The organism is Ilumatobacter sp., from assembly GCF_039969435.1.
Taxonomy (GTDB): Bacteria; Actinomycetota; Acidimicrobiia; order Acidimicrobiales; family Ilumatobacteraceae; genus Ilumatobacter_A.
Window position 1 is genome coordinate 1 of sequence record NZ_JBDVNU010000022.1, and the last position, 84,716, is coordinate 84,716.

At 63.7% G+C, this 84,716-nt stretch carries 78 protein-coding genes and 2 pseudogenes; 43 read left to right on the forward strand and 37 right to left on the reverse strand.

All coding sequences use genetic code 11. The features are described 5' to 3' along the window. Positions 1-412: 412 nt before the first annotated feature. The 3 genes from ABJK40_RS12585 to ABJK40_RS12595 are packed head-to-tail and all read left to right on the forward strand — an operon-like array spanning position 413 to position 2,428. A complete protein-coding gene (locus ABJK40_RS12585) occupies positions 413-1,012 on the forward strand; it encodes a hypothetical protein (protein ID WP_348479463.1) in 600 nt (199 codons plus the stop codon). 23 nt (positions 1,013-1,035) lie between these two features. Beyond that, positions 1,036-1,938 carry a GIY-YIG nuclease family protein gene (locus tag ABJK40_RS12590; protein WP_348479464.1) on the forward strand — a complete coding sequence of 301 codons (903 nt, stop codon included), beginning with the start codon at positions 1,036-1,038 and terminating at the stop codon, positions 1,936-1,938. Between the two features lie 13 nt (positions 1,939-1,951). Continuing rightward, complete coding sequence (locus tag ABJK40_RS12595; protein ID WP_348479465.1) at positions 1,952-2,428, forward strand: hypothetical protein; 477 nt, start codon at positions 1,952-1,954, stop codon at positions 2,426-2,428. A 401-nt stretch (positions 2,429-2,829) separates the two neighbouring features. Here ABJK40_RS12595 and ABJK40_RS12600 read toward each other — a convergent pair whose 3' ends face one another. Beyond that, a complete protein-coding gene (locus ABJK40_RS12600) occupies positions 2,830-2,988 on the reverse strand; it encodes a helix-turn-helix domain-containing protein (RefSeq protein WP_348510289.1) in 159 nt (52 codons plus the stop codon). 352 nt (positions 2,989-3,340) lie between these two features. Between ABJK40_RS12600 and ABJK40_RS12605 the strand changes: the two genes are divergently transcribed. From ABJK40_RS12605 to ABJK40_RS12680, 16 genes are all read left to right on the forward strand, one after another. Then, entirely contained in the window at positions 3,341-3,739 is a 399-nt protein-coding gene (locus ABJK40_RS12605) for a hypothetical protein (protein ID WP_348479467.1), read from the forward strand. Positions 3,740-4,657: 918 nt separating this feature from the next. Continuing rightward, complete coding sequence (locus ABJK40_RS12610; protein ID WP_348479468.1) at positions 4,658-5,158, forward strand: prepilin peptidase; 501 nt, start codon at positions 4,658-4,660, stop codon at positions 5,156-5,158. A 245-nt stretch (positions 5,159-5,403) separates the two neighbouring features. Continuing rightward, entirely contained in the window at positions 5,404-5,982 is a 579-nt protein-coding gene (locus ABJK40_RS12615; protein ID WP_348510290.1) for a hypothetical protein, read from the forward strand. A gap of 137 nt (positions 5,983-6,119) precedes the next feature. Next, a complete protein-coding gene (locus ABJK40_RS12620; RefSeq protein WP_348479470.1) occupies positions 6,120-6,998 on the forward strand; it encodes a hypothetical protein in 879 nt (292 codons plus the stop codon). Between the two features lie 87 nt (positions 6,999-7,085). After that, complete coding sequence (locus ABJK40_RS12625) at positions 7,086-7,655, forward strand: hypothetical protein (protein WP_348479471.1); 570 nt, start codon at positions 7,086-7,088, stop codon at positions 7,653-7,655. A gap of 242 nt (positions 7,656-7,897) precedes the next feature. Then, complete coding sequence (locus ABJK40_RS12630; protein ID WP_348479472.1) at positions 7,898-8,422, forward strand: hypothetical protein; 525 nt, start codon at positions 7,898-7,900, stop codon at positions 8,420-8,422. Next, entirely contained in the window at positions 8,419-9,762 is a 1,344-nt protein-coding gene (locus ABJK40_RS12635) for an ATPase, T2SS/T4P/T4SS family (protein WP_348479473.1), read from the forward strand. Before ABJK40_RS12630 ends, ABJK40_RS12635 begins: the two co-directional genes overlap by 4 nt. Further along, on the forward strand, positions 9,762-10,613 hold the full coding sequence (locus ABJK40_RS12640; protein WP_348479474.1) for a hypothetical protein: 852 nt from the start codon (positions 9,762-9,764) through the stop codon (positions 10,611-10,613). Before ABJK40_RS12635 ends, ABJK40_RS12640 begins: the two co-directional genes overlap by 1 nt. A 161-nt stretch (positions 10,614-10,774) precedes the next feature. Then, positions 10,775-11,512 (forward strand): type II secretion system F family protein, encoded by a 738-nt coding sequence (locus tag ABJK40_RS12645; protein WP_348510291.1) that lies wholly within the window; start codon positions 10,775-10,777, stop codon positions 11,510-11,512. Positions 11,513-11,541: 29 nt separating this feature from the next. After that, complete coding sequence (locus ABJK40_RS12650; RefSeq protein ID WP_348479476.1) at positions 11,542-11,796, forward strand: hypothetical protein; 255 nt, start codon at positions 11,542-11,544, stop codon at positions 11,794-11,796. A 127-nt stretch (positions 11,797-11,923) separates the two neighbouring features. Further along, positions 11,924-12,232, forward strand: a complete 309-nt coding sequence (locus tag ABJK40_RS12655; protein ID WP_348510292.1) for a hypothetical protein — start codon at positions 11,924-11,926, stop codon at positions 12,230-12,232. A gap of 20 nt (positions 12,233-12,252) precedes the next feature. Further along, complete coding sequence (locus ABJK40_RS12660; RefSeq protein ID WP_348479478.1) at positions 12,253-12,666, forward strand: hypothetical protein; 414 nt, start codon at positions 12,253-12,255, stop codon at positions 12,664-12,666. Continuing rightward, a complete protein-coding gene (locus tag ABJK40_RS12665) occupies positions 12,663-13,061 on the forward strand; it encodes a pilus assembly protein TadG-related protein (protein WP_348479479.1) in 399 nt (132 codons plus the stop codon). Before ABJK40_RS12660 ends, ABJK40_RS12665 begins: the two co-directional genes overlap by 4 nt. Continuing rightward, on the forward strand, positions 13,058-16,321 hold the full coding sequence (locus tag ABJK40_RS12670) for a hypothetical protein (protein WP_348479480.1): 3,264 nt from the start codon (positions 13,058-13,060) through the stop codon (positions 16,319-16,321). The genes ABJK40_RS12665 and ABJK40_RS12670 overlap by 4 nt, the downstream gene beginning before the upstream one ends. A gap of 197 nt (positions 16,322-16,518) precedes the next feature. Next, positions 16,519-17,784 carry an ISL3 family transposase gene (locus ABJK40_RS12675; protein WP_348479481.1) on the forward strand — a complete coding sequence of 422 codons (1,266 nt, stop codon included), beginning with the start codon at positions 16,519-16,521 and terminating at the stop codon, positions 17,782-17,784. Positions 17,785-17,989: 205 nt separating this feature from the next. Continuing rightward, positions 17,990-18,172: a hypothetical protein gene (locus ABJK40_RS12680; protein ID WP_348479482.1), complete on the forward strand. Its 183-nt coding sequence runs from the start codon at positions 17,990-17,992 to the stop codon at positions 18,170-18,172. Positions 18,173-18,427: 255 nt separating this feature from the next. Here the strand turns inward: ABJK40_RS12680 and ABJK40_RS12685 are convergent, their stop codons facing one another. The 7 genes and pseudogenes from ABJK40_RS12685 to ABJK40_RS12715 all read right to left on the reverse strand — a co-directional run. Then, complete coding sequence (locus tag ABJK40_RS12685) at positions 18,428-19,330, reverse strand: alpha/beta hydrolase (RefSeq protein ID WP_348479483.1); 903 nt, start codon at positions 19,328-19,330, stop codon at positions 18,428-18,430. A gap of 8 nt (positions 19,331-19,338) precedes the next feature. Beyond that, positions 19,339-20,136: an enoyl-CoA hydratase-related protein gene (locus tag ABJK40_RS12690; protein ID WP_348479484.1), complete on the reverse strand. Its 798-nt coding sequence runs from the start codon at positions 20,134-20,136 to the stop codon at positions 19,339-19,341. Between the two features lie 34 nt (positions 20,137-20,170). Then, on the reverse strand, positions 20,171-21,049 hold the full coding sequence (locus tag ABJK40_RS12695; protein WP_348479485.1) for an SDR family NAD(P)-dependent oxidoreductase: 879 nt from the start codon (positions 21,047-21,049) through the stop codon (positions 20,171-20,173). A gap of 99 nt (positions 21,050-21,148) precedes the next feature. Then, entirely contained in the window at positions 21,149-22,786 is a 1,638-nt protein-coding gene (locus ABJK40_RS12700) for an NAD(P)/FAD-dependent oxidoreductase (protein ID WP_348479486.1), read from the reverse strand. Next, on the reverse strand, positions 22,783-23,805 hold the full coding sequence (locus ABJK40_RS12705) for a TIGR03617 family F420-dependent LLM class oxidoreductase (RefSeq protein WP_348479487.1): 1,023 nt from the start codon (positions 23,803-23,805) through the stop codon (positions 22,783-22,785). The genes ABJK40_RS12700 and ABJK40_RS12705 overlap by 4 nt, the downstream gene beginning before the upstream one ends. Next, a complete protein-coding gene (locus ABJK40_RS12710; protein ID WP_348479488.1) occupies positions 23,802-25,349 on the reverse strand; it encodes an AMP-binding protein in 1,548 nt (515 codons plus the stop codon). The genes ABJK40_RS12705 and ABJK40_RS12710 overlap by 4 nt, the downstream gene beginning before the upstream one ends. A 108-nt stretch (positions 25,350-25,457) precedes the next feature. Next, a pseudogene (locus tag ABJK40_RS12715) lies at positions 25,458-26,195 on the reverse strand (enoyl-CoA hydratase/isomerase family protein); the annotation flags it as partial. 304 nt (positions 26,196-26,499) lie between these two features. Here ABJK40_RS12715 and ABJK40_RS12720 point away from each other — a divergent pair. The 5 genes from ABJK40_RS12720 (at position 26,500) to ABJK40_RS12740 (ending at position 32,137) form a co-directional block, all read left to right on the forward strand. Further along, positions 26,500-27,147, forward strand: a complete 648-nt coding sequence (locus ABJK40_RS12720) for a PaaI family thioesterase (RefSeq protein WP_348479489.1) — start codon at positions 26,500-26,502, stop codon at positions 27,145-27,147. A 65-nt stretch (positions 27,148-27,212) separates the two neighbouring features. Then, on the forward strand, positions 27,213-28,505 hold the full coding sequence (locus ABJK40_RS12725) for an acyl-CoA dehydrogenase family protein (protein WP_348479490.1): 1,293 nt from the start codon (positions 27,213-27,215) through the stop codon (positions 28,503-28,505). Continuing rightward, positions 28,498-29,949, forward strand: coding sequence for an NAD(P)/FAD-dependent oxidoreductase (locus ABJK40_RS12730; RefSeq protein ID WP_348479491.1), 1,452 nt, complete (start codon positions 28,498-28,500; stop codon positions 29,947-29,949). Before ABJK40_RS12725 ends, ABJK40_RS12730 begins: the two co-directional genes overlap by 8 nt. Before the next feature lie 144 nt (positions 29,950-30,093). Next, on the forward strand, positions 30,094-30,891 hold the full coding sequence (locus ABJK40_RS12735) for an enoyl-CoA hydratase-related protein (RefSeq protein ID WP_348479492.1): 798 nt from the start codon (positions 30,094-30,096) through the stop codon (positions 30,889-30,891). A gap of 115 nt (positions 30,892-31,006) precedes the next feature. Next, a complete protein-coding gene (locus ABJK40_RS12740; protein WP_348479493.1) occupies positions 31,007-32,137 on the forward strand; it encodes an amidohydrolase family protein in 1,131 nt (376 codons plus the stop codon). Between the two features lie 12 nt (positions 32,138-32,149). Here the strand turns inward: ABJK40_RS12740 and ABJK40_RS12745 are convergent, their stop codons facing one another. After that, entirely contained in the window at positions 32,150-32,575 is a 426-nt protein-coding gene (locus tag ABJK40_RS12745) for a hypothetical protein (protein WP_348479543.1), read from the reverse strand. Between ABJK40_RS12745 and ABJK40_RS12750 the strand changes: the two genes are divergently transcribed. From ABJK40_RS12750 to ABJK40_RS12760, 3 genes are read left to right on the forward strand one after another with little or no spacing between them, the layout of a single operon-like run. Then, entirely contained in the window at positions 32,516-34,120 is a 1,605-nt protein-coding gene (locus tag ABJK40_RS12750) for an NAD(P)/FAD-dependent oxidoreductase (RefSeq protein ID WP_348510301.1), read from the forward strand. The two genes, ABJK40_RS12745 and ABJK40_RS12750, sit on opposite strands and share 60 nt — an antisense overlap. Before the next feature lie 4 nt (positions 34,121-34,124). Beyond that, complete coding sequence (locus tag ABJK40_RS12755; RefSeq protein ID WP_348479494.1) at positions 34,125-35,246, forward strand: aromatic ring-hydroxylating dioxygenase subunit alpha; 1,122 nt, start codon at positions 34,125-34,127, stop codon at positions 35,244-35,246. Between the two features lie 39 nt (positions 35,247-35,285). Next, positions 35,286-37,016: an amidohydrolase family protein gene (locus tag ABJK40_RS12760; RefSeq protein WP_348479495.1), complete on the forward strand. Its 1,731-nt coding sequence runs from the start codon at positions 35,286-35,288 to the stop codon at positions 37,014-37,016. A 96-nt stretch (positions 37,017-37,112) separates the two neighbouring features. Here the strand turns inward: ABJK40_RS12760 and ABJK40_RS12765 are convergent, their stop codons facing one another. The 15 genes from ABJK40_RS12765 to ABJK40_RS12835 form a co-directional block, all read right to left on the reverse strand. Next, the gene (locus ABJK40_RS12765; protein WP_348479496.1) at positions 37,113-37,955 is read right to left on the reverse strand and encodes a class III extradiol ring-cleavage dioxygenase; all 843 of its coding nucleotides are present in this window, start codon (positions 37,953-37,955) and stop codon (positions 37,113-37,115) included. Between the two features lie 47 nt (positions 37,956-38,002). Continuing rightward, entirely contained in the window at positions 38,003-38,914 is a 912-nt protein-coding gene (locus tag ABJK40_RS12770) for an LLM class flavin-dependent oxidoreductase (protein ID WP_348510293.1), read from the reverse strand. A 20-nt stretch (positions 38,915-38,934) separates the two neighbouring features. Continuing rightward, positions 38,935-40,014 (reverse strand): CaiB/BaiF CoA-transferase family protein, encoded by a 1,080-nt coding sequence (locus tag ABJK40_RS12775; protein ID WP_348479499.1) that lies wholly within the window; start codon positions 40,012-40,014, stop codon positions 38,935-38,937. 94 nt (positions 40,015-40,108) lie between these two features. Then, positions 40,109-41,371: an acyl-CoA dehydrogenase family protein gene (locus tag ABJK40_RS12780; protein WP_348479501.1), complete on the reverse strand. Its 1,263-nt coding sequence runs from the start codon at positions 41,369-41,371 to the stop codon at positions 40,109-40,111. 37 nt (positions 41,372-41,408) lie between these two features. Continuing rightward, the gene (locus ABJK40_RS12785) at positions 41,409-42,389 is read right to left on the reverse strand and encodes a nitronate monooxygenase (protein ID WP_348479502.1); all 981 of its coding nucleotides are present in this window, start codon (positions 42,387-42,389) and stop codon (positions 41,409-41,411) included. 16 nt (positions 42,390-42,405) lie between these two features. Next, the gene (locus ABJK40_RS12790; protein WP_348479503.1) at positions 42,406-42,651 is read right to left on the reverse strand and encodes an OB-fold domain-containing protein; all 246 of its coding nucleotides are present in this window, start codon (positions 42,649-42,651) and stop codon (positions 42,406-42,408) included. 164 nt (positions 42,652-42,815) lie between these two features. Continuing rightward, positions 42,816-44,009: a transporter gene (locus ABJK40_RS12795; RefSeq protein ID WP_348510294.1), complete on the reverse strand. Its 1,194-nt coding sequence runs from the start codon at positions 44,007-44,009 to the stop codon at positions 42,816-42,818. Then, entirely contained in the window at positions 44,009-45,616 is a 1,608-nt protein-coding gene (locus ABJK40_RS12800; protein ID WP_348479505.1) for an AMP-binding protein, read from the reverse strand. The genes ABJK40_RS12795 and ABJK40_RS12800 overlap by 1 nt, the downstream gene beginning before the upstream one ends. Before the next feature lie 5 nt (positions 45,617-45,621). Next, entirely contained in the window at positions 45,622-46,179 is a 558-nt protein-coding gene (locus ABJK40_RS12805; RefSeq protein ID WP_348479506.1) for a carboxymuconolactone decarboxylase family protein, read from the reverse strand. Positions 46,180-46,253: 74 nt separating this feature from the next. Further along, complete coding sequence (locus ABJK40_RS12810) at positions 46,254-47,357, reverse strand: medium chain dehydrogenase/reductase family protein (protein ID WP_348479507.1); 1,104 nt, start codon at positions 47,355-47,357, stop codon at positions 46,254-46,256. Beyond that, the gene (locus ABJK40_RS12815; protein ID WP_348479542.1) at positions 47,354-48,859 is read right to left on the reverse strand and encodes an acetyl-CoA acetyltransferase; all 1,506 of its coding nucleotides are present in this window, start codon (positions 48,857-48,859) and stop codon (positions 47,354-47,356) included. Before ABJK40_RS12815 ends, ABJK40_RS12810 begins: the two co-directional genes overlap by 4 nt. After that, positions 48,853-49,701, reverse strand: a complete 849-nt coding sequence (locus ABJK40_RS12820; RefSeq protein ID WP_348479508.1) for a MaoC/PaaZ C-terminal domain-containing protein — start codon at positions 49,699-49,701, stop codon at positions 48,853-48,855. Before ABJK40_RS12820 ends, ABJK40_RS12815 begins: the two co-directional genes overlap by 7 nt. A gap of 57 nt (positions 49,702-49,758) precedes the next feature. Continuing rightward, the gene (locus tag ABJK40_RS12825) at positions 49,759-50,916 is read right to left on the reverse strand and encodes a thiolase family protein (RefSeq protein ID WP_348479509.1); all 1,158 of its coding nucleotides are present in this window, start codon (positions 50,914-50,916) and stop codon (positions 49,759-49,761) included. Then, entirely contained in the window at positions 50,916-51,185 is a 270-nt protein-coding gene (locus ABJK40_RS12830; RefSeq protein ID WP_348510295.1) for an OB-fold domain-containing protein, read from the reverse strand. Before ABJK40_RS12830 ends, ABJK40_RS12825 begins: the two co-directional genes overlap by 1 nt. Before the next feature lie 153 nt (positions 51,186-51,338). After that, positions 51,339-52,292, reverse strand: coding sequence for an SDR family oxidoreductase (locus ABJK40_RS12835; RefSeq protein ID WP_348479511.1), 954 nt, complete (start codon positions 52,290-52,292; stop codon positions 51,339-51,341). An 85-nt stretch (positions 52,293-52,377) separates the two neighbouring features. Here ABJK40_RS12835 and ABJK40_RS12840 point away from each other — a divergent pair, with 85 nt between their 5' ends. Beyond that, complete coding sequence (locus ABJK40_RS12840) at positions 52,378-53,040, forward strand: TetR/AcrR family transcriptional regulator (protein WP_348510296.1); 663 nt, start codon at positions 52,378-52,380, stop codon at positions 53,038-53,040. 20 nt (positions 53,041-53,060) lie between these two features. Here ABJK40_RS12840 and ABJK40_RS12845 read toward each other — a convergent pair whose 3' ends face one another. Next, complete coding sequence (locus ABJK40_RS12845) at positions 53,061-54,299, reverse strand: cytochrome P450 (protein ID WP_348479513.1); 1,239 nt, start codon at positions 54,297-54,299, stop codon at positions 53,061-53,063. Positions 54,300-54,405: 106 nt separating this feature from the next. On the opposite strand from ABJK40_RS12845, the gene ABJK40_RS12850 reads away from it, so the two are divergent. Together ABJK40_RS12850 and ABJK40_RS12855 are read left to right on the forward strand one after the other, a co-directional pair. Beyond that, on the forward strand, positions 54,406-54,834 hold the full coding sequence (locus tag ABJK40_RS12850) for a PaaI family thioesterase (protein WP_348479514.1): 429 nt from the start codon (positions 54,406-54,408) through the stop codon (positions 54,832-54,834). Positions 54,835-54,859: 25 nt separating this feature from the next. Next, a complete protein-coding gene (locus ABJK40_RS12855) occupies positions 54,860-55,963 on the forward strand; it encodes a nitronate monooxygenase family protein (protein ID WP_348479515.1) in 1,104 nt (367 codons plus the stop codon). Between the two features lie 332 nt (positions 55,964-56,295). On the opposite strand, the pseudogene ABJK40_RS12860 reads toward ABJK40_RS12855, so the two are convergent. The 6 genes and pseudogenes from ABJK40_RS12860 to ABJK40_RS12885 all read right to left on the reverse strand — a co-directional run. Further along, positions 56,296-56,588, reverse strand: a pseudogene (locus tag ABJK40_RS12860) (xanthine dehydrogenase family protein molybdopterin-binding subunit); the annotation flags it as partial. Continuing rightward, positions 56,587-58,143, reverse strand: a complete 1,557-nt coding sequence (locus ABJK40_RS12865; protein WP_348479516.1) for an MDR family MFS transporter — start codon at positions 58,141-58,143, stop codon at positions 56,587-56,589. The pseudogene ABJK40_RS12860 and the gene ABJK40_RS12865, both read right to left, overlap by 2 nt. Then, positions 58,140-59,351, reverse strand: coding sequence for a cytochrome P450 (locus ABJK40_RS12870; RefSeq protein ID WP_348510297.1), 1,212 nt, complete (start codon positions 59,349-59,351; stop codon positions 58,140-58,142). Before ABJK40_RS12870 ends, ABJK40_RS12865 begins: the two co-directional genes overlap by 4 nt. Before the next feature lie 52 nt (positions 59,352-59,403). Continuing rightward, positions 59,404-59,994 carry a TetR/AcrR family transcriptional regulator gene (locus tag ABJK40_RS12875; protein ID WP_348479518.1) on the reverse strand — a complete coding sequence of 197 codons (591 nt, stop codon included), beginning with the start codon at positions 59,992-59,994 and terminating at the stop codon, positions 59,404-59,406. Between the two features lie 33 nt (positions 59,995-60,027). Beyond that, the gene (locus ABJK40_RS12880) at positions 60,028-60,741 is read right to left on the reverse strand and encodes a hypothetical protein (protein ID WP_348479519.1); all 714 of its coding nucleotides are present in this window, start codon (positions 60,739-60,741) and stop codon (positions 60,028-60,030) included. Positions 60,742-60,746: 5 nt separating this feature from the next. Beyond that, positions 60,747-62,363, reverse strand: coding sequence for a DHA2 family efflux MFS transporter permease subunit (locus tag ABJK40_RS12885; RefSeq protein ID WP_348479521.1), 1,617 nt, complete (start codon positions 62,361-62,363; stop codon positions 60,747-60,749). A 34-nt stretch (positions 62,364-62,397) separates the two neighbouring features. On the opposite strand from ABJK40_RS12885, the gene ABJK40_RS12890 reads away from it, so the two are divergent. Both ABJK40_RS12890 and ABJK40_RS12895 read left to right on the forward strand, forming a co-directional pair. Further along, the gene (locus tag ABJK40_RS12890) at positions 62,398-62,973 is read left to right on the forward strand and encodes a universal stress protein (protein WP_348479522.1); all 576 of its coding nucleotides are present in this window, start codon (positions 62,398-62,400) and stop codon (positions 62,971-62,973) included. A 197-nt stretch (positions 62,974-63,170) separates the two neighbouring features. Beyond that, positions 63,171-63,320 carry a hypothetical protein gene (locus tag ABJK40_RS12895; RefSeq protein ID WP_348479523.1) on the forward strand — a complete coding sequence of 50 codons (150 nt, stop codon included), beginning with the start codon at positions 63,171-63,173 and terminating at the stop codon, positions 63,318-63,320. A 384-nt stretch (positions 63,321-63,704) separates the two neighbouring features. Here the strand turns inward: ABJK40_RS12895 and ABJK40_RS12900 are convergent, their stop codons facing one another. Genes ABJK40_RS12900 through ABJK40_RS12910 form a run of 3 tightly spaced genes read right to left on the reverse strand, consistent with a single transcriptional unit; the run spans position 63,705 to position 65,291 of the window. Further along, the gene (locus ABJK40_RS12900; RefSeq protein ID WP_348479524.1) at positions 63,705-63,944 is read right to left on the reverse strand and encodes a hypothetical protein; all 240 of its coding nucleotides are present in this window, start codon (positions 63,942-63,944) and stop codon (positions 63,705-63,707) included. Positions 63,945-63,958: 14 nt separating this feature from the next. Then, positions 63,959-64,255, reverse strand: coding sequence for a hypothetical protein (locus ABJK40_RS12905; RefSeq protein ID WP_348479525.1), 297 nt, complete (start codon positions 64,253-64,255; stop codon positions 63,959-63,961). 1 nt (position 64,256) lies between these two features. After that, entirely contained in the window at positions 64,257-65,291 is a 1,035-nt protein-coding gene (locus ABJK40_RS12910; RefSeq protein ID WP_348510298.1) for a M23 family metallopeptidase, read from the reverse strand. Between the two features lie 310 nt (positions 65,292-65,601). Here ABJK40_RS12910 and ABJK40_RS12915 point away from each other — a divergent pair, with 310 nt between their 5' ends. The 8 genes from ABJK40_RS12915 to ABJK40_RS12950 all read left to right on the forward strand — a co-directional run bounded on the left by ABJK40_RS12915 (position 65,602) and on the right by ABJK40_RS12950 (position 77,268). Next, positions 65,602-65,880: a hypothetical protein gene (locus tag ABJK40_RS12915; protein ID WP_348479528.1), complete on the forward strand. Its 279-nt coding sequence runs from the start codon at positions 65,602-65,604 to the stop codon at positions 65,878-65,880. Positions 65,881-65,886: 6 nt separating this feature from the next. After that, on the forward strand, positions 65,887-66,612 hold the full coding sequence (locus tag ABJK40_RS12920) for a hypothetical protein (protein WP_348479529.1): 726 nt from the start codon (positions 65,887-65,889) through the stop codon (positions 66,610-66,612). Further along, entirely contained in the window at positions 66,612-67,949 is a 1,338-nt protein-coding gene (locus tag ABJK40_RS12925) for a hypothetical protein (RefSeq protein ID WP_348479530.1), read from the forward strand. Before ABJK40_RS12920 ends, ABJK40_RS12925 begins: the two co-directional genes overlap by 1 nt. Continuing rightward, a complete protein-coding gene (locus tag ABJK40_RS12930; RefSeq protein WP_348479531.1) occupies positions 67,949-69,457 on the forward strand; it encodes an SCO6880 family protein in 1,509 nt (502 codons plus the stop codon). The genes ABJK40_RS12925 and ABJK40_RS12930 overlap by 1 nt, the downstream gene beginning before the upstream one ends. Positions 69,458-69,639: 182 nt before the next feature. Continuing rightward, the gene (locus ABJK40_RS12935) at positions 69,640-70,866 is read left to right on the forward strand and encodes a hypothetical protein (protein WP_348479532.1); all 1,227 of its coding nucleotides are present in this window, start codon (positions 69,640-69,642) and stop codon (positions 70,864-70,866) included. Then, the gene (locus tag ABJK40_RS12940; protein ID WP_348479533.1) at positions 70,863-71,963 is read left to right on the forward strand and encodes a toprim domain-containing protein; all 1,101 of its coding nucleotides are present in this window, start codon (positions 70,863-70,865) and stop codon (positions 71,961-71,963) included. The genes ABJK40_RS12935 and ABJK40_RS12940 overlap by 4 nt, the downstream gene beginning before the upstream one ends. Positions 71,964-72,172: 209 nt before the next feature. Then, positions 72,173-72,448, forward strand: a complete 276-nt coding sequence (locus ABJK40_RS12945; protein WP_348479534.1) for a hypothetical protein — start codon at positions 72,173-72,175, stop codon at positions 72,446-72,448. Between the two features lie 89 nt (positions 72,449-72,537). Then, entirely contained in the window at positions 72,538-77,268 is a 4,731-nt protein-coding gene (locus tag ABJK40_RS12950) for a DEAD/DEAH box helicase family protein (protein WP_348479535.1), read from the forward strand. Between the two features lie 33 nt (positions 77,269-77,301). Here the strand turns inward: ABJK40_RS12950 and ABJK40_RS12955 are convergent, their stop codons facing one another. From ABJK40_RS12955 to ABJK40_RS12965, 3 genes are all read right to left on the reverse strand, one after another. Further along, positions 77,302-77,835, reverse strand: coding sequence for a hypothetical protein (locus tag ABJK40_RS12955; RefSeq protein ID WP_348510299.1), 534 nt, complete (start codon positions 77,833-77,835; stop codon positions 77,302-77,304). 217 nt (positions 77,836-78,052) lie between these two features. Next, positions 78,053-79,348 (reverse strand): hypothetical protein, encoded by a 1,296-nt coding sequence (locus tag ABJK40_RS12960; protein ID WP_348510300.1) that lies wholly within the window; start codon positions 79,346-79,348, stop codon positions 78,053-78,055. A 2-nt stretch (positions 79,349-79,350) separates the two neighbouring features. Then, positions 79,351-80,103 (reverse strand): hypothetical protein, encoded by a 753-nt coding sequence (locus ABJK40_RS12965; RefSeq protein ID WP_348479538.1) that lies wholly within the window; start codon positions 80,101-80,103, stop codon positions 79,351-79,353. A gap of 269 nt (positions 80,104-80,372) precedes the next feature. On the opposite strand from ABJK40_RS12965, the gene ABJK40_RS12970 reads away from it, so the two are divergent. From ABJK40_RS12970 to ABJK40_RS12980, 3 genes are read left to right on the forward strand one after another with little or no spacing between them, the layout of a single operon-like run. Then, complete coding sequence (locus ABJK40_RS12970) at positions 80,373-82,394, forward strand: type IV secretory system conjugative DNA transfer family protein (RefSeq protein ID WP_348479539.1); 2,022 nt, start codon at positions 80,373-80,375, stop codon at positions 82,392-82,394. Continuing rightward, entirely contained in the window at positions 82,391-84,148 is a 1,758-nt protein-coding gene (locus ABJK40_RS12975) for an ArdC family protein (RefSeq protein ID WP_348479540.1), read from the forward strand. The genes ABJK40_RS12970 and ABJK40_RS12975 overlap by 4 nt, the downstream gene beginning before the upstream one ends. Then, positions 84,145-84,453 carry a hypothetical protein gene (locus ABJK40_RS12980; RefSeq protein ID WP_348479541.1) on the forward strand — a complete coding sequence of 103 codons (309 nt, stop codon included), beginning with the start codon at positions 84,145-84,147 and terminating at the stop codon, positions 84,451-84,453. Before ABJK40_RS12975 ends, ABJK40_RS12980 begins: the two co-directional genes overlap by 4 nt. Positions 84,454-84,716: the final 263 nt, after the last annotated feature.

The window sequence follows — 84,716 nt, forward strand, 5'->3', positions numbered from 1 at the left end:
CAACACCGACCGCCTCCACAGCCACTGCGGCGATGTCCCGCCCGACGAGTTCGAAGCAGCGTTCTACGCTGCACAACAGACCGCCCCGACCGGGGTTGGAAACCAATAGAACGAGCCTCCATCAAACCCAGGGCGATTCACTCGAGGGTCTGGTCATGCGTGAGCGCCGCCCCGGCAAAAAGATCGCCAACTGGCTGGCATCCAGACACGAAGCGCGGGCATTGTCCTGACGTACAACCCAGACACGCCCTCCTGGACGGACGCCGAATACGCCGCCGACGTGCAGACCACGTCTACTGGTCACATCGTGCCGGGCCGCTGGAGTACAGGAACCCGCTCATCAGGAATTCGAAACGGTGATCGGGCCTATCTCTTGCGTCAGGTCCGTGATCGCGGGCTCATCGCATCCGGCATGTTCACCTCGGCGATCTACCCTGCAGAGCACTGGGCTGATTCGTCCAGAGAAGCCCGATATGCCGACGTGGAGTGGGACTGCCTGCTCGATCCAGCCGACCGCCTCCCCGTTGAACAACTCATCACCGTCGCGCCGGGAGTGCCTTGGAATCGACTCCAGGGATCGGGCGTCTCGGTTCCCACAGGTGACCTCACTGCGCTCGAGGAGCGGTGGAGTGGGCACGTCGGACACCTTCCGTATGTCTCGCCCGAGGAGGGCAGCGGCGAACTGTTCAGTGAGGGTCGCCGAACTCGGGTCGTCGTCAACCGCTACGAGCGCGATCGCAACGCTCGTGCCGCTTGCCTCGACCACTATGGCTTCCGCTGCCAGGCATGCGACCTGGACTTCTCGGAGATGTACGGCGAGATCGGGGAGGGCTTCATCCACGTTCATCACGTGAACGACATCGCACTTGCCGAAACCGAGTACATGGTCGACCCGATCGCCGACCTCCGACCCGTCTGCCCGAACTGTCATGCGATGCTTCACAAGGCCAGCCCAGCCATGACAGTCCAACAGTTGAAGAAGCACTTGGCCAAGGAGGCTCGTCGTGTGTAGACAACCCGAAGCGACGTCCGCACATGAGTGACCGTCTCGGCGTTTCCATCACGCTCTTCCTCGCCGACGGAACTCCGGATGGGCTACGAATCGTCGAAAAGACCGGATGGTCCGGAATCGGAATGGTGTTCGCGAGGTCTGACCTCGCCGAGGTGAAGACCCGCCCCGAACTCCGCTCCACGGGTGTCTACGTGCTGCTCGGGGACACTGAGGACAGCGGTTTCTCGAAGCGCATCTACATCGGCGAAGGCGACGAGGTTCTGGCGCGGCTCGTCGCCCATCAAGGCAGCGGCAGCAAGGACTTCTGGACGACCACGATCGTGTTCACGTCGAAGGACGCCAACCTGAACAAGGCCCACGCTCGCTACCTCGAGTCGAGGCTCGTCAGCCTGGCGACCGACGCCAAGCGCTCCGAAGTCGCCAACGCGACCATGCCGCAGAGCCCTCCCCTGTCTGAACGGGACCGGGCGGAAGCGGAAGGGTTCCTGCGCGAGATGTTAGTGATCTTCCCTGTTCTCGGCCTCGACGCGTTTGAGCGGGCCGATGAAGTCGTATCCGCTCGTCCTGACGCCAATTTGCGCTACACGTTCTCCGAGCGTGGAGCCGCAGGGGAGGGGGCCGACCGCCCAGACGGTTTCGCTGTTTTCGCCGGTTCCGTCGCCGCAGCAGACGAAACACCATCTTGCCCTCCGTTCCTTCGGCGACTCCGCCAAACGTTGCGGCAAGAAGGCGTGTTCGCATCGCTGAACGGACAGGTCGTTCTCCAACAGGACTATGTGTTCGCATCGCCATCGACCGCTGGGGGAGTGTTGAGTGGAAGCTCGGTCAACGGCCGGACCACGTGGGTCCGACCAGACGGTGTCTCCTTGAAGCAGCATCAGCAGCGCATGGCTCAGGACGAGCCGGTCAACGAACTTGATGAATGACGATCTCAAATGCGTGTCGGTCGGCGATCTTCTGGCCAGGTACTCGACGATCCTCGATGAACTCGAGCGACGCAACGTCATTCGCGCGAGGAACGCGCCTGCTGGCGACCACGCAGAAAGGCTGTGCGCCCGCGCGCTCGGCGGTTCTCTGCTGGCCAACTCGCAGAAGTCGGCTGATGTCGTGTTTGACGATGGCACCACGGTGCAGGTCAAGTGCCGAGTCGTCTCCGACCCGATTCGGACGGGGGAGCGGCAGATGTCGGTCTTCCGCTCGTGGAACTTCGAACTTGCGGCGTTCGTCCTGCTCGACAGATCGAGCTACCGCGTGCGTCACGGGGTGCTTCTGCCAGCACACATCGTCGAATCGAGTGCTCGCAGCGTTGGCCACGTCAACGGTCACCGCTTCATCCTCAACGGGCCGATGCTGAATCACCCGGACGCTCAAGACATCACCGAAGCACTCCGCTCAGCGGCCGACGCTCACGCCTGAGCACTTCAACGGTGTTCGGCGCCATGCGAGCTCGGTCGCCGGATCTGGGCGATTTCTACCAGTGGGGGACTGGTATTTCTACCAATCCCCCTAGGTGGAGCTGGGGGGAATGGAATCCTCGTCGACAGCGGATTACATAGTGCCTGGTAGGAGGCGCTTTACTACCCGTCGCGGATTCGTGGGGGAGTTACCGGGGGAGTAACGGAGCTAGCGGCGAAAGTAGCGCACGCTGATGGCGTCACCACCACAGGGGAGGAGCCGCTCAGGTCTCGCGGCGGTGGGACTCCTGGGTTCCGGCGGCCCATTGGTAGCACCTCGAGTTCACTCGCCATCAAACGCGAGACACGGCAGCGACTGGTGGATGGTCGCCCCGACCTTTCCGCGCAGCCCCTCTATCTACCTCAGTCGTCGATGCGTTCGGTGACGAAGGCCTCGAGTTGAGCGATCGAGAACCGGACGCTACGGCCGATGCGGATCGGGACGAGCTCGTCGCGCCAGACGAGTTGGTAGACCGACGTGCGACTGATCGCCAGGATCTCTGCGGCGCCTTCGATGTTCACGAGAAGAGGCTGGCCAGGCTGCCCGGCGGTGGCCGCGGATGCGCCGTCGGGCAAGTTGACGTGGTTTGTCGAGCGACTCACGACTGCACCTCCGCCATGTACGCAAAGGCGGCCCGGAGGACTTCGATTCGTCCATCATGACGGTGAGCGGGAATCGCACCTTCTCGGATGAGCCGAAAGGTCGACTCCTTCGTGATGTCGAGTAGAGCCGCTGTCTGAGCGACGGTGAGCGTGCGAGAGCGGCGCCCACGGCGAGATGGGGATCGGAGAGCGGCGAGTTTTGACGTCTTCGGTTGCATGGTTGCCTCCTGGCGGACTGATTGGCTAGTGATCCCAACAGGCCCCGTCGGAGGTGGACCGTTACAAAGAAGTTGCCAAGGCGATCCGGCTCTTCCCCTCTGACGAGCGGCGGACTACGGTCGAGGACGAGATGAATTCAGTGAGTGGGGCTGATCCCGAGGCCCTTGCGACCACGATCAATTTCGTGCGGGCGCGAGACCAGATCGAGGCGCTTGAGCTTCCGCCGACAGTGAAGGCTCGCGCCCTGTGGGTGTACATCGGGCTTTCGGAGATGGCCGAGCCCGACGGGTCAGTTGGCCCGCTTGCTACGGACTTCATCCCGCGCCTCGAATTGAATCGGGCGTCGTGGACGACCTACCGCGATGTCTTGACCAATGCAGGGCTCATCACGAGTGAACGCGACGGACGGACTCGACCGGTTCACATTGTGCTCCCGGTGAAAGTGGGTTGATCTGTCGGCGCTGGGCGCTCGCACTCGAAGAAATTCTGTAACGATTGGGTCACTTCGGGGCCTGTTGGGGTTGTGTTCGAGCATTCAGGATCGCGATGGGGAGTGGTCCCCCTTGCACGAGGTGTTAATCAGTTATACGTTTTCGCTATGTCGACTCTCGGTAGTCGCAGGCGCTCGTTGGGTGCGCCGGACCTCGGGTCCGAGCGTGTGGGTGCCGTACGGCCCGATCCAAGGTCACACCACTGTCGAGTCGTCGGACGGTACGCCGATCCGGCCGTCGCCTTCCGTGTAGACCGAATTCGGAACGTGCGATCTGCGTTGTCGATCCACTCGCGTGCGTTCGGGATGCCAGCTCGTCGGTCTGCTGGATCGCTCGTCTTTGCCGACCACCTCCTCGTCGACGAAGGCGCAGCGATGACGCTGTCATGCGTTCCGAGTAGGTTCGCCCGCAATCTGGCATTGGTCGGGTGCGGCGTACTCCTTGGAGTGCCGGGACTGATGGCAGTTGAGATGAGTCGTGCCGCAGTCGGCCCCGCACGAGTGGCGGTTGCTGCGGGCATTGCGTTGGCGAGCCTGCTCGGACTGGTGGAGTGTCTTCGGTGTGTTCTGCTCGGCTTCCGGTGGAAGTGCCAATCCGAGCCGACGTTCGAGATCGCCAACCTGTGTGCGTGGCCGTCGGGACGCGGGAGCGGGCGGCAACTGCTGATTGATGTGTGCGATGCGGCTGACAGTGCTTCGGTCGAGTTGGTTCTGCGGGTCCGGCCAGACAACGACTGCGCGATCGAGCTGTACCGCCGGAGCGGCTTCGTGCCGACATGCCAGGCTGATGCGCAAAGCCTCGAACGAATGGTCCGGGTTCCACACCCAGGTGTGGCCTGTGTCGCGAGTCCATACCGGCCCGAAGTTCCGTTCGGAGTCGTGTGCGTCGTCCTCATCGCCGTGGTCGCCTGGTCTTTCGGGTCGACGAACTCCGATCTGCTTGCCCACCTCTGTCTCGTCGCTGGTCTCGGCGCGCTCGCTCGTGCATCACTCGTCGACATCCGGGAGCTGCGCCTCCCGAACTTCTGGACAGCGTTCGCACTCATCAGCGGAGTTGCCGGGAGCGTCGTGGGCTCGTCGGGGCCGAGCGCTCTCCTCGGCATCATCGTGTCCGCCGTTCCGTTCCTTCTCCTCCACCTCCTCGATCCCAGCGCATTGGGGTTCGGTGATGTGAAGTTCGCTGCAGCGGCCGGAGCCGTCATTGCCATCGTCTGGTGGCCGGCTGCGTCTGTGATCGCCGTCGTCGCCTTGGCCTCGGCGTTGGTCGTGCGCCTCGTCCGGCCGAGTGGTCCGAGAGCGTTCGGCCCGAACCTGATGGCTGGAACGCTCTTTGCGTCCCTCGTCGCCACGTCCCTCGTCAGCAAAGGAATTGTCACGTGAGAACCTCCGCCCACCTGCTTTGCGTCTCGCTCCTCGCCGTCCTTGCTGCGTGCAGTAGCAGCGATGCCGCCACACCGGAGGAGACAGCTCCACCGCCGAGTCGGGCGTCCACGACGGTTGATTCGGACCCTGCCGAAACGTCAACGCCACCAGCACCGACCGAACCGCCGACGACGACCGAGACGAGTGAGCAATCCGCGACGATCGAGACTCCTGCTCCGACCGATGTCGAGACGTCCACGACCGTGGCGAACGGAGGCGGCTTCTTGCCGGAGGAACTCGGCCCACGGGTCGACTCCGTGCCGGGCGTCAACTCTGCTGGCGAGATCACGCAGTTGCTGGACGGCGTGTGGATCTTCGTGGCGACCGAGCCGGACCCAGCCGACGCCAACGTCGTCCCCCCGCTGCCGGAGGACGCCGAGATCCTCGCCGCCTACGCCGAAGCCCAAGGCGCGTACCACGAGCAGGCCTCCCAATCCCCGCTCGACCCGCAGCCTGGCGAAGCGATGCAGGCCAGCTTTGCGGACGCTGGACAACGGTTGGCGGACAACGTGCTCATTCCTGAGCGCGAGGCCGGCCGGCACCTTGACCTCAGCGACGGGATCGTCTTGCGTCCGGTCGTGGTCGCTGATCCCCGCTCGGAAACGGAGGCATTCATCTTCGACTGCCAACTCGACGGGACCGTCTTCGTCAACGAGGACGGCTCGCTGCCGGAGGGCACGACGCGAGGCGTTCGTGAGTTCCCGCAGATCGCTTCGGTCATCCTGCAAGACGGGGAGTGGATCGTTGATCGACTGACTCGAGATGAGCGAGCGTGCGTGTAGCAACTGCCTCTCTCGTCGCATGTGTCGCCCTCGCGGTGAGCTCGACGGTCGCGTTCGCCGGCCCCGATGACGGCGGAGGCGGTCCGCCTCTCATTCCGGGTTCGCGTCAGGTTCACATTCGGAACTCATCAGGAGGGATGGGCGTATTCACGTCGATTCCGAGTGGTTCGGCGTTCCGATCGCACGGAGGTGGCGCAGCGGCGGAGTGTGAGGGCGTCGCCGAGGGTGATGATCCCGAGACGATCGACGTGGTCGAGGATCAGCGGCCGATTCGGTCGACCAGGTGGATCTTCATCGAGGGCATCGTGGTTGAGGTTCCGCTTCCAATCGACTTCGATGCGTACGAGCCAGAGGGGCCGTCGTTGGCCGAGATCACGCGCACGTTCTCGGTGTACTGCGCGGACACGTTCTACAGCGCGAACTTCAAGGGCTTCATCGAGGTCGCCGCAACTGACCCGATGCTCGATCCGCGGACGCAGTTGGCGAGCTTGTACAACGGCCTGCAGCTCGAGGAGTTGGCGGTCTACGAGAACAAGGTGGTCGGCGAGTGGGGTGGTCTCGTGGTGCGGTCGCCGGCGTGGTTGGCGATCAACGGGTCGGCGTGGAGGACGCAGCGTTCGAACCCGGAGTACTACCGAGGTTGGACGTTGTACCTGATCACGGTGCCGACGGCGTTGGACTTCGAGGTCGTGTTCGTGCCTGACCCCGATCGTCCATCGACACCGTTCTCCGGCGTGATCCCATGCGTCGCCGGTGAGGACGACTTCCCGAGAGTGGAGAACTCCGAGTTCCCGTCTCGGCCGAACGCTCTGGCGGACTTCGCCGAGCCGGGCAGCAATCAGGATTGCGAGTGGACGCCGCCGGGACCTGGCGAGGTGACAATCACTGCGCGTCAGACGTTCGCCGTGTCGTTCTGGGCGTCGGGCGCGGTGGAGCCGCAGCCGGTCTACGTGTGGGAATCGCCGCCGGTGTCGTTCCGGGTCGGCGAGTTGGTGGCGGTGAATGTCAATGACTGACCAGGAGAGGGTGCGATGACCGACACGCTGTTACCACCGAAGCAGAGGTTGACGCCGAAGCCGTCGTCGCCTCGGCCGAAGGTCCGAATGTCGTGGCTGCTCGTCGCGACCGGGCTGTTCCTGTTCGTGATCCTGCTCGTGTTGTGGGCGGTGTCGAACGCGTCCGAGCGGACCGAGGTGCTCGTCGTGATCGAGCCGGTTGCCGCTGGTGACTTGATTCCGAACTCTGCGATCGGGACGACTGCGATCTCGACGGAGGAGGGTTTCGGTCGGATCTACGTCGCCTCTCAGCGTGACGTGCTGGTCGATGCGGTGGCGCTGACCGATCTGGTGCCGGGCGATCTGCTGGGTCCGTCATCGGTGACTGGTGAACCGGAAACGCTGTTGGGTGAGCAGTTGGTCGGTGTGGTGTTGCGGTCGGGCAGGTATCCGACCGAGATGCAGCGGGACGATGTCGGCGTCGCGGTGTCGACGCTCGACCGCGAATCGGCGGAGCCAGCATCGGTGCCGGTTCGGATCGTGTCGGTGTCGATCTCCGAAACGCTCGAAGCGTCGGTGACCATGGCCGTAGCGATCGAGGACGCCCCACTGGTCGGTACGTGGGCTGGGCAGGACGAGATGGTGCTGGTCATCACACCGTTCGGAGCCGAGCAATGACCGTCATCGCGGTGACCTCATGGCGGGGCGTCGGAACGTCCACGACGGGATTGCTCCTGGCTGCGGCCGTTGCTGCGTCGGGGAGCGAGGCGTGGTTCGTCGAGGCTGACTCTGCCGGGGGAGTGCTAGCGAGTCGCGCCGAGGGGCTGGATACGTCGGGCGGGTTGGAGAGGGTTGCATTCGCCGGGTCGGAAGAGCCGGCGCATCGTTCGCTGGCCGGATGTGCTCGTCGGCTCGGGCAGGTGAACGTTGTGACTGGTTCGTGGGATCCGTTCCAGGCGTGGTCGACGATCGCGTCACCGCGTCGACCGTGGGTCGCTGCGCTCGGGCGGCTGGACGGCACGGTCGTGGTCGATGTTGGTTCGATGCGGGGTGGCAACGTGCCGGCCTGGCGCATACTCGACGTCGCCGACGTCGTGGTGGTGGTGGCGACACCCGAGCCGGCCTCGTTGACCTCGACTGTCTCGTGGATCGACTCGAAGGGACAGACGTCGCCGGGACTCGCTGGACTGTCGACACACCCGCGTCTGGTCGTCGTCGACGCTCCGCTGACGACGGGGGAGCGGTTCGGACCTGACGTAGCGGGTGAACTCGGTGATCGTCTCGTTGGCTGGTGGCCGTGGGAGCCGAAGGTGATCGATCACATCCATCGCGGCGGGGGCCTCGACCATCGTTCGATCCGTCGCTTCGCACTCCCACGTGCCGCGCACGCAACGCTTGAGTCGCTGCTCGGCCAGACCCGAGTGCAAGAGGCGGTGTCGGTATGAGCGCCGTGACCGACGCAATGCTCGAGACACTGGCCCAGGAGGTCCGTCGCGACCACGGGCACCGTCTGCCGATGAAGGGGCGTGACGAGACGGCCGAGGAAACCCAGTTGCGTGAGGAACGCACGCGGCTCGTATTGGAGCGCGACGTGCTTGCCGAGGTCGCAGAGGCTCGCCGCGATGGCCGGCTCGAACCGTTGTCGGAGGCTGACGAGACGGAGGTGATCGATCGGATCATCGCTGGCCTGTTCACGATCCCGAAGCTCATGGGTGCGCTGCGGAATCCGAACGTGACCGACATTTTGGTGTTCGGCTCGGCACCGGTCCGGGTCGAGTCGCTCGACGGCACGATCGTGGAGTCAGCTCCGATGGTGTCTCGCGACCGTGATCTGGAGCGGATCATCTACGACATCTCGGTCCAGCACGGCCGGCCGTTCAACATCGAGAATCACGAGGTCGATTTCGAACTCGAACCTGGCGTCCGATTCCATGCAGGAGGCTTCGATCCGGTGCAGCGCCCGTACATCGCGATCCGGCGCGCAGCGATTTTCGGCGCTTCGTTCGATGCGCTGTACGACCGCGGTGCAGCCGATGTGGGGATCATCGAGTTCCTCCGTGCCGGTGTGCGCGCTGGGTTGGGGATCCTGTTCGTCGGGCCGATGGGGTCGGGGAAAACGACGTGGCTGCGGGCGACGGCGTGGGAGATCGACCCGACCGAAGTAATCACGACGATCGAGTCGGACTTCGAGCTGAACATCTTGCAGATGGGCAAACACCCCTACGTCATCGCCTACCAGGAACGGCTCCCGACGACGATCGACTCGAAGGGCTACACGCCGGCCGAAGCAATGCGCCCGGCAATGCGAACCCGTGCGCATTGGATCATCGTCGGAGAGGTCCGTGGCGGCGAGGGAGCGCCCCTTGTCCGGGCAATGCAGACGGGTCAAGGCGCGATGGGAACCGTGCATGGCGGCGACTCCGAGGATGCGCTCGACAACCTGGTCAACCTGATCGCTTCAGATTCGGGCCAGCACGCCCGCGACGTGAAGACACAGGTATACCGAGCAGTGGACATCGTCGTGTCGCTCGACGGCTCGAACTCCGAGGGCCGCTACGTGTCCGAGATCGTCGCGCCGTCCGTGGAGAACGCCGGCGAGCGCTACGTGCTTCACCGGATCTTCGGTGAGGTCGACGGAGCGCCGGATGCTCGTGCTCGGGCGCTCAACGAACCTCAGGTATCCATGATGCGCAAGCTGGTGCGCCGGTCGCCCGGATTCTCGAATCAGTGGTGGACGTTGCCCGAAGACACCTACAAGCCGCTCGACTTCAGCGGAGGACACTGATGTCCGCGCTGCCCATCGCCCTTGTCGCCGGGCTCCTGGCAGCGCTCGCCGTGGGAGCGGTGTATTTCGCGTTCAACCCGCCTACGCCGTCGTCCGGTCCAAAGCGTTCGATGTCGGCGAACAGTCAGCGCGATCTGCTCGCCGCCGTCGTGGTTGGTGGTGTAGTGCTGTTCCTGACGCGTTGGCCGACCGCAGCGGTCGCTGTGACTGCGTTCGTTGTGTCGTGGCGATGGTTGTTCGCGACGTCGGAAACAAAGGTGGAACGGGCGAAGGTCGAAGCGATCGCACAGTGGCTCGAGGACCTCCGTGACGTGGTTCGCCGTTCGAGCGTGGCGATCGAGAAGGCAGTCGAACTCGTCGCCGAAGACTTCACCGGCGTCCTTGCCGAGCCGATGAACCGATTCGCTCTGCGGCGCCGGCAAGGGGTCCGTCTTCCCGAGGCGCTCGCGGGGCTCGCCGAAGACATTGCCCATCCGACCGCCGATGCTGCTGTCGCTGCGATTGTTCTCGTCGTTGGCGGAGCAGCGGGTGGCGGGCGGATCTACGACACGCTCGATGAACTCTCTGCTGCTGCGCGTGACGAGATGCGTGCTCGCGACGAGATCGACCGAACCCGTCGCATCTTCCAACGCGCAATGCGCCGGCTCGTCAGCCTCACGATCCTGTTCGTTGGTGGCCTCGCCATCTTCGCGTCAGACCTGTTGTCGCCCTATCGGACGGTGCCGGGTCAGATCTGGCTGCTGATCCCGTGCGGTATGTGGGCGACGTGCCTCGTCTGGTTGCGCCGGCTCACCCGCTACGACCTCGGCGCCCGCTACCGGCTCCGCCTCCCCGAGGACGTGACGTCATGAGCATGTGGAACACCGCTGTCCTCTCGGGCATCGTCGCGCTGCTCGGCGTGTACTCGATGATCCGAGCGTTTCGTCGTCCGAGACTCACGCTGCGTGCGGTGCGAGCGCGTGTAGAACGGCCTCACGGCGAGAGAACATCGCGACGGGTGAACAGCAGAACGATGTCGTCGAGGATCGGGGACGCGCTGGCGTCGGGTCCGCTGGGTCGCGTCGTGGACGAAAGGCTGGGCAAGTCCCTTCGCCTCGCGGGGCTCACCGTGCCTCAAGTGCTCGGCCAAGTCGTGGCTGCCGTGTTCGTTTCGACGCTGACGATGGCGATGCTCGTCTCGTTCCTCGTCACCACCGGGTCAGTGTCGCCATCGCCGTTGCTCGGTCTGCTTTGCGTTGGGGTCGTGGCGCTGTTTGGTTGGCGTGTCGTCGCCGACGCACGGGCCAGGGCGATTCGTCGGCAGCGGGCGTTGCGGCGGGTGGTAAACGATTTCGTCCAACTGCTCGCGATCGCGTTGACGACGAATCGTTCGGTCGAGGACTCGATCTCGTTCGCCGCCGACGCCGGGGACGGCGACGGTTTCGACCTGCTCCGTCAGACGATCTCGACAGCACAGCCGATGGGCATCAGCGTGTGGGACGCCCTCACTGCAATGGCCGAAACCTACGACCTACCCGAACTCCGAGGGCTCACGACGTCACTGCAACGCCAGGCCGGGGTCGGTGTCTCGGTCGCAGCGACCATCCGGTCCGAGGCGAAGTCGATGCGCGACAAGCAACTCTCCGACCTCAAGGACCGCGCCGACAAGGCCAACTCGAACCTCTCACTTCCGACGATGGGGATGGTCTTCGGAATGGTCATGTTCCTCGCCTACCCGATCATGCGCCAGATCTCTGACGCCTTCGCCTGAACACCCACACCAACAAGGAGAACACCGCAATGCCCACCAACACCACCCGTCACGCATCGACTGCCATTGCGGTCTGGCTGACCCTCGCCTATCAGCACGGCCGAGAACGAGCCGGCCACGTCTGGGCTCGCCTCAGCGACGAGTCCGGAGTCGAAGACGCTCCATCGAAGCTGATCTACCTCGCCGTCGCGGTCGCCGTGGCGATCGCTGCGGGCATCTTCATCATCGGCGTCTTCAATGATGCCCAGTCGGGCGTGCCCGACCCGGTCGCACCCTCCCCGTGAGCGGTGCCAGATGACGCCGGCGACCATGAATCGAAACGGTCAATCGGGTCGACCGGTTCCGTCGCGTCTCCGGGGAGATCGGGGAGCGATCGACGGCGGGTTCGAGATCATGTTCGGTTCGGTCGCGATGATCTGCTTCGTTCTGATCATCGTCGAGTCGGTCAGTTTCTGGCATGCGCGCAACGTGTTCGACGAAGCAGCAGCAGAGGGCGTCCGCGTCGCCGCAGCGTTCGACGGCACCTGTACGGCAGGCACCTCCACGGCCCAGTCCCTTCTTGATCGACGAGCTGGAGGATGGTCGTCGGGTGTGCAGGTGTTGTGCTCGGAGACGAACGGGATCGTGACGGTCACCATCACCGGGACAACCCCCGGCGTGCTGTTCGACAGCGCCGGGTTCCGAGCATCCGTCACCGAGTCAGCACCGAGGGAGCAATGAGACGCCCGGCGAGCAGAACCGTGCCTCGAGATGCTGGCTTCGTCAACGCCGTCGAGGTCGTCTATCTCGGCATTGCCGCGCTCGTCGCGATCACCTTCCTCGGGTTCATCGGCAGACTCTCGGCAGCCGGCGTACAGGTCACCAACGCATCACAAGATGCAGCACGCGCCGCCGCCATCGCACGTGACCCAAACGAGGCCCGCACCGCTGCCGACGCCGCAGTGCAACGATCCGGACTGCCCGGCCGCTGCCTCGGCGATCCATCGGCCTCGATGAGTTGGAACCCGTCCGACCTCGGCACGTGGCAAGGCGGAACAGTCACCGTCACCGTTTCGTGCAACGTCTCCAACCAGGCACTCACCGGTGTCTGGACCCCCGGCGAACGCACCGTCACGGTCAGCGACACCCAAGTCGTCGAGAGGTTCCGCAGATGAGTTGTCGCCGCATCCGGAACGATCAGGGTTCGGCGTCCGTCGGACTCGTGCTGCTCGTGGTGATCGTCATTGCAGGGGCTGGACTGATCTTCGACGGCGCCCGCTACCTCTCGGCCGAACGACATGCCTCGAACACCGCCGAGGGCGCTGCACGCGCCGCCGTTGCCACCGGATCACCCAGCGACGGCCTGCAAGCCGCGGACGCACGCCAAGCCGCAGTTGATCACGCCACCGCCCTCGGCGTGCCGGCCAGCGACGTCAGCGTGTCGTTCCCGACACGGGACACCGTTGTCGTCGCAATCACCGAACGGCGATCGACCACGTTCGCGAAGTTCGCCGGCGCATCACAGATCGTCGCCACGGCGCAGGGCCGCGCCCGACTGGAGTACTCATGAACCACCCCCGACAACTCGCTGTGCGCGTCGGTGCGTCGCTCACCTTGCTCGTCTTGATCATCGTGCCGCCCGTGTTGGTCGTTCGTCTGATCGGCCGGCCATGGCCCGAATGGGCGGTATTGCGCAGCGAGGTCAACAGCGGTCGACTGACCAACGACACCACGATGCGGATCGCTGCTGCCATGTTCGTGGTGATCTGGATCTGGGCGATGATCCAAGTCGCCTCCGAAGTCTTCGCCATCATCCGAGCACGCTCTGCGCCGATCGACCGACCCAAACGTGCGCCGCTATCGATGCCGACGGGTGGAAACGGAATCCTGCACAGGCTGGTTCGTATCGCGCTTCTCGGCTCGGTCACGACCGCTGCAACGGTGTCGAGCTGGTCGAGTGCTGGCACTGCCGCTGCGCCGCCATCGGCGCACCTCGTAAACCCACTCGATCCAACCGCGACAGCACCGGCCGACCCGACCGAGAGCGCCCCGACCGAGCCCACCACGACGACAGTCCTCACGACCGGGCGCGAGACTCCTCTCTCGCTTGCGGTCGATCTCGGCGACGAAACACTTCGCGATGACATCATCGCGATGAACCGGTCGAGCGAGTGGTCAGGTGGGGTCTTTCCGGCCGGAACCCTGGTCACGGTCCCCGTCGTTGCCGGGGCTGCAGCCACGGCCTCGTCCACCGCGCCTGGTCTTGTCACCGAATACGAGGTGCAGGCCAACGACGGGATGTGGGATGTCGCCGAAGCCATCCTTGGCGACGGTTCACTTCACCACGAACTTCGCGAACAACTCATCGGCCAAGAGGTCGCACCCGGCGTCATCTTCGACAACGACACCTGGGTCATCCATCCCGGTTGGGTGTTCACCGCACCAAGCGTCCAGCCGAGCAACGCTGCCCAGATCAGTACGTACACGGTCGTCGAAGGTGACACGCTCGCGGGTATCGCCGAGCGCCATCTCGGCCACCCGGACCGGTGGACCGAACTGTGGGAACTGAACGCCAACCAACCGATGAACGACGGCCAGACTTTCACCGACCCCAACCTCATCATGCCCGGCTGGAACCTCACCCTTGAAGCCGTCGAGGCGCAGGTTAATGATGAGCCGACCATCGTAGAGCAGCCGGTACCGACCTTGCCCGCGCCGATCCCAGACGACGCGGAACTCGACGAACCGTCGTTGCCGACCAATGTCGAGATCGTCCCCGAACTCGCATTGCCAGCGCCCTCAACCGTCCCGCCTCGGGCAACGGCGCCCGTGCCTTCGTCGGCACCCGCTGAGGTGGTGCCTGTGCCGGGCAGCAGCGCGCCCGCCGCCGACGAGGATTCGAGTAACGAGTTCGAGTCCGTCTTCGCCGACGAGCAGCGATCGGTCTGGCCGACACTCGCTGCCGGACTGCTCCTCCTCACCGGCCTCGCCGAGACCGCCCGCCGACTGCGCCGCCGACGCATGGCAAACGTGCCGGTCGGTGAACGACCCGTCGAACCGCCGTCCGTCGCAGCAGGCACGGAACTCGCCATCACCCAGCGAGAAGACGCCGACCGTCTCTCCACGCTGCGGACTCTGCTCCGACAATTCACGCCATACGCACGCGAGTACGCCGAACCGCCACCGGTTCGGGCTGTTCAACTCGGCACCGACCGCCTCGAACTCCTCTTCACCCAACCCGCCCCGTCACCGCCGAGCGGATGGTCGAGTGTCGACGGCGGCCGGTCGTGGACGCATCGGTTCGAAGGCGACGCCACGGATACATCGCGCCAACTCCTCACGCCGGCACTCGTGACCATCGGTACTCGCAACGACAGCGACGGCCACGAAGTGCTGCTCGACCTCGAAACAGCGGCGCGTGTAGCGATCGTCGGTGACCGAGAAGCGGCGCTCGGACTGGCCCGATCGATGGTGCTCGAACTTGCCACCCGACCACTCGGTGTCCCCATCGATGTCTGCCTCGTCGGGCTACACGTTGACTCCACTGACCTGTGCGACCGGGTCTGGACGAACACGACCGTTGAACGCTCGATCTCTGCCGCTCGCCAGATGCTCGCACTCCACGGAACTGGCGACGCCGACACGATCACTGCCGCACGCGCTCGACTCGACGAAGACGACGGCGACCACGACCCCCAGATCTTCATCATCGATTGCGCAGCACTCAGCACCACCGAGCAGACGTTGCTCGAAGAACTCATGAAACTCTGCCAACCATCGTCCGGAAACGCTGTGGTGCTGATCGGAGAACACGGCGACGCCATCGAGCGGATCACGGTCGAAGGAGAGACTGGATGCTGGGAACAGGTCGAACTTCGAGTCCCCAACGTCACCCTCGAAGCTGCTGCCCAAGCGGCGGTAATGCTCGACTCGGCCGCCCACGGACCCACCGAACCACTACCTCGAACGCAGACGACCGACGCGAGTCCGACCGGTCATCCTTCAAACTCCGGGTTGGAGTCGCCCACTCATGTCGATGCCACCGCCGCGATTCCCGGACCGGAACTCGAGCAAGAGGAACCAATCGACGACGAGCAATACGAACCGCCGCCGTACGAGGTACTCATCAAGGTCATGGGCACCGTCGAGGTCGACGGTGGCGATCGCAAGTTCAGCTCCCAAGAAGTCGAGATGCTCGCGCTGTTCACTTGCCTACGGCACCGGTCGATGCTCACCAAAGACCTAGTCCAAACGAACGTCGGCGAAGAGATCAGCGACCGCACCGCCGGCAACCGAGTCTCCGGACTCCGACGCACGCTCGGCGCCGGACCCGATGGCTTGGACCTGCTCTCGAAGGCCCAGGCCGGCCGCTACTCCAACGGCGCCATGCAACTCAGCCATCTCGTACTCACCGACTACGACCTCCTCCGCCACCGCTACGACGCATCACTCGACATGACCTCATTCGATGCGATCAACGTCCTCCGAGACGGTCTGCCACTCCTTCGTGGCCCGCTGTTCCGGGTTCGATCCGGGTACCGATGGGTCAGCCCGGAAGGGATCACCAGCCAGTTGCAGAGTGGCGTGATCGACTACGCCGCACGACTGATGGAACTCGCCATGGAAGTGGACGACATCGCTCTCGTCCTCAAAGCCACGAGCATCGCCGGCTGCGTGCTCGACGACCCGATGGTCGAACTCCCGATCCGCAACGTCGAGAAGCACTACGCCGACGCCACCGGTAGCCCCGAACTCGCCCAATCCGTCCTCGCTGCCAAGCACCGGTTCATGGAATACGTCAACACCGAAGACGCACTGGCGGAGGGATAGCCAACGCACATTTGCCGGACGCCGCCGGATCGTCGGTTGGACCGAGACGACTGGAGCATTATCGGCGCTTCGGATCTGGGCGTGAGTTCGGTCTGATCGGGTAGGTGATCCCGGGCGCGACACAGGGGCTCTGCGAGTCTGACGGTGTCTAACGTCGTCGAACCCGGGAGCCCCTGTTGGAGACCAATCCTACGCGCATGTGCGAAGCCCTTGTCGGGTTGCCCGACGTCAACGTCGACGGCGTGGGTGACTGGCCGAGATGGCTGCGAATCGCGATCACCACGCGCGCTCAACGACCGTCGTGTCCGACGTGTGCGGGCGCGGTGTGGCGTCACGACGACCTCGACGTCGAGCTGGTCGATCTGCCGTGCTTCGAACGGCGAACCCGCCTGGTCTGGTCGAAGTCGAGGTGGCGATGCCCGAACCCGAACTGCGAAGTCGTCACGTTCGTCGAGTCCGACCATCGCATCGCTGCCGACCGTGCTGGGATGACGGATCGTGCGGGTCGGTGGGCGACGTTCCAGGTCGGCCATCACGGCCGAGCAGTATCGGAGGTCGCGGCCGATCTCGGCTGCGACTGGCACACGGTGATGGACGCCGTGAACCACCACGGCCGACCGTTGATCGACGACCCGAACCGCATCGGCAAGACCGTCGCGGTCGGGCTCGACGAGGTGCTGTTCTGTCGCGAAGGCAAGTTCAAACACCGGCTGTGGTCGACCCAAGTCGTCGATGTCGCACGCGGCCAACTCCTCGACGTCGTGCCTGGTCGTGACGCTGCGAGCTGTTGTCGATGGTTCGCTGATCAGCCCGTCGAGTGGTCAGCGCGGATCGTGTGGGCGACGTTGGACCTGTCGGGTTCGTATCGGTCGGTGTTCGACACGATGCTCCCGCACGCCGTCCAGATCGCGGACCCGTTCCATGTCGTGAAGCTCGCCAACTTCGTGCTCGACGAAGTCCGCCGACGCGTGCAGAACGAGACGTGTGGCCATCGCGGTCGCAAGACCGATCCGCTCTACCGGTCTCGCAAGTTGATGACCATCGCGCACGAGCGTCTCGATGACGAGTCGAACCTGAAACTGGTCGGGCTACTCGAGGCCGGCGACCCGAAAGGCGAGGTCCGCAACGCATGGCACGCCAAGGAAGTCGTCAGATCCCTATACGCGATCGACGATGCCGAGGTGGCTGTCGAGTTCGTCGCCCAGCTCGGCATCGATCTCCAAGACCAGTCCTGCCCACCAGAGATCCGCCGCCTCGGACGAACCATCACCACGTGGCGCCACCAGATCGCCGCGTGGCACCAAGCGAGATTCACGAACGGGCCCACCGAGGCCGTCAATAACTTGATCAAGAGGGTGAAGCGTGTCGCGTTCGGGATCACGAACTGGACCAACTACCGCACCCGATCACTGCTCTACGCCGGCAAACCCGACTGGTCGCTCCTCGACCTCAACTCACGCTGAAATCCGAAGCACCGCATTATCGAGCTTGACGTTCGCGTAACGCCGGATCCCGGACGGGTCTTCAGCCGTCGCTGCGCCGCGAATATCGAGCGCTGCAGTTGGGCGTGGTGCAGCGCGGTTCGGGCCCGACGGACGGTGAATATGCGCTGGCGATATCGAGTGGATCAGCGACGACGGCGCGGCGAGACTCCCTCACGTGCTTGTGATGATCGATCTCGACAACACGCTGGCGGAGCGGGAGACAGCCTTACGTCGATGGGCTCAGGAGTTCTCCCACCAACGCGAGCTGCCCTCGGGCGCCGCCAACTGGATCGCAACGATCGACGAGGACGGGTACGCCGACCGCCGAGCCGTGTTCGAGGCAATCAGATCGGGACACGAACTGTAGACTCGATCGACCAACTCCTCGTCGCGTACCCATCGCGAATCGTCGAACTCACGACGCTTTGCGAGGGTGCACGTTCCTGCCTCACCGCCCTTCGCAACGACGGTCACCTCCTCGTCATCGTGGCAAACGGATCAAGCCAGCAGCAGCATGCGAAGACCGACGCACTCGAGTCGTTCCATTGTCCTCACGTCACCCGGCCCCGACGAGGTCATGGTCGCCTCGCCTCTGTGAGCGATCAGGCTGGGGGATCGATGGTCAAAGACCTGTATTCGAGCGTTTCGAGGCGTGAGCTGCATTGAGGAAGCCGGCGACTGCGTTGGTGAACGCGTCGTTGTCGTCGCCGGCAACCATGTGGCCAGCACCGCGAATGTCGACGTATGCGGCGTTGGGGAGACGGGCACGGAACTCTTCGGCGACCTCTTCGGAGACCAGGTCTGACTGCTGGCCGCGCACGAGCAGGATCGGGCCCTCGACCGCGTCAGCCCCTTCGTACATTTCAAGTGCCATGCGGTCCATGCGGTCTTGAAACCCCGTTGGTGACGCGCTGTTCTGTTCCTGTCGCCACGTGACGAACTTGGGATCCCAACGCCAGGCCCAGCGGCCGTTGTCGCTCTGTCGGAGCACGCGCTCAAGTCCGGCTGACGAGCGTGGCTTGTCGCGGTGAGGGTTGTAGCCGGCTATTGCGGTAGCTGCTTCGTCGAGATCAGCAAATCCGTCGGGATGGGCCGACATGAACTTCATGATGCGCGCAACGCCGTCGAGATTCATGCGCGGTGTGACGTCGACGAGTACCACGCTTGCAAAGAGCTGGTGGTGAGCGAACCGTTGTGCGAGGAGCGAACTCATGCCGCCCATGGAGGCGCCGACGACGGCTGGGGGTTCGGGCATGGTGGCCACGATTTCGACGATGTCACGACCGAAGTCCTGCATGTCGTATCGGCCGGTTGGCGACCAATCGCTGTCGCCATGCCCGCGTGAGTCGACGGCTGTGACGCGGAACCCCTTGGCTGCGAGCACTTCACCAGTGTTCTTCCAGGCGTGACGGCTCTGCCCGCCGCCGTGTAGCAACAACACGTCGGGGCCGTCGTCGGGTCCCCAGCGGTCGGCGACGAGAGACAGGTCGTCGTGTGAACGGAATTGAATGGGTGTTGTGTGCATCGGGTCTCTCAGGTGGAGGTTTTGAAGTTGGCACGGTCGGGGAGTGGGAGCACCCACGAGGCGGGTCGTCGTTCAAGGAATGCCGTCATTCCCTCCCTGGCCTCGCTGGTTTCGAAGAGTTGAGCGGACAGTTGTGATGTCCACGCGAAGGCGTCGGCGGTCGACATCGTCGGCACATCGTTCAATACCTGCTTGGCCGTCGCCAACGCGTCCGGACTGGCGGCGAGCAGGTCGGCAATGATCGCGTCGATCCCGGCGTCGAGTTGATCGCGCGGGACTGCGGCATTGACAAGCCCAATCCGGGCGGCCTCGGTGCCATCAAAGCGATTGCCACGCAGGAACGTGGACCGGGCGTCGGCGGTGCGGAGCTTGGGGAGACAGACGACGGAGATCATGGCTGGCGCCACGCCGATACGGACTTCGGTGAAGCCGAATTTGACGTCGTCGATTGTGACCGAGATGTCCATCGCAGCGGCGAGGCCCATTCCTCCTGCGACGCAATGGCCGGCGATCCGGCCCACATATGGCTTGGGGGAGTTGGCGAATCGTCCGAAGAGTTGCATCGGGTCGATGAGAGCCCCAGGAACGTCTGTGCTACTTGATCGCTCGGACAGGTTGGCTCCAGCGCAGAACGCTCGCCCTTCGTTGGTGAGGATGATGACGCGGACGTCGTCGTCGGCTTCAGCGGCGTCGAAAGCCGCCACCATCTCCGCGACGAGTTGGCGGCCGAGGGCGTTGCGGTGCTCGTCGTCGCACAGCGTGACGGTGCAGACCCCTCCGCGGGTTTCACTTCGCACGACCGACATCAGGCCGCTCCCGGCGGTGCTTGGAGTGTCGGTCTCACTGGGGACCGCCGAGTGGCGAGGGTTGACGATCTTCGACGATGTCGTTCATCCGGGTTCGCACACGCTCATGCGTGGACTCGGGGTGGGTGAGGATGTAGAAACGCTCGTCGATGATGGCATCGAAGACATCGTTCGCGACGGCGTCGGGCGTGATCATCCCGTTGAACGATGAACTCGCGTCACGGCGGGCTTGCTTGTCAACCCGGCTCATCATCCCCTCGAGGCTCGCCGATACTTGATCGTCGGCTGTGGCGGTCAGGTCGGGCGGACGGTTGCGCTGTGACTCGAAGATGTTGGTCGACACCAACCCGGGACACAGTACGGACACTCCGATGTCGTGCCCGGCGATCGCCAGGTCGCGTGCGAGGGTCTCACTCATCGTCACCACGCTGTGCTTGGAGACGTTGTACGCGGCCAGGTTCGGTATCGAGATGAGACCTGCCATCGAAGCCGTGTTCACGACGTGCGCCGGTAGACCCTGCTCGATCATCAGTGGCACGAATACCCGGATCCCGTGAATCACACCCCACAGGTTGACTCCGAGCACCCATTCCCAGTCGGCGGTCGAGTGGGTCCAGATCGGACCGCCGATTCCCACGCCGGCGTTGTTGTGCAGAATGTGTACAGCCCCAAACTTGGCGATGGTCAGATCGGCGAGTGCCTGGACTGAGTCGCCGTCGGATACATCGCAGCGAACGCCGAGTACTGCATGGCCGGCTCGGCCGAAGTCGTCAACGGTTTGGTCGAGGGCGCCCTGTTCGATGTCGGCAATCACCACGTTGGCACCAGCCGCGGCGAAGCGAGCCGCGACAGCGCGTCCGATTCCGCTTGCGCCGCCAGTCACCACGGCGACCTTGCCTGCGACATTCTTCATGTTGAGCCTCTCGTGGTTGATCGGGTCCTCGTTGCTGTGGATCTCACCGACGCCTTGCCGCCTCATAACCCGCCGGACGAAAATCGCAGCGTCATCGCGTCATCCTGCTTCGGTGGAACGGGTGGGTCCCTTGGCGAGTTCGAATCCGCTGTAGCCGTTTGCGGCACTGGTTCGGCACTGGTCGGCGTAGAGCGGAATCCCGCCGGGATAGTTGAGAAGCTCACGTTTCTTGCCAGGAATGTTGGCGCCCATGTACCAGGAGTCGGCTTTGGTGAACAGACTCATCTCACTGATCATCGCGACCTGCTCACTCCATGCCTGTTCGGCCTCCTGGGTGGCCTCGATGCGGGTGACGCCGCGGTCGCGGAGATGGGTGAGTAAGTCGATGACCCAACCGCCCTGGACCTCGGCGCATGTCGGTCCGTTGCAGAAGCCTGACGGGCTTTGTGGGCCGTACAGGTAGATGAGGTTCGGGAAACCGACGCTCGCGAGTCCGAGGTGGGTGTGGACGCCATCGGCCCACGAGGCTTTCAATCGGCGTCCGTTGGTCCCTTCGAAGTCGATGCTGGTGAGACCGCCCGTCACCGCGTCGAATCCGGTCGCGAGAACGATGAGATCGAACTCGTGCTCGGTGGCAGCGGTCCGTACACCGGCGGCCGTGATCCGTTTGATCGGGTTCGCCTGTAGATCAACCAGTGTGACATTGGCCTGGTTGAACAGGTCGTAGTAGGTCTGCTCGAGCGATGGCCGTTTCACGCCGAACGGGTGGGGCGGTTCCGTGGGGGCGAGAATTTCGGCGACCGCGGGATCGTTCACCCGTTCGTGGACTTTGCCGCGCCAGAAGTCGTAGGCGGTTCGATTGGCTGCCTCGTCGATCATGACGTCGCCATAGTTCCCGGCCCAGAACGTGAAGCCCCCGGCTTGCCACATCCGTTCGAAGCCGGCGCGCCGTTCGTCGTCATCGACGTCGAATGCGCCGTGGTCGCTTCGGATGATGTCGAATCCGGCGAACGTTTCGGTTCGTGTCTGGAAGATGGCGGGATAGCCGGCCTTGGCATGGTCTTGCTCGTCGCGGGTGAGGGCGCGCTGTTGCATGGCGAGCGCCATGATCGGGGTCCGCTGGAACACGGTCACGCTCGCGGCGACCTTCGCGGCTTCCTGGGTGACCTGCACACCGCTGGCTCCGGTGCCGATGATGCCGACGCGAAGGCCGGTCATGTCGATGCCTTCTTGTGGCCAGCGGGCGGTGTGCGTCGAGATGCCGCTGAAGTCGTCGAGCCCATCGAAGTCGGGGAGATGAGGTTTCGATGCGAAGCCGGTGCAGACCACCATGAACCGGCATCGCACTGCGTCGCCTTTGTCCGTGGCAACGTGCCACGTTGCGCCGTCCTCGTTCCAGGTCGCTCCTGTGACTCGGGTATCGAACTTGATGTCGCGGCTCAAGTCCCACTTGTCGTCGAGATAGGCGAAGTAGCTGCGAAGCGCTTTCCAGTCAGGAAACCGTTCGTCCCAGTACCAGTCGCGCCACAGCTCCTCGTCTGAGAACTCGTACACCGGGACGTGTGAGTCGACTCGCGCTCCCGGGTAACAGTTCCAATGCCAGATGCCGCCGAGCCCCGAACCGGCTTCGAGCAGCACAACGGAGAACCCCAATGCGCGGAGCTTGTGTAGCTGAAAGACACCGGCGAAACCGGCGCCCACGATGACGATGTCGAAGTCGAGTTGATCCTCGTTCATGGATGCGTGACCCCACGGGCGACCTCGGCCCACTTCGCCATCGATGCAGGATTGCTCGACCAATCGAGGCCGCCGAAGTAGTTGACAACTCGAGTTGCCAGTCCGTCGTAGCGGCTGAGGATCTTGTCAGCGAGTTCGTCGAATGCGCCTGTCACGATGAAGTTGGACAGCAGGTCGTCGGAGACCTCGACGGACATGCCGGCCATATCTCGGGCCTTTTGTCGCTCGCGAATACGGTCTGTTGTTCCCTCGAATCCAAGTTGCTCGAAGATGAACGCGTAGTTCGGTGTGGACCCGTAGAAAGCGACCTGCATGCGAGCGAATTCACGCCACTTCGCTTCGTCGCCGTCAGTGGGCACGATGAAGGTGGGCACGATGACTTCCAGCGTCGCGGCATCTCGTCCAGCCACTGCGGCGCCAGCCGCGAGATTGGGCAACACCGTCTCTGTGATGTACGTCGGGTGGTTCAGCGGATGGACGTGCACACCGTCGGCTACTTCACCCGCCATCCGCAGCATCCACGGGTTGACCGCCGCGACGTCGATCGGCGGATCTGCGGCTTCGATCCTGCCCGGGGACCACTGGTCGGGCAGGAGGTCGAGATGAAAGAATTCGCCGTCGACGGCGAGTTGCTCATCGCCGCGAAACGCCCGGAAGATGGCTTGCATGGCCTGCACATACTCTTTCAGTCGCGGGCCGGGATGATCGAATTCGGAGCCGTAGCGGCGAGTGATGTGGGCCTTCACCTGGGTGCCGAGCCCGAGACGAAAGCGTCCGGCGGTTGCCTCAGCAAGCTCCCACGCGATCTCAGCGGTGACCATCGGGCTGCGCGGGAACGCCACGGCGACCCCGGTCAGGATGTCGATCTCCGCTGCGAGTGCCGCCGCTCCACATCCCATGTATGCGGTACGCGCCCCTTCGGTGACCACGATTCCGGAGTAGCCGGTACGGGCTGCGTCGTCGGCGAACGAGGCCATTGAGCGAAGCGGTAGGCCGCCGGTCATCACGTCGAACTTCATGAGATGTCTCGTTTCTTCGAATCCCAGTGCGGTGCGCGCAACTTGTGCTTGTAGAGCTTGCCGGTCGGGAGGCGGGGGAGTTCGTCGTGGAACTCGAACCCCCTTGGGCACTTGAAGTGGGCGATGTGCTCACGAAGGAAGGCGCGTAGTTCGCGCTCCAAGGCGTCGTCGCCGCGCACCCCTTCTGCGGGCTGTACGGCGGCGTGCACCGCTTCGCCCATCTCGTCGTCGGGGATGCCGAACACGGCGATGTCTGCGACTTTGGGGTGCAGCACCAGACAGTCCTCGATCTCTTGCGGATAGATGTTGACGCCCCCAGAAATGATCATGAACGCCTTGCGGTCGGTTAAGAACAACCATCCGTCGTCGTCGACGTAACCAACGTCGCCGAGCGTTGTCCAACCTCGGCCTCGCGGGTCTTTGGCGCTTTCGGTCTTGTCGGGAGCGTTGTGGTACTCGTAGGCCGGACCATCTCCGAAGTAGACCGTGCCCGCCTCGTTCGCGGCAAGCTCTTCCCCGTCGTCGTCCAGGATGTGGATCGAACCAATCAAGGCTCGGCCGACGGTGCCCGGTCGCGAAAGCCACTCGTCGGGCTTGACGAGACAGAAGCCGTTCAGTTCGGTGCCGGCGTAGTACTCCCAGAGCACCGGACCCCACCAGTCCATCATCTGCTGCTTGACCTCGACGGCGCATGGTGCGGCGGCATGGACTGCCATACTCATCGACGACAAGTCGTACGCGCTTCGCTCCTCGGCGTTGAGCTTGAGCATGCGCACGAACATCGTAGGAACCCACTGCGATGTGGTCACCTGGTGGAGTTCGATGAGGCGGAGTGCCTCGGTCGGATCGAATTTCTCCATGGCGACGACTGTGCCGCCCAACGACTGCACACCCAAACTGAACCCGATCGGGGCCGAATGGTAGAGCGGCGCAGGTGAGAGGTAAACGGTGTCGCTGTTCATACCGAAGATTCCACCGACCAGATTCCCGGTCGACACTCCCTCCTCGATGGTGGCTTCTCGGAGTGCTCGCTTGATTCCCTTCGGGCGCCCGGTGGTTCCCGACGAGTACAGCATGGTCTCGCCCAAGGGTTGCTCTGCGAGTGGTGTGATCGGCATCGCTTCGATCGCTGGAACGTACTCAACGAACCGCGGGTCGTGGTCGCCAATCAGTAGGGCCAGTTCGACACCAGGTGCAGCGCCGAGCGCATCGGCGGCGACGTCAGCTTTCGCTGTGGTCGTGACGAGCGATCGTGTTCCGGAGTCGGTGAGGATGTACGCAACTTCTTCGGCGGAGAGGTAGCTGTTGATGGTCGTGACATACAGTCCGGACCTCAACGCCGCCCACATCACTTCGAAGAACCGTGGCTGGTTTTCGCTGAAGATCGCAACGTGATCACCTCGGGTGAGTCCAGCGTCGGCCCACACTCGAGCGAGCTGGTTGGATCGTTCGTCGAGCTGGCGATAGGTGACGATCTCGCCTGATTGGCCCATGATGACCGCTGGGTGGTCAGGCCTCGTCGTTGCATGTACGCCTGGATACATCTGTGCTCCCCTCGCTGTGGATACTCATTCTGGCACGTGCGACAGATCTTGTCAGGTGCGTCGTGTATGTCTCGTGTCTGTTCAATCCGAACACCGACGTGGGGCCTCTCATCGGGCCAGGAACTTCGGTGGGCGCCGGGCCGCGTACGCGACAATGCCTTCGCGAGCATCGCTCGTGGCAAGGAGACGGACCTGCTCGGCAAGTTCGTGCTCGACAGCGCGTCCGAGCAAATCGGCTCGACCGCGATTCAACGTTGACTTGATTGCCTGGAGAGCCAGCGGCGCGCCAGATGCGATCTCGCTGGCGAACTCGATCGACCGCGTCCGAACCGCATCTGCAGCAACACATTCGTCGGCGAGCCCGATCTCGACGGCTTCGTCACCGTTGATGCGAGCGCCCGTATAGAGCAGCCGTCGGGCGTGGGGTGTTCCGACGAGTTCGGGCAACGTGATCGACAACGCAAACCCAGGGTGGAAGCCGAGTCGGCTGAAGTTGGCCGACCATCTGGCTGTCGGGCACGTGACCCGGAAGTCTGCCGTCAATGCCAGACCAAGCCCTCCACCGATCGCCGAGCCGTGGACAGCCGCGACCACCGGCGTGGTGATCGCGAACAGACGAAGCGCCGTTTCATACAGCGAGCCAGCGTCGACGATGCCATGGGTATCTGCATCGATTGCGCTGCTGGACGACCCCGAAAACGACTCGGCATCGGGAGCCTGGCCAGCGAAGTCGCCGCCCGCACAAAACGACGTCCCCGCGGCGGCAAGCACGAGGGCTCGGCAGTCGGGGTCAGCGTCGAGCTGTTCGAATGCGATCGCCAGGTCGCTCACGAGTGCGCTGTCGAGAAAGTTGTGGGGCGGTCACCGGATCTCGACGACGGTGACGAATCCAACCTGTTCAAATTCAAGTTCGGTCATCGGCCTCTCGTTCTCGACGGTGTTGCAGTGATCCTGAAAGCTAGTGCGGTGCCAGCCTGATACAAAAGTCGGAGCTTGTCGTATTCAAGGCAACGCCGCCCTTGATTGGATCCGGGTAGTTCCAGGTGGTCAGAACGCATCGACGGCGCGTCCCGAACCGGGACGTACACGGAGACGTCTCCGCAGCGGCCGTTTGAAACCGTGGTGAGATCGCGTGCTAGCACTTCTCGCCATGACTGACGCGACGAAGTCCGAGATCCCAGCGGCGGCAACCGAGAGCCGGATCGCGTGCGCGACCGCACTTCGCGAACTCGGCCACTCAATCGTCGGGCATGCGGCCGACGATCGGCTACTCGATCGCATCACAGCATTTGTCTCTGAGGCCACCGCCGAACTGGACTCGGCGCCGTGCCGATCGAGACCAGTCAGTGACATGAAGCGCCGACTCTTCGACGACGTTCCGGCCGACGGGGCAACGATGGAACACTATCCGGACTGCATTGTGTCTGGTTTGGCGAACCCGATGGGTATCGCCATCACGTGTCACCGCGAGGGCGATGACGCCGTTGCGACCGTGTCGTTCGGTGCTGCCTTCGAAGGGGCACCTGGCCGGGCCCACGGCGGCATCGTCGCTGCTGTCTTCGACGACGTCATGGGTTTCGTATTGTCGATGGTCCGAACCCCGGCCTTCACCGGTCGCCTCGCGGTGTCCTATTTGGCCCCGACGCCCCTTGGCACTGAGTTGGAGTTCCGCGCCCGGCTCCGCGACCGCGACGGTCGAAAGCTGTGGATCGATGGGGAGGCAACATGTGACGGGCAACGGTTCGCCGAGAGCGAAGGTTTGTTCATCTCGGTTCCTCTCGACCGTTTGTCCACCTGACGAAGTTGGTCGTCGACAGCGACTCGGATTGCCCTCACTGAGAGACATCTGACATGATATGTCGCATGAACAATGATCTGCGAGTGGATTCGTCCTCCGACGCCGGGGCCGATGTGGCCGCCGCTGCACGCGCTTGGTTCGAGGCGAACTGGGACCCGAATCTCGAACTCGGGGCTTGGTGGTCACTGTTGGCTGAATCGGGCTGGGGATTTCCGACCTGGCCAGAAGACCGCTACGGGCGTGAAGTCAGCGCGCACGACGCACCACTCGTGAATCTGGCGCGTCGCGAGGTCGGGGCATTGGGACCGCCCGCCGGGATTGCTGCGAACCTCGCTGGGCCGACAATCTTGTCGCACGGTACCGCGGAGCAGAAAGATCGTTTCCTTCCAGGCATCGTCCGCGGCGAGATCTGGTGCCAGCTGTTCAGCGAACCGGGTTCGGGTTCGGACCTGGCGTCACTGCAGGCCAAGGCGGTGCGCGACGGCGATCAGTGGGTCATCAACGGTCAGAAAGTCTGGACTTCGGGAGCGCACATCGCGAAGTACGGCATCCTCGTCGCTCGCACGAATCCAGACCTGCCGAAACATCAAGGCCTCACGTACATGGTCATCGAAATGGATCAGCCCGGCATCGAGATTCGTCCGATTCGGGAGATGACCGGTCGCTCGATCTTCAACGAGGTGTTCCTCACCGATGCGATCGTTCCGGTCGAGAACACCCTTGACGCTGTCGGGTCTGGCTGGGCGGTGGCACTCACGACCCTCGCAAACGAGCGAACGATGCTCAGCGCGGGGTCGTTCGGCAGTTCCGGCGGCGGCATGTCGATCACCAAGTTCGATCTCACTGCGCGAGCGGGCGACCTCGTGCGCGAGGTCAAGCCAAGTGACGGAGCGTCATCGGGCGGTGTTGGTGCACTGTTGCTGAGTCTCATCAGACAATACGGGCGTGCCGATGACCCCATCTTCCGGCAGGAATGGGCGACCATTCACTCACTGCTCGAAATCGCACGGTTTACCGATCTTCGCGTCAAGGGAGCAATCGAGCGGGGTGGCCGTCCTGGACCCGAGGTCTCTGTTGGCAAGCTTGCCGCAAGTCATCTCCTGAGGACGCTGCGCGAGACGATGTTCCGAGTGTGCGGCGCAGACACAACGCTGTGGGGCGACGACGCTCCGTTGGGTGGTCGCATGCACGACATTGGGTTCTCGTCATACCTCATTTCGATCGGCGGCGGAACCGACCAGATTCAACGGAACATCATCGGCGAACGAGTCCTCGGGCTCCCCCGCGAACCCAGCGTCGACAAGGGTGTTGCGTTCAGCTCGCTACTCGTCGGTACACAACTCGGTTCTGATGGCTGACCGGCCCGTACGCGCTGCTGTGATCGGGGCCGGCGTCGCCGGAATCCTCGCCGTGATCGAGTTACGCAAGGCAGGCATCTCGAACGTCGTGTGCTACGAGAAGGGCGACCGAATCGGCGGAACGTGGCGCGACAACTCATATCCGGGCATTGCATGCGATGTGCCGTCGCACGTGTACTCGTACTCCTTCGCCCCAAATCCGGAGTTCAGCCGGATGTTCTCACCTGGGCAAGAGATTCAGGAATATCTCGAGCGGGTCACCGACGACTACGGCGTGAGGCCTCATCTGCGTTTGGGGGACGAAGTCAAAAGGGCAACGTTCGCCAATGGGGTGTGGTCATTGGAAACAGCTGCCGGTGACGTCGACGACTACGAGATCGTGATTGCGGCCACCGGAGTCTTGCATCACCCGAAGCAACCGGCCTTCGACGGCCTTGATGACTTCAGAGGCGATGTCTTCCACAGTGCACGCTGGAACCACGATGTCGAACTCGAGGGACGGCGTGTCGGGGTCATCGGTACGGGCTCGACCGCGATCCAGATCACCGGCGCGCTCGTCGATCGAGTCTCTCATTACGAACTCTTTCAGCGCACCCCGCAGTGGGTGATGCCGATGGACAACCGACCGTTCTCAGACGACCAGAAGGCAACGTTCCGCGACCGGCCTGAACAGTTGGAGGAACTTCGAGATTTTCTTGAAACGACGTTCGCCGAGAACTTCGCTGACGCCGTCGTCGATGCCGAGTCCGAACAGCTCGCCCAGATCGAAGAGACGTGTCGGGCTCACCTGTACGGCCAGGTCCTTGACCCAGCACTTCGGGCGCAACTCGAACCCGATTACCGCGCAGCGTGTAAACGGCTGGTCGTGTCTGGGGACTTCTATCAAGCGATCCAGCAGCCCAACGCAGAATTGGTGACGTCGTCGATCGAGCACATCGAACCCGGTGGAATCCGGACCGATGACGGTCGCCTGCACGAACTCGATGTGATCGTCCTCGCAACCGGATTCGAAGTCGATCGATTCATGCGTCCGATGGAGATTTTCGGCCTTGGCGGGCGATCACTCGCCGACGTATGGGCTGACGGACCAGTGGCCTATTTGTCTGTGTCGATGCCCGAGTTCCCGAACTTGTTCATGCTCAACGGGCCAAACGGTCCAGTGGGCAACTTCTCACTCATCCAGGTGGCCGAGATCCAGATGGCGTACATCATGAAGCTGGTCTCACGGTTGCAGTCCGGAGCGTCGCAAGAAATCCACGCAACCGAACGGGCGATGCGCGAACACGAGGAGCTCCGGATCGAGGCTGCGAAGTCAACTGTCTGGGTGACTGGCTGCAACAGTTGGTATCTCGACGATCGAGGAATTCCAGCGGCCTGGCCATGGAAGTTCTCGCGGTTCCGTGAAGTGATGGCCGAACCGGATCTGGCGGCCTATCAATCGTGAACCGCTCGGGGCCGGACGCGGCGGATTGGCCGCGTGGGAAACGATCAGCACGACGTTCTGTGTCTCATCTCGGTGGGATGCTCCCAAGGAGGAGAAACGACTATGACGAACCCGACGAAATCTGCGGACCCAACTGAGCCAGCGTTGCTGGTCGACATCGACGATGGCATTGCCACGCTGACGTTGAATCGGCCGAGCAAGCTGAATTCGTTGAATCCGGAACTTGTGTGCCGGCTCGCCGATGCCTGGGACCAACTCGCGGCCGACCCGACGATCCGAGTTGCGATCGTCACGGGCGCCGGCGAACGAGCTTTCTGCACAGGTGCCGACCTGGGGCAGCTCATCCCGCTGTTCACCGGCGCCCGATCGCCCGAGGACGAATGGGACGAACGCCTTCACGGCGACCTCAGATTGCTGGACAAGGCGCTCTTGCGACGCACGGATTTCTCGGTGCCGGTGATCGCCGCCGTTCGCGGGTTTGCGCTCGCTGGAGGCACCGAGTTGGTGCTCGGAACTGATTTGCGCATAGCGGCCGATGACAGCGAGTTCGGCCTCACCGAGGTCTCTCGCGGGATCATTCCAGCCGGCGGCGGGCTGGCCAAGCTCGCGCGTCAGGTGCCGTGGGCCAAGGCCGCCGAAATCGTGCTGGTCGGCGACAGGATCAGTGCCCAATCGGCTGCCGAGATGGGTCTGGTCAACCGGCTCGTTCCATCCAACCAGGTGATGCACGAGGCACAGAAGCTCGCGCGGCGAATGGCTGAGAACGGGCCGCTCGCAATGCGCAAGGCAAAGGAAGTCATGATCACCTCCAACGGCCTTCCGTTCGATGACGCCTACAAAGTCGAATCGAGAGCGGCCGGTGTGGTGATGGCGTCCGCCGACGCGATCGAGGGTCCGCGCGCATTCATCGAAAAGCGACCCCCGAACTTCAGTGGCCGTTGAAAGAGCGCCGACTTGTGTGGCGTTGTTCCCAAGGTCGGCATAAAACACAACCTGCGTCTTGTCTCATCGACGGCAAACCATCTAAGGTCAGCGAGATCCACACGAAGGGACCCTCATGTCTTTCAATTTTCCGGTGATCAGCGCCGACTCGCACATCACCGAGCCGCCCGACTGCTACATCGCCAACATCGACCCGGCGTATCGAGATCAGGCGCCGAACCTGATCAACGATCCAGTTCGCGGCGATGTGTACGTGGTGCCGGGTATGAAGTCGACTGTCCCGATGGGTCTCGTAGCGGCTGCGGGAAAGCCAGCCGAAGAACTCGTCCAGGAGGGGGTCAAGTTCGACGAACTCCATCAGTCGGGCTACGACGCGACCAAACGGCTCGCCGACCAGGACCGCGATGGGGTTGCGGCCGAGGTGATCTATCCGACGGTTGGCATGGTGTTGTGTGGGCACCCGGACGTGGACTACAAGCGGGCGTGCTTCAACGCGTACAACAAGTGGATCACCGAGTATTGCTCGGAGTCGCCTGATCGGTTGCTCGGTTGTGGCCAGACGGCGCTGCGATCGGTCGAGGAGGGTATTGCCGACATCGAAGCGATCAAGGCGGCGGGGCTGCGCGGTGTGATGATGCCGGGGAACCCGGGCACCGAGGAGGACTACGACGATCCGATCTGGGATCCGTTCTGGGAGGCAGCAGTGGCACTGGGTCTGCCGCTCAGTTTTCACATCCTGACTGCCAAGGGCGGCGGTTGGCGCGGCCCTCGTCTCAACAGCTTCATGTCGATCATCCGGAGTATTCAGGACATCATGGGCACGCTGGTGTTCGGCGGGGTCTTCGACCGTCATCCGAACTTGAAGGTGGTGTGTGTCGAGGCCGATGCCGGCTGGGTGCCCCATTACATGTATCGGATGGATCATGCGTACAACCGTCACCGCAACTGGCTGCAACCAGGCGTGTCACTGAGCCGGCTGCCGTCTGAGTATTTTGCGGAGCACATCTACGTCACGTTCCAAGACGACTGGACGGCGTTCTCTCAGGCCGACCAGATGAACTGGCGACGCCTGATGTGGGCGAACGACTTCCCCCACTCGGACTCGACATGGCCGTGGTCGCAAGAAATGCTCGACGAGCAGACCAAGAAGCTGACCGCCGAACAAACCGAAGCAATTCTGTGCGGCAATGTCGCTGCCCTCTATGGCATCGACCTCAGCGCCCTGCTGTCGTCCAGCGTCGCTTGATCGATTCGATCATCATGGCAACGACCGCACCACGTCCTGACCTCGGCGGCCGACATGTCTGAAACCGGTATCGCAGCCTCGCTCGCCGAGGCTGACCTCAGGGTGCTGGTCATGTGTCTCTTTCACATGACCGGCGACCGAAAGTGGCTCGAGCCGCCGTATCGGCCCATGCGCGATGTTCGTCTGATCGCGGACCCCGACGCGGGCTTCGACGAGGCGGTGTCTGCCGAGATTCGTCAGGCTGCCGAGGACTGGTTGAGCCTCGAACGACGCACGCCGGCAGTCGATGACCCGGGCGCTGACGGATTCGGCGAATTGATCTCCATCTTCCTCGGCGAGCAGGTACCCGCCGAATACATCGCCCTCATTCGCCAGGACATGGGGTTCGAACCCAACGACGTCGACTGGCCCGACGGTGACGCGTCGGAGAATCAGCACGACGTGATCATCGTCGGCGCCGGAGTGTCGGGAGTGTGCCTCGCCGCGAAGCTTCGTCGACTTGGGATCGGGTACCGCGTGTTCGAAAAGAACGCCGAGGTCGGCGGTACCTGGTTCGAGAATCGGTATCCCGGCTGTGGTGTCGACACACCGAATCACTTCTACTCGTACTCGTTCGCCCCGAACTCGGAGTGGAAACACTTCTTTTCACCGCGAGATGAGCTGCAAACGTACGTCGAGGATTGTGCGACGGCGTTCGGGATTCGGGATCGCATCGAGTTCGACACAGCGGTCACGTCCGCATCGTGGGACCCAGACTCGAGCCGATGGAATGTCACCGTTCGTGGACCCGACGGAATCGAACGGGTTGAAACGGCGGCCGTTTTCGTGTCGGCGTCAGGTCACTTCAACCAACCAACCGTTGCCGAGTTCCCTGGCCAGAGTGAGTTCGCAGGCGAGATCTTCCACACCGCTCGATGGCCAGATAACGCGAACCTCGCCGGCAAACGAGTCGGCATCATCGGTACCGGCGCGTCCTCGATGCAAGTCGTGCCCACCATCGCCAGCGAGGTCGACTCGCTCACGATCTTTCAACGGACGCCCCAATGGGCCCGCCCGATACCGGAGTACAACCTCCCGGTTGTCACCGAGTCGCAATGGCTGTTCGACAACGTGCCGTACTACGACCGCTGGTATCGGTTCGCCCAGTTCTGGCGATACGGCGACGGCCTCTTGCGGTTCTTGAAGAAGGATCCGAGCTGGGAGCATCCTGATCGATCACTGAACCGGATCAACGAACGCCACCGTGTGGAGATGGCCGACTACATCGCCGAAAAGCTCAGCGACCGCCCCGACCTGATCGACAAATGCACCCCGACGTACCCGCCGTTCGGCAAGCGGATCCTGATCGACAACGGTTGGTTCGACACGCTGTGCGAACCGCACGTCGAACTGGTCACCGATGGCATCGATCACTTCACGCCAACTGGTTGTGTCACTGCCGACGGGGTTGCACACGAACTCGACGTGATGATCATGGCCACCGGCTTCACGGTGACGAATCTGGCCGCACGGCTCAACGTCACAGGGCGCAACGGGCGCCGACTGGCCGATGACTGGGCCCACGAAAACCCGACCGCACACCTGGGCATCACCGTGCCGGAGTTTCCGAACTTCTTCGTCATGTACGGCCCCAACACCAACATGGGTCATGGCGGGAGCGGCATCTGGTTGGCCGAAACACAAACGCACTACATCACCAAATGCATCGTCAACATGGCAGACGAGGGCGTTGAAACTGTCGAAGTGCGACCTGAAGTACGCCGCGCCTACACAGAACGAATCGACGAGATGCACGAGCAACTGATCTGGACCCACGAGGGCACGCGCACCTACTACCGCAACCAGTTCGGCAAAGTCCGCTCGCCGATGCCATTCCGTCTCGTCGACTACTGGCTGATGACCCGTGAGCCCGACTTCGACGACTTCATCGTCACCGCAATCGAGTCCAAGGCTGCAGCCGAACCCGACGTCGTAGCAAGCTGAACCGATGCGCCCCGAACGACAACGCGAACTTCTCGCACGGGTCAACGCCCACCGCCGTGCCGGCAGGGCGACTGACGAGGCCGAGGCGACAATGGCGCTGCCAACAGCGACCTATACCGACCCGGACCGGCTTGCTGTGGAACGCCGACTACTCAGCAGCGCACCGACCGTTGTCGGTCTGTCCGGGCTGTTGCCGACCAATCGGTCGTACGCGACAGTGGACGTCGGCGGCTCCTCTGTGATTGTCACGCGCAACAGCGACGGGCACGTCTCGGCAATGTTCAATGTCTGTCGCCACCGAGGTTCGGAGATCACCTCTGGTTGCGGCGAAGCTGCTCGTCTGGCCTGCCCGTATCACGGCTGGACATATCACCTCGACGGAACGTTGGCGGCTCGGCGCCGCGACGAATACTTCGACGGAGCACCGAGCGAGTCGTTGACCTCACTCCCCGTCTTCGAGCAACACGGGATCATCTGGGTCGCTGGAGATCCCGATGTCGAGATCCCACCGGATCCGCTGCAAGGTGCCGAGGCAGAACTCGCCCCATTCGACCTTGCCGGGTATCGACTGTTCGATTCGACCACGTTCACTCGACCGATCAATTGGAAACTCGCCGTCGACACCTTCTGTGAGGCCTACCACCTGTCGACGCTGCACAGAAACACCTTGGCGCCGATGATTCACGACGACTTCTCGGTGTTCGACGCGACCGGGCTACACGGGCGGATGATCTCGACACGCAAGTCGATCGATCAACTCGACCCGGCCGATGGCACCGCCGATGAGTTGCTGCCACACGCGACGATCCTCTGGTTCCTCGTGCCGAACACCGTGCTGATCCATCAGCAGGACCACGTGCAGCTCTACCAGAGTCGGCCAGGGGCCACCGCCGACGAGGCCCACCTCAGCGTGTCGCTCTATACCCCGCCGAAGTCGGAACGAACCGAGAGGTACTGGGCTAAGAATTTCGAGCTACTCGTCAGCGTCACCGACACCGAAGACTTCGCGACAGCGGCAGGTATCCAGCGCGGCTACCACACGAGAGCCCAAGATCACGTCGTGTTCGGACGCAACGAGCCGGCGCTACAACACTTTCACCGATCGCTCAACTCTCTTCTCGAGTAGCGCGGCGCCGGACAAATCTCGAACACGAAGGGGACTCAAATGACAGGACCACAGCCGGATCTCGTGATCCGAGGAGGCATCGTCGTCGACGGCAACGGCGGCCCCGAACGCGAGGCCGACGTGGCGATCGTCGGCGACACGATTGTCACTGTCGGACACGTCGAGCAGACCGGTCGGCGAGAAATCGATGCCGACGGTTCCCTGGTCACGCCGGGTTGGGTCGACGTTCACACCCACTACGACGGTCAAGCCACATGGGACCAACAACTCGCACCATCATCGGTCCACGGCGTCACCACGGTCGTGATGGGCAACTGTGGCGTTGGTTTCGCTCCCGTGCACAATCGAGATCATCAACGGCTCATCGAGTTGATGGAAGGTGTCGAAGACATCCCCGGCGCAGCGTTGCACGAAGGTCTCGCTTGGAACTGGTCCACGTTCGGGGAATACCTCGACGCTGTCGATTCGATTCCCCACGACATCGACGTTGCGGCGCAGGTGCCCCACGGAGCGCTGCGGCTCTTCGTGATGGGCGCCCGCGGAGCCGACGGCGACAAGGCGACACCGCAAGAAATCGAGGAGATGGCCGAACTCGCCAAAGAGGCCATCGAAGCAGGTGCGCTCGGCTTCACGACGTCGCGCACGTTGAACCATCGCACGAGCCGTGGCGATCCGACCCCAACGCTGAAAGCGGCGCGAGAGGAACTGGTGGGGATCGCGCGCGGTGTTGGCCGGGCCGGTACCGGAGTGCTCCAACTCGTCTCCGACTTCATCGACGTCAGCGACGAGTTCGGCAATCTCCGCGCGATGGTCGAGGCGTCGAGTCGTCCGGCTTCGTTCACCTTGGTCCAATCGCCGCGTGACCCCGATGGCTATCGCGGCATGTTGAATCTGCTCGATGAAGCACATGCCGATGGTCTCGAAATCCGGGGCCAGGTCGCCACACGCGGCATCGGCTTGCTGCTCGGGCTACAGGGAACACTCAACCCGTTCATGGCCAACCCGGTCTACATGGAAGTCGCCGACCTCGACGTGGCTGCTCGAGTCGCTGTCATGGGTGATCCAGCGTTCAAGGAGCGCTTGCTTGCCGCCGACGAAGGCCAACGCGACAAGTCGAAAGTCGGAGGTGGGATCGTTCGGATCTTCGAGAACATGTTCGTGCTCGGTGACCCGCCCGACTACGAACCCGACCCGAGCACCAACGTTGCCGCACAGGCCGGTCGGGCCGGCCGTGAACCACTGGAGTACGTGTACGACCTGCTCCTGCGTGATGTCGGTCGACTCTTTCTGTACATTCCTGCGCTCAACTACGTCGACGGTCGCCTCGACGCGGTGCGCGAGATGCTGCTGCACCCTCGAACAGTTCCGGGACTGAGTGATGGTGGAGCACACGTCGGCACGATCAGCGACGGCTCGTTTCCCACGACACTGCTCACCCACTGGTGCCGCGACCGCGACGGCGAACAACTGACGGTGCCATTCGTCGTGCAAGCGCAGTGCCGCGACACTGCGTGGGCGCTCGGCTTGCGCGATCGAGGCGTCCTGGCACCTGGCTACAAAGCCGACGTCAACGTGATCGATTTCGAACGACTGTCGATCGCCAGCCCGGAAATGCACTTCGATCTCCCTGCGGGAGGCCGGCGACTTCTTCAACGCGCAGACGGCTATCTGCACACCATCGTGTCCGGCGTCCCGATTTACGAATCGGGCCAATCGACTGGCGAGTTCCCCGGTCGATTGGTGCGAGGCGCACGGTCGATTCCGAGTTGATCTGAGCTGATCGCCATCGCAGGCCGTGTCATGTCCCACGGGGTCCGCTGGGTTCCATCTTGCCGGGAACTCTTCAGCGAGTCGCTGAGGCCACCGTCAGGCTTCGATGTTCACCGAAGCGCGCTCACCGAACGCGTAGGCCGAGACGTGGGCACCCATGACTTCGTCGGTGAAGACTCGGCGTCCGGCGTCGTTGCCTGCTGCGCCAGCGACGACCATCAGCGGCAGCAGGTGTTCTTCTCGAGGGTGCGAAGCTCGAGCTGCGGGTGCATCAGCCCACTGCGTGAGCGATTGGTGGCGCTGAGCTGGGTCGGCTGTGCAGGCTCGGGTGAGCCATTCGTCGAAGACCACGGAGTCTCGTCTGGATTGCTCGGTCCCGAAACGGCCCATGTTGTGATAGCTCATCCCGGTGCCGATGATGAGAACTCCCTCGTCGCGCAGGGGTGCGAGAGTTCGGCCCAACCTGAGGTGGAACTCCGGGTCGAGATCTGACTGGAGCGACATTTGCACGACCGGGATGTCGGCGTGTGGGTACATCAACAGGAACGGGACGAACACGCCGTGATCGAATCCTCGTTGCGGGTCGAAGCGGTGTGCTATCGCCGAGTCGTCGAGTAGATCGGCTACCCGCTCTGCGACTTCAGGCGAGCCCGGAGCCGGGTAGGTGAGCTCGTAGGTGTGGGGCGGGAACCCGCCGTAGTCGAACAGCATCGGTGGGGCCGGCGACGACATGATCTCGACGGTGTCGCCCTCGTGGTGCCCAGAGATCACCAGTATCGCCTCGGGGCGAGTGCCAACGACGTCGTCGAACGATCGCAGAAACTCCGCCATCTTGTCCCACGTGTCGGCGGGTCCCATGGTCCAGTCCATGAAGAAGCACGGCCCACCGCCGTGGGGTATGAACACTGCGGGCAGGCGGTCACCAGCAGAAGAGCTCATTCGTCCACCTTACGAGTCCAGGGATCACCAGCGGAGGCGTTCCAACGTTACCGACACGTATTCAGCAGAGAGCGAACCTCGGCAGCGCCGTCGACGGATGCCGCGTCGGGCCCGACCGTGAGCAGGTTGAATGATCGACAGCCTGCATCGACGTATGGCCAGAGGAACTCGGCGACGTCGGCGGGTGATCCTGACGGGCTGTACGGCTCGAACTTCTCGAACGGGACCCGATACAGCTTTTCCATGGACCGGGCGAGTCGATCACGGGCGACGTCGGGCTCACCGAACGCGCACCAGACCTGCATCGCGTGCTTCCAGGAAACGTCGCCGCGACCGGATTCAGCGGCGATTTCGGCTGTTTCGTCGACGACCCGGGCGAAGCGGCTCGGTGAGGTCCAGATCCCGATCCATCCATCACCGAGAACCCCGGCGCGGCGGACCGCTGCGGCGGAGCGCCCGCCGACGATCAGCGGGATCGCCGGCTGAATTGCTGGCAGGATCTGGGCGTCGGTCACGTTGATGTGCGTGCCGTGGAACGTGACTTTCTCGCCGGTGGACAACTCCCGGACCACGCGCATGCACTCGTCGAGACGCGCGCCTCGCGTGACAGGATCGATCTCGCAGATCTCGATCTCGTGCCGATCCTCTCCGCCGACGCCCACCCCGACCGTCAGGCGTCCGGGCGCCAACTCCGAGATGGTTGCCAACTGCCGTGCTGTCGGCACGGGGTGACGGAGCGCGAGGAGATAGATACCGATCTCGACCGACAACCTGGGCTCGGCGGCGAGCACCATTGCCGCAGATGTCAGCCCATCCATTCCGAAGCCAACATGGAAACTGACGTGATCGCCGACCATCACGTGATCGAGCTTGGCGTCGGCACGCGCCCGCAACGCGGCCGTCCAGGCCCCGAACGGGTCGTTCGCGGGCAGCGTCGGCAAGCTAGTACCGACCTTCACGGAGGCCACCGTCTCGGCACTCATGGCCGACCGGCCCCGCCGATGATCCCGGCTTGTTGGAGTTCGGCGATCTCGCCGTCGTCATAGCCGGACGAGCGCATGATCTCATCGGTATGGGTACCTGACGCAGTCGGTGCGCCGGGGATGCTTGTCGGTGTCGCGCTGAAGCGCGGTGCAGGCGCTGGCTGGACAACACCATCAACATCAACGAACGTGCCACGGGCCTGATTGTGGGGATGGTGAGGGGCTTCGGCCAAGCTCAGCACCGGCGCGAAACAGACATCGGTACCTTCCATCAGCGCCGTCCACTCATCACGTGTCTTGGTCATGAACACGAGGCTGACACGTTCGCGATACTCCGGCCACCGCGTCCGATCATCGCGATCCGGGAAGTCTGAAGGGTCCAGTTCAAGCGTGGTGATCAGTTCGTCGTAGAACCGTCGTTCGATCGAACCGATCGATACCCAACCACCGTCAGCGGTCTGATACGTCCCATAGAAGAACGCTCCACCGTCGATGATGTTGCTGCCACGCTCGTCATTGATCAGGCCCGAGCCGTGCATGCCGTAGATCGCACTCATCAGCGAAGCCGATCCGTCGGTCATCGCTGCGTCGATGACCTGACCCCGTCCAGTCGTTCGAGCAGACAGCATCGCCGCGAGCACACCGATTGCCAAGTAGGCGCCGCCACCGCCGAAGTCTCCGACGAGGTTGAGCGGAACTGTTGGTGCACCTCCGGGAGGGCCGATTGCATGGAGGGCGCCGCTGAGTGCGATGTAGTTGATGTCGTGTCCTGCTGCGTGAGCGAGCGGACCGTCCTGGCCCCAGCCGGTCATCCGGCCGAATACCAGCCGCTCGTTTCTCGCGAGGCACTCCTCGGGCCCGACACCGAGCCGTTCCGCGACACCCGGACGAAGGCCCTCGATGAGCGCGTCAGCGCCCTCGACGAGACGCAACAAAACGCCTGCGCCGCGGGGATCCTTCAGGTTGATCCGGATCGTGCGCCGGCTGCGCAGCAGCACGCTGTATTGACGAGGGACCGCTATCCCGAGATCATGGCCAGTGCTGGTCCGGTCGACGCGAATAACGTCGGCGCCCATGTCGGCCAGCAACAGCCGGCGAACGGGGCCGGACCGATACCGCCCAGTTCAATGATCGTGCAACCTTCCAACGGCCCCATGACGATTGCTCCGCTCAGCCGTTCTTCGGTAGTTCACTGAACGGCGTGTTGCGATCTGGGCCCGGTTCTTTGGGCAGGCCGAGGCCGCGTTCGCCAATGATGTTGCGCTGTACTTGGTCGCTACCGCCGTAGATGGCCGGGGCAGGTGAGAACACGGCGAGCTCCTGAATCGCTCCACCGGTGGGGCTGTCTGGGCCGGTCAACATGGCACCCGCGCCCAGAATCCGGCAACCGACCTCGCGAGCGAGGCGCGTGATGTCGCTGTTGCGCAGCTTCATCAGGTTGCCCTCACTTCCGGTTGCGGCGCTGCCGGACTTCATTCGGCTGACATGCCACCCCGTGATCTGCAACAACGTGTGCAGGCGGATCAGATCTTGGCGAATCGTCGGGTCATCGATGCTGCCGGTGTCGCGAGCGAACTGGATCAGCTGCTTCACTTGGCCTGGGCCCACCATGCCGCCGCCGAGCGCCGGGGTCTGGCCGCCGAATGATCCGGCCGGCCGCTTCAGGTGCCCTGCAATCGTGCCGGCCAGCGCTGCACTCGGCGCGGCGACGTTCTCGCCACCGATGCTGTTGCGTTCGAACATCAACGTGGTGTTGGCAACGCGCCAACCGTCGCCCACGTCGCCAATGACATGATCATGGGGGACTCGGGCCTCGTCGATGAATACCTCATTGAACAGAGCGCGCCCGGTCATCTCGCGCAAGGGCCGCACTTCGACGCCGTCCTGTCTCATCGGGAACGCGAAGTAGGTGATGCCGCGATGTTTAGGGGCATCAGGGTCGGTGCGGGCAATGAGGATGCCATAGTCGGCCCACTGGCCCATCGACGTCCACACCTTCTGCCCGGAGATGATCCACTCGTCTCCGTCACGCTCGGCGCGTGTTTGCAGTCCGGCGAGATCGGAGCCGGCACCGGGCTCGGAGAAGAGTTGGCACCAGCCGTGTTGACCGTTGAGAATTTGCGGCACGTACTGCCCGATCAGTTCCGGCGAACCGTGAGCGAGCAACGTTGGGGCAGCCAGCATCATGCCGATTCCAGCTGGGGGTCCGAGTGCGCCTCTGGCGACCATTGCTTGGGCGAGATCACTGGCGCGTGCACGTGACCACCCGCGCCCGTGGGGCGGTGGCAAGGTCGGTTGGGCGAGCGCTGCGCTGGCGAGGAGTGCCCACCATTCGCCGACCTGGATATCCGGATTCCAGTTCTCGTCGAGCCAGATTTCGACGTTGAACTCTGAGGCGGTCGTCGTGACGGTGAGTGCTGCTGTGTCGGTCATGAGATCCTCCGAATGCTTGTTTCGAGATGGTGTGTTGTCAGCTTCGTGCCGTCGTGAGGGCACCCAGGCGTGCGAGTTCGCGTTCGGCGTCTTCGATGAACTGACGCACGACATCACTGGCGGGAATGATCTCGTCGATTCCGCCGAGCCCTTGACCGGCGGCGAAGCACTCCTTGTCCTGATCGATTCCTGCGCTGTCAGGTCGCGCTCCGAGATGCATGGCGCCGTCACTGATCGATCGCGCGATCTGCCGAGGGAAGGGGAGCAGTTCGTCCGGGTGATCTTCATAGTGCTGGGTGTATTCGTTGCGGACCGCTCGCAATGTTTTACCCGTATAGGCCCGTGTGATGACGGTGTCGTCGTCGCGCCCATCGACCAGCGCGTCTCGGTAGCCACTGACGACGTGGGCTTCCGGGGTAGCGATGAACCGAGTTCCGATCCACACGCCGTCGGCGCCGAGTGCGAGCGCTGCTGCAAGACCGCGCCCATCGAAGATGCCGCCCGCTGCGACGACCGGCACGCGATCACCGACGGCATCAACGATCTGCGGCACCAGCGGCATCGTGGCGACTGTGCCCGTGTGGCCTCCGGCCTCGGTGCCTTGGGCGATGACGATGTCGCATCCGGCCTCGACGGCAGCGACGGCGTGGCGAACCTTGCCGCACATGTTCGCAACGAGTACGCCGTGGCGATGACATTGATCGAGAACCTCGCGCGGAACACCGAGGCCAGCAACGAACAGCGACGCGCCGCCCGCGATGATCGCGTCGACCTGCGCTTCCATCTGGTCCGGCAGAGCGGTCAGCAGATCAACCCCGAATGGGTTGATTGTGCGCGCCTTGACCTCGGCGATCTCGGCGATCATCCGGTCGAGGCTCATTGGAGCCGCCCCCATTGTCCCGAACCCTCCGGCTTCGCTGACGGCGACGACCAGATCGGCATAGGAAACACCGCCCATTCCGGCGAGCATCACGGGATGATTGCACTGGAGTATCTCGGTGAGTCGAGTTGTGATCATGCTGTGGGTCCAGTCTTCAGGTCGCGGTTGTGGTGACGGTGTCGGCCCAGACGAGGACGAAGTCGTGGCCGTGCGGAACGACCCTGACTGTGACGTGCTGACCGGTGTTGATCTCGTCGGGTGCCGTCGAGGTGGCAGCGAGGACACGTGGGCCTTCCGCGAGTTCGATGAGCAGCGTGGCGTAGGGCGTTTGTTCCTGCCAGCCAGGGTCGAGACTGCGGTGGCTCACTGCTTTGGACAGCACCGTTCCATTGCCGGACACCGGTTGGAAGGTGACATCGTCGGAGAAACAGCTTGCGCAGAACTTTCGTGGTGGGTGACGCCACACACTGCAGGTTGCGCATTGCTGGACACACAACACCTCGGCGGCGATGCACGCGTGATGCCAGTCGAGAATGATCCACTCGGGCTTCGGAAGATAGGTTCTCATCGGTCGCTCGCAAGGATTGCGACGCTGCCGTCACCCAGGTCGCCATACCCAGTCACGAGCGCCAGTTCTGCGCCGTCGACCTGTGCATCTGAGGTGCCGCGAATTTGGCGGGTTGCTTCGACGACATGGTTGAGGCCCCAACAGTGGCCTTGGGAGAGCAGACCGCCGTGGGTGTTCATCGGGAACTTGCCGCCCAGCTCGATGTTGCCGTTCGCCACGAACTCCGCGGCACCGCCAGGCTCGGCGTAGCCGAGCGCCTCAAGTTGCAATAGCACGACATAGGTGAAGCAGTCGTAGATCTCGAGCACGTCGATGTCTCGTGGCTGCACGCCTGCGCGTTCGAAGGCGCGTGGAGCGGCGCGATGAATGCCGAGTTCGAGCAGATTTGGGCGGTTGGCGATTTCATCGGCGGGCTCGGGGTGACCTTCGGCGCCCGCGAGATAGACGACAGCGGGGTGCGGGAGATCTCGTGCACGCTCCAGGCTCGTGACGACCACGGCGGTTGCGCAATCGGTCTCGACACAGCAGTCGAACTTACGAAGCGGCTCGGCGATGTACGGCGAGGCGTTGTAGTCCTCACGCGTCAGCGGCTTGCCTCGCATCAGTGCCTTCGAGTTGAGTTGGGCATGTTTGCGGCATGCCATCGCGACCGCTGCGGCGGCATCTTCGGACACGTTGTACTTCTCGACGTAATGCCTCAAATACAAGCTGTAGTGCTGCGCGGCCGACATCAGTCCATACGGTGCGTAATGGTTCCGGACCGTTTCGCCCATCGGGCCGAGATTCATGGTGCGTTTGGTAGGGCGAGCGTCGGGCTTTGGGCTCAGCGCCGAGTACCCGTTCCATCCCATGCACACGAGCACGTTGTCAGCAAGACCACACGCGATTGCCATCGACGCTGTCTGCAACGATGCCGTTGGCGACGCACCGCCCATCAGCACCGACACGTGGTACGCAACGTCGGGCACCCCAAGGTGCGCGGCGATCTCCTCGGTGCTCATGTACCCCGGTGGTGGAATGATGCCGTTGATGTCAGCGGGCGTCAGACCAGCGTCGGTAATGGCCTCCATCGCAGCGTCGAGAATGAGATCGCAGACGTGGCGGTCGCTGCCTCGGACATAGTCCGTTTCACCGATCCCCACGATGGCGGTCGTCCCCCAGATGCCGTCGCTCATTTCACGGCCACCCATCAACTGGCTCCTATCGCATCTTCGCGCAGCCGCTTGTAGTCGACTTTCCCATTGGCGGCTCGGCCGATCGTGTCGACTTCAACGATGTGTCGCGGCGCCTTGTAAGCGGCAAGGCGTTCACGTACGTGCCCGATCAGCTCCTGCGGGTCGGGAGTGGAACCATCTTTCGGTTGCACGACACCGACGACCATCTCGCCGAAACGGTCGTGCGGAACGCCCACAACCACGGCATCAGCCACATCAGGGTGAGTCTTCAGCGCCTCTTCGACTTCTTCGGGGAAGATCTTCTCGCCACCACTATTGATGCACACCGAGCCGCGTCCGAGCACGCTCACCGTGCCGTCGGCGTCGATGGTCGCATAGTCGCCAGGACATGAATAGCGTTTGCCGTCGACGATCAGAAAGGTGCGGGCCGTCTTGTCGGGGTCCTTGTAGTAGCCGATTGGTTGGCGGCCACCCACGGCGAGCCGACCGACCGACTCGGACCCCGGTGGGATGCGATCTCCGAGGTCATCGACGACGATCGTGTTCGCTCCGGCCTGGAATCGTGCTGTTTTTGCAGCAGCGCCACCACCGGAGACCGACTGGCCCATTCCGAGCGCTTCGGAGGACGAGAATGCGTCGGCCAGCAGCATGTTGGGCTGATGGAGGAGCATGCCCTGTTTGGTCTCTTCGCTCCACATCACGCCCGACGACGTAAACACCGCGACCGATTCAAGTGTCCATCGTGCCGGTTCGCTGTCAAGGTTGGCGAGGATCGGTTTGGCGAACGCATCGCCGACGATCGCGATCGCGTTGACCTTCTCGCGGTCGATCGTGTCGAGCAGTTCAGCTGCGTCGAAATGGCGCGACTCAAGACAGACAATGCAGCCACCCGATGTCAACGTACCGAATGACGTCAGCGCCCCGGTGCCGTGCATCAAGGGGCACGCCGGCAGACCGATTGGGCCGGGTTCGACGAAGATGCCGTCGAGGAACTCGGCGTCGTACTCTTCGGGCACGGTCAGGCCGAGGCCTGCGCTCAACACGATGACGAGGTCGTCTTGGCGCCACATCACACCTTTGGGCATCCCGGTGGTGCCGCCGGTGTACAACATGTACAGATCGTCACCGCTGCGTTCGACACGGCCGATCACGGGTTCCCCCGCTGTGAGGACGGCAACTTCGTAGGGGACTGCCCAATCGGGACACGGGCCGGATCCGTCGTCGACCCAGATCCAGGTCCGGATACGTGGAACGCGATCGCGGATTGCCTCGATGGTGTCCACGAACGTGCCGTGGAAGACGACGGCGACCGCGTCGGCGTTGTCCCACAGGCAGACGAGTTCGTCCGCTTCGTACCGGTAGTTGGTGTTGACCGGGACGAGCGACGCCTTGAAGCATGCAAAGAAGGTCTCGAGGAACTCCGGGCAGTTGTACATGTACTGGGCGACTTTGTCCTGGTGTTCGGCCCCGCTGTTGAGGAGCGACGTGGCGAGCCCCTCGGCGCGCCGGTTCGCGTCGGACCAGGTCACAGTGCGGTCGCCCTGCTTGGCGAATGCCGCATTAGGGATTTGGGTTGCTGCGGCTTCCCAGATCTCGGTGAGTGTCCAACCCTGTTCGGCCATGATGCTCAGCCTCTCGATTCAGCAGGTGGTGGTTCTCCGGCCGGCGGCCACGGGTCGACGCCGTCTTCGAGTGGCACGTCGAGCGACTTGAGGAGCGCCGAGAACAGGCGCCAGTTTCCAATCGCCGCGACCATCTCCACGAGAATTGCGTCGTCGTCGAACGCTGCGCGACACGCGGTCCAGGTCTCATCAGTGATCGTCCCGAATTCGAGTGTGTCGTCGGTCGCCGCGAGGACCGCTCGTTCGGTGTCTCCGAAGTGATCGTCGCTTCGCCAGTCCCGAACCGCGAGGAGGTCTCGCTCTGGGATGTCGAGCATGCGGGCAACGCGCCAGTGCTGTGTCCATTCATAAACAGCGTCGGTTGCCCATCCGATGCGCATGATGATCAGCTCGCGGAGACGGGCGTCAAGTTGTCCTTTCCACAGGAGTTCTTGCAGCATGGTGTTGAGACCCGAGGCCACACCAGGTTGGTGAAGTGCAATTCGGAAGACCGACAGCTCGGCCATGTTTTCTGGGATGCCGTTCTCCGCGGCGCGTTTCTTCGCTTCGGCGATGTCGAGCATCGGTATCCGCGATCCTGCAACCATGTTGAGTAACTCCTCTTGTCGGTGTTGTTGTCTTTGTCGATACGCGTTGTTCAGCCCTGCGGTGAGAACACTCCATGCAGCGGCGGGATGGCGTCTTGGTCGACGCCAGAGAGGACGTCGAGCAGCGCGGGAAGGTCGTCAAAGCCAGCGACTTGACGCGTCAACTCGGCGAATGGCCAGCGCTCGGCAACGAGCAGATCGATCGCGGCTTGGTAGGCGTGAAAGTCGACACCGAGCGATCCCTTGATCGTCAGTTCCTTGTACACGACGTGGTCGGGGTCGAACCCGGGCGTTCCTCCTCCGCCCCGGGTCCCGGCGACGACGACCGTCCCGCCAGGGCGAGCGAGCGAAACAGCTTGCGCAAACGCTGCTGGCGCTTTTGCGGTGACGTCCACGACGACGTCGGCGAGGCCGCCAGTAGCGCGCTTCAACGCAACGGCTGGGTCGTCGACCGCGACGTCGATCGTCAGGTCGACACCGAAGCGCTTGGCCATTTCCAGCCGATCAGCGTCGCGCGGCCCGAGGCCTGTCATCGCGACGAACTCGGCTCCTGCTTCTTTGGCTGCGACCGCTGCGCACAGTCCGCGAATGCCGGGACCGAGTATTGCCACGACGTCACCGGACTTGGTGTTGGGAATTGTTGCTGCCCATCGAATGCCGGCTCCGAGCGGATTAAACACGGTTGCCAACACCGGATCGAGTTGGTCGGGGATTGGTAGCAACATCGAGTCCGCGGGCAGATGAAGGTGGGTTGCGTAGCCGCCCCAGAGGCTGGGTTCGATCGCAGCGTCGACGAAGCCGAACATTGTCGCGAGGCCGTTGCGGATGCAACGCCGGTAGTTGCCGGACGCGCATTGTTCACACTGTCGGCAGGAGCGGAACACTTCGACTGCGACCCGGTCTCCGGCTTCGACGCCCCACTGGGCGGCAGCGTCGGGGCCAATCTCGTCGATGACTCCGATGATCTCGTGTCCGGGGATGAATGAGAACGGTGCCGAGATGTGTCCGCTGTACTGTTCGTGATCGGTGCCGCAGAGTCCGCAGGCTTCGATGCGCAGGCGAGCCGTGTCGTTAGTGATGTCGGGCACGTCGAAGGATCGGCGTTCGAGAGTGTTTGGTCCGGTGAGGACGAGCGCTTCGGCCGAAATGGTCATTTCAGTTCGAACTCCGTTTCGAATCGTGCGTGATCGTCGGCGGGTTTCAGATCAATGGTCTGTCCGACGAACATCCCGCCCGACATTGCCCGGGCGACTGCCCGGTCGTCGCTGCGTGCAACGACGCGTCGCCCGTCCGCTGTCCGGGCGAACACGGGCACAGACGTTGGCCCTTCTTCTCGGTCGTGCATCACGGTGTACGCGTCGATCGTTGCGGTTCCGGTGGCGTCGCTCGCGTCGACGACGTCGAGCGCGGTGGCGTCGATCGCAGCTTGCTGTTCGGTCATGTCGGAATCGACCCAGCGGTTTGGTGGGGGAGTGCCAGACCAGATCCCGAGGGAGTGTTTGGTGATGTACCAACCGAGACCGGAGATCATGCCAATCGCGTCGGGTTCGGCCCTGCAGCGGCGTGCCATTTCGACGATCGAATGGCTGACGTAGTTGTTGCCAGGCCCGCCGTGATACGGCAGCCCGCCAGTGACGGTGAAACCGCGCTCGTCAAACGGGTCGAGTTCGAACGCGTCGATCGCGGCTTCGACCGCAGCGGGAAAGCATGAGTAGAAATCAAACCAACGGACGTCGTCGATGCCGATTCCGGACGCTTCGAGCACCGCGGTGCCAGCTGCGCGGATGCCTGCGGAGCTCGCGAGGTCCGGTCGCTGCACAGGGAAGTACACGTCGTTACATGTCGCGGTCGCCCAACTGAAGACCCAACGGTCACGCGGGATGCCCAGTTCTTCAGCAACCTCGGCTGCCATGAGCACGAACGCTGCTGCCATGTCGACGGTCAAGATGCTGTTCAGCAGCTTCGTATAGGGCTCGTTGATGAGTCGATTTTCGGGCGTGACGTCGGAGAGTTCGCTCGGCGTGCGCTCAGCGGGAAACCACGCCTGGTCGGGGTGGCGCGCCGCCTCGGCGGTGAACGGCGCCATCAAACGACCGAGCCAGACGCGATGTTCGTCGAGGGTGTGCCCGGCGCGGGCCGCCATTGCTGACTCGAAGAGGGGATACACCTGATGGGGGAAGTGCAGTCCAGCGGCGTTCTCGGCCGGGCTGAGCCCCGGCCGATCGTCACCCAATGCCGTGTCGACCCCGTCGATGGGATCGGCCGGCGGAAGATCGCCCGTGCGGCGGGTCCGGCGCGCTGATTGGCCGGCCTCGGCTCCGACGATCAACGCCACGTCGCAAGTCCTGGCCATGATCTCTGCGCCGAGTTGGCCAACCAGGTATTGCGGCGTGTTCCCGCCGACTGGACAGCTGATCCGGCGGCCCGGTCTGAGTCCGACAGCTTCAGCAATCCGGTGCGCAGGATTGTCGCGGCGCATCAACAAAGTTCCCGGACTAGCAACGGTGTCGATGCGGTCAGCAACCGGAGCGACCGCATCAGCGAACGCGAGCCGCACCGCTTCAGCGGCGAGGTCGATCGGGTCGACAATCGCGTCGGAGCGGTTGGTGAGTTCACCAACCGCGACGAGCACCGGAGTTCGGGGGTTGATCATGATCGCTTCGTGGCGCGCCCGTTCGAGACAACGACGTTGTCGCGTTGGGTTCGGGCTTCGACGATTGCGTGATCGCCTTCGTCCCAGATCTTGGTGAGGATCGTGTCGCTTGGCCACACCTGATCGGCGAACCGACCTTCGATCGATTCGAAGCTGTCGACGTCGCCGCCGCACCAGGCGCCCAGCACGCTGTGACCAATGGTGCCGAAGGTGCACAGGCCATGGTTGAAGGTTCCTGGGAATCCCGCTTTGGTGGCGAACTCAGGGTCGATGTGCATTGGGTTCATATCGCCAGAAAGGCGATAGATCGCGGCCTGCTCTGGTCGAGTCTCACGTTCGACGACGATGTCTGGATCGCGTTCGGGGGCGGCGTTTGTGGCCGAGGAACCGCTCGGGCCGCGCTCGCCACCCCAGCCGCCGCCGCCCAGGACGAAAAGGCTCGCCCCAACGGTGAAGAGCGGGCCGTCGGCGTCGGAGCCTCGGCCCTCGAACTCGATCACGGCGGCCTTGCCCTTGTCCCACACTGCCACGATCTCGCCGTCGACGGTGATGTCCGCGTTGGGCGGTAAAGGCCGGTGGGTCACGACTGATTGTTCGCCGTGCAGCAACGCGGCGAGGTTGATGTCGATGCGTTGCATCGCGTGCCCCATCGCCCGGAGCCCGGGAATAACGGCGAATGTCGGGACGACCTTCGGCCCTCGCCCCTCATAGACGAAATCGAGATCCTCAGGCGGCCGGCAGCCGATGCCGAGCGCGTAGAGCATCGTGTCGCGTTCGGTCCACGAATGGGCGATTGGTTCGACTGAGAGGCCGACGAGGTCGCCGTTGATCGGCAGTTTGGTCATCGAGTCACATCCTTGAGGTGTAGTGGTTGGTCATTTTCTTGCCGCGCTGGTTGCGGCTTACGTTCTTTGCAATACGTGGACAACGCACACCGAGCCAGCGCCGGCCATGTGGCACAGACCAGTGCTCGCGTCCTCGACCTGACGTACACCCGCTTCGTGGCGTAGTTGCAGCGTGGTCTCATGTATCTGGGCGAGGCCGGTTGGACCGCCGGGGTGGCCGCGAGCGGTAAGGCCACCATCGGTCGAGAACGGAATCCGCCCGCCGAGCGAGGTTGCTCCTTCGGCCACGAGGCGGTCCCCGTCGCCATCACCACAGATGCCCAACAGTTCGTAATAGACCAGTTCTTCGACGGGAAACGCGTCATGGATCTGCACAAGGTCGAGGTCGTCAGGACCGAGGCCCGCCTGTTCGTACGCATCGGCGGCCGTGTCGCGAGTCATCTGCGCAGGCCCAATCACCGCACCGAGAAAGACGTGTCCCTCGGTGTAGGTCTCCGAGCGTTGTTGTGACGCCGTCACGCGGATCATTGGTCGGCCGTTGCACACCCGTTCTGCAACCTCCTTGGAGGCGACGATCGCTGCGGCTGCGCCTCCACCTGACGCACACGCCATCATCGACGTGTGCGGGTACGAGATCATCGTCGACGCGAGCACCTCGTCGATGGTGACGTCATGGTCGGCGCGCCGTTGGGCATACGGATTCTCCCGCGCATGGTTCCAGTTCTTCGCTGCGATCGCGGCAAACGTTTCAGCAGTCGTACCGACCTCATGCATGCGGCGAGTGGCCCACATCGCAAAGAAGGCCGCCGGCAACATGACGTCTTCGGCCCCGACCCGCTTGCCACGGCTCCGCCCAATCCCGCCCAATTTGTTCATGTCGTCGAAGCCGAGCGCCATGGCCACCTCGACCCGACCGCCACCGACTGCGTGGACCGCCTCGCCGAATGCACACGAACCCGTGGCTGACGCGTTCTCGACGTGGGTGACCGGGATGCCGGTCAGCCCGAACTCTTTTGCAATGTGCACCCCAGCTCCCATGCCGCCGCCGAGATGGCCGTTGAAGAGCGCTCCGACCTCAGGAAACTCGATGCCGGCGTCGTCGAGCGCGTTCACTCCGGCGACGTCGGCCATGAGCGCTGCTGCGACCCCGTTGTTGTTGAACGCGTGCATGCCGACGCCGATCACATAGACGTCACGAGCAAGTTTTGACGGCATCAGCGCACCGCCTCGAACCGAAAGGTGACGAGTTCGTTGCCATCATCGTCTTGACCCACCGGGAATGTTGTCAGACCCATTGCGGTCCCAATCTGCCAGTCGTCGGTCGTACCCAACAACGGTGTCTGAACGCGGACCCCTTCTGGCAGATCGATCTGCCCGACGCCGTACCCGCCCGTGTCGCCGAATGAAATGTTCCCCATTCTCGGAACGTGCAGGAACGTCCAAGCAAAGAGCACGCCTTGCGCACTCAACACGACATCGTGCACGGCAGTGCGGGTGACGGGGCATCTCAGGCGCCGAGGCCAAAAATACAATTCTGATTCGGGGGCGTAGGACCCCAAGAGATGCGGTCGTGTCTCGTCGCCTTCAGGCAGACGAAACAATCGGGGATCGGTCGGAACCATTGTCGACGTCATCGCTCAGCCCTTGCTCCGGCGCCCGAAGTGCGCCATCGTGTCGCCAACCGAGGTGACCATCGATGCGGCCCGCGATTCGTCCGCGAGCAGCGCCGGGGCACGTTCTGCCAACTCGGCCACCGAAAATCTTCCGTCGGCTGCAAGTATCTGATCGTCGTCGAGGCTCCAGCCCGCGTAGAGGCCGACTTCGTTGCCACCGACGTGGAACACACCTCCCGTGAACGGGCAATCCGTCGTGGCCAGGTAGGCGACCAGCGGAGAAACGTTGCCGGGGTCGAACAGATCGAAGGAACCATCGGCGGGTGCTGCGACTGCGTCGCCGACGCCTGGGGTCTGCAATGTCAAGCGTGTACGGGCAAGCGGTGCGATGCAGTTCGCACGCACGCCATACCGTTTCAACTCCAACGCCTGGACCAACGTCATGGCGGCGATTCCGGCTTTCGCCGCGCTGTAGTTCGTTTGCCCGGCGTTACCGAGCATCGCACCCGAGGCTGTGTTGATCACGCTTGCACTGACGTCCTCACCGGACTTCGACCGTTCGCGCCAATGAGCAGCAGCCCACCTCGTCGGAGCGACATGACCCTTCAGGTGCACATCGATCACGGCATCCCACTCAGCCTCTTCGAGATTGACGAGCGAGCGATCGCGCAAGATGCCAGCGTTGTTCACGAGGACGTCGAGCCGGCCGTACGCGTCGATCGCGTCCTGCACCATCTGCTTGGCACCGTCCCAACTTGTCACCGAGTCGGTATTCGCTATGGCCTCACCGCCCGCTGATCTGATCTCGTCGACAACCTGTTGAGCTGGCCCGGCGTCTGAACCGGACCCGTCGATCGCCCCGCCAAGATCGTTGACGACAACACGCGCACCCTCAGCAGCGAGGAGCAGCGAGTGTTCGCGCCCGAGACCCCGCCCTGCTCCGGTGATCACACAAACTCGTCCGTCGAGTGAACTCATTGACCGTTTCTCCTTGCGTCGCTTTTGCCTGAACCGCTCACCGTGTTCTGCACAATGAGACACCGAGCGCATTATGTCACATGTCATGAGCGGCGGTGGCATCGGAACGTTCGTCTGCCATACTTGTGGCGTGACGAATACATCGCTGCGGTGGGGCGACCAAGCACCGAACGACGTGGACGGCGCCCGCGACCGCCTGTTGGACGCCGCTGAGTCATGCTTCGGGCGTTTCGGGATCGCGAAGACGACGGTCGAAGACGTCGCGAAGCAGGCGAACGTCTCTCGAGCGACCGTATACCGGTACTTCGCCGGCCGAGATGCCGTCGTCTCCGGCGTGATTCTACGCGAGACCGAGCGGTATCTCGAGCGCGTCCGGCCACGCGTCGAGTCCCAGCCTGACCTCGGCAGCGCGATTCTCGAGTTCGTCGAGGTGACCCTGCGAGCCGCGGTTCGCGACGAGACGATCGGCCTGCTGTTCACCAGCGACGACGGACTCAACAGCGTGGGCATCATCTCAGGAACCTCGGTTGCACTGTTCGAACTCATCACTGAGTTTCTTCGTCCGATACTCGCGAGCCGATCTGACGAGCACCACCCCGGTCTCCCGGTCGAAGACGCATCAGAGTGGATTCTGCGTACGATCTTGAGCCTGCTCACGGTCAAGGGACCGAAGCGACGGAGCGGCGACGGGCTCGATACCTATCTGCGCCGATTCCTGCTGCCCGCAATCCTGCGCCCGACCTCCTGACCGGGTAAGGCCCGCGACGGTTACCAGCGAACCGGCACGGTACGCGGGCCACGCACTTGTCCGCCGGTCCAGGTGACGAGATCGGGGTCGACCAGTTCATACACTGGGATCCTCTTCAGCCATTCTTCGATCGCAACTTTGAGTTCCATGCGGGCCAGGTTCGACCCGAGGCAGCGGTGAATGCCCGAACCGAAGGCAAAGTGACGATTGTGTTCGCGGTCGATGACGAAGTCGTCGGGGTTGTCGAAGTGTGCTGGGTCGCGATTGCCGGCCGGGAAAGCCATGATCACTTTGTCGCCGGCTTTCATCGGACACCCGGCGACCTCGATGTCGGCAACGACTTCGCGTCCCATGTTGACCGGGCTGTACATCCTGAGCATCTCTTCGACAGCGGTGTCGATGAGACTTGGATCAGCGCGGAGACGGGCCTGGTCGTGCGGATTTGTGGCGAGGTGCCAGAGCGAGGAGCCAATTCCGCTCCACGTGGTGTCGATTCCTGCAATCAACAGCAAGAAGCAGGTCCCGAGGAGGTGTCGTTCGTCGAGTGGCTCGCCGTCGTGATCGGTCTCGATGAGCATGGTGATGAGATCGTTAGGTCGCTCGCCGGCAGGAATCTGGCGTCGTTCCTTAACGCGTTCGCCAAAGTATCCGAGCACTTCGATGATTGCGTCGAGGCTGTTCTGAAGATCCTGGAACCCCTCCTGAAGGATGCGAACCGCCCAGTCGGTGAACATCGACTCATCTGAGCCTGGGACGCCGAGCATGTGGGCAATAACGCGGACTGGGATGTGTTGCGCGTAGTCCTTCGCTGCGTCAGCGTGGCCTCGATCGGCGATCTGGTCGAGTAGTTCGTTGGCGAACCCCCGCGTGATCGGTGTCATCTCCTCGATCCGACCTGGTGAGAATGCGGGCAAGAGGAGTCGGCGCGCCCATGTGTGGACGGGCGGATCAGACGTGATGGGAGGCGCCTGCAGGAGCGGCCGATCACCTCGTTCTGGCAGATCGATGACCCCGACACGACGCGAGGAGAAGTGCTCGGTGTCGTGCGCGACAGCGGCGATGTCGTCGTAGCCGATCGGCATCCACGAGCGGCCGCGTCGCTCGCTGAACGCGACTGGACATTCGCCACGCAATTCATTCCACACAGAGAACGGATCGTCGATGTAGCGCTGATCGAGGATGTCGAGGTCCCGCGCCCAATCCTTGGTAGCGGCCACCACGGCGTCCGCGGCGGTCGACAAGTTGATCTGATCGGTCATGGGCCCTCCAGGGCAATCGAGTTCGGTGTTCTACTACGTCGATGATACACAAGACTAGTAGTGTGTTATTCATCAAGTCCACTCAAGTCGGCCACGGAGGTTGTCCATGGAATTCGAGTTCAACGAGCGCACAGCTGAAGCGATGCTCGGCGCAGCAACGGCGGCAGGAGGCATCTCGGCGTATCTCGACTTCCGACACACCGGCTTGACAGCGGGCCGTCTCGTCGCCGAAATGGACGCACGCGATGACCTGCTCACACCATTCGGGAATCTGCACGGCGGCTGCCTCTCGGCATTCGTCGATCATTGCCTCGGCGTTGTCTTTTATCCGGTCATCCCTCACAAGGCGTGGGTCGCCACCACCGAGTTCAAACTCAACCTGCTACGACCCGTCTCGTCGGGCGTCTGCGTCGCCGTCGCTGACATCGTGTCACTGTCCAAGCGCAGCGGCGTCGCCCGGATCGACATCACCAATGATGGGCAGATCGTCTGCGCTGCTCAAGGCACCGTCACCATCGTCGCTCCGAAAGGCTGACCCCACGTACACCCCGATTACAGCAATGTTGGGATGCGAGTTTCCCGTCCTCGCGTTCAGCCACTGCCGCGACGTCGCCGCGGCAGTGTCCAAGGCCGGCGGATTCGGCGTGCTCGGCGCCGTCGCTCACACCCCGGAGCAACTCGAGATCGACCTTGCTTGGATCGATGCCGAGGTGGGTGGCAGGCCGTACGGCGTCGACCTCCTTCTCCCACAGAAGTACGTCGGTGCCGATCAGGGCGGTTTGGATCGCGACGGCCTTCGTCAACTGCTTCCTCCGGAACATCGAGACTTCGTCGATGACATCTTGGCCCGGTATGGCGTGCCGGCGCTCCCTGATGATGAACAGCCGAAGGGTATGAACCTCAGCGTGTCACCGGACGGGTACGAGCCGTTGCTCGACGTTGCGTTCGCCCACCCGGTCGGACTCATCGCTTCGGCGCTCGGCCCGCCCCCTGCTGACGTGGTCGAGCGCGCCGGCTCGATCGGAGTGAAGGTGGCAGCGCTCGCCGGGACGACCGCGCACGCCGTCAAACATGCCGAAGCCGGCGCAGACATCATCATCGCGCAGGGCTCCGAAGCCGGTGGCCACACCGGCGAGGTGGGCACGATGGTCCTGGTCCCCGAGGTAGTTGACGCCGTGGCGCCGATCCCGGTGCTCGCCGCCGGCGGCATCGCTCACGGGCGACACATGGCCGCGGCAATGGCGCTCGGAGCCGCGGGCGTATGGACAGGTTCGGTCTGGCTCACCACCGCCGAAGCCGAGACCGAACCCACAGTCAAGGAGAAGTTCCTCGCTGCATCGTCGAGCGACACCATCCGATCTCGATCGATCACCGGCAAGCCCGCCCGCATGCTCCGCACGCCGTGGACCGACGAATGGGAAAGGCCCGATGGGCCGGGCACGCTGCCGATGCCGCTCCAACCGCTGTTGGTCGGACCCGCGTTGCAGCGCATCAACCGCTCGGCAAGTACGGCCGGGTCCGGTGCCGAACAACTCGCGACCTATTTCGTGGGCCAGGTTGTCGGATCGATCGACACGGTTCGGCCGGCAGATCGCGTCGTGCTCGAAATGGTCGAAGGATTCATCGACTCGATCACGGCGCTCTCAAGTCATCTCGACGTGTGAGTTGTGATGAGCAGGATCGGCCGTATGCGAGTGCAGCAGACCCGGTCGTCGGTGTGCTCGGTATTCGGTTCGGGACCGAGGTCCGAAATCGAGGTGTCCGATCACCATCTCACAGCACTGACGCGCTGGGGGCACTGCATATGTCGTTAGGTCTATGGTGTGTCCTTGTTCTTGTCAATGTCGGGTTCAGCGTTTGACCGCGGATCGCGACCTTGGCGGTCTTTCGGTGCTGCAAGTATGAGTATCAATACTCATTCGGAGGCAGGACGTATTCATCGCTGAGCGAAGTTGTCGAGGTTGGTGACGAAGGTTCCGTCTCCGATTTTCGTGGGTTACGACGTCAAACTCTTTGCGTGTATTGCTCGCCATACGCGTTCGGGTGTGAGTGGGATTTCGATGTGGGTGATGCCGAGGTGGGCGAGGGCGTCGATGACGGCGTTTGTACGGCGGGGGTTGAGCCGATTGAGCCGGATTCACCGATGCCTTTGGCGCCGAGTTCGTTGAGCGGTGATGGGGTCTCCATTGCGATCGTTTCCATGGCTGGGAGTTCGCATGCGGAGATGAAGCTGTAGTCGGCGAGGTTGGCGGTGATCGGGTTGCCGTCGGGGTCGTAGGTGAACTCTTCAGAGTGTGGGCGCAGTTGCCGGCTGGGCGTCCGTGGTTGTTCGGAGCGCGACTTCGCGCATGAACACGGCCGCGATGAACGCGGCGATCATGACGAATGTGGCGTAGAAGAACGTGGTGGTGATTGAGTCGGACAGCGCTGTGGTGACCGCGGTCTTGAGTGGTTCGCCGAGCTGTGAGATGGCGGTGGGGCTTTGGGCGAGGTCGGCTGTTTCGATCCCGGGGGGCACGTCGATGCCGGTCAGGTTGGTGTCGAGGTTGTTGTCGAGTTGGCGGTTGAGCACGGTGCCGAATATTGCGAGGCCGAAGGTGCCGCCGATGGTGCGGAAGAAGTTGACCGACGCGGTCCCGGCGCCGAGGTCTCTGAACTCGACGGTGTTTTGAACGGCCAGGGTGAGCACAGGGAGTGCGATGCCGATGCCGGCGCCGAGCGTGATCATCCACAGCGACGACAGTGCTCGGCCGGTGTCTGGGCCCATGGTGGACAACAGGTAGAGGCCGAGCGCGGCGAGGGGTGTGCCGATCATCGGGTAGATCCGGTAGTGGCCGGTGCGGGTGGTGAGCCGGCCGGTGATCAGCGAGGCGAACATCATCGACACCATCAACGGAAGCAGCAGGAGACCGGCGTTGGCTGCTGCCTTGCCTTGCACGCCTTGGAAGAAAAGCGGCAGGTAAACAATCGCTCCGTACATCGCCGCGCCCGCGAGCAGCGACACGATGCTGGCTGCGGTGTAGCCAGTGCGCGAGAACATCCGCAATGGGAGAACCGGTTCGTCTGCTCGCCGTTCTTGGCGAATGAACGCGGCGAGTGCAACAACAGCGAGCAGATACAGCCCGATGGTTTGGGGTGCGTCCCATCCGAATTGTTCGGCAGCCCAGACGGTGGCGAGCAGCGAGCTGACGATGGCGGTGACGAGGAGTGCGGAGCCGGCAAGATCGAGGCGGTGCTCAGCCCTTTTGGGTTGGAGTTTGAGGACGATGCCGGTGACGACGAACGCGGCGGCGCCGATCGGGAGGTTGACGTAGAACACCCAGCGCCATGAGAACTCGTCGGTGAGGAATCCACCGACGAGTGGTCCCAGCACGCTGGCGAGCGCGAAGGTACCGCTGAGGTAGCCGGTGTAGCGGCCTCGCTCTCGGGGCGGCACGATGTCGCCGACGATCGTGAACGTGAGCGCGAACAAACCGCCGCCGCCGATTCCCTGGATGGTGCGGAACGCGATGAGTTGTTCGAGGTTCTGGGCGGCGCCGCACATCGCGGACGCGACGAGGAAGATGATGATCGCGGTTTGGTACACCTTCTTGCGGCCGTAGAGATCGGAGATCTTCCCGAACAGCGGCATGCTCGTCGCTGATGCGACGAGGTAGGCGGTGAACAACCACGAGAGGTGATCGATCCCGCCGAACTCACCGACGATGGTCGGCAGTGCCGTCGACACGATCGTGCTGTCGAGTGCGGCGAGCATCAGTCCGGTCATCAGCCCGATGATGATGATGGTTCGTTGCCGGTGCGTGAGGTCGGTCGACGGCGCGGCGTCGGCGTGTTGTGTGGTCATGACACGGTGACGTCGAGTGTTTCGAGACCCCGCAGTGTCAGGCTTGGCCGCCACGGGGCGTCGGTGTCGCCATCGATGTTGGGGAAGCGTCGTAAGAGTTCGTTGAACACGATTTCTCCTTCGAGTCGGGCGAGTGGGGCGCCGAGGCAGAAGTGGATGCCGGCGGCGAAGCTGAGGTGTTGGATGCCGGTTCGGGTGATGTCGAATCGGTCGGGGTTGTCGTATCGGTCGGGGTCGCGGTTCGCGGCGCCGAGCATCGTGAGTACGACGTCGCCTTCGGCAATGTCGCATCCGTCGATGTCGGCGGGCTCGAGGGCGATGCGTGCGTCGAGTTGCACCGAACTCTCGTAGCGCAGCATTTCTTCGACGGCGCTGTGGGCGAGGTCGGGTCGCCAACGCAACAGGTCGAGTTGGTCGCGGTTGCGGAGCAGGGTGACGAGGCCGTTGCCGATCAGGTTTGTCGTGGTTTCGAAACCGGCCGCGAATATCAAGATGATTGTCGCGATCAGTTCGTCATCGTTGAGTCGGTCGCCTTCCTCTTGTACTTCGAGCAGTGCGCTGATGAGATCGTCGCTCGGGTGCTGGCGTCGTTGCGCGATCAGTCCGGTGAAGTAGTCGGTCATTTCCTGGCTTGCAGCACGCGCCTTGTCCGCTGTGGCGGCGTCGACCATCGGTTCGAGTGCGGCGGCCGCGTCGCGGACGAGATACCGGAACTGTTCCCGGTCCGATTCCGGGACACCGAGGAGTTCGCCAATCACCTGCACCGGCAGCGGAAAGGCGAGCACGTCCATCACATCGCCGCCGCCGCTCTCGGCGAGATGGTCGAGGTGCTGGTTCACCATGTCGGTGATTGCGGGGCGGAGTTGCTCGACGCGGCGCGGTGTGAACTCGCGCGACACGAGCCCGCGGAGCCGGGTGTGGTCTGGTGGGTTCTTTCGCAACATCGAGTCGTTGGACAGCAACGGCACCTGACGGTCAGGGTCGTCTGCTTCGGCTGGGTTCCCGAAGATGCGACTGGTGCCGTCGCCTTTGCCGAACCGGTTGTCGCGCAGCACCGTGCCGCAGTCCTGGTATCGCGTGACGACCCACATCGGCAGCATCTCGCTCCGATGAATCGGTGACGCCTCACGAATCCGCTGATACGACGGATACGGATTCGCCCGAGTGTCGAGGTCGCTGAACAACGCCAGCAACTCAGCATCAGCCACGGCCGTGCCTTCAGTTAGATCGGTCATTGGTCATCTCCGCTGTGGTCGTTGGTCATCGTGAGCCGAGTCCGTTCATGACGAGCCCGACGACATCGGCGGCCACGGCGTCGACATCGAACGCTGGGACGTGGCTGTCGCCAGCCACGACGTGATGTAGACCAGTCAGGGTGACAGCGCCATAGATCACCGCCGTCGCGTTCTCGATCGACACCTCTGCCAAGGAACCATCGACAGCACCCTCGACGAGCAGCTTCGCGACCGGTCGGTGGAAGGCCTGCTGCACAGCGTCGGCAATATGGGGCAGATGATCGATACGACCAAGTTCGGCAAGCAACATCTGACACGTCGATGGATCGTCCGCCATCGCTGCCAGCTGCGCTCGAATCACTGCCTCCAACCGGACCGCGGCGGTAGCGGGCCCCTCGATGGCTGTTGCGACCACGACTGAGGTGCGATCGAGCCAGTCCTGGAGCAAGAACGCCAAGATCTCCTGCTTGCCGGCGAAGTTGTAGTAGAGCGTCGACGACGGCACCCCGGTTGCCTCGCTCAGCGCCTCAATCGTCGCCGCGTCATACCCGCGCTCAGCGAAGACCGCTGCGCCGAGGCGCAACTTGGCTGCGAGATCAGTCGAAATGGAACGCATCAATATCTCCTTTGGCTGGTGTAAATGTTGGTGTCAGATCGGTGCATGGTCGGCCTCCTCGTCGTGTGGCGCATTCATCTCTGCGAGGCGAGCAATGTCGACGGTGATGAACAGTGCGGTCGACTCGACGAACACACCATCAGGTCCGGTGCCAGAGGCTGCGAGGTGCAAACGACGGCCGTCGCGCTCGACGAGCCAGGCGCGAAACTCGAGTGGCACACCTAGCGGGCACGGTTCCCGATACCGCAGCGTCAGCTCACCGGTGAACGCCATCGTCCCCAAGATTGGAAGCAGACCGCCGATCGTTTCATCCACGCATGCCGCCACCACGCCGCCATGACCGCGGCCCGGTGCGCCCTCCCAACCCGGCGCCAATGTGACCGTGCCAACGGACTCGTCGTTCTCGCGCCGGATCCGCAGTCCGATGCTCAACGGATTAGCGGAGCCCGAGACAGGTGAGTCGTGGAAGAGATCGACGAAGGCGCCGTCTTCGACAATGTCGCTCATCGTCCCCGACTTCAGCGCAGCAGCAAATCGCGGGTTCGCCGTCATCTCCTCCAACCGGCTCCGAGGAGGGGCCGTTTCGACCTCAACTGCCAACGCCTCGACCTCGGCGGCGATCCGATGCAGCACCGAGACGTCCGCACGGCGCGACACCAAGCCGTGTGCGAGCTTGCTCATCGCCATTGCCGCATCACTGCGCGCTGGCAGATCGGAGTGGTCGTCAACCGCGCTCGGGTCGGTCACTCCAGTCACGACTGGAACCCGTCGTGGTCGGTCGACGCAACGCGTTGAACGCCGGAGAGTCCCGTGTAAACAGCAGCCGCTAAGGCGAGGCCAGCGCCGAGCCACAACGCTGGTCGCATCCCGTCGAGCCACGCTTGGCGCGCAGCATCGAGCAGGCCGGCACCATCAGGGCCGAGCTGAGCTGCTGTTTGCAGCGCCCCACCAATTCCTTCCTCGACCCGTTCCGCGAGTTCTGGGGGCAAGGAGTCCGTTGCGGCGCTCACGTTCGACCGGTACTGGGCGTTGAGCACCGACGCGATCAACGCAATGCCGACAGCGCCACCGATCTCGCGGACCGTGTCGTTGAGCGCTGAGGCCACACCTTGTTTGTCGGCGGGCAATGACGACGTGATCGCCTCGGTTGCCGGGCTCATCGAGAGACCCAACCCGCTACCGAGTAGCAAGATGCCCGGCAACACTGACCAATAGCCCCGATTGAGATCCGCGAACACTGCGAGCGTTCCGGTTCCGGCAGCCAAGAGAATCATGCCGAACGTCGATACTTGTCGGTACCCGAAGCGAGCCGCCAACGCTGGCGCTACTGCAGACAGCGGCATCATCACCGCCGCCATCGGCAACAACCCTGACGCAGCGCGTAGGGCGGTGTAACCGAACACGGCCTGCAGCAACTGGACCAGGATCAGAAAGATCGCGAAGATCACCGCGAACGCAACAAACAGGTTCACCGACCCGGTAGCGAGACCGCGATGACGAAAGAGCCGAACGTCGAGCAGCGGATGATCACGCCGCATCTCCACGATCACGAACAGCACCACCCCAACAACTGCGACCGTCATTCCCAACGCCGCCGCCGGGTGCGACCATCCGCGCTCGGGTCCCTCCTGCACGCCGAGCACCAGACCTCCAACCGCAGCTGCCGACAGCACCGACCCCAACACGTCAAAACGTGCCTCTGAATGTTCCCGAGACTGCGGGACCGCGGCCCACGTCAGTGCAAATGATCCCAATGCCAACGCCGCGGGAAACGCGAACACCCACGGCCACGTCGCGTTGTCAATGATCGCCGCAGACACGAACAACCCAATGATCCCACCCGCACCAGCGACGCCAGCCCAGATGCCCACCGCCTTACCGCGCTCCTCTGGAGGAAACGTCGTCGTGATCACCGACAGCGTGACGGGCATGATCATCGCCGCAGCGACACCCGCAGCGACACGCAAACCAATGAGAACCTCAGGCGATGACGCAAAGGCTGACGCGATGCTCGCCGACGCGAACCCGATCAGGCCAAGCATCAGAATCAGCTTGCGACCCCATCGATCACCAATCGCACCGATCGGCATCAACAACGCGGCCAGGGCCAACGTGTAGCCGTTGATCACCCACAACAACTGACTCTGCGACGCATCAAGATCGACAGCCAACGCCTGCTGCGCCACGTTCAACCCCGACACCGACGAGATCACCGCCATCAACGCGACACACATCGCAATCAGAATCAACCGACGCTCCCACAACGTCGCGACCAACTCCGGCGCGTCCTCGCCTGAACCGCCGAGACCCTGAGCGACCGCCGAATCCGTCGTCACAGCGACCAACCCGAAATAGCAGAACGAACCCACGACGCAAGTGGCGTCAGACCCCCACGGTCCATCGTTGGATACTGATACTGTAATTGCATTCCAATCAGGTTATCCAAGTCGGTCGAACAGCGGACAGCGGAACCCGGAACTACAACAGGAGCACGGCATGTCAGACACAACACCCCACAACGACGTCCATCAGGCCTTCCAGACAATTGTCGTGGGTGTCGATCTCTCACCGGAGTCGTTGTGCGCCCTCGACCTCGCCGCCACGATCGCACAACCCCAAGGCGCAGCCCTCCGCATCGTCCACGTCCACCACCGCCCCGCAACGCTCGCCTTCAGTCCGGCTGCCAGCCTCGAATTCGCTCGGGCCGAAGACGAGACCGACGCAGCGATCCGCGAAACCGTGACGCAACACCTCACTGGCTTCGACGGGCAATGGACAATCACCTCCCGCAACGGCCACATCAGCCAAGAAATTCGCCACGAAGCTGACGACGTCGACGCAAACCTCATCGTCATCGGCCACCAAAGCCACAGCACCATCCGCGACGCACTCCTTGGCTCCGTCGCAGCAAGCATCGTCCACCACAGCCGCCGATCAGTCCTCGTCGCAGTACCCCCAAAGCGAGAGTCCGATCACTGAACGGAACGCAGCGACACTGGGCTCCCCTCCTCCGGGCGATGAGCGGTCGCGATCGGCGTTCCGGTCGTTGTTCTGACTCGGATTCTCGCTCCCCAGTACGGGGCGTCGCCAATATGTCAACTGGCGGCCCAGCCAGGCCCTAAACTGGGCTGCCGATGCCGTCGATACCTGCTCGTCTGCCTGTCTGTACGGTCGTCGTGACCGTCGACTCCACAGCAGAGGTCCTCGATGATCTCGGCGCGCACGCCCGAGCCGCTTTGGAGCGGTTCGACGACGACGAGGGCTTCATCAGCGGCGCACTCCATGTCATCAACGACGGAACGAGGCTGGTCCAGTATCTCCAGTAGACGTCGGAGACGGCATACGTTCAATGCCGAGACGACCCGAAATGGGATCACCTGACGTCGACTAGAACGTTCGCTGATCACGTCGCGGCTGGACGAGCCCGCATCGACGCTCGCACCGACGCTGTGGTCGCATCTTCGAATTGAGATCGGAACTCGCTCAGCGGACCTGACGGAACGTGCTCAGTGGTAGCGCTCTTGGACCAGCGCGAACCGTCGCACACTGGCCGCCGGAGCGCCCATATCGCGCCGGCAAACTCCTGCCCCGCATAGCGCAGGCACGTATGCGGGTGCCTACCCGCTCGAGATCGCGCGACCTTGGGTCAATCCGCGATCCTCCAGATCGGGAAGGTGCTGCTCGTCGACGTCAGCGGTCGCCGATGGGGTTCAAGGCGCGCCGCGGTGGTCGGCTCGGTGGTGGTAAGCGGCGGCGTCGAGGAGGCTCGCTACGGCACGTTCGAGCCGGTCGAGCGAGGCTGGCGAGCCTCCGCTCAGGACGAACCGGCCGCCACAGAGCTTGCACTTCCATCCGATCGGTTCATCGAGCGTCTCGTACACCGCCGGGTCGAGCCCATCTTTGAAGCGGGCCATGATCTCGCAAGTTGTGGAATTGTCGATTTCAGTCATTCGAGCTGGTCCCTTCAGAAGAGGGTGCCCTGGTCGCCGTCCGGCGGACCGGTGCGGACGGGACGAGGGAGTTTGAAGTTGAGGGCGAGTTCGTCGATGGCGTTGGCGAGGTGTTCGGGGCCGGAGTGCCAGGCGTCGGGGTTGAGGTAGTCCGCGAGCCAGCGGTCGACGGGTGGCTGGCTGCAGCGGCTGGCTCGGGCGAGGGTGGTGTGCGCGGCGGCGATGTCGATCGGGTCGTGACCGGCGTCGGGATCTCGAACGGCCTGATGGATGAGCGCCACGGCAGCTCGGATCTCGGGTGTGGTGGGCATGTCAGGTTTGGAAGCTGCAGCCGCTTGTGGGGAGGTCGGCGGCGAGCGGGATCGCCGTTCCGTGGTAGAGGGCGTCGAGGAGGGGTTGGGGGCAGTGGCGGATGCCGTTGATGCGGAGTTCGAGGTGGAGATGGGCGCTGCCTGAGCGGCCGCTGTTTCCTGAGTCAGCGATGTGCTGGCCGGGTGCGACTGCGTCGCCTTCGGCGACGTGGCTTGTGCTGTTGTGGCAATAGGTGTGGCGGAGGCCGTCTGGGTGCTGGATGGTGATTCCGACGCCGCACGAGGTGCAAGCCGCTGGAGGGTTGTTGCCGCCGCAGCCGGCTGCCCACCAGTTGCCGGTCCAGGTGCCGACGTTGGCGACGGTGCCGCCGGTGATTGCGTAGATGGGTGTGCCGGCGGGAATCATGAAGTCCCAGGCGGGGTAGTCGTGGTGCGGGTCGTCGAGGGTGTTCTCGCCGATGACTTCTCGCGGAGCGGGCAGTGCCCAGTCGCCGGTGACGGCGGTCGGCCCGCACGTGATTGCGTTCTCGCCGCCGGCTTCGGCCTTCTCGTTGTAGGTGTCGAGCCAGCGGGTTTGGTACTCGCGGACGGTGAGGGTGTTGCCGGCTGAGGGTGCGGGGATTCGGTCCATCCAAGAGGGATCGTCGAGGGCGGCGGGGTAGTACCAGACGATGGGGACGGCTTCGACGGAGTTGTCGTTGTCGGCGAGGATTGCAGAGACGTTGACGCCAGCAACTTGGTCTTGGATGAAGTCGGGTGCCGAGGCAGCGGTGGGGTAGAGGTCGGTCGAGACGTCGGCTTCGCCAGCCCAATAGCGCCAGGTGGTGTCGATGTATTGGTAGGCGCCGGAGGCGCTGGATCCGCCGGATTCGATCTGGTAGTTGCCGCCTGACTCGAGGGTGCGGATGGTGTCGAGGATGGTTCCGAGTTGTCCGCAGGCGTAGACGCCGGTCGAGTCGCCGCCGTTGGCGAAGACGAGCGGGATCGACAGGACGAAGCCGATGGTTCCGAAGATGAGCGCGGCGAGTGCTTTCACGTGTGCAACAGGCCCACGACGACCTCGATCGTTACAGGAAAAAGGTTTGTTGTAACGATTGGCGGGTTGTGGGGCCTGTTGGGGGTTGAAGCGATGCCGCATCGGGTGGCGTCGCCGGAGTCCGTGGAGGATCCCCATGCACAACGTCCGCCGTTCCCAGCTGGCCGCTGACACAGCAATCGGCATCCCGGCTGAGCTGATCGTCGACCGAACGCGCCGCCGCGACCGTGGTGTCCGGATCCTTCGTCGGCTGACGCTCGCGACTGTTCCGCTGGTCACCGCAGGATTGTTCGTCGGTACGCCTGGCCCCGTGTTGGCATCGCCGCTGGATGACGTGTCACCGACGTCGGAGGGTCTACCCGGGGCGGAGTTGTTCCAGAACATTTTAGGGTGGGCTTTCTGGGTCGCGCTGGGCGTGTGCGGCCTCGTGATCCTGTATGGGGCGGCGACGTGGCGGGGGATGAACGGCAACTCGGGTCGAGGGGTCGAGGGCAAGATGTATGTCGCTGCAGGGGCGATCGGTGCCATGGTCATCGGCCTGGCACCGACGATCGTGTCCGTGCTGTTCGATGCCGGCCAGGCCGGGTGAACGGAGATGTCTCGTCCCAAGCTCGCTGCGGCTGCGCTCGTCGGCCTCTTGGTCGTGGTGTGGGCTGTCCAATCATTCGTGCTCGGTGAGGGTTCGTCCGATCGGCCCGTCGCCGACGCACCTCCTTCGGCAGTCATCGTCGAGACCTTGCCGGGTGAAGGCGAGCCCGTCCCGGCCGAGCCGGTCGTTGCGGCGGGGGAGTTGTCGGGAATCCCGGTTGGCTACCCACGGACTGATCAGGGTGCCACGACCGCTGCGGTCAACTGGGTGGCGTCGTTTCCTCGGTTGATGCGGATGGGTCCGCTGCGGCTGTCGAACACGCTCGGCGAACTGATGACCGAATCCGCGGGCCCGGCGGGTGTTGCCGAGGCGGTCGCTGACTACTGGGTGTTGTTCGACGAACTCGGGCCCAAGTTCCGAGAGCGGGTGTGGATCGAATCGCCACTGCAGACCATCGCGACCTCGACATCGGAGTTGGTGGCCGAGGTGCGGGTGTGGTCTGTGGTGACGACCGGCGATCCGGAGTCGGGTCCGATCGAGTCGATCTGGCGGACGCATCTGATCACGTTGATGTGGGAGCGCGACGACTGGCGTGTCGACAACATCACCGTCGTCGAGGGTCCAACGCCCGTGCCGGCCGAGGCGTTGCTGCCGTCGCCGCCGAGCGACTTCGAGGACGTCGATTCGTGGACGCCGGCTGTGTTTGCTGACACGACCCGAGGGGAGGGCTGATGGGCATCTTCGGATCGTTGGTCGGGTGGATCGCCACGCCGTTCACCGCTGCGGCGGGTTGGGCGTGGGACACCGTGGTCGGTGGCATCACCGACTGGATCATGAAAGGTGTCCTGTCGCTGTTGATGGCGATGTGGAACTTCATGGACACTGCCTCGTCGCCGAGGCTGAAGTCCGACTGGTTCTACTGGGCCGAGTCATCACCATTCCGGATCGCGCTCGGCATCGGTATCGCCATGTCAGGCCTGCTCGTGCTGCTCGCCATCACACGCGCTGTCGCTGCCGGGTCGCCCGGTGCCGTGTTGAAGTCGGTGGGGCACGACCTGCCGCTGGCCGCGCTGTCGATGTTCATGCTGGTCACGATCACCGCTGCAGCAGTCGATGTTGCCGACGCGTTGTCGGACTACATCTGGCAGCAGACCCGTGACGACGCCGAGGACGCTCTGGCGGCGCTTGGTGACGTGATGATCGCAGCGTCGGGCAACTGGTTCTTCGTCGGCCCGTTGATCGGCGTCGTGATGATCATCGCAATGTTGTTCATGTGGGTCGTGCTGTTCGTACGGGAATCGCTGATCTACCTCGTGGTGATCTACGCGGTGGCGTTCGGCTTGCCGTCGATGATCTTCCCACCGCTGCGCGACACATCGAAGAAGGTCCTCGAACTGCTCGTCGCGCTCGTGATCGCCAAGCCGGTGATGATCTTGGCGATCTCGGTCGGCGTGTCCGCGCTCGGCGGCATCGGCGCGACCGGTGAGCCGGGCGAAGGCGTCGGTGACAACGCGGCAGCGGAGTTGGGGACGTTGATCGTCGGGGTCGTGACGTTCGGAATGGCGGCATTCATGCCGTTCTTGTTGTTCAAGCTGATGCCCGTCGTCGCTGCCGCTGTCGTGGCGCAGGGCGTCGCGTCGGGTCCGATGCGTGCCGGTCAGCAGGGCATGCAAATGCAGTACTACGGATCGAGCACGATGCGTCGCCTCGGTGGTTCCAACGGCGGCTCAGCAAGCAAGTCAGGAGCCGGTGCGGCTGGATCGTCGGGCGGTGCCGGGCCGGGTGGCCCCTCGGGTGCGGCTGGTGGTGCTGGCCCGGCGGGTGGCTCCGGTGTCGGTGCTGGCCTCGCCGGCGGTGGTGGCGGTGCGGCAGTCGGCTCGTCTGGGGGAGCGGTGTCGACCGCTGCTGCGGCTCCCGCTGCTGGCCCGCTGGCGCCGGTCGTGGTCGCAGCGGCGGCTGCCAAGGCGGGGGCGGACGCTGTGAAGTCGACCGCCAAGCAATCGGCCGGATCGCTTTCGACCGAACCTCGAGGCTCGACACCGAGCCTCGACCTGAAGGGAGGCCAGTGATGGCAACGAATGAAGAGTCCGTGCGCGGTTACCGGTTCGGCGAACGCCGTCGGTCGGGAATGTTTGGAACGATCCCTCCATCGCTCGCTGGGGTGGGGGCAGTGGCCCTCGGAGCGGCATGGTGTGCCATTGCCGGCTACGTGCCGATGCCGATTGCAGGGGCCGTGATGTTGGTGTGTGGGTGGTTGTGGTTCGGCAAGCTCCACGACCGACCGGCGCACGAGATCCTGCCGGCGCTGGCGACGTGGTGGTGGCGTCGACTGCGGTCTCGCAACCGTTGGTACCGACCAGTGGCACTCATCGTCGATGGCGAGCAGCCGACGGCGCTCCCACCGGTGCTGTCGGGGATCGATCTGTTCGAGTTCGACGTCGACTGGCTGTCGCCCGGAGAGAACGTCCCGATCGGTGTAGTTCGCGATCGTCAGGCAGGCTCGCTCACCGCAGTGCTCAAGGTGTGCGGTGACGGGCAGTTCGCTCTGGTCGACTCCGCAACGCAGAGCATGCGGATCGACGAATGGGGATCGGCGATCGGCGGTTTCGCACGTGAGAACTCGCCGGTTGCTCGGGTGACGTTCCACGACTGGACCTCGCCGGTGCCGATCCGTGACACGGTCGCCCAACTCGAATCACGGTGGTCCGACGAAGCCGAACACCCCGCACGTGAGGGCTACCTGCAGTTGCTGCGGGACACGTCGGCAACCGTCGTCGACCACGAAGTGCTCGTCGAGGTGACCGTCGAGCTCTCCCGACTCTCCAAGCCCAAAGGTGAATCCGTACTCGCTGCCGGACTACGAACCGTGGCCGAGCAAAGCCGGCTGTTCGCTCACCGGTTGAACGGGGCCGGGCTTCGCGTCGAATCGGTGCTGTCCGGCTCGGACCTCGTCACGGCAATGCGGGTCCGTTCCGACCCCTCGGTGGTCGAGCAGTTGGCGACCTTGAAGCGGTCGCTCGCTGCCGCTACCGGAGTATCGGCTCCGACGTTCGGGCCGATGCACGTCGACGACCAACTCGGCCACGTCGCCGTCGATGGAGCGGTGCACCGGTCGTGGTGGTTCGCATCATGGCCACGGCGTGAAGTTCCAGGCTCGTGGCTGGATTCGCTGATGTTCGAGTCGGGCTGCACGCGGTCGTTGACGACGGTATTCGAACCCGTGCCGCCGTCGAAGTCCGATTCCGACGTCGACCGGGAGCGCACCCAACGCGAGGCGAACATGGAGACCCGTCGCCGCAAGGGGTTCATTGTTCGCCGTGCCGATCACAAGGCCATCGGCGAGGTCGAGTCACGCGAGAATGAACTGTCCGCTGGGTTCGTCGAGGTTCGGTACACAGGCCTGCTCACCCTCACAGCCACCACGGTTGACCAGCTCGAAACCCAGGGTGCCGATCTCGAGCAGGCGGCAGCGAACGTCGGTGTCGAGTTACAACCGTTGTGGGGCCGTCAGGGTGACGGCTGGGTGTCGTCGCTCCCGCTCGGCCGGAACCTCGCCCGCCGGTTCGGAGAACACTGATGCGCTCGCCGACCGACTGGTTGCGTCGACCCACCGAGACCCATCCCGACATGGGAGAGCCAACGCCTGCAATCCGAGGTGCTGACCCGATTTCCGGTTCCGGCAAAGGACTACGGCTTCCTCGTCATCGAGGGACGACGGCACACGCTGCATCGATCTACCCGTTTCACGGTGGGCGGGCGTTGCAGGACACGGCGTCGCCCTATGTCGGGGTGAACGTGACCGACGGGAACAGCGCATGGTCCTACGACCCGTTCGAACTGTACGGGCGCGACCTCGGCGGCGGCGTCGTGCTGACGAACTCGAACATGCTCGTCCTCGGCGAACCCGGCAACGGCAAGTCATCGGCAGTCAAGACGATGCTGTACCGCCAAGCAGCGTTCTACGGGTACCGCAGGTTCTTGTCGATCTCCGATCCGAAAGGCGAGTACGGACCGCTCGCAGCGGCGCTCAACATGCCCGTCGTCAAGCTCTTTCCCGGCGGAGCAGACCGGCTCAACCCACTCGACCCGGGACCCGGCGACCAGTTGCGTTCGCTGATGAACCGCCAGATCCTCGTGACCGGGCTGCTCTCGACCGTGATGAAACGGGATCTCGACCCGATCGAGGAAGCAATTCTCACCACGGCGATCGAGGTCCTCGACGACACCCATGCCTCATCGCTGATGCCCGCCACATTGGTCGACCTCGCCAACCTGCTCGGCGAACTGCCCGCACGAGTCCGCCACATGGATGAGTTGAAGTTGCTCGACGACAACGACATCGCTCACGCCGTCACCGCGATCCGCCTCGCCCTGTCAAAGCTTCTGCAGAAGTCGTTGCGCGGCATGTTCGACGGCCAATCAACGGTGTCGATCGACCAGATGTCGGGCCAAGGCGTCGTCGTCGACCTCTCCGCAGTGTTCTCGAACCTCGACGCCCTCCCACTCGTGCAGATGGCGACCGCCGCATCGCTCGCCGGGCAGATGGCCGCACTCAAAGACCAGGGTCGGCGCGGCATCCTCGTCGACGACGAGGTCTGGGCGACGATGGCATCAGAACGCGCAGCCAAGACCCTGCAAGAACGGCTGAAGCTCTGCCGGCTCTGGGGATTCTGGAACATCCTCATCACCCACCGCCTCTCCGACCTCCAGGCACAAGCCGACACCGGCACTTCAGCATCAAAGGTCGCCGAAGGACTCCTCGCAGACGTGCAGACCCGCGTCGTGTTTCGCCAGGCCACCGACCAACTCGCCCGGACCGGTGAGTTGTTGCGCATGAACCAGCGCCTCGTCGACCTTCTCCCACGTCTGACCCGTGGCCGCGCTGTGTGGAACGTCGCCGGCCGCGCCGCTGTTGTTCAGCATGTCATCGCATCCCACGGAGCGGAGCGTGAGATCTGCAATACCGATTCGGCCATGGTGGCATGACCGGTGGCTCGACCTTCCGAATCGACCGGGACGAGTTGCTCGGGCGCGTCGAGTTGACCGAAGTTCTCGATGCGCTGTCGGCGGGCGGATTCGAGCGGCATGGACGAAGGGCATGGCGATGCATCGACCCGGCACACCCGGACGAGAACCCGTCGGTCAAGGTGTCGGTCGACCGGACCGGAACACAGCGTTGGCGATGCTGGTCGGGCGGGCACGGCGGCACCGCGATCGACGCAGTGATGGTTGCCAAGTCGATGCCGGTCGGCGACGCGATCCGCTGGCTCAACGACCACCACGCACACCTCGACACCATCACCCGCCAACCCGCACCGCCGTCCAAGCCGATTGGTCGGCCCGACCCTGAAGTTGCAAGCTATGTCCACAGAGCCCACCGACTCCTGTGGACAACGGCCGGAGAACCGGTCCGTGACTGGCTTCATCAGCGCGGCGTGGCCGACGACGTCCTCAAGGCGAACGTCGTCGGAGCGGACCCCGGTCGCCGCTACTTGCCACGACCAAAGGGTTTCCCCGGCGGCTCGCCAGCAGCGGTCTACCCGGCACTCGACACGAACGGCGATCCGGTCTACTTCCAAGCACGATTCCTGGACCCACCAGACGGACGACCCAAGTACGACAATCCCGCCCGCCGATGGGCAGCCAACCCGCGCGTGGCCTGGGTGACCGCGCCCGACGGCGCGACCGAACGGCGTCCGCTCGTGGTCACCGAGGGAATCGCCGACGGACTCATCGCCGCACAAACAGGCTTCGCAGCGATCGGCGTGCTCGGCTCTCAGTACCCCGACGCCCGAGTCGCCGATGCCATCGCCGAGCACGCTCACGACCGGTCCATCGTCATCTGTTTCGATGCCGACAACGCCGGCCGGCGGGGTGCAGAACGCCTCGCCGAGATCCTCAACGAACGCGGAGTCGCGAACCCCACCGTCATCGAACCACCACCGGAGCAGGACCTGACCGACTGGGCACGACACGACCCCAACTGGGCCGACGCCATCGACCCCCCGATCATCCCGCACCTGGCCACCGCCCATATTCAACCCGTCGGCGACCTCGGCGTCGGTCTACCCCTTCCAGGATGACTCGAACTCGCGTACGATGGCAGAGACTTCCGAAGACACCCATGAACAGATGTCGTTGTTCGGCTCGATCGATGACATCGACGAAACGCAAGGAGTCGAGAATGTTGGAACTCTCACGACGCCATCTCAGGACAGCGATCTGGATGGCACTGGAAACGGACGAACCGATCCGGCACCGCTGGCTGCAGGAACACCCACACTCGGCCTCGATGATGAACCAACTGGTGACCGACGCGACCGACCTCTGGATCGCAGCCGACCAGCAACGCCAAGACGATTCGACGGCACCCTCGATCTGGACCGCGATCGAACCCGACGAAATCGAAGCAACGGTGATCTCGACCCTGCTCGAAACACCGGACCTCTGGCCCGATCTCGAAACACAATTTCCACGGACCGCGACGACGGAGCAGGCGAGCAGCGGGGTCGAGTCGCCGATCCCGGCTTCCGGCCCGACCCGGCGGGGCTGGCACCAACCGGTCTGACCCAACGCGTCGAACGCAACGTCGCCGTCGTCGAACTCCTCGACCAACTCCGGTCGAGCGGACGCGACATCACCCACGCTGATCGGCAGGTGCTGTCGGGCTGGACCGGATGGGGCGCCGCACCCCGACTGTTCGAACCGGGTGATGAAACGCTCGCCTCGGCACGCAAGCAGCTCGACGAGAAGTTCGACGACCGGGCGTGGGCGGCCGCGGCGCATTCGACGCTCAATGCTCACTTCACCGACCCGAACATCACGGCGGCGATGTGGGATCTCGTCACCGCCACCGGCTTCGAGTCCGGTCGCGTGCTCGAGCCCGGCTGCGGTTCGGGGAACTTCATCGGCACCGCACCCCAAGCGGTGAGAGAAGGTTCGGAGTTCGTCGGGATCGAACTCGAACCGATCACAGCGGCCGTCGCTCAGGCGCTGTACCCGATGGCCGACATCCGGCCCGTCGGCTTCGAGACCGTGCGTGACATCGACGGGTCCTACGACCTGGCGATCGGCAACGTCCCGTTCGGCAAGTACAGCGTCTTCGATCCGCTCCACAATCCGGACCGACTGTCGATCCACAACCACTTCCTCGCCAAGAGTCTCGCCCTCACCAAACCCGGTGGCATCGTCGCCGCAATTACTTCGCGTTACACACTGGATTCCCGCAACCCGGCACCGCGACGATTGCTTCAGTCTCACGGAGACCTGATTGCAGCCATCCGTCTCCCGAGCGGCGCGCACCAACGACTTGCCGGCACCGCAGCGGTCACCGACATCCTTGTCTTCCGGCGGCGAGGCCCGGAGGAGACACCGGCCGCTTTCGACTGGGAAACGACTGACGCCGTTCATGTGGTCGACGGTGAGGTCCGTACGAACTCGATCTTCACTTCGCACGGTCGAGGTGTCGTGATCGGCGCGTTCCGATCGGGACGGGGCATGTACGGCAACAATGAACTTCTCGTTGATCAACCCGACGGCGGCTGGCAACCAGCGCTGCAATCAGCCGTAGAGCAACTCGCTCACACAGTCGACGGTACGTTCGACCCGACGCCGCCTCGCCCGCAGCCTCCACCACCACCTGACATTGCAGGGCACACCCTCGTCGCAGGCGAACTGTTCATCGGTGACTCGGGCCGAGTCATGGAGTACCGGCCTTCCGGCCCGACCGCCGTGCCCAGCAAGAACCGCTCGCTTCTTCGCCGGCTCCGCAGCCTCGTCGAACTTCGCGACACAGCCCGCTCCGTGATGGATCTCCAATCGCACGGCACCAGTCCGGGCGCGGTGCTGGCCTGGGAGGACGCCCGAGCCGGCCTCAACGATCGCTACGACAACTACGTCCGGATCTGGGGACCGATCAACGCGTTCACGCTCACCTCGTCGGGTCGCAGGTCGATGTCGAGCCCGCAACGCTTCCGCAAAGACCCCGGATGGGGCCTCGTCTCGGCTCTCGAAGTCTTCGACGACACCTCCCAGACCGCTACCAAGGCTGCAATCTTCGAACAGTGGCTGATCACGCCACAGCGCACACATGCCGGCGCCGAAACATTGCCCGAAGCCCTCGCCACATCGCTCGCAACGCATCGAAGCGTCGACATCGACTTCATTGCCGGGCTCCTCGCCAGCGACGCCGATCACGTGCTCGCCGAGCTACGTCAAGCGGGCCTGATCCACCTGTCTCCACCGAATCCCGAGGACGACGGCGACGTGTGGGTCGACGCACAGAGCTACCTCTCCGGCAACGTTCGAACGAAGCTTCGCACCGCTGCGTCCGCAGCAGAAACCGACGACCGGTATCAGATCAACGTCGAAGCGTTGAAGGAAGTCGTGCCGGAGTGGATCCCTGCAGAGGCGATCAGCGCCCGGCTCGGTGCGGTGTGGATCGACGAAGACACCGTCCGGCAGTTCCTGGTCGACACACTCGCCGCACCCGACTACGTCAAGGTCGAACACGCCGCCCTCGTGGGGGAGTGGTCCGTGTCCGCCGCATGGTCGGCCCGCTCCGCAGTCGCTGCATCCACCGAGTGGGGAACCAGCGAAGCCGACGCCTATCGGCTCGTCGAGGACGCCCTCAATCTTCGCGCCACGGTCCTCTACCGAGAGGACTCAGCCGGCAAACGAGTCAAAGCCATCCAGGAGACGATGGCCGCCAACGACAAGAGGACCGAGATCGAGGACCGCTTCGCCGACTGGGTCTGGGAAGGCCCCGAACGCGCCGCCCGACTCGAAGCCGTCTTCAACGAACGCTTCAACTCCACCGTCCTGCCGACATGGGACGGCGCTCACCTCGGCGAACTCGTCGGCCTCTCCGCCACCTTCCAACCCCACAAGCATCAGACCGACGCCGTCTGGCGAATCATGGGCACCGACTCATCCACACTGCTCCCACACCGGGTCGGGGCCGGCAAGACCGCCGCCATGGTCATCGCCGGCCGTCAACTGAAGCGAACCGGACAGATCACCAAACCGCTGTACGTCGTGCCGAACCACATGCTCGACCAGTTCTCACGAGAGTTCTCACAGCTCTACCCGACCGCACGAGTCCTCGTCGCCGGCAAGGACGACCTTGCGCGAGACGCCCGCCGCACGTTTGTCGCTCGGTGCGCGACCGGCGATTGGGACGGCGTCGTCATGACCCAATCGACGTTCTCGAGAATCGAGACATCGATCGAGACGCAGACCGACTTCATCCGCGACCAACTCACGATCTTCGACGAGGCCGCCCACCGAGCATCCGAGGGTGACAACCGGGCCGCAGCGAAAGCGATCGAGAAGGCCAAGGCCCGTCTGAACTCATCGCTTGCCACCTTGTTGAACACCGAGACCGACGTCCAGTCAGTGACGTTCGAGCAACTCGGCGTCGACTACGTGTTCGCCGACGAGGCCCACGCCTACAAAGGGTTGCCGTTCTTCACGAAGCTGCCGATCGGCACGTCATCGTCGAAACGGGCGACGGACATGTGCATGAAGCTCGACTGGCTCCGCTCCCAGTACGGGCCCAAGGTCGCCACGTTCGCCACTGGGACACCGATCGCGAACTCGCTCGCCGAGATGTGGGTCATGAAGCGATTCCTCGCCCCCGACACCCTCGACGAGATGGAGATGATGTCGTTCGACTCCTGGGCCGGCACGTTCGCCCGCTCCGTCACCAACATGGAACTCGCACCCGAGGGCGGACGCTTCCGACTCAACACGCGCATCGCCAGCTTCGACAACGTCCCGGAACTCCTCACCATCTTCCGGTCCTTCGCCGACTTCCTCCCCGAGAACGCACTCGACTCACTCAACGTCCCCGACCTCGTCGACGGACAAGCCGAAACCGTGCTCGTTCCCGCCACCGATCAACTCCGCAACCTGATCGCCGAACTCGGCGAACGCGCCGACGACATCCGAGGCCGCGGCGTCGACCCGACCGTGGACAACATGCTCAAGGTCTGCAACGACGGACGACTCGCCTCGCTCGACCTCCGCCTCATCGACCGAACCCAACCCGTCGACACCGGCAAAGTCGACCACGTCGCCCAACGAGTCACCGACCTCTGGCAGCAATACCAGAACACCGAGTACCTCGACACCACCGGCGCACCGTCGACCCAGCCGGGAGCACTGCAGGCCGTGTTCTGCGACAAGGGCACGCCCGGCTCAGCACGCAGCTTCACGGTCTACGACGAACTCAAACGACAACTCGTGCAGCAAGGCATGGACCCGGAGCGGATCGCGTTCATCCATGACGCCAACAGCGACACCGCCAAGGCCCGACTGTTCACCGCCTGCCGAGACGGCGACATCGATGTGATCGTCGGCTCCACCGACAAGATGGGCGTCGGCACCAACATCCAGAACCGCCTCGTCGCCCTCCACCACATCGACGCCCCATGGCGCCCCGCCGACATCGAACAACGAGAAGGCCGAGCGCTCCGCCAAGGCAACCAGAACCCCGAAGTCCACATCATCCGCTACGTAACGGAAGCGTCATTCGACCCGTACATGTGGCAGACGCTGGAACGCAAAGCCCGCTTCATCGGCCAAGTCACCCGCACCGGCGAGATCGACCCCACCATGCGCTCGGTCGACGACCTTGACACCGACGTCGTGCTCTCCTACGCCGAACTCAAAGCGATCGCTACCGGCAACCCCCTCGTGCAACGACACGCCGAAATCGCGTCCGAACACGCCCGCCTCACCCGTCTCGCCGTCAACCACGCCAAGACACAGCGAGAACTCCCGCGCCGGATCGCCAGCCTCCGACGCCAACACACCGAAGCGACCGACCGCATCGAAAGACTCACCGAGATCGACAGCCGACGGCAGATCACCCGAGGCAATGACTTCGCGTACACCGACGCCGACGGCACAGTCGTCAGCGAACGCGCAGACGGCGGGAGACGCCTCCGTGAGCGCCTCGTCGCACTGCGCGGCACGCACGACTGGGCACCCGTCGGGACGCTCGGCGGAATGCAACTCACCGGCAGGCAACGGCCCTCGCACCTGATCCCTGGGTTCGAGGTAGCGATCGACGACACCGGCTTCTCGCCGACCGGATGGAACACCGCAGCGCTCTGGGACGCCGCACCCCACACCCTCATGACCACCCTCGAACGACGCATCGAGAAGATCCCCGAAGAGATCGACATCTCGAAACAACGACAAGCGACCTGCGAGGAACAGATCAGCCGAGCATCAGAACTCGTCGGCCACGTCTTCGCTCACACCGAGCAAGTCGACACACTCACCGCCGAACTCGAGGCGCTCTCGACCGAACTCGCTGGCCTTAACGCTCCGCCTGAACCGCCGCCTCCAATACCCAAGCCGCCGTCGATCGACCTGTAACTGGGTCTGGGCGGGCGCTTCGATGAGGTCGAGTCAGAGTCCTCGTTGACGACGCAGCAGTTCGTTCAACTCGGGCAGTGCCTCGTGGTCTTTCTCGCGACCGGCGAACTCTTTCGAGGCAACAATGTCTTCAAGTGACGCCAAGAGGACGGACAGTTCCCCGACCTCGTAGCCGACCGCACGAGTCACGAGGTCGGAGTATCCGTGCCGATCGCCGGATCGGTCACGAAGGTCGACGAGTAGGTCGAGCGGGCCGGCATCCGTCATCCAGGTCGACGAGCCGAAGGCCAATAGTGTCTGTGCGTCGATCGTGACCGGTAAATGGCTTGCTTCTTCGTCCGACATCCCGCCGACACGCAGTCGCGCATTCAACTCGACGAGCGCGCTCGCCATGCGTTCAAGGTTCTCATTCGTCGTGTTCGGTACGCAGTCGACGTCAGCGGTCTGTCGCTGAGCCCCGTGAGCGCGAGCAGCAAGGCCGCCGACGAGTAGGTACTCGACTTCGTGATGGTCGAGCGTGGCCAGGACCCGATCAGGGTCGAACGCAGTTTCGACTTCGTCAGGCACCGGAAGCCGCTGGTGTGCGACTCGCGTTGATCTCGTCGACGAACGCAATCACCTTCGCCGGCGTGTCGAGCCGACGACCGTCCCGCGTGATCGAGACATCATCGTCCGTGGGCGGGCGATCGCCAGCGAGGTCGCGGGCACTCTCAGTTCTGCCGATGGAACCTTCCTTCATGAAGTTCATCGTACCCGCCGACGGAACGCCGAGGGAGGGACGCCTTCACAACAACGGCCCGATGTCGAGTGATGGGGGAGGCGCCTGTTGAGATCGTGCCACCGCTGGAGCGGCGCAGGGTTGGCGGTCGGTGACGGCGATCTCGGAAACTGCGTCGAGCCAGGCGAGGCCGTCCGGGTCGTCGTGGTGCTTGGACCATCCGTTGATGGCATTCTCGACGTCGGCTTCGTTCTTGAAGACGCCGAGGACGGTGACGGTGCTGGTGCGGTGGTTGACGGTGTGGAGTTCGCCGCTTCCGGTGTTCCAGCTCACACGCCACCGGTCGACGCTTCCGCCGGACTGCCAGGCGTGTCCGAAGTCGACGTCGATCGCTCGCCGGGACGGGAGTTCGGTGATCCAGGTACCGAGCGGTTCGTTGCCGCGATCGGGTCGCCGTGGATGCTGCATGAGGTGTTCGACGCGCTGGTCGCGGTTGAGAGTTCGCGCGTCGAGACGCAGCGGGTGGCCCAGTGATTGGGCCCACTGCCGGTCGTCGTACTTCTCCGCCCAGATATCGGGCCCGACGTGGATGCAGTCGCCTCGGGCCGATTCGAACCCGTCCTCGAATCCGTCGAACTCCTCACTCCAGTACCGCTCGACGGTGGTCCCGTAGGACTCTTCGGGCCAGTTGAACCAGATCGGTTCGCCGATGTCGGGCATCGCGCTGAGTTCTCTGAGTCGTGGCTGACGTTGGAGAAAGGTGCCGGTGTCGATTGCGTGTGCGATGTCGGAGTCGTGCGGCATGGTGGCGTAGATGCCTGCGCTGGCTGCGTTGACGATGTCGTCTTTGGTGAGCCAGGCGTCGGGGTGCTCGACGACGATCAGTGCGGTCGGTGGGACCTTGAGCGCTTGAAGCCGTTGAGCGTCAACGCTGCTGAGTCGGGTGACGGCGAGGGACTCGTCAGCAACTTCGGCCAGCGCGGTGGGAGGTGGTCCGGTGCCGGCGTCGACGATCACCACGCCTTTGTGGTGACGGATCCACTCGGCGAGGTCGGCCAGCGGGCCGTCGCCGAGTTGGTGGGGTGTCTCGCGTCCGCCGTGCGGGATGAGCGCGACGCGGGGAGCGACTTGGACGGCAGCGGCCGAGAGGATCTCGTCGGTTGTTCGACTGTCGGCTTGTTCGAGGTCGCGGACGCCGTGCTTGCTTCTGCGGAGTCCGAGCATGACGTCGAGGTCGCCGCCGAGGTCGATCAGGACGACTTGGCGGGGGTGCTGGAATGCGAGTTGTGTTGCAGCGACGGTGGTACCGACACCTCCTCGTGCTCCCCACAGGACGATGGTTTGGCTCGGTGTGTTCGCCACGGTCATGCCGCCTCGTGGCCAACGAGTTCAGCGAGCTGTGCCGCAGCACGGTGGGCGCCGACTCGAACAGCGTTGCTGCCGGCTTGGTTGCCGAGGCGGTGCTCGACGAGTTGGAGCCAGCGGTGGCGGGGGAGTTGTCCGCTGCTCACGGCGTGGGCGACTCGTTCGAGTTCCATCGCTGCGAAGACCTGTGGCTCGAAGTCGCGAACGGCGATCTGGATGCGGCTGGTGTCGATGCTGACGATGACCGGGTGGGTGTTCCGCTGGTACCGGCGGCATTCGTTGCGCACCTCGGGCTCGAGGACTCGTCTGCTGGTGCGGAGTCGGGTTGCGAGGTCCGAGATCAGCGGCCGGTGGCGTCCGTTCTCCGAGACGGGTTCGTGTTCGGGGTCGATGGTGGCGAGGAGGTGCCCTGCGGCGGCCCAGAGCGCGGAGTAGGCGTCGTCTCGCCGCTGCCGTGGGCTGAGGGTTGCTTCGATCCGGATGAGGGACGGCAGGAGTGCGATGAGCAGGACGGTGGTGGCGTCGGCGTCGTCGGCCTGGTGGCGTCGGATGAGCGCTTGGACGATCGGGTTCTGCCGCGCAGTCGGCGTTACGCAGATATCCAGGATCTCCTCGATACCGAGCCCGGCAAGTGCTGGGTCGGTTGCCCAGCGCTCTTTGATTCGGCTGTGTCGGCTTGGTGCGAGGCAGCGTTGGTAGCGACGGTCGAGTTGCTGGTGGATGGGGTGCTTGTGTGGGTGGTGGATGGCCATGGCTCGAACTCCTGGTGGAAGTGGTCGGATTGGTTCGAGTGCCACCGTGAACGTGTTCGGTCACGGCAACCCGCACGCCGGACGGGCCAGCGCTGATTAGCGTTTCTGTGCGGCGGATAGCAACTGACCTGGGGAGATGCGCATTGGCGTGCGTATTGGCGCCCAGATTGTTCGAAAGATTCCTTGTGGAGTGAGGGTTGGCGTGAACGATGTTCGGCTTGATCGCTGGCATGAGTTCCCCAGCGTCTGTGTCTTCTTCGTCCGGGTCGATGTCGCTGATCGAGACGGTCCTGTTGTCGTTGCTCGCCGCAGCGATGGCGGTCGCCGTCACGGTGTGGCTCGGGGCCGTGGTGTCTGCGATCGTCGTCGGGAGCGGCGTGCCGCCGATCGGGCTCGGCGATGCTCTCCGGTCGATCCCGTCGCTCTTCCGAGAGCCCGGTGATCCGTCGGCTGCATGGCCCACTGACGCCGTGGGAGTGATCGCCGGTCCGGTGATCTACTGGACGGCGACCGTCCTTGCAGCATTACTACTCGCCATGGTTCTCGTCGGGCTTCGGTTGCTGTGGAGGTCGTTCTCGTCTGGGCGTCGCCGGCTCGGTGTCGATGCTCACGCTCGCTTCGCGAAGCGACGCGAGTTGCGGCCGTTGATGATTCGTGAGCCGGTTGCGGGACGGTTCGTGCTCGGGGTCTGGGGCAAGTGGCTGCTGGCGACGGAGAACCAACGGTGGGCGTCGACCAATCACACCGGTGCTCGGAAGTTGCTTGCTCGGTTGACCGGTGAGTTGCGATCGGGTCAACAGGGCGACGTGACCTCGATCGCGATTGCCGGTCCGACGCGCTGCGGCAAGACGTCGCAGTGTGCGATTCCAGGCCTGCTCGACTGGCATGGTCCGGCCATCGTGCTCAGCGTCAAACGCGACCTGATGGATGCGACGATCACTCGTCGGCGCGATCTCGGCGACGTCCGCGTGTTCGACCCCGGTGGCTTCTTGAAGGAGAACCGAGGGGCTATCCAGATCGATGAACACGAGATCGCGAAGTGGTCGCCGTTGAGGTCGGCGCACACCGCGACCGGCGCGAAGAAGGCGGGCGAGGCGATGTCGGCGTGGACGCCGAAAGCCGGTGTCGACGGCGGCATGGACTTCTGGACCACGCAGGGCAAGTTGCTCTTCACCGGACTACTCGGTGCGGCGGCGTTGTCGGCGCGACCGTCAATGCGCGAGGTCGCCAAGTGGGTCTACGACATGACCCGCCCGGACCCGAACGCACCCGACACACCGAGCGGCAAGAAGAAGGAGAAGCCGTGTCCGCCGCTGGACCGGCTCAACGCCGCGTTTCAGAACCCGGCCACCAAGGAAGCCGCCGACTCCGGAATCCGACATCTGCGCTCGATCTGGAACAAACCCGACGACCGAATCATCGCATCGGTGTACGCCACAGCGCAGACCGTTTGCGATCCGTGGCTCGACCCGAACGTCGCCGCCGCGACGGACCTGACCGACGGCAAAGGGGAGTGGGTCGATCTCGACTGGTTGTTGAACACGGGACCGGAAGGCGAGGGCGCGAACACGCTGTACCTGCTCGTCAGCCTCGACGACTACAAGCGTCTCGCACCGGTCCTCGCTGGCCTGCTGTCGGATCTCAAGTCGCAGGCGTACGAGTGGGACATGCAGGGCCGCCCGTTCCCGGCACCGCTGCTGATGTTGATCGACGAGGCCGGCAACATCCCGCTCTCGTGGCTCCCGGAGGTGTCATCGACCTGCGCGGGAATCGGTATCCAGCTCGTGACGGTCTGGCAGTCGCTCGCCCAGATCCACGAGGCGTACGGCAAGCGGGCCGACATCTTGCTCACCAACCACGCGACCAAGCTCTTCTTTCCGGGAGCGTCGGACGACTCGACGCTCGGGTACGTCTCGAAGATCGTCGGCGACGAAGAGATCGAACGCCGATCCTGGTCGAACGATCTTGGCGGCGGACGACGATCGATCTCGGGCCAGCAGAATCGGGAACCACTCGTCCCGTACTTCCTCGCGCGTCTTCCCAAGTACGGGTCTGCGCTCCTCATCCACTCGAACCTCCCGCCCGCTCACGTGCAGGGACGCGAATGGTGGCGCATCAAGCGCCTCGCAGCGATGGGCCCACCCAAGCCGCAACGTGAAGTCGCGGCGCTTGGCAGTGGCCCGTGGACGCCGACCCCGGACCGAGCACCGGACACGACCAGAAGCGTCGGACCCGGTGAACAGGCGACGTTGTTCGACGACGCCGAGGCCGCGATCGAGGTGGCGTCATGAAGCGTCAGCGAGTCGATCACGCAGCAGTCATCGACGAACTCCATGCGCAGTTGGCCGAACGTGTCGGCGCCATGACCTCGACCGACGAATGGCTCGCGTACCTCGATGCCGCACGAGCGTTTCATCGGTACTCGCCACAGAACCAGATGCTCCTCGCGCTTCAGGGGGCAGAGGGATACGTCGCCTCCTACCGAAACTGGACACGCATCCCGGCGACCGATGGCGGAACGTGCCAAGTGGCGAAAGGCGAGAAGGGGCTCGCGATCCTCGCGCCGATGATCTCGAAGTCCGTCGAGGTCGACGACGACACGGGCGAGGAAACCAGCCGCGAGCGGCTCCGAGGCTTCCGCACGGTGCGAGTGTTCCACCAGGGCCAACTCGTGTCGCCTCCGGCAATCCCGGAACCGCAGATGCCCGAACTCCTCACCGGGCCAAATCGCTGGCAACACGTCTGGTCTGCCGTCGTCGGTCAACTCGAAGACGACGGCTACACGGTCTCGCTGCACTCCCGATCGCCGATCGAGAAGTGGAACGGGATGACGACGTGGGGCGAGCGATCCGTCAAAGTGGCCGACGACCTCGAACCGCCACAGCGAATCAAGACGCTGCTTCACGAGTGGGCACACGTGCAACTCGATCACGAACACCGCCTCACCGGTGAGCGCGATATCAAGGAGGTCGAGGCGGAATCGGTTGCGTACCTGCTCTCGCAGACGATCGGCCTCGACTCGCAGAGCTACTCGATCCCATATGTGACCGGATGGGCAGGCGGCGACGCCGAACTCGTCCAGTCCACCGCCGAGGCCGTGCTGACTACGACCAAGCGCCTCGTCGACATTCTCGAATCCGACCTCGGTATCGAACTGACCCCCGATGCGCTCGATCACGCCACTCCAGTCGATGGCGACAACGTGACAGCGCTTCCGATCCAAGAGCCCCAGCCAGCAGAGGTGACGACGCCAGCATCGGTCGCTCACGTGGACCAACCGAGCTTGCCGATCGACGGGATGCCCGCCGAACGCTCGGCTCGACCCGGGCTCGATCCCGCCACGATGACTGACTCCGAGTTCGTACTCGCCGTGAAGGAACGACTCGAACCCGACCCAGCCCGCCGGCTCATGTCGATCGTCTACGAACCAGACAACGCCGGCGAAGCCGCCGTCCTGATGGCCGAAGCCGGAATCACAGCGAGCCAAACAGCCCGAGTGCTCCGACATCTCGGAGTCGACGACGCCAAGATTCGCATTGCGCTCTCGACGCCGATGCCGCACGACTCCGAGCGACCGAACCTGTGGACCACCGACGAGGTGGACATTGCACTGGGCATCGAGGTCGCGGCGATCGCCGAGTCACGGATCGAGCGGGTCGAGGACAAGGCGAACCACGACCTCATCGTTCAGACGTACCGAACAGCCGAGCCTGCACGCGTGGCCGCTCTCGCCTACGGCCTCGGCGTGGAATGTCCGGACGTGATCCGAATGTGCGTGAACAGTCGACCCGATCCGACTGCCGCTTTCGAGATCGCCGTGTCAATGCACCCCGGCGACACCGGGACAGCAATCGCACAGCTGCGACAGACCTGGCCGAACCCGCCCGGAGGGTGGGACGCCTACCTACCGACGACAGCGCCAGCGCTCCCCGCAGCGAGCGCCGAGGTCGACGACTACGCATCGACTCAAGCCATCCTCGACGAGTGGTACGGCCTCGACACCGTGGCTTCTCCGCCGCCCGCACCGGAGCATTCGATCACATGAGCGACACAGCGACGGACACGCTCCATGACGCTCTCGACGCATTCCTCGGAACCGTCTTCTGGTCCGACGACGAGGTCACCCTTGAGGACGCTCTGGCCGAGGCGATCGACGATTGGGTTGCTTTGGTGTCGGCGGAGTTCAACGGCTCGCGTCCATTCGTTGATGTCGTGAGCAATGACGCTCTGCGGTCGGGACTTCTGCAGATGGCGGCGGCAGTCGGGATGCTCTCCGACCAGCTACAGCCGGGCATGACGATGACGCTCGCGCTCTCGAGTGCAACGACCGACTGGCTGGAGAGCAACTGACGCTGTCGGAGACGATCCGGTTCGAGGTCTGAAATCGATAGAAACCAGGTTCAGGACACGCAGGCCGGGCCGTCGATATGTGCGATCCTCGATCAACCGCTCCAGGACTGCCCGCCGATCGAAAGTGAGGATATGGGGGTAATCCTCGCCGCTTTCAGTGGTGGTGAGGGACTCTGGGTGACTGCCCCGCCGGGGCTCGAAAGGAACCCATCCCATGTCTTGGTCACCTGAGTTTCAACGCGTGAATCGCGCCGACGGAGGGG

What these genes read in the sequence shown, in the direction of transcription:
- ABJK40_RS12680 (WP_348479482.1), top strand. Translation starts at nt 17,990, where the DNA reads ATGATCGATCTCGACAACACGCTGGCGGAGCGGGAGACAGCCTTACGT.
- ABJK40_RS12920 (WP_348479529.1), top strand. Translation starts at nt 65,887, where the DNA reads ATGTCTCGTCCCAAGCTCGCTGCGGCTGCGCTCGTCGGCCTCTTGGTC.
- ABJK40_RS12780 (WP_348479501.1), bottom strand. Translation starts at nt 41,371, where the DNA reads ATGACCGACACAGCAGCACTCACCGTCACGACGACCGCCTCAGAGTTC.
- ABJK40_RS12710 (WP_348479488.1), bottom strand. Translation starts at nt 25,349, where the DNA reads ATGTATCCAGGCGTACATGCAACGACGAGGCCTGACCACCCAGCGGTC.
- ABJK40_RS12585 (WP_348479463.1), top strand. Translation starts at nt 413, where the DNA reads ATGTTCACCTCGGCGATCTACCCTGCAGAGCACTGGGCTGATTCGTCC.
- ABJK40_RS12685 (WP_348479483.1), bottom strand. Translation starts at nt 19,330, where the DNA reads ATGCACACAACACCCATTCAATTCCGTTCACACGACGACCTGTCTCTC.
- ABJK40_RS12670 (WP_348479480.1), top strand. Translation starts at nt 13,058, where the DNA reads ATGAACCACCCCCGACAACTCGCTGTGCGCGTCGGTGCGTCGCTCACC.
- ABJK40_RS12825 (WP_348479509.1), bottom strand. Translation starts at nt 50,916, where the DNA reads ATGCCGTCAAAACTTGCTCGTGACGTCTATGTGATCGGCGTCGGCATG.
- ABJK40_RS12980 (WP_348479541.1), top strand. Translation starts at nt 84,145, where the DNA reads ATGAGCGACACAGCGACGGACACGCTCCATGACGCTCTCGACGCATTC.
- ABJK40_RS12625 (WP_348479471.1), top strand. Translation starts at nt 7,086, where the DNA reads ATGTCGTGGCTGCTCGTCGCGACCGGGCTGTTCCTGTTCGTGATCCTG.
- ABJK40_RS12800 (WP_348479505.1), bottom strand. Translation starts at nt 45,616, where the DNA reads ATGGCCGAACAGGGTTGGACACTCACCGAGATCTGGGAAGCCGCAGCA.
- ABJK40_RS12675 (WP_348479481.1), top strand. Translation starts at nt 16,519, where the DNA reads ATGTGCGAAGCCCTTGTCGGGTTGCCCGACGTCAACGTCGACGGCGTG.
- ABJK40_RS12865 (WP_348479516.1), bottom strand. Translation starts at nt 58,143, where the DNA reads ATGACCACACAACACGCCGACGCCGCGCCGTCGACCGACCTCACGCAC.
- ABJK40_RS12930 (WP_348479531.1), top strand. Translation starts at nt 67,949, where the DNA reads ATGGCAACGAATGAAGAGTCCGTGCGCGGTTACCGGTTCGGCGAACGC.
- ABJK40_RS12975 (WP_348479540.1), top strand. Translation starts at nt 82,391, where the DNA reads ATGAAGCGTCAGCGAGTCGATCACGCAGCAGTCATCGACGAACTCCAT.
- ABJK40_RS12740 (WP_348479493.1), top strand. Translation starts at nt 31,007, where the DNA reads ATGTCTTTCAATTTTCCGGTGATCAGCGCCGACTCGCACATCACCGAG.
- ABJK40_RS12925 (WP_348479530.1), top strand. Translation starts at nt 66,612, where the DNA reads ATGGGCATCTTCGGATCGTTGGTCGGGTGGATCGCCACGCCGTTCACC.
- ABJK40_RS12785 (WP_348479502.1), bottom strand. Translation starts at nt 42,389, where the DNA reads ATGATCACAACTCGACTCACCGAGATACTCCAGTGCAATCATCCCGTG.
- ABJK40_RS12905 (WP_348479525.1), bottom strand. Translation starts at nt 64,255, where the DNA reads ATGCCCACCACACCCGAGATCCGAGCTGCCGTGGCGCTCATCCATCAG.
- ABJK40_RS12725 (WP_348479490.1), top strand. Translation starts at nt 27,213, where the DNA reads ATGAACAATGATCTGCGAGTGGATTCGTCCTCCGACGCCGGGGCCGAT.
- ABJK40_RS12730 (WP_348479491.1), top strand. Translation starts at nt 28,498, where the DNA reads ATGGCTGACCGGCCCGTACGCGCTGCTGTGATCGGGGCCGGCGTCGCC.
- ABJK40_RS12945 (WP_348479534.1), top strand. Translation starts at nt 72,173, where the DNA reads ATGATGAACCAACTGGTGACCGACGCGACCGACCTCTGGATCGCAGCC.
- ABJK40_RS12900 (WP_348479524.1), bottom strand. Translation starts at nt 63,944, where the DNA reads ATGACTGAAATCGACAATTCCACAACTTGCGAGATCATGGCCCGCTTC.
- ABJK40_RS12810 (WP_348479507.1), bottom strand. Translation starts at nt 47,357, where the DNA reads ATGACCATTTCGGCCGAAGCGCTCGTCCTCACCGGACCAAACACTCTC.
- ABJK40_RS12645 (WP_348510291.1), top strand. Translation starts at nt 10,775, where the DNA reads ATGTCGTCGAGGATCGGGGACGCGCTGGCGTCGGGTCCGCTGGGTCGC.
- ABJK40_RS12690 (WP_348479484.1), bottom strand. Translation starts at nt 20,136, where the DNA reads ATGTCGGTCGTGCGAAGTGAAACCCGCGGAGGGGTCTGCACCGTCACG.
- ABJK40_RS12820 (WP_348479508.1), bottom strand. Translation starts at nt 49,701, where the DNA reads ATGACCAAACTGCCGATCAACGGCGACCTCGTCGGCCTCTCAGTCGAA.
- ABJK40_RS12840 (WP_348510296.1), top strand. Translation starts at nt 52,378, where the DNA reads ATGAGCGGCGGTGGCATCGGAACGTTCGTCTGCCATACTTGTGGCGTG.
- ABJK40_RS12875 (WP_348479518.1), bottom strand. Translation starts at nt 59,994, where the DNA reads ATGCGTTCCATTTCGACTGATCTCGCAGCCAAGTTGCGCCTCGGCGCA.
- ABJK40_RS12640 (WP_348479474.1), top strand. Translation starts at nt 9,762, where the DNA reads ATGTCCGCGCTGCCCATCGCCCTTGTCGCCGGGCTCCTGGCAGCGCTC.
- ABJK40_RS12655 (WP_348510292.1), top strand. Translation starts at nt 11,924, where the DNA reads ATGATCTGCTTCGTTCTGATCATCGTCGAGTCGGTCAGTTTCTGGCAT.
- ABJK40_RS12760 (WP_348479495.1), top strand. Translation starts at nt 35,286, where the DNA reads ATGACAGGACCACAGCCGGATCTCGTGATCCGAGGAGGCATCGTCGTC.
- ABJK40_RS12835 (WP_348479511.1), bottom strand. Translation starts at nt 52,292, where the DNA reads ATGAGTTCACTCGACGGACGAGTTTGTGTGATCACCGGAGCAGGGCGG.
- ABJK40_RS12850 (WP_348479514.1), top strand. Translation starts at nt 54,406, where the DNA reads ATGGAATTCGAGTTCAACGAGCGCACAGCTGAAGCGATGCTCGGCGCA.
- ABJK40_RS12795 (WP_348510294.1), bottom strand. Translation starts at nt 44,009, where the DNA reads ATGGGTGGCCGTGAAATGAGCGACGGCATCTGGGGGACGACCGCCATC.
- ABJK40_RS12845 (WP_348479513.1), bottom strand. Translation starts at nt 54,299, where the DNA reads ATGACCGATCAGATCAACTTGTCGACCGCCGCGGACGCCGTGGTGGCC.
- ABJK40_RS12620 (WP_348479470.1), top strand. Translation starts at nt 6,120, where the DNA reads ATGGGCGTATTCACGTCGATTCCGAGTGGTTCGGCGTTCCGATCGCAC.
- ABJK40_RS12970 (WP_348479539.1), top strand. Translation starts at nt 80,373, where the DNA reads ATGTCGCTGATCGAGACGGTCCTGTTGTCGTTGCTCGCCGCAGCGATG.
- ABJK40_RS12720 (WP_348479489.1), top strand. Translation starts at nt 26,500, where the DNA reads ATGACTGACGCGACGAAGTCCGAGATCCCAGCGGCGGCAACCGAGAGC.
- ABJK40_RS12775 (WP_348479499.1), bottom strand. Translation starts at nt 40,014, where the DNA reads ATGGGCGCCGACGTTATTCGCGTCGACCGGACCAGCACTGGCCATGAT.
- ABJK40_RS12695 (WP_348479485.1), bottom strand. Translation starts at nt 21,049, where the DNA reads ATGAAGAATGTCGCAGGCAAGGTCGCCGTGGTGACTGGCGGCGCAAGC.
- ABJK40_RS12705 (WP_348479487.1), bottom strand. Translation starts at nt 23,805, where the DNA reads ATGAAGTTCGACGTGATGACCGGCGGCCTACCGCTTCGCTCAATGGCC.
- ABJK40_RS12940 (WP_348479533.1), top strand. Translation starts at nt 70,863, where the DNA reads ATGACCGGTGGCTCGACCTTCCGAATCGACCGGGACGAGTTGCTCGGG.
- ABJK40_RS12750 (WP_348510301.1), top strand. Translation starts at nt 32,516, where the DNA reads ATGGGGTTCGAACCCAACGACGTCGACTGGCCCGACGGTGACGCGTCG.
- ABJK40_RS12635 (WP_348479473.1), top strand. Translation starts at nt 8,419, where the DNA reads ATGAGCGCCGTGACCGACGCAATGCTCGAGACACTGGCCCAGGAGGTC.
- ABJK40_RS12855 (WP_348479515.1), top strand. Translation starts at nt 54,860, where the DNA reads ATGTTGGGATGCGAGTTTCCCGTCCTCGCGTTCAGCCACTGCCGCGAC.
- ABJK40_RS12765 (WP_348479496.1), bottom strand. Translation starts at nt 37,955, where the DNA reads ATGAGCTCTTCTGCTGGTGACCGCCTGCCCGCAGTGTTCATACCCCAC.
- ABJK40_RS12965 (WP_348479538.1), bottom strand. Translation starts at nt 80,103, where the DNA reads ATGGCCATCCACCACCCACACAAGCACCCCATCCACCAGCAACTCGAC.
- ABJK40_RS12755 (WP_348479494.1), top strand. Translation starts at nt 34,125, where the DNA reads ATGCGCCCCGAACGACAACGCGAACTTCTCGCACGGGTCAACGCCCAC.
- ABJK40_RS12700 (WP_348479486.1), bottom strand. Translation starts at nt 22,786, where the DNA reads ATGAACGAGGATCAACTCGACTTCGACATCGTCATCGTGGGCGCCGGT.
- ABJK40_RS12805 (WP_348479506.1), bottom strand. Translation starts at nt 46,179, where the DNA reads ATGCTCGACATCGCCGAAGCGAAGAAACGCGCCGCGGAGAACGGCATC.
- ABJK40_RS12590 (WP_348479464.1), top strand. Translation starts at nt 1,036, where the DNA reads ATGAGTGACCGTCTCGGCGTTTCCATCACGCTCTTCCTCGCCGACGGA.
- ABJK40_RS12650 (WP_348479476.1), top strand. Translation starts at nt 11,542, where the DNA reads ATGCCCACCAACACCACCCGTCACGCATCGACTGCCATTGCGGTCTGG.
- ABJK40_RS12665 (WP_348479479.1), top strand. Translation starts at nt 12,663, where the DNA reads ATGAGTTGTCGCCGCATCCGGAACGATCAGGGTTCGGCGTCCGTCGGA.